The following is a 115,343-nucleotide window of genomic DNA, read 5'->3' on the forward strand; positions in this document are numbered from 1 at the left end:
AAGATCGAGTTCTAAGAAGGAGGCAATCGAATATGTACGAAACCAAACCTTATTTCTACGGCACTGGTCGTCGTAAGGATTCCGTTGCCCGCGTTCGCGTTTACACCGGCACCGGTAAGATCACCATCAACGATCGTGATATCGACAACTACTTCGGTCTGGAGACCCTGAAGCTGATCGTCCGTTCTCCGCTGGTCCTGCTGGGCCTGGAGGGCAAGTACGACGTCGTCGTCCGCGTTTCCGGCGGCGGTGTTTCCGGTCAGGCTGGCGCTATCCGTCATGGCCTGAGCCGCGCCCTGCTGCAGCAGAGCGACGAGAACCGTTCTGTGCTGAAGAAGGCTGGCTTCCTGACCCGCGATCCTCGTATGAAGGAACGTAAGAAGTACGGTCTCAAAGCAGCTCGTCGCGCACCTCAGTTCAGCAAGCGATAATCTACAGCTTAAAAATGCTAAAAAAGCCCGGAAATACGCTATTTTCCGGGCTTTTTCTATGCCCAAAATTCTGTCTGGACTGTTCGGTTTTGATGGGATTTGAACGGAAATTTATGGGTTTATAGTGGTCAAATTACTGGTGGACAAGCCCATTTTGACCTCTTATGGGTTAAATTACTGGTGGACAATAGGAGCAAATGAAGTCCAATTTTGCCATCGACAGACGAACACATACTTGACCGATTTACATAGAGCCTTGGCTCATTCTTTGAAAACGAGAATGGGTCGAGGCTCTATTTTTTTCGCCTGAAATCCGGCGAGACAAATTTGAGTAGGAGGTAACAGGTATGACGGATTTCAATCAGAAGACCCATGATACCGATGTGGGCAGTCATGGCGGACAGTCGAGGCAGATGATGGAGGTGTTCGAGAACCAGGAGTTTGGTTCGATCCGGTTGTTACAAGAGGCAGGCAAGACCTTCTTCTGTGCAAGCGATGTGGCGAAAGCGTTGGGGTATGTGAATCCCTACGCCGCAGTGAAACGCCATTGCAGAGACCCCCTAACGAAACGCGAGGGGGTCGTTCAGAAGGTGAATCAGTATGGGGATGCTGGAGAGCAGGTCGTTGAAATCTCCTTTATCACGGAAGGCGATGTTTACCGGCTGATCGTTCACAGCAAACTGCCATCGGCAGAACGATTTGAACATTGGGTGTTTGATGAAGTTCTCCCGTCCATCCGAAAGCATGGTGTGTATATGAGCGATTCCATTTTGGATCAGGTGATTCAGCACCCGGAGGTCATCTACACCCTGGCGCAGGAGCTTGTAGCCGAGAGGGAGCAGCTTGAAGGTATCCGCAAACAGCTGGATGCGGCACAGCCCAAGGCAGACTACTTTGATACCTTTGTGAATTCGGAGGACTGCACCTGCATCCGGAATTTCTGTAAGGAAATCGGAATCCCAGAGAAGACGGCAGTAGCTCTCTTACTGGATCACCGCTATCTGTACCGCAGTCCAAGCGGCTGGCTGATGCCTTTTGCAGACAAATCTGCAAGGGGCTATTTTATTGTCCGGGATTGCTACGGCAGAAGTGGAAAACTGGTGCAGCAGACGAGAGTGACCTGCAAGGGAAAGAATCATCTCTTCAAGTTGTTTAAGAAATGGGGTGTGATCGAATGACGCTTTTTACAGAGGGACGCCTTCAGGCGTTTGAACGCATGATGCAGGATACCGGCAAATACCATCGACGGGAGGACAGCGAAGATCGTCCGCGCAAATGTCCGAAGAAAAAAACGGAGCCTGCGAAAAAGGATGGTGAGCACCATGCCGGTATTCAGGGTTGAGAAAAACAGCAATTACACAACGATGTGCAATTACCACCTGCGGGATCAGGGTCTCAGCCTGAAAGGAAAAGGACTTCTCTCTATGCTGCTTAGTTTACCGGACACATGGAACTATTCGGTACGGGGATTATCTTCGATTACACCGGATGGCGTAGATGGGGTGCTTACAGCTCTGAAAGAACTGGAACGTCTTGGATATCTGGAAAGGAACCAGCAGCGTGAGAGTAACGGTCGGATGGGCAGAGCGGAGTATGTGATCTATGAGATGCCAAGGAAAAAGCCGTGTTCGGAATCACCGTGTACGGAAAATCCGTATACGGTAAATCCGGATACGGACACACCGGTTACGGAAAAGCCCGCGCAATTAAGTACTAATAGAACAAGTACTGAAACAATCAATAAAAGAGAGAAGAAGGAAATCCAGCACCGGTATGGCTCATACGAAAATGTCCTTCTCTCTGACACGGAATACGGCAAGCTCCGGCAGGAGTTCCCAGGAGATTATCAGATGCGGGTGGAACGGCTCTCTGAGTATATGGCTTCCACCGGCAGGAGCTACAAAAATCACCTTGCCACAATCCGGAGCTGGGCAAAGAGAGAAAAGCCGAAGTATAACCCGGCAGACTACACATTTGAGGAAGGAGACAGCCTATGAGCGACATGGTGCCTGAAGTATTGAATGCGGCGTTGGATTCGCTCTTTACGCCGAAAGAACCCGGAGAGCAGGAATACCAGGGCGTGGACGGACTGCTGTATTGCCGGAACTGTCATACTCCGGTGCAGTGCAGGGTAAAGCTCTGGGGCAGAGACAAGATTGTTCCCTGCCTTTGCAGATGCCAGCAGGAAGCGATGGCGGAAAAGAAACGCCAGGATGAACTGGTGGAGCGGCAGCGTAAAATCAGGCAGCTGAAAGCAACTGGGATTCAGGAAAAGCATCTTCTGGAATGGAATTTTGGCGTTGCAGAAGACAACAAGGACATCCAGATGGCAAAACGTTATGTGGAGCAGTGGAAAAAGGTCAAGGCTGAAAACCTTGGCCTTTTGTTATGGGGAGATGTCGGAACCGGAAAGTCCTTTGTGGCGGCATGTATAGCAAATGCGCTGCTGGATCAGGGCATTCCGGTTTTGATGACGAACTTCTCCAAAATCCTGAACCAGATGGGTGCCATGTATTCGGAAGAACGATACCGGTATATCGCTTCGTTTTCCAACTATTCTTTGCTGATTCTGGATGATCTGGGAATTGAGCGCAGCACCGAATATGCGCTGGAGCAGGTCTACGCTGTCATTGACGAGCGGTATAAGTCCGGGCTTCCGGTCATTATCACAACCAATCTGAAAATTGCAGAAATCCGCAATCCGCAGGATGTGGCATACGCCCGGATTTACAGCAGGATTCTGGAAATGTGTACGCCGGTGCGAATCAGCGGAGAGGACCGCAGAAAGAGCATTGGAAAAGAAAAACAGCAGGTCGTTAAGGAGGTACTTGATCTATGAAGTGCAAGGCAAAAAAGGCGTTTTTCGCAGGTAAGAATGACATCTATCACCGCTGGAAGGAGGTTAAGAATCTGAATGGCAAAAGCAAAAACCAGTATTACAACAGAAAACCGCAGTGGCTCAGCTGCCGACGCAGCGGCTAAGGAGCAGCGGACGGAGATGCCGCTTTCTGACCTGCATCCCTTTGAAGGACATCCCTTTAAGGTGCTGGACGATGAGCTGATGGAACAGACTGTGGAGAGCATCAAGCAGATCGGTGTGGTATCACCACTGATTGTCCGACCTGACCCGGAAGGCGGATTTGAAATTCTTTCAGGACACCGCAGACTTCATGCGGCTCAGCTGGCAGGTTTGGAGACTGTGCCGGTCATCGTCAAGGAAATGGACGATGATGCAGCAATCATCTTTATGGTGGACAGCAACTTGCAGCGGGAGAATATTCTTCCCAGCGAGAGAGCGTTTTCCTACAAGATGAAGTTGGAGGCGATGAAACATCAGGGAACAAGAAACGACCTTGAAACAACTTCCCGACAAGTTGTCGGGAAGTTAGAAGCTGCGGATACCATCGGAGAGCAAACAGGTGAAAGCGGACGACAGGTTCAGCGGTTTATCCGCCTTACCAATCTGATTCCTGAAATTCTGGACATGGTGGATGAGAAGAAAATCGCCTTCAATCCGGCGGTAGAGCTGTCTTATCTGAAACCATCTGAACAGAAGGAATTTCTGGAGGCAATGGACTATGCACAGGCATCTCCATCCCTGTCGCAGGCACAGCGGCTGAAAAAGCTCTCGCAGGAGGGCGGCTGTACCTTGGATGCCATGTGTGAAGTGATGAATGAAATCAAAAAGGATGAGCTTGACCATGTGACGATTAAAAACGAGGTTCTTCGGAAGTATTTCCCGAAATCCTATACGCCGAAGCAGATGCAGGACACGATTATCCGGCTGCTGGAAAAGTGGCAGCGAAGTAAACAACGAGATATGGAACGATGAGAAGGAGATTTTTATGATGATGAACTTTAAGAAGAATCAGAACAACGCAGTGTGCAGCATGGATTGCAAGAACTGCCCGAATGGTGCATCGCAGCCGAATCCGATGGATGATTCCATGTTTGAGAAGTCCATTGCGATGCTTCATAACTGGGTGATGCTGGAGGCAATCCGTGAAGATCACCCGAAGGAACGCATTGTGATGGTGATCCTGCCGGGGGCTGGCGGCGAACTTCTGACCGAGGCTGGCAGTCGAGACATCTTTGAGGATGTTTACGATGAGATGGAGGCTGATCTGGTGGCAGATGGGGAACTGCTTCTCCATTATGATAAGAGCGATGTGATCGAGACTGACAGAACCCGCTATCTGTTGGGAGCTGCGGAGGTTTCGGAAATCGACCAGAACGGCAACGAATGCAGCATCAATCTGTTTACGCTGGAACGCACCATCGACTATGTGAACGAGAACCTGACGGTGGTTTCCATTGGCGGCGAGTTGGTTCCAGCACTGCGCCTGATCTAAGGAGGTGCCTATGAAGAAATTTGATGTGGAGATTACAGAGACTCTCCAGAGAAAGGTTTCCGTGGAAGCTGCCTCACAGGAAGATGCGGAACGCATGGTGACGCAGGCGTGGAACAATCAGGACTATGTTCTGGATTCCGGCGATTTCACTGGTGTGGATTTCAAGACCGTTGGAGAACATGAATTGGCAGAGACCAGGACAATGGATGTGCTGCTGGTACAGCCCAATGCCTATCCGAAGAAAATCAGTGTTGGCACGGAGCTGGAAGATTTGCAGGCCATGGTCGGCGGCGATATTGAAGTAACCTATCCATTTGAGGATGAAGTGGCCATTATTCTGAATGAATCCGGCAAAATCAATGGTCTGCCGCTGAACCGTGCGATTTACACCGAAGACGGGGATATGCAGGACATTTATGCCGGTGATTTTCTGGTGGTAGGGCTGACAGAGGATGACTTTGGTTCTCTGACTTCGGAGCAGATGCAGAAATTTGAGGAACAGTTCCATCAGCCCCAGATGTTCGTTCGTATGGGTCGCAGCATCATGGCGATTCCGGTTCCGGATGACATGGTGAAGAAGATGGAGGAAAAGGCTGCAAAGCCCCAAGAAAAGAGCAAACCTGCACCGGACCGGGATAGTTTGTAAGGAAGGAGGCGGAGATTCATGCAGGAAGAAGTTGAAAATCGTACCGTCAATCTGGCAATCAGCACCACGAAATTGACCTTTCGCACCATCGTGAATGGCTATAATGCGTGGAAACGGCACCATCAGGCAAAGGTGGCTCAGAAAACAGCGCAGCTGCCGGTTGGAAAGCAGAGCATCAAAGAACTGATCGGTCAGAATCAGGGAGTCAGCAGTATCCCCATTGAGAAAACGGATTTGAAAGGCTTTGAACAGGTGGCACGGAAATATGGTGTGGATTATGCCATTACGAAAGACCAAAATGTAATGCCACCCAAGTACACGGTGTTCTTTAAGGCGAAGGATGCGGATGCACTGACTTCCGCTTTTGAGGAATTCACCAACCGAAAGCTGAAAACAAAGGAAAAACCGAGTGTTCTGGAGCAGCTTAACAAGCTCAAAGAGCTGGTTGCTGCAATTCTTCCGGATAAGGTTCGCCACAAAAGTCAGGAGCGTGATCTATGAGTAATAAGACAAAGAAGCAGCTGCTCCTGAACCTGCCGTACTTCATTGCCGGTCTTGTATGTACCAATCTGGGAGAAGCGTGGAGAATTGCCGAGGGCGCAGACATGTCTGAAAAGCTCCTCGGCTTTCTTTCTGCCCTGGGTGCAGCCTTTTCCAATCCGATGCCAAGTCTGCATCCGATGGATTTGCTGATTGGTGTGTGCTGCGGAGCGGGTTTGCGGCTTGCTGTGTACCTGAAAGGCAAAAATGCCAAGAAATATCGCCATGGCATGGAGTATGGCTCTGCTCGTTGGGGTACGCAGAAAGACATCGAACCGTTTGAAGATCCGGTGTTTGCAAACAATGTGATTCTGACCCGGACGGAGCGGCTGATGATGGGCAATCGCCCGAAGAATCCGGCAAATGCCAGAAACAAAAATGTGCTTGTGGTGGGCGGTTCCGGCAGCGGTAAGACCCGATTTTGGCTCAAACCCAACCTTTTACAATGTCACAGTTCCTATGTGGTCACTGACCCGAAAGGCGATATCGTAATCGACTGCGGCCAAGCCCTTTTGAAGAATGGATACAGCATCCGGATCTTTAACACCATCAATTTCAGAAAGTCGATGCATTATAATCCCTTCGCGTATATTCACAGCGAAAAGGATATTTTGAAGCTGACCACAACCCTCATTGCCAACACCAAAGGGGACGGCAAGGCCGGTGACGAATTCTGGACGAAGGCAGAGACCTTGCTGTATTGTGCTTTGATTGGTTATATCCACTATGAGGCACCGCTGGAAGAGCAGAACTTTGCAACACTGATTGAATTCCTGAATGCGATGGAAGTACGCGAGGATGATGAAACCTTTCAGAATCCAGTGGATCAGATGTTTGAAGCTCTGAAAAAGAAAAAACCGAACCACTTTGCTGTCCGCCAATATGCCAAATTCAAGCTGGCGGCGGGCAAGACCTTAAAGTCGATTCTTGTGAGCTGCGGTGCACGTCTGGCTCCCTTCGATATTGAGGAAGTCCGCGATATCACCATGTACGATGAGCTGTCGCTGGATACGGTGGGAGATAAGAAAACGGCTCTGTTCCTCATTATGAGCGATACAGACCCGACTTTTAATTTCCTGATTTCGATGATCTATACACAGCTGTTTAACCTGCTGTGCGAGAAAGCGGATGATGTCTACGGCGGCAGATTGCCGGTGCATGTGCGCTGCCTGATTGATGAGTGTGCGAACATTGGTCAGATTCCGAATCTGGAAAAGCTGGTAGCCACCATCCGATCAAGAGAAATCTCGGCATGTCTGGTACTTCAGGCACAGAGCCAGTTGAAGGCAATCTACAAGGACAATGCCGATACCATCATCGGCAATATGGATTCTCGTATTTTCCTTGGCGGTTCGGAGCCGACTACGCTAAAAGAGCTGAATCAGGCACTGGGAAAAGAAACGATTGATCTGTACAACACTTCCGATACCAGAGGCAATAGCCCATCTTACGGCACCAATTACCAAAAGGTTGGGCATGACCTGGCTTCGGTGGATGAACTGGCTGTGCTGGATGGCGGAAAGTGCATTTTGCAGCTGCGCGGTGTCAGACCGTTCAAGTCAGATAAATACGATCTGACCCAGCATCCGAACTACAAGCTCACTGCCGGTGCTGATAAGAAAAACACGTTCAGCATCGAGGCGTTTCTCGATCATCGGCTGAAGCTCAAGCCCGGTGATAAGTACGAAGTGGTTGACGCAGATCATGCCAAGTAAGGTTGCTCTGACGGCGAAGATGTCATGGGTGCGCTGCTGGCAACAGAATAAGAAGAGGCGGCGAGCTGCCGCCTCTTTACATAGCCAGGTTTCTGATTGGGATTGGAGACTTGGCTATATGTTTGCCCATTTGCAGGTGCACATGCAGATGGAAAATCACTATTCATCAGCCCATAAGGGCGCAACGTACAAGGAGGTACACATTTATGGCATTTTTCAACAGCGCAGTAACCGTTCTTCAGACCCTCGTTATCGCACTGGGTGCCGGCCTCGGCATCTGGGGAGCGATCAACCTGCTGGAGGGTTACGGCAACGACAACCCTGGTGCCAAGTCTCAGGGCATGAAGCAGCTGATGGCTGGCGGCGGCGTGGCACTGATCGGCACGACTCTGGTGCCGCTGCTTTCTGGACTTTTTGGTTAAACAGAAAGTATACGATGTTGGAATTCTGATGAGGGCGGCGGTGAGCCGCCCTTTTTACATAGCCAGGTTTCTGATGGAAATTGGAGACCTGGCTATATGTTTGCCCATTTGCAGGTGCACATGCAAGGGGGCATTCACTATTTATCAGCCCATAAGGGCGCATCGTACAAGGAGGTACACATTTATGGCATTTTTCAACAGCGCAGTAACCGTTCTTCAGACCCTCGTCATCGCACTGGGTGCCGGTCTCGGCATCTGGGGAGCCATCAACCTGCTGGAAGGCTACGGCAACGACAACCCTGGTGCCAAGTCTCAGGGCATGAAGCAGCTGATGGCTGGCGGCGGCGTGGCACTGATCGGTACGACTCTGGTGCCGCTGCTTTCCGGTCTGTTCGGTTAAGCAAAAGCTGTCGGAGCGAAGATTCCGGCCGGGCGGCGAAAGCTGCCTGTTACATAGTCAGGTGCAGGCAATATCCGCAGCTGGCTATTTTCTGCGCTCTCTGGCAGGTGCACATGTTGGAAGTATGGCGCAGAACCGCAGTTTAGAATCGCACCGGCGGATAGGCCGGACAAGTTACAGGAGGACAAATCTATGGCGTTTCTTACTACAACTGCATCGGCACTGTCTCTTTTCTCTCAGCTGTTCATGCTTCTGTCCCGGATGGCGAAGCTGTTCGGCGTGTTTGCGTAAGGAAGGAGGCGGCTCATGCAGAGTATCCTTGAACAGATCACAGATTGGCTCAAGAGCATGATCATCAGCGGTATCATGGGAAATCTTTCAGGGATGTTCGATTCGGTCAACCAGCAGGTTGGACAGATCGCAGGCGATGTGGGAACCACACCGGCGAACTTTTCACCTGCTGTTTTTTCTATGATCCGCAACATCTCGGAATCCGTGATCCTGCCCATTGCCGGAATGGTGCTGACTTTCATCGCCTGTTATGAGCTGATCCAGATGCTCATTGAGCATAACAATCTGGCAAATTTCGAGACATGGACATTTTTCAAATGGGTCTTTAAGACCTTTCTGGCAGTGACCCTGATCTCGAACACATTCAATATCACGATGGCTGTCTTTGATGTGGCGCAGCAAGTGATCTCCCGAAGCGGCGGGCTGATTTCCGGCAGTACGTCCGTCAGCGATGCGACCCTGACAGCAATGCAGGCCACGCTGGAAGGAATGGACTTAGGACCGCTGCTGGGACTGTATTTGCAGACCTTTGTGGTTCAGGTCACGATGCTGGCGTTGTCGGCTATCATCTTTGTCATCGTGTATGGCCGAATGGTGGAAATATATCTCATGGTGAGCCTTGCGCCGATTCCGTTCGCAACCTTTGGAAACCATGAGCAGAGCCATACCGGTCAAAACTATCTGCGCTCCCTGTTTGCACTGGGATTCCAGGGCTTTCTTATCATGATCTGTGTAGGCATCTATGCAGTTCTGATTCAGAACCTGTCCTTTTCGGATAACATCATCAGCAGCATTTGGGGCGTTTTGGGCTATACGGTTTTGCTGGCATTTACGCTGTTTAAGACGGGAAGCCTCGCGAAATCCGTGTTTGCAGCGCACTAAGAGAGGAGGAATGATTCATGGCATCTTATATTTCTGTGCCGCGAGACCTTTCAAAGGTCAAGACCAAGGTCTTTATGAACCTGACCAAACGGCAGATTCTCTGCTTCGGAGCCGGTGCGCTGATTGGCGTTCCGGTTTTCTTTTTGCTCAAATCCAGCGGAAATCTGAGCCTTGCTGCACTTGGCATGATGGCAGTGATGCTGCCGCTCTTCTTTCTTGCCATGTACGAGAAAGACGGTCAGCCGCTGGAAGTGGTGGCAAAGCATTTCTATGAGGCGAAGTTCAAGAGGCCGAAAACGCGGCCTTACAAAACGAAAAATTACTATGCACTGCTGGTTCAGCAGGCAGACGTGGAAATGGAGGTAAATCGCATTGTTCAAAATTCTCGAAAAGCTGACAGCGAAGAATAAAAAGCAGGATGACATCCGAATGCCGTCTCATCTGTCAGCCGCAGAGCAAAAACAGGTGCAGACGGTGATTGATCGTGCAAGGGGTGACCGCACGGTTCCGCATTCGGCACAGGAGAGCATTCCTTTTCAGCGGATGTTCCCGGACGGTATTTGCCGTGTGACGGACAATTACTACACCAAAACCATTCAGTTTCAGGACATCAATTACCAGCTGGCGCAGCAGGAAGATCAGACGGCTATCTTTGAGGAATGGTGCAGCTTCCTGAACTTCTTTGATTCCAGCATCCGCTTTGAGCTTTCTTTTATGAATATGGCTACGGATGCCTCGAATTTTGAGAAGATGGTGCGCATCCCGTACCAGAAGGATCATTTCAATCCGGTGCGCACGGAGTACAGCACCATGCTCCGCCGTCAGCTTGCCCAGGGCAACAACGGCCTGACCAAGACGAAGTACCTGACGTTTGGCATTGAGGCGGAATCCATGAAGCAGGCAAAGCCGAGGCTCATTCACATCGAGATCGACCTGATGAACAACTTCAAACGCTTGGGTGTCCGGGCAAAATTGCTGAACGGCAAGGAACGGCTTCATTTGATGCACGATATGTTCCACATGGGTGACCATGACCGATTCAATTTCGATTGGAAGTGGCTGCCGGAGAGCGGACTGTCGGTAAAGGACTTTATTGCACCGACCGGTTTTGCCTTTCCGAAGAACCGTGTTTTTCAGATGGGTGGGATGTATGGTTCCATGTCTTATCTCCAGATTACGGCTTCCGACCTGTCGGATCAGCTGCTGAAGGACTTTCTGGATATGGAATCCAGCCAGATTGTAACCATGCACATTCAGTCGGTAGACCAGAACAAAGCAATAAAGTCCATTAAGCACACCATCACGGAGCTGGATCGTTCCAAGATTGAGGAACAGAAGAAAGCTGTCCGTTCCGGATACGATATGGACATCATTCCGTCAGATTTGGCAACTTACGGCAAGGACGCAAAGGCACTGCTGAAGGAATTGCAGAGTCAGAATGAGCGTATGTTCCTGCTGACCTTTCTGGTGATGAACACCGGCGAGACGGAGCAGGAGCTGGAGACCAACGTGTTTCAGGCTTCCAGCATTGCACAGAAGTACAACTGCAACCTGCGCCGTTTGGACTTCCAGCAGGAGCAGGGGCTGATGAGCTGCCTGCCGTTGGCACAGAACCTGATTGAGATTCAGCGCAGCATGACGACCAGCAGCACGGCAATTTTCGTGCCGTTTACCACCCAGGAACTGTTTCAGACCGGGAAAGAAGCTCTGTACTATGGGCTGAATGCTCTGTCCAACAACCTGATTATGGTTGACCGGAAAAAGCTCAAGAATCCCAACGGGCTGATTCTGGGTACCCCCGGTTCCGGTAAATCCTTCTCTGCCAAGAGAGAAATCGCCAATGCGTTCCTGGTGACGGATGACGATGTAATCGTGTGCGATCCCGAAGCTGAGTACACAGCACTGGTGCAGAAATTTGAGGGGCAGGTCATTAAGATCAGCCCTTCCAGCACACAGTATATCAACCCGATGGACATCAATGCGAATTATTCGGAAGAGGATAATCCGATTGCCCTGAAAGCAGATTTCATCCTGTCCCTGTGTGAGCTGATCGTGGGCGGCAAAGAAGGCTTGCAACCGGTAGAAAAGACGGTCATCGACCGCTGTGTTCATCAGATTTACCAGACCTATTTTGAACATCCGGTGCCGGAGAATATGCCGGTGTTGCAGGATTTGTACGAAGCTCTGCTTCGGCAGGATGAAAAGGAAGCACACCATGTGGCAACAGCACTGGAAATCTATGTGACCGGTTCGCTGAACCTGTTTAACCACCGCACCAATGTAGATATCAATAACCGGCTGGTCTGCTATGACATCAAGGAGCTGGGCAAGCAGCTGAAAAAGATCGGTATGCTGGTGGTGCAGGATCAGGTCTGGGGGCGTGTGACTGCCAACCGTAATGCCGGTAAAGCCACCCGCTACTATATGGACGAGTTCCATCTGCTTTTGAAAGAAGAGCAGACAGCGGCCTACAGCGTGGAAATCTGGAAGCGATTCCGTAAATGGGGCGGTATTCCCACCGGCATCACCCAGAACGTAAAAGATCTGCTTTCTTCCCGCGAAGTGACGAACATTTTTGAGAACAGCGACTTCATTTATATGCTGAATCAGGCAGCCGGTGACCGTCAGATTCTGGCGGATCAGCTGAATATCAGCCCACACCAGCTGTCCTATGTGACCCACTCTGGTGAAGGCGAAGGGTTGCTGTTCTACGGAAATGTGATTTTGCCGTTCGTTGATCGTTTCCCGACCGATCTGGAACTGTACCGGATTATGACGACCAAATTAACCGAAGTTAAGGAAGCAAAGGAGGCGTAAGCAATGTCTGGCAAGAAAAATCCGAATCTCGGAGACAAGCTGCGGCAGGAGCGCCAAGGTGCGGAGAACACCCTTCGCGATTCCAGAAACAAAGCCGCCGATAGCAGTACGGGAGACAGCAGCAAGAAAAAAGCGGAACACCGCAGGCAGATTCGTCACGAGGCCGATCTTGCTAAGCTGCGCAGCAAGAAGCTGAAATCGGAGCAGGAGATAAAGGCGAAGAAGAATGCGGCCGCTTCCGGGAAAAAGGGCGCAAAGCCAAAGAAACCGGTGAATCTTGCGGCAGATGCACTTTCAGCCAAAGCGCATCAGAGTGTGCGCAATGCCGACCAGGATAATAATTCCGGCGTGGAGGCAGCGCATTTTACCGAAGGTTCAGCGGAAGGAGCAGCCCGCGCTGGTTCCCGGTTCCAGTATGGTCGAAAGCTGCGGCAGTACAAAAAGCTGGAGCGGTTGGAGAAAAAGGCAGATAAAGATGCCGTAGATTCCATCTTTACGGAACGCATGAAGTCTGATCCGCAGGCTGCCTCCAATTTCTTTTCCCGATGGCGGCAGAAGCAGGCCATTAAAAAAGAGTATGCCGCTGCGAAGGCAGGTGCGGCCGCTACGGAGAACACAGCAGCTGGCACAGCCAAAGCTGCGCAGGGTACTGCCAGTATAACGGAAAAGGCATTTCAGTTTGTGCAGAGCCACTCGCATATCATCATCGGTATCGCAGCCGTGGGACTGCTTGTTTTGGTGATTGCCGGGTCGGTTTCGTCATGCTCCGTCTTGATCAATGGCGGCGGCAATGTGGTGCTGGGGACTTCCTACACGGCAGAAGATGAAGATTTGAAAGGCGTGGAGACGGATTATACCAAGTTGGAAGATAAACTTCGCAAACAAATCGACCGCATTGAAACCGACCATCCGGGCTATGACGAGTATCGCTACAATCTGGCAGAGATCGGACACAATCCCTATGAGCTTGCATCTCTGCTGACCGTAGAATTTGAAAACTACACGAGAAGCCAGGTGCAGGCGCGGCTCCAGAGTATTTTTGATGCACAGTATGAGCTGAAGTTGGAGGAAAAGGTGGAAATCCGGACGAGGAAAGAAACCCGTGTGGGTTATAGTTACAATCCGATCACCGGAACCGGACACACCTACACCTATCAGGTGACGGTACAGTATGAGTATAAAATCCTCAATGTAACGCTGCTCAATCGGGGTGTGGACTATGTTGCCAGAAATTCCGGTCTTACAGATGACCAGCTGCAACGCTACGAAGTCACATTGGAGTGCCGGGGCAATCGGGATGATCTGTTTGCAGGCATCGCCTTTGCAACGCCGGACGGCGCGGGTTCCAGCGGAGAATATCAGGATTACGACATTCCGGGCGAAGCTCTGACGGATGAAAAATTCCGGAAGATGATTACCGAAGCAGAGAAATATCTCGGTTATCCCTATGTCTGGGGCGGCAGCTCGCCGAGTACCAGCTTTGACTGCTCCGGCTTTGTAAGCTGGGTCATCAACCACTGCGGAAATGGCTGGAATGTAGGCAGGCAGACGGCCAACGGTCTGATGGGAAAATGCGACATTATCCCGAAAAGTGAGGCAAAGCCCGGAGACCTGATTTTCTTCCAGAAAACCTATAACACCAGCGGAGCATCCCATGTGGGCATTTATGTCGGCAACGGGATGATGATCCACTGCGGCAACCCAATTTCCTATGCTTCCATTGAGACGAACTACTGGCGGCAGCACTACTACTGCATGGGAAGAATTCGATAAAAATAGGGCGTTTATTCGCCCGGAAAGGAAACGATATGAGCTTGAAACTGGAAAAGATTGCTGCGGAGCGTGAGAAAGCCCGCAGAAAACGCGATGAGTGGGAGGAGCGCAGAAAGGAATGGGACAGAAAGTACCACGAGCAGGAAAACAGCGAAATCTGTGAAATGGTACATGCCCAGAGCCTGACCCCGGAACAGCTGGCAGTCATCATTCAGATGGCGCAGGCTGCGGTTCCCAACCCGGAAAACATGAAACTGGACGAGAAAGAAACGGAGGATATGGAATGAAAAAGATGATGGCAATGCTGCTTGCCAGCGTGATGGTGGCAGGAACCTTTGCGACTACTGCGTTTGCCTATACGGGCGATGATGTGCAGAAGAACACATCTGTCAATACCGCTGCGCAGGAAGCGGATGCAGCAGAAAGCGCAAATGCAGGGAAAACGGACAATACCGACAGCATCGAAATCGACCCGGACATGCAGGTGCTGCCGGATGGCTATGAGGTCTCTACGGATGCGGATGGGAACCTGATCGTTACGGTGGGCGGTAAGGAATACAACATCGGCAGCGAAAAGTCCCAAAAGCAGATGGGTACGGTGGTGCCGGGTATCACCAGCCTGCATTTCCGTTCCGGTCCCGGCATGGATCAGGAGATTATCGGATATCTGCATTCCGGTGATACGGTGGAGATTGTCGAAAAATGCGGTGACTGGTATAAGGTGAACTTCAACGGCAAAACCGGGTATGCACATGGAAAGTACCTGAATGTCACGGATTCCGCAAAAGACAGCAGCATGTTCAGTGAAGATGCTCTGAAGCTGTTTCTGGATCTGATGCAGGGCGGAATGTCATCCGAGGATGAGAAGGAATCCAGTGCAGCTTTGACTCCGGAAGGTAATATGACGCTGGTGGACGATATCGGTGAGGAAGAAGATAAATCCAGCCAGCAGTTCATCACGCTGGTGACAAAGGCGGGCAACACCTTCTATCTGATTATCGACCGCGATAAAGACGGCAACCAGAATGTGCATTTCCTGAATATGGTGGATGAGGCCGATTTGCTTGCGCTGATGGATGAAGAGGAAGCCGCCAAGTATCAGGAGAAGAAACCGGAAGTCACGGAACCTGCGGAAACCGAAAAGCCGCAGGAGACGGAGCCTGCACCGGAAGAGCAGAAAACAGAGAGCGAGCAGAAGAAAGCGTCTCCGCTTCCGATGATTATGCTGCTTCTGTTTGTGATTGGTGCAGCCGGTGTCGGCGGTTATCTCTATATCAAGATGAAGGGCGTAAAGCCTGCATCCAAGAAAAATCAACCTGACCCGGATGCGGATTATCACGATGAGGATGAAGATGCGCTCCAGCTGCCGGAGGATGATGGTGACGAGGATGAAGAAGTGGATGTCAACGAGGATTATGAAGCGGAATCGGATGATGAACCTGTCTAATTAACACTGTGTTGACCTGAGGGGCGGCTGAGAAGCCGTCCCTTTTACATAGCAGTCATGTACTTCGGTGCCTGGCTGCTAATTTTTATGCGAAAGGAGCAGTATCGAATGAAGCTTGTATTAGCGGAAAAGCCCTCGGTTGCCATGAGTCTCTCGAAGGTGATCGGGGCAAATCAGCGCGGGGATGGTTATATGGAGGGCAATGGCTACCTTGTCAGCTGGTGTGTGGGGCATCTGGTGGAACTTTCTCAGCCGGAAGCCTATGATGAAAAATATGCTAAGTGGAGATATGATGATCTTCCGATATTGCCGGAACATTGGCAGTATCAGGTATCTGCCAGCACGAAAAAGCAGTTTGGAATCCTGAAAAAGCTCATGCAGCGGAAAGATGTGGAGAGCTTGGTCTGTGCAACCGATGCAGGACAGTGCGGTTGGGTGACTTAAGAGAAAGGAAAAAGAGACCTCATCTCGTTGAAAATCAAATCCAAAAATCATTTAAGGAGCAATTCAAATGAAACGAAATCAGTATTTCGACCATAATCACTCTCAAAAAGCGCTTTCCTGCCGCTACAACATGGACACCAACCGGGTGGAAGCCCAATTTAATGATGGCACTATCGTCAATTTCGCATTATTGTAATAACAGATTGCTTCTTCCATGAATGGTAATATTATCATCAAACTTTTGGAAGAACTATAAATGTCCGAGGTGCCTTTGATTTCGACAGAAAAACAGGCTGAATTGTTACAAAGCTCGGACATTTCAAAAGAATTTTTTGAAAAATACTAAAGAAGCGGAGCAGCTAAAATCTGCTCCGCTTCGATATGATTGATCTAAGGATGTTTTGCTATTTGATTAAACTCACTCTGTCAACCGCAATCGCTCCACAACTGGAAGGTTAACGTCAGTTTTGTAGACCCATATAGGCACAATAAGGCAGATTAGCAACACCAGTCCAGACACCAGCACCAGTGGGATAAATGGATAGGAGAAAACAGCATAATAGGCCACTTTACTAAAAATCATATATAGCAAGATGAAGATTGCTGTTCCAATGGTGACAGCAAGGGAAAGGGAAACGCCCCAATAATAGAAACCTTCCATAAATAGCATTCGTTTGATTTGTCGCTTTGTCATTCCAATGCTTTCAAGAACAGCTAATTCATAGCGCCGAGTATTTACATTGACAACCATTGTATTGACAAAGTTCATGACACCAACAAGCAGCAGGATCACGGACAACCCTGTTCCTAAAACCTTTGCTGTAATGAGATATTCCTGCATTTCTTCTCGCCGTTCATATCGGGATATAATATCAATGTTAGCTTGTGATGCGGTGATTTGCTTTAATTCTTGCAGTATACTTTCGTCATGTTGACCATCCGTATCAAAGGCCACGCGGAACACTCTATATTGCGGAAAGAGTTCTTTCAAAGCTGTTTGACTAATATACAAATCAGGAGCCGTCCCTCTCTCATTGCCTCCTCCTGCTCGAAACCCTTCATTCAAATAACCGTTCGCTACAATAAAGGAATGCTGTCCGTTCTGCGTCTGGATTGTTATTTCCTGCCCTGGCTGAATAAGGCCTTCTACTGTTTTGGACAGCAGCACAACCTTTCCTTGTTCAAAGGCAGACGTGTCAATAGGCAAGTTTAAGGTTTTATTGATTTCTTCCAAATATGCACTGTCAATTCCAAAAACCCCGCTAAAAAAGTTTTGCTGATAATTTTCTAATTTTGCCGGATCAGAAAAATCAATGCCGTTTACTCCGTCTAATGACGCAAGAAACTCGTGAAATACAGCATCGTCATATACAACATCTGCTGCTACTTGAGGATAAGGTGCATAGGTCAACCTCAAATTCTCAATGCCGTCAAGCTGACCAATCTCTGAAACCATTTCGCTGGAAATTAAATCTTCTCTTTCGTGGATACTATATGTGAGTGCAAAATCGCTTACTCCCCATTGGCTCACATAATTCTCCGGGCTTAAACCATGTAATAGCCCTGTGACGACAAGGAACAAGGAAAGGCCGAAAAAAAGCGATGCAAAAACAAGGGTTGTACTCTTAGCATTACGAAAGACATTGTTCCATGCCATTCTGGACAACTTCATTTTGCTACAATTTCTGGCGCTGCTCTTTGTGCTGGCTGCTGTATATTGGAGTGCTGCTATTGGTGAAACACTTCCGGCAATTTTGGCGGGCTTCATGCTTGCAATCATAACGGTAATGAACGTAAATATGGCCGCTCCTATGAAAATAAACGGCGAAAAAGATACTTTTGTTCCCACATCAGAATTTGTTGAATACATCATATTCAGAAAGTAAGGAACAATGCCAAAGGAAACAGCCGCACCAAGTAACAGACCAATCGGAATACCAATACAAGAGATTCTGATTGCCTGCTTATAGATAATTCTCTTTATCTGCCTTTGGGTCGTTCCAATCGTTTTAAGACGGCCATAGAATTGCACATCTTTTACGACAGAGACATAAAGAATATTATAAATCAGCAGATAGCCGCTAAAGGATATAAAAACTGCTAAAATTATTACAGCTAAAATAATAGTTCCACCATTTGCCTGTTCTAATGGTGCAATTTCAAATGTTTGCCCTTCTGTAAAGTCAATCTCACGCCGCAATCTTTCACAGTTTTTGTCAGCATTATCATTGCCTTGAAAACGGATCATTGCCGTAACACTATTATCCAGTGATACATTTAAGCTATCCTTAAAAGCGGATGAAACATAAACATAACCACGATTATTTGTGCGCATTGGAATGTAGTCCGTATAGTAGCCCGACAGCAAAAAGGTGTCTGAGACATAATTATAGCTATCGCCAATTTGGTACGACAACACAATCTCCATCCCTATTTGCGGATCAGAAATGCCCATCTGTTCAAGCACCCATGTAGGTAGCATAATTTCGTTTTTACTTGATGGGTAATTTCCTACAACACCTGATATAGTAGGAAGACGGTGGTGTTCCCACTCGGTATCATCTATCCAAACTATACCTAATCTCGCATTTTGCAGTTGCTCTGTATCAACACTGCCTAAACGCTGCTGTATACCTACGTCAAGGACAAGGTTTGATTTTGAAATGTCAACCAACTGATTTTCTGTTACATTTGTGATTCCGACATCAGCGGTAGTTCCCATTAACCGAATTTGTTGCATTTGGTAGGTTTCAAAGTAACTAAAACCAATACTGAATGTCGCAGTTATCATAAATGCAGTTAGCACAAGAGCAATGATTGCAAATAAATTACGCTGCCGTTCATGGTGCAAACTGCGCTTTGCCAGTTTCTTTTCAATGTTACTGGTATCATTTTCAAAAGGCCATGTCATAGTCTGCCACCCCCTACTTATTCCACAATTTTGCCGTCCTCAATGCGGACAATCCGATCTGCAAGACGGGCAATATCGTTGTTGTGGGTAATCATCACAACGGTTTGCCGGAACTCCGCACTGGTGCGCTTGATAAGCCCCAGCACCTCAGTGCTGGTCTTGCTGTCAAGATTGCCGGTCGGTTCGTCCGCCAGCACGATAGCCGGTTTGGTAATCAAGGCGCGGGCGATAGCCACACGCTGCTGCTGTCCGCCGGATAGATTGTTCGGCATATTTTTCAGTTTATCTTCCAGCCCCAGTAGGTGAACAATTTCGTCCAAAAACTTCTGATCCACCGTGTCCCCGTCCAACTCCACCGGCAGGACAATGTTCTCATACACATTCAGGATGGGAACAAGGTTATAGTTCTGGAAGATAAAGCCGATGTTGCGGCGGCGAAAGATGGTAAGCTGCTCGTCGTTCTTCTTTGCCAGTTCTTCGCCTCGGACAATCACGGTTCCGCTGGTGGGAGTGTCCAACCCGCCCATCATGTGAAGCAGGGTGGACTTGCCGCTACCAGAGGTTCCCACAACAGCCACAAACTCGCCGTCCTCCACGGAGAAATTTACGCCGTCAAGGGCGCGGGTAATGTTCGGTTCTGTACCGTAATACTTTTTCAGGTCAATCGTCTGTAAAACGCTCATATTCAAAACTCCTTTCAAGGCTTCCTACCTGTTGATAAGTGTATTGTAAAACCCAAATGTCCGCGAAATGTTACAGCGGCTAAAAAAATTCATTGAAAATTGAGGTGAAATGTTACAACGCTCGGACATTTCATTTTATCTCTGCACTTCGGGCCAACTTGACCCGAAGCAGAAAGTTTCTCTCAACGCAAGGGAAGCATAATGGAAAATTCCGAACCCTTGCCCGGCTCCGAAACCACTTTGATATAGCCACCCTGCCGCGTTACGATCTCGCGGGCCAGATACAGGCCAATGCCCACACCCTGCTGTTCGTGTACTTCTTCCTCACGATAAAAGCGCTGGAAGATAGCGGCCTGATTGCTTTCGGAAATGCCCTTGCCAGTGTCGGTCACTTTGATTTCCACATACATTTCCCACAGCACCACAGACACAGCGATTTTCCCGCCTGCCGGGGTGTACTTCACCGCATTGTCCAGCAGGTTAAAGAGGGCTTCCGATGTCCACTTGCTGTCATGGGAAACGGTCAAATCCTCCGGGCAGTCCACGGACACGGCGATTTCCTTTTTCTCCGCTGCATACACGATCCCACTCATGGCCTGTGCCACGGTATCAAAGAGGCGGCCCGGTTTCTTGTCCAACTGGATCACGCCTGTTTCCAGACGGGAGGTTTTCACAAGGGCCTGAAAGAGAAAGTCCAGCTTATCCGTCTGGCTGCGGATTCCCCGGATAAAGTCGGTGCGCTCTGCCTCGGCCATAGGCTTTTCCAGCAGGGTGTCCGTCGCCATTTTCAGATTGCTTACCGGCGTTTTCACCTGATGGGAAATATCCGATACAAGGGTCTGTAACTCCTGCCGTTCCTCGTCCACCCGGCGGCGGTTCTCCTGCATGATCTGGTAAAGCCTTGCCAGCCGGTGTCCGATTCTGGCAAGCTGGGTTTCGCTGTCCTCTGGCCGCTGGGGCGCTTCATTTCCGGCAATCATGTGGTCTAAGGTCTGGCACAGGTCAGCGGTAAACTGTGATAACCGTTTTCCAAACGCCTGCGTCAGTACAAAAATCCCTACAAGGGCGCACAACAGCAGCGCCCCGCCCGTCAGCAGCACCGCCGTCTGTTTTGTCACAAGAAAAAGGGCTATGGTGATCCCGGACATGGAGAGGGCAAACCCTATTGCCACCCGGCCAAACAGCCGCTTTACCGAGAGGTTTTGAAATTTCATTTTGCCTCGCCTCCCGTCCATTGATAGCCCATGCCGTAAACGGTCTTGATGTAGGGCGCGCCGCCGTCGGATTCAATCTTGCTGCGAATCCGGCTGATAGAAGTTGTCAGGGTGTGTTCGTCTACAAACCTTTCGTCTATATCCCACAGCTTTTCCAAAAGCTGCCCACGGGTCAGCACTTGCCGGGGATTTTTGCGGAACAGGTTCAGCATTTTGTACTCCATCGGGGATAGGGTCAGGGGCTTGCCATTTAAGGAAGCCGTCTGTTCCGAGAAGTCCAGAAACAGCCGCCCGTCGTCGTAAATGTCCTTGGCCGGTTTGTGGTGTTCCAGCATGGCGAACATGGCTTTGATTTTCCGCTGCAAGGCCCCGATCACAAAGGGCTTTGTGATGTAATCCACCGCGCCCACCTCATAGCCCCGTATCTGGTCGCTCTCCTGATCGTTGGCGGTCAGGAAAATCACGATGGTATCCGGGTGCTGGGGCTTTATCAGCTTGCACAGTTCAAAACCGTTCCCGTCCGGCAGGTTGATGTCCAGCAGCACTAAATTAAATTCCCGCTGGCGGATGGCTTCGGCTGCGGTTCTGGCATTTAGGGCAGAAGTCACGCCGTAGCCGTCTGCGGTCAGGTTATAGGCCAACATCTTATTCAAAAAACTGTCGTCCTCGACAATTAAAATCTGCTTCATATCCTCACTTCCTTTGCTTTTTGCAGATAGTATAACAGGCAAATGTCCGTGAAATGTTACAAGGACAAATATATTTATCATTTTACAGCTTTTTTATGTGTACTGCAATTTTATAAAAGAAAGGACAGCAGTATCATCAAATTGCTGTCCTTGCGGTTTATTATAGCTGGTAGTGTATAAGCGTGGGTTCATCATATTTGGTGTGGTATCTTTAACTATGGGAAACTCCCCGCTCCCATTTTGAAACTGCTTTATCCGTAACATTTAGCTTTTGTGCAAGTTCCAGTTGTGTCCACCCCCTTTCCTTTCTTAATTCCGAGATGAGCGTACCAAATTTTTGACTATCCATGTCGATTGTCCTTTCTCTTGAACTGTCTCAATCCATATCACGTTTTCCGATTTATTTCCACCTACGATTTGTAGAGTCCTTCATTTACTTCTCTACTTTCTGTTTACTTTAAGAAAATGATCGTAACAGCGTCCATGTTTTCGCTCGCCACTTTTCCAATGGATTATGACAGTTTTAGCGAGAGATTATCCATATTGATTATGTGTAGTGTACCACGAACCAACAAAAATATCGAATGTCACTAATGCTGTAAAGGAGCGTGATGCCATGACCCAACCCAAAACCGACCTTGCCTACCTCCGCAGCGAAAAAGCCAAAGCAGAGCAGAAGCTACGCTCTTGCCAGCACCGGGAGAAAATCCTTGAGCGCAGGATGTCGGAGCTGAACCGGAGAGAGCGTGTGCATCGTCTTTGCACTCGTGCCGGAATGCTGGAAAGTTTTCTGGTCTGTCCGGGAGAACTGACAGACGATCAGGTGATGGAACTGCTGAAAATCTCGTTCCGCCAGCCTGAAGTCGTGCTGGCACTTGCAAAGATGGTGCATGATGTTCACGAACGCAGCAACGTCCAAAACCCTTTAGAATAAAGGGCGCAATTATACACCGTTCCGGTGAAATTGCGGTCTTGCAGACGGCTCGATGAAATCGAAGCTGGCGTTTGTGCGCCAGCCCGATTCCATCCCAAGGAAAACTGCATTTTCCTTGCGCTGCTTTGCAGCTATCCTTTTGCGGCTCCCGCCTAAGACCGAAGCGCATAGCACTCCGTTCTAAGACGGTGAGCACAACCGAATACAATTCCAGACCGTTCATCAAGAGCAATCTTGCTGGGCGGTCTTTTTGTTTGGAGGTGATGCCTATTCCGTGTCCGCATTTCAAAATTACCATTGTTAAGCGCAGCCAAGGGCAGTCCGCTGTTGCCGGGGCCGCTTACCAGAGCGGAGAACGGCTGTTCAGCGAGTACGACCAGAAAACAAAATTCTACAACAAGAAGAAAGAACTTGTCCACGCTGAGATCATGCTACCGTCCCATGCGCCGCCCGGATATGCAGACCGGGCAACGCTTTGGAACGCTGTGGAAGCCGTAGAGAACCAATGGAACTCCCAGCTTGCCCGGCGCATCGTGCTGGCGTTTCCGGTGGAAGTTCCGAAAGAGCAGTATCTGTCCATGCTCAAAGAATTTTGCAACGAGCAGTTTGTTTCCAAGGGCATGATTGCCGACTTTGCCATCCACGACAAGGGAGATGGAAACCCACACGCCCACATTCTGCTGACCATCCGGGCAATGGACGAACACGGCAAGTGGCTTCCAAAAGCCCGAAAGGTGTACGACCTCGACGAAAACGGTGAGCGCATCCGGCTCCCTTCTGGCAACTGGAAATGTCACAAGGAAAACACGGTGGACTGGAACGACCAGAAGTACGCCGAGGTCTGGCGGCATGGCTGGGAGACCATCACCAACCGCTATCTGGAAGCAGCTGGCAGACCGGAACGTGTTGATCTGCGCTCCTTTGAGCGGCAGGGCATCCAGCAGATACCGACCGTGCATCTCGGCCCCGCTGCACACCAGATGGAAAAGCGTGGAGTGGAAACCTTTCTCGGAAATCTTAACCGTGATATTCGTGCAGCCAACAGCCTGATGCAGTCCATCCGCAGCGCCATCCGTGGGCTGCAACGCTGGATCGCAGACCTGAACGAAAAGAAGCAGCTTCTTCTGGACGCTCTGGAAAAGGCGAAAGAACCCACGCTGTCCGACTTGCTGGTGGATTACTTCAACCTTCGCAATAATCAGCGGAGCGATTGGTCGAGCAGGGCGCAGATAAAATGTACTGCCCGTGACCTCAACGAAGTTATGCAGGCTGTTGATTATCTGAAAGCCCATTCTCTGAACATCATCGAGGATTTGGATACCGCAATTTCCAACCTGAACCAGACCATCGCCCCTCTCCGCAAGCAGTTGAAGCAGAACGAGAACCGTATGCGTTCGATTGCTCAAATCAAGGACGCTGCGGCCGTCCATGCCAAGCTGAAACCCGTCCACGACACTTTTATTAAGAAAAACTTTAAGCTGACCAAGGACGCTTACGCCGCCCAGCACAAGGACGAGCTGGACGCATTCAACAAAGCCGTTCGCACCCTGATGAAGCTGAACGGCAGCACAGCGGTGGATTTTTCGGCATTGGATGCCGAATTTTCTGCGCTGCAATCCAGCAGCGCAGAACTGCGTACCCAACTGGAAACCTTGCAGCCGGACATCTCCGCCCTGAAAAATATCCGCAAGTATATCGACATGGTGCTGAATAAGCAGCAGCTTTCCGCACCGGGCGGCAAGACCCCGGAGAAGGAATCGGTGCTGAAACAGCTGGAGCAGCTTCAGCAGAAAAAGTCCCACCACAAAACGACTTCCACTCCCCCAAACCGCGAAGAATCGCTCTAAACGATATTTCTGTCACCGATATGCTGTTGCAATCAGTGGCAGAAATACATAATTCGTTTTTGTTGGCTTTTGGCTATTCTCGTTGGCTAGTGAGTAAAGGCGCATTTTTAAGGTGGAAATTTTCTCCAACACCCCCCATTTTAGGCCACTTTTTCTGTTAATAGTAGAAACGCTTCTTTGAAGGCTAGTCATTTGTGACCTTTTTGTTAATTCTCAAAAAGATGGTTGTCTTTTGGTCTTTTTCGTCGGCTACCTATTGAGAGGATTTTTTCAAAGCCGGAGATTCGGCCTCAAGAATTACAATTCAATTACAAGTTTCTCACCAATGCTACGAAACAGGCGTTCTCGATGCCTACCAAGTGTAGGGCATCTTTTTCAAGACCACTTTCAACTTTAAGCACTGCCATTGTTGCAAAGTTCCGTCCTCCATCGGTCGCCCCATGGGTCAATGTTATTTTAATCAAACAGCCACCTCAACTATATTTTCCAAAAACTTTTCAACAAATTTCTTTTTCAGGCTATTTTTTGGCCGTTTTCGATGGCTCGTAAGTAGAGGGACAATTTTTCGGAAGCCTTAAATTCCGAAGATTTTCTATAAAACTCCGTTCTTTGAAAACAGAATAGTTCAATCGTCCGGTACTTCACAAAAGGTACTTCTGTAACTCGCAGCCCGGTCATAACGAAGACGGGGTGGCTGAAATGCCAATGGTGCGGTGCAAGCCCGCCGCCGGACGATTCCCCACTCCTAGGGAAGTCGAGGACCAATATGGGAGACCTTAACTTATTAACGCAGTTGAGCACTTGTTTCGTGCTTTTCTGCGACTGGAGAATTGGAACCCACCAATTCTCGTTACATACTCTTTGTTTCTGATTTCTGCTTCAGCTGGAGGTGATCAACATTTCAGAATATCTTACCACGCAAACTCCGCTGCCGCCGTTTCTCCCATACCCACGCTTCCTTTTGGAACTTGACCTGAGCCAGACTGCAAAAATGACTTATGCGCTGCTGCTCGACCGTGCCACGCTCTCGCAGAAAAATCTCTGGATAGATGAACGTAGTTTCGTGTTTGTCATTTTTACGATTTGCTCTTTGGCTGAGCAGCTAGGGCGCAGCACGGTCAGTGTTTCCAGTGCGCTTAAGGAATTGGACGCTGCGGGATTGATTGAGCGCAGACGAACGCGGTTTTCTTCGCCCAATCACATCTTTGTAAAAATTCCAAATGTTGAATAGTTCTGCGTTTTTCACGATTCAAGAACCGCCAAAATCACGATTCTGCGATGCAGATTCTTAATGGCATCCGCAAAAGATATTTTTCCTATGCAGTATAGCAGCCTTTAAGACTGTATCAAAGAAAACTTTCACCTAACCAACGTTATAAAACAAAAAGAGAAAAACGAATAGAATCCATCCATTCCTTTCCGTATTTGCACCACATGAATGAGGAGGTCTGCCCTTGAACAAAGAAAAATCTGAGAAGAAGCCCACTACACGCAAACGTGCGCCGAGAAGTCCGAAGTCCGTGCGCCTGATTGTGGAACGCCATTATATCGGCAACGTGCCGATGAATACGCTTTTTCAGCGGCTTGCGGAAGAAGAAATTCGTAAAACTGCCGAATCGTATCTCGCCGCTGGCTAATTGGACGTTTTACTGCGGAAAAGGGCTTGCATCATCACGCAGCATCCGCTACAATGTGATTGATGAGGTCTCTTTTCCATTATGGAGGTACACATGGAAAAGGACAAAAAAGTAACTGCTTTATACTGCCGGCTGTCAAAAGATGACGGTTCAAACAGCGAAAGCCTGAGCATCCGCACTCAAAAGGCGATGCTTATGGAGTATGCCACACGCAACGGTTTCGGGAATTGCCAGTACTATGTTGATGATGGTTACAGCGGTACGAACTCTGACCGCCCTGCCTTTCAGGAACTTCTGGATGATATCCGGGAAGGAAAGGTGGCAACAGTCATTACCAAAGACCAGTCCCGACTTGGACGCAACCACATCGAAACCGGAACGTATATGGAAATCTTCTTTCCTGAACACGGTGTCCGCTATATTGCAATCAACGATGGTTATGATTCCAACGAGCAATCTCAGATGGATATTGCCCCGTTCCGAAACATCATCAATGAAATGTACGCCAAAGACACTTCCCGAAAAATCAAGAGTGCCCTTCGGACACGCAAGAAAAGCGGAAAGTATATCTCCAGCGGCGCACCGTTTGGCTACCAGAAAGACCCTGCCGACCACAATCACCTTGTGATCGACCCGAACACCGCCCCCGTTGTTGAGTATATCTATTCAATGGCAGAGGAAGGGCTGGGGCTTCACCGCATCGCCAAGCGGCTCCACGATGAAAAAGTCTTGAAGCCGTGTTACTACAAGAAAGAGATGTTTGGCCGCTTTATTGATGATGAAAAGATGTATGATTGGGACAGTGCCTATATCAGTCAGGTTCTGCACAGCCCGGTCTACGCCGGACACATCATCTATGAAGCCAAGCCCACCGTGTCCATGAAATCCAAAAAGCGGCGTTATATTCCTTTTGAAGAACGCGCTATCGTTCCGAATACACATGAAGCAATCATCCCACAAGACCGTTGGGAGAACGTGCAGCGAATCCTTTACAGCCGTTCCAGTAGTTTTATGTGCGATAAGACCGACTACGACAATATCTTCAAAGGCATCGTCCGCTGTGCAGACTGCGGCAGAACGATGTTAGTCAAGGTTGAGCACAGGCGCAAACGTAACAGTGTTCTGGATCAGACCTTTTATTGTTGCAGCACTTATCGGAAATATGGTGCGAAAGCCTGTGACTCTCACAACTTGGAAGCCCGTGTTCTGCATGAAGCTGTCCTTGCGGACATTCAGGCACACGCAAAGGCCGCTGTGAGCAATCGGGAAGCCCTTGTGAAGAAGATTGCAAATCAGATGCACCTCCGGATGTCCTCTGACCGGGCGCAGCACAAACGGGATTTGAAGCAGTGTAAAGCACGAATCGCAGAAATCGAAGACCTGTATGCAAAACTTTATGAGGACGTATCAAAGGGACTTCTCCCGGAGAAACGTTTTCAAATGCTTGCAGATCGCTACGACAAAGAACAGGCTGAACTGACCGAAAAGATTGAGCAGTACGAGCGGGAAGGCCGTGCTGAACACGATCAGCTGGACAAGATTCAGGATTTTATTGATGAAGTCAGCAAGTACGCTGGCATCACCGAACTGAACTATAAGATTCTGCATCAGCTGATTGACAAGATTCTGGTATCCAAAGCGGAAAAGGTCGATGGCGAATACGTCCAGAAAATCCAGATTTTCTACCGCTTTATCGGCCCATTGGATGCCATCGAGTAACAAAGTCAGAAAAGTCACCTCCGAGAACTATCCTACAGATGCAGGGCGCGAGGGAGAACTGATTTTCCGACTGGTTTACCATCAGTGCAGCTGCAAAAAGCCGGTGGAACGACTTTGGATTTCCTCGATGGAGGACAGTGCGATCCGGGAAGGCTTTCAGAAGCTCAGACCGGGAACTGAATATGATGCCTTGTATGAGGCGGCTTTATGCCGGGAGCGAGCAGACTGGATTGTCGGAATCAACGCCACCCGGCTTTTTTCATGTCTGTATGGTCAAACCCTGAATGTGGGGCGCGTGATGACACCAACGCTTGCGATGGTTGTTATGCGGGATGCAGCAATCCGGGCGTTCAAGCCGGAGCCGTTCTACTCGGCAGAATTGAAATTCCGGGATTTTCAAGCAGGCGGTGAGCGGATGAAAGAAAAAGCAGAAGCAGAAAAACTGGTGGCAGAGTGCTGTCAGGCAGGTAGTGCCATCATTACCAAGGTGGAGCAGAAAGAAAAATCAGAGAAGCCCCCAGCTCTCTTTGATCTGACATCGCTTCAGCGAGAAGCAAACCGGCAGCTGGGATTCACTGCCCAGCAGACCCTGGATTATACGCAGGCTCTGTACGAGAAGAAACTCGTGACCTATCCCCGTACCGACAGCCGGTATCTGACAGATGATATGGCACCGCTGGTGCCGGAACTTGTTTCCGTGATTCAGCAGAGCTTTCAGATTCAGCCGGATGCACCGGCACCGGTGAATGCAGCACAGGTCGTCAATTCCAAGAAAGTCACCGATCACCATGCCATAATCCCTACAAAAACAGCGGCGGGTTATGACATTTCCTCTCTTCCCAGTGGAGAACAGGCGATTCTTACCATGCTGGCGGTGCGGCTGATTTGTGCGGTAGGAACCCCCTGCCGCTATGCAGAAACCATAGTAGAAGCCGAGTGTGCCAGTCAGAAGTTCTGCACGAAAGGCAAAACAGTTACGGATATGGGCTGGAGGCGATATGCAGGAAAGGCAGCTGAAGATGCTGAGAAGAATGCGGAGGCGGGTGATCTTCCGGAGCTTTCGGAAGGCATGACACTGGAACTTGCCGGTGTCGATCTGAAAGAGGGCAAGACCAGCCCACCCAAGAGGTTTACCGAAGATCTTCTGCTTTCAGCGATGGAGAGTGCCAGTTCGGATGAATTCCCGGCTGGCGTAGAGCGAAAAGGCATCGGCACACCGGCCACACGCGCTGCCATCATCGAAAAACTGGTGCAGAAAGGCTTTATCGAGCGCAGAGGCGATAAGAAAACGAAATACCTTTGCTCTACGGATAAGGGAAATGCGCTGGTGACGGTGGTGCCGGAACAGATTCAGTCACCTTCCATGACGGCAGACTGGGAAGAAAAGCTGCTGAAAATAGAACACGGCGAGTATGACAGTGATGCCTTTATGGGTGAAATCAGCAACATGGTCAGCGGACTTGTCAAAACCTACGAGGCTGTGAAAGGTGCCGATGTGCTGATGCAGCCGGAGCGCAAGACCATTGGCTCCTGTCCCGCCTGCGGCAGCGATGTCTGCGAAACTACAAAAGGATGGTTTTGCAGGGATAAGAGCTGTAAATTTGCGCTCTGGAAAGAAAACAGGTTCTTTCAGACACTGGGAAAGCAGATGACGGAGGAACTGGCAAGGCAACTGTTAAATCAGGGGAAAGCACGACTTACCCATTGCTATTCCAAGAAGTCTGGACGTTACTATGACACAACCGTTCATGTAGAGACCGGCGAGGACGGTGCAGCAGCATTTAAGCTGGAGTTTGGAGGTAAAAAATGAGCATGAAAATGATGAATGCAGCTTATCTGGTGGATAATGTCGCTCTGCTTTCCTTGCAGGAAAAGCAGGACGGCGTGGAATTCCATTGCTTTGATATGGACAGCAAGGTGCAGATTGCAGAGGGACACATTGGCTGGGATGTGTTGGATAAACAGCCGTTTTCTACGCTGGAAGAAAGCGCGAGGATGGCGGCACTCCAGAAGATTCCCCAGCTTGCTGGTCTTGCTATTGCACCGGTAGCCCCGGAGATGCTGGAGCAGGTACGCGGCGGCAGAAAGATTCTTTGGCAGATGAAAAAGGCTGATCCTGAGCTGGAGAATGCTAAAAATATCCGGTTTATCACCAGCAGCTACGAGGATCGGTTCAAAATCCCGGATGGCAGCGCGGTGGAGATCGAGTATCCGAGTCGGAAGTTTTCGGCCCGCTGCGAATATATGGACGAATATCATCTGCGCCTTGGGTATGATGTTCTGCACATCTGTCAGCTGGCAGAAATGCTGGAACGCGGCGGCGGTACATGCCGCCCGGAGCCGCTGATTATGGAAGAGCGCAGTGCATGGGATTTGGGAAGCAAGGGCTTTCTTGCCATTCAGACCTGTGAGGACGGTTACGACTATACCTTATATCATAAGGACTTCATGGAAATTGACGGCGGCCAGATCGACAACCCAGAAATCAGCATGAATGCAGCCAGAGACCAGATTCTCTCGGATTATGGGTTCGGTGGCCGTACCATGACGCGGATTGACTATGATGAACTTTGTGATCGTGCAGAGAATGCAGAAAACAGCAGACGGGAATCTGTGCTGGGTAAACTCTCGGATTTATCGTCCAAAACGGATACGCCGGTGAAAGCTGCCAAGGCGAAGGAGGCGGAGCGATGAAGTACAAGCTTACGAAGGCGGAGCAGGAAACCGTCATCAATTTTGACAATGAACTGGATACCGCCAGTATTTACACCCATGACAGCCGCCTGATTAAGAAGCTTCGGGAACTGCGAAAACAGTATCCGGAGCAGTTTATTTTGGAGCACCGGGAGCATGGGTCGGTCACTTATACGATTCCGAAACGCTGCGTCGGTATCCGACCGCCTTATAGTGAAAAGCGGCGGGAACAGCAGCGACAGGAAGCAAAGGAAAACGGCCTGCCGTTTATGGAGAAGGGAGAAATGAACGATGGCAAGAATTGAAAAATGGGATGAAGTGCATGGAACGCAGGCACCGGACGAAAGAATGATGGCATTTCTCGACAGTGCTACCGACCAGTATGCGATTTTGCAGCTTCGCCGCAGCGAGGATACGGTATATGAACGCTTTTCGTCTATGCGCGAACTGGAACGGATGGGGCTGGAACCGGATATTGACCATTATGAGGTGGTGTATACGGCTCCGCTTCTTCCCTACAAGGATCAGAATACGATGTTGGAGGAACTGTATGCGAAATTCAATGTTTCCCGCCCTGATGATTTTACTGGGCATAGTCTTTCTGTGTCTGACATCGTGGCTTTACGGCAGAATGGTGTTGTAAGCTGTCACTATGTGGATTCCATCGGCTTCCAGGAACTGCCCGGATTTTTGAAACCGGAGAATTACCTGAAAGCCACAGAAATGGCAATGGAAGACGATTACGGCATGATTGACGGCGTGATCAATAACGGAAAGAAGGAAGAACCGGTGGAAAAAGCATCAGTTCTGGATCAGCTGAAGGAAAAGCAGGAGGCTGTGCCGCCTGCGCCGCCTCGCAGGTGCTGCGAAGAAAAGGAGTTATAAATGCGTTTTACGGATGACGAATGGATGCTCATGATGCTTTACAGCCCTGGCACACGGACAGGGCTGATCGAAGAGCTTCAAAAGATGCAAAAAAGTCTGACCGGCAAAGATAGAAATCTGCGCAGGTGGACGGCCTCGCTGCTTGCGAAACTGGCAGAGATGACGGATGCAGAATATGAGGCACTGGATTTATATCCGGACGAATAAAGGAGAGGAGGAAAAAGACAGATGATGACGAAAACGGCATATTATATGCAGATGGCACAGGAAGCTGCGGCGCAGATCACTGGCAGTAAAGAGCAGTGGACAGCATTTCTGACCACATCCGCACGGCTTTATAAGTATCCCTTTGCGGAGCAGCTGATGATCTATAAGCAGAGACCAGAAGCAACGGCCTGTGCAGAGTACGATCTCTGGAATGACCGGATGAATCGCTATGTGAAGCGCGGCTCCAAGGGCATTGCTCTTTTGGACATGCGCGGTGAGCAGCCGAGACTTCGGTATGTATTTGATGTGGCAGATACCGGAGAACGGAAGAATTCCCGTCCGGTACAGCTCTGGAAAATGAATGCAGAGCATGAGCAGCCGATTATTCAGGCACTGGATGCAGCATTTGATGTTCCTGCCGGTGCTGGGGCTCTGGAAAATCACATTATGAAAGCAGCGGAACGTCTTGCAAGGGATTACTGGGAGGAAAACCGCAGACAGATCAGCGACATCGTTGCGGATTCCTATCTGGAAGGGTATGATGAACTCAACATCGGAGCTTCCTTTAAGAGAGCTGCCGCTGTCAGCATCGCATATTCCGTCTTTACCCGGACGGTGGGCAATGCAGATGACTATTTTGAACACGAGGATTTTCTGGATATCTTTGATTTTAATACGCAGGCTGCCGCCAATGTGCTGGGAACTGCGGTCAGTGAAATGTCCAGTCAGATCTTCCGGGAAATTGAACGCACGATCCGAACCTATGAAAGAGATAAGCAGGCAGAAAGGAGCCAAAACTATGATGGAGCTGAATTACACGAAGAACGGCGATTACCTGATTCCGGACATCCAGTTGTCGGTGCAGGAACAGAAGCCGCTGGGCAAGTACGGGAGAATGCGCAGAGCGTTCCTGCAGGAGAACAACACGCTGCTGTACAATCACCTGATTCTGACCGAGAAACTGTATCCGCACCTGTGGGAGATTCAGGAGACCGCGACCGCACGGATGGAGCAGATGATGACGGAGCTTCTGAAAGCGAATCCGGCACCGGACAAGAAATCGAACCAGATGGCTTGGGTGCAGCACATGAACATGCTGAAAGCGCAGGCAGAGGAAGTCATTCTGACGGAACTTATCAACAGTTAAACTTTATGAGCCTGTTTCAGTCCGAAGCAGAGCAGATTCAGAAAATTGATGCGGCGGCAGAAAATGCAGCCATAGAAGCGGAGAGCGAAAAGCCCTCCGCTTTTGTCATTTCTGAGGATGAAATCGACCGGATGCTGCGGACAGGCTCTAACTTTGAAGGCGGAAAAATCCGTATTTATGCACTGTATCAGCAGCAAGGGGATGCGAAAGAACGAGCGGCATTTTTGAAAGCGGAATATGGTCTCGGTGGTCACAGCTATACCTTTATGGATGGCAGTCGTGGTTTTGCCGATTATAACGGGAAAGGCATTCTGCTTCGCAATTATGGCCATGACCGGGAAGTGCGCCTCACGTGGGCAGCGGTGGATAAGCGGTTAGACCGGCTTGTGGAAAATGATCAGTACCTGAGTGCTCTGGAAATGGAAGAGTATCGGAAGCTGGAGCGGGAATACGGCGCGCCGCTTCCTATGCCGACTGCCGCGCATGTATTTCCGCCAACGCCACCGGAACGCTATGATACCGGAAATGAGCATGTGGACAATATGCTGAATACGGCTGCGGATGTCTATGCCAGGAGTGAACTGGCAGCACCCCAGCGGTTTACCGTGATGGAGACAGACGATGGCTATGCGGTTTGGGATGATATTCAGGACGGCATTCATGTGGAGCCAGATGGTGTCAGTGAGGAATTTACCAGCGAATGGGAGGCAGAGACTTACCGTCAGCAGCTGATTGAAAAAGTCCAGGAACGGGAAGCCAAAGACTGGCTCTATGTTGAGCAGAGCAAACAGGATTTGCAGCAGGACATTCCATTCCCGGATGTGGAATCCGAAGAAGCACCGGAATCGGCTCACGCAGAGACAGATCCTCTGGTGCTGGAAATGGAGGAACACGCCAGAGAACTTGCCAGAGAGTCAAGCTATGCACCGGATGAACGATTTGTTGTCACGATGACCGGCGAGAACTTCCCGGATTCTAAGGATGCGTTTGCCATCTGGGATTATGTCAAAGAAGAGTATTACGGATATTCGGACGGAAAAGTGCAGACATTTGCCGATTATGTGAGTGCGTCAGAGGCGTTGCAGGAGATTCGCGGCAGGAATATGGAGGCTGAAAAAGAGCCTGCAACTGTGCAGCCAGAACCGGCAGCTCGGGTGCAGCCGGATTATCGTGTCGGCGATACGCTGTATCTGGACGGAAAGGCATTTACGATTGAAAAAGTCGGGCTTTTTGATGTGGAGCTTCGGGACCCGGATTCCGTGTATCCGATCTTCCGCTCGGAAAGCAAGGAGAATCTGGCAAGACTTTTGGAGCATGAGGAAAATGTTCACCTGCATAATCTGGTGGTTGATCTGAATCCCGGCAGAGAAAAGCAAAGTGAGGAACAAAAATCGGTAATTCCAGAGACAGCGCCGGAGAACACTCATGCAGAAAACTATCGTATCAACAGCTTTCATCTTGGCGAAGGCAGTCCCAAACAGAAATTCCGTGCCAACATGGATGCTATCTACACGCTGAAAACCTTAGAAAACCAGCACAGGGATGCGACACCGGAAGAACAGGAAACACTGGCCAATTATGTCGGCTGGGGCGGGCTGGCAGATGCCTTTGACGCAGAGAAAGCTGCCTGGACAGGCGAATATAAGGAACTGAAAGCAGCTCTTACGGAAGAAGAATATGCCGCAGCCAGGGCTTCGACTCTGAATGCGCACTACACCAGTCCTACCGTGATCCGTGCAATCTATGAAGCGTTGGACGGTATGGGATTTGAGAAAGGCAATATTATGGAACCGTCGATGGGTGTCGGCAACTTCTTCGGTATGCTGCCGGATTCCATGCTGGGAAGCAGACTGTATGGTGTGGAACTGGATTCCATCACAGGGCGTATTGCGCAGAAGCTGTATCCGCAGGCAGAAATCAAGGTGGCAGGTTTTGAAACCACCGACCGCCGCGATTTCTATGATCTGGCCGTGGGCAATGTGCCATTTGGCAACTACCGTGTCAGCGATAAACCCTATGATAAGCTCGGTTTTTCTATCCACAACTATTTCTTTGCCAAGGCATTGGATCAGGTTCGTCCCGGTGGCATCGTGGCCTTTGTTACCAGCCGCTATACGATGGATTCCAAGAATCCGGACGCACGAAAGTATCTGGCGCAGCGGGCAGAACTGCTGGGAGCCATCCGACTTCCCAATAACGCATTCCGTGCCAATGCCGGTACAGATGTAGTGTCGGATATCATTTTCCTGCAAAAGAGAGACCATCCCATTGATATCGAACCGGATTGGGTGCATCTGGGGCTGACATCGGAGGGCATAACCCTCAACAACTACTTCGTGGATCATCCGGAAATGGTGCTGGGCGAGATTACAACGGAAAGTACCCAGTACGGCAAGGAAGAATGTACGGTCATTCCGATTCCGGATGCGGATCTGGGAGACCAGCTGCATGAGGCTGTGCAGCACATCGGCGGTCATTATGAAGCACAGGAGCTGGCACCGGAGGAAGAACTGTCCTTGCAGGGCGAAACCATTCCAGCAGACCCCAATGTAAAGAACTTCTCCTATGCAGTGGTGGATGGGGATGTCTACTTCCGTGAGAACAGCATCATGCGAAAGGCTGACCTTTCTGCGACAGCCACCGGCAGAATTAAGGGCATGGTGGAGCTTCGCACCATTGTGCAGGAACTGATCGACTATCAGCTGAACGATTATCCGGAGGACGCGATTGCCCAGAAACAGCGGGAACTGAATGTAGCCTATGACCGATTCGCCGATCAGTATGGGCTTATCAACTCCCGTGCAAATGCGCAGGCTTTTTCAGAAGATTCGTCTTATTATCTGCTCTGCTCTCTGGAAAATGTAGATGAAAACGGCAGGCTGGAATCCAAGGCGGATATGTTCACCAAACGGACGATTCGACCGGAACGGGCTGTTACCAGCGTAGATACTCCGGCAGAGGCTCTGGCAATCTCCATCGGAGAGCGCGGCAAAGTGGATTTGCCCTATATGTCGGAGCTTTTAGGTACACCGGGAGAATTTGAAAAAATCCAGCAGGAACTGCATGGTGTCATTTTCAAAGACCCGATGACGCAGGGCGGCGAGGAAACCGGCTGGGTGACGGCTGATGAATATCTGTCCGGCAATGTCCGGGAAAAACTCCGCGTAGCAGAACTGGCTGCGGCTTCTGACCCTGCCTTTGCGGTAAACACGGAATATTTGAAGAAAGCACAGCCGAAAGACCTGGATGCGTCGGAGATTGATGTGCGCCTTGGTGCCACATGGGTCAATCGGGATTATATCCAGCAGTTTATGGAAGAAACCTTTGAACCGCCGTTCTATCTGCGCAGAAATATTGAAGTGAAATTCTCTCCCATGACGGCAGAATGGCAAATTACCGGCAAGAGTACACCGAGCCGGAATGATGTTCATGCCTATATGACCTACGGCACCAGCCGTGCCAATGCCTACCGAATTCTGGAGGATACGCTGAATCTGCGGGATATTCGTATTTACGATACCGTGGAGGATGCAGACGGCAAGCAGAAGCGGGTTCTGAATAAAAAGGAGACCACCCTCGCCCAGCAGAAACAGCAGGCCATTAAGGATGCGTTCCAGAACTGGGTGTGGAAAGACCCTTATCGCCGCGCGGAACTTGTGGAAAAGTATAACGAGCTGTTCAACAGCACTCGTCCCCGTGAGTATGATGGTTCTCATATCCGCTTTGGCGGCATGAATCCGGAAATCCGGCTGCGGGAACACCAGCAGAATGCCATTGCTCATGTGCTGTACGGCGGCAATACGCTGCTGGCCCACGAAGTGGGTGCCGGTAAGACTTTCGAGATGGCCGCTTCTGCTATGGAGGCAAAACGGCTGGGACTGTGCCAGAAATCCATGTTTGTCGTTCCGAATCATTTGACCCTTCAGTGGGCAAACGAGTTTCTGCGTCTGTATCCGAGTGCAAAATTGCTGGTGGCAAGCAAAAAGGACTTTGAAACTGCCCGCAGAAAGAAGTTCTGCGCACGAATTGCTACTGGTGATTACGATGCAGTCATCATCGGGCATTCCCAGTTTGAGAAAATTCCGGTGTCCGCAGAACGGCAGGAGCGGATTTTGACTGCCCAGATTGATGAAATCGAAAACGCCATTGCTGAGATGAAATCCCAGAATGGCGAACGTTTTTCCATTAAACAGATGGAAAAGACCCGGAAAGGATTGGAGGCGAGATTGGAGAAACTCCGGGCAACCGACCGAAAGGACGATGTGATTACCTTTGAGCAGCTGGGCGTAGACCGGCTGTTCGTAGACGAGGCGCACGCGTTCAAGAACCTGTTCCTCTACACAAAAATGCGCAATGTCGCAGGTTTGTCCACTTCGGAAGCGCAGAAATCTTCGGATATGTTTATGAAGTGCCAGTATATGGACGAGTTGACAGGCGGGCGCGGCATCATCTTTGCGACCGGCACCCCGGTCAGCAACAGCATGACGGAGCTTTACACCATGATGCGGTATCTCCAATACGGCACATTACAGCAGAAAGGACTGACCCATTTCGACAGTTGGGCTTCTACCTTTGGTGAGACCACCACGGCTATCGAGCTGGCACCGGAAGGAACCGGATATCGGGCAAGAACAAGATTTGCAAAGTTCTTCAACCTGCCGGAGCTGATGAACATGTTCAAGGAAGTGGCGGATATCAAGACTTCCGATCAGCTGCATCTGCCGGTGCCGGAGGCAAGGTTTGAAACTGTGGTAGTGCAACCTTCGGAGCATCAGCAGGCGATGGTAGCAGAGCTTTCGGAACGGGCGGCGGCTGTGCATTCCGGTGTGGTAGACCCATCTGTCGATAACATGCTGAAAATCACATCGGACGGCAGAAAGCTGGGACTGGATCAGCGGCTGATGAATCCGCTTCTGCCGGATGACCCCAACAGCAAGCTCAACGCCTGTGTGCGGAATGTGCTTCGGATTTATGAAGAAGGACAGTCGGATAAGCTGACCCAGCTGCTGTTCTGCGACCTCAGCACACCGAAGAACGATGGAACCTTCAATGTCTATGAGGATATCCGCGCTAAACTCATCCAGTCCGGTGTACCGGAGGAAGAAATCGCATTTATCCATGATGCTGATACCGAGGCGAAAAAGAAGGATTTGTTTGCCAAAGTCCGTACCGGGCAGGTTCGAGTGTTGTTAGGTTCGACACAGAAGATGGGCGCAGGCACAAACGTGCAGGATAGGCTGGTGGCCGTGCATCATCTGGATGTGGGCTGGCGGCCTGCGGACATGACCCAGCGAAATGGACGTATCATCCGTCAGGGAAACAGAAACAAAGAAGTGCAGGTTTATCAGTATGTGACGGAAGGAACCTTTGATGCCTACCTCTATGTGCGACACGAAGTCGCTTAATTCAACTGTCTGGCAACGACCGGACCTGTTATTCCATTAGCAGTAGTCTACTGTCAACAAAGCGGCTGGTAACGGCTGTGAGGAAGCGTGACAGGACAAGGGTAGCCCCACCCGAAAGGGTTCAAGCTGAAACTGCGAGGTGAAAGCGATAAGCTGCAAGCAACAATGCGGTTGGGGAGCCTGACTTGTATGGTATGGTTAATGTAACGTGAATCACTGATAAACGTCGTTAAGGCCGAACAGGCTAAAGTTGCTGACAAGCCTGAACCAAAATGGTAATGCAGCTGGTTATTCCCCTGTATAGTGGGAATACATGGACACAAAGCTGCCGGCGGAGAAGTGAGACCTAACCCATACTGTTGAATAAGCGGAACGTGGTAAGCCCGTATTTCTCCGAGCAATCGGACGGAAACCGTAAGGAGACTTTATGAAATGCGGGTAGAAGAAAGATGGAAAAAGCGAATGCCGACCCTGTAATGGGGACGGATAGAGGTTGCAACATTACCTCATGCGAAAGCAGGCAGACTTCCATCCATGGTCTTTCTTTACGAGAGAATTTACAGAACTTTTCAAAATGGAGGAATTGCAAATGAACGAGAAATCGTGTGCACCGACTTGCAAAGTGGAAGATTGGGCCAGCATCGACTGGAACAAGGCTCGCGCTTATGTTAAAAAGCTGCAAATGCGTATCGTAAAGGCTCAACAAGAAGGTCATTACAGCAAAGTGAAAACGCTGCAATGGCTGTTAACTCACTCGTTTTACGCCAAAGCCTTGGCAGTGAAGCGAGTAACAAGCAATCGTGGTAAAAATACGGCTGGGGTTGACCATGAACTGTGGCTGACCCCAGAGGCAAAATTCAAGGCAATCAATAAACTGAAACGGCGAGGATACCGTCCTCAGCCTCTGAAACGTGTTTATATTCCGAAGAAAAACGGCAAACTGCGGCCATTGAGTATTCCGACAATGACAGACCGAGCCATGCAGACTTTGTACATGTTTGCACTGGAACCGCTTGCTGAAACCTACGGTGACCCGAACTCCTATGGATTCCGAATCGGCAGAAGTACGCACGATGCAATCGAGCAGTGCTTTACCGACCTGAACAAAGGAAAATCACCCGAATGGATTCTCGAAGGTGACATCAAGGGATGCTTCGACCATATCAGCCACGAATGGCTCATGGAAAACATTCCGATGGACACACAGGTTTTACAGAAATGGCTAAAGTGTGGATTTGTCGATACGAAACAGCTGTTCCCCACCGAAGAGGGTACGCCGCAGGGCGGGACTATCTCGCCCACTCTGATGAATATGACACTGGATGGGCTGGAACGGCTCTTAAAGGAACGACTGCCGACCAAACAGTACTTCAATGGGAAAACTCACTTTAATAAGATGAACTTTGTGCGCTATGCTGACGACTTTATCGTAACCGGAGAAAGCCCGGAATTTCTGCGCGAAGAAGTCCTTCCTATTATTAGAGAGTTTATGGCTGAACGTGGATTGCAGTTGTCCGAAGAAAAGACGGTTATCACCCACATCGAAGATGGATTTGACTTCTTGGGCAAGAATATTCGAAAATACAACGGAAAACTCCTTATCAAACCCTCGAAGCAATCGGTCAGTTCTCTGCTGAAAAAGGTGCGCGAAATCGTCAAGAGCAACAAATCGGCAAAGCAGGATTCCCTGATTCGCCAGCTCAACCCGGTTATCCGTGGCTGGGTCAATAACCAGCGATTTGTTGTGTCCGCTGAAGCATTCAGCAAAATCGACTATCAGATTTATAATTGTCTCTGGCAATGGGCAAAGCGCAGGCACAAGAAAAAGAGCAGACGGTGGATTGCCAAGAAATATTGGCACTGCATCGGCTCTCGGAACTGGACTTTTGCCGCAGAAGAACGCTCCAAGAAGAGAAACAAAGAGCTTTCCTATTTTGCCCTCGAATATGCAACGGACACCAAAATCATCCGCTTTAAGAAAATCGTTGCCGAAGCAAATCCGTTCGATGCGCGGTGGAATGGTTATTATGAAGAGCGTGATGGTGAGAAAATGCTGAACAGCACCAACGGACGCGAAAAGCTCTTGAAAGTATGGAGAAATCAGCACCGCTGCTGCCCTGTGTGTGGAGAACCGATAACTTCTGACACAGGTTTCAAGGTTCACAAGGTGTTCCGACATGGAAAGTCACCATGGCTGGAAATGGTGCATCCCGAATGCCATACCGTATTGCACAAAAACGATGCTTGTTTTGTTGCGCCGGGTTCCCTAACGGGAACTTTCTGAAAGGCTTGAGCCGTATGAGGGGAAACTCTCACGTACGGTTCTTAGGGGAGGGGCTGGCAGTAATGCCATCCTCTTACCCGATCAGACACTGGAGAATAAGCAGAAGTTTATCAGTCAGATCATGACCAGCAAAGCTCCGGTTCGTTCCTGTGATGATGTGGATGAGCAGGCACTTTCCTATGCGGAGATTAAGGCACTTTGCGCAGGAGACCCGCAGATCAAGGAAAAAATGGACTTGGATGTAGATGTTGCAAGGCTGAAAGTATTGAAGGCAGACCATCAGAGCCAGCAGTACCGATTGGAAGATAAGCTGATGAAATATTTCCCTGCGGAGATTGAGAAAACGCAAGGGTTCATCAAGGGCTTTCAGTCGGATATCCGGATGGTGGCGGCACATCCGCTGCCGGAAGAAGGGTTCTGCGGTATGGAGGTGAATGGCACACGATTTACTGAAAAGGCAGAGGCCGGTGAAGCAATCCTTGCGGTCTGTAAAGCCAATCGGAGTTTGGAGCCGGTGCCGCTTGGCAGCTATCGAGGCTTCAAGATGGAGCTGGCATTTGACAGCTTCCAGAAAGAGTATCAGGTGCTGCTGAAAAGCGAGATGACTCACCGGGTACCCATCGGCACCAGTGCTGCGGGCAATATCCAGCGTCTGGACAATGCTCTTGCCGGGATTCCAGCAAGGATGGAAAAGGCGGAACAGCAGCTGGACAATCTTAGGAGCCAGCAGGAAGCAGCGCAGGCCGAGCTTGGAAAGCCGTTTCCCCAGGAGGCAGAACTGGCTGAAAAGTGTGCAAGACTGGCAGAACTGGATGCACTGCTGAATATGGATGACCGTGGAAATGATGATCCTAATCGTGAGGAAACAACGGAAAAACCGTCTGTTCTGGCCGAGCTGCGTGACCGTGCTGGGCGCATTCCGCCGATGACACATCGGGATGAGGAGGTGGCACTATGAGTGTTCGGGAACACTGGATCAATGTCCGGGTAAACCCGGAAGAGCTGGCGAGGATTCGGGAAAAGCAAAAGGAATTGGGGATTCGAAATACCGGTGCCTATATGAGAAAAATGGCGATGGACGGGTACTGCGTGAATCTTGATTTGTCGGATGTGGCGCAGGTATCCACTCTTCTTCGCCGATGCAGCAACAACCTGAACCAGTACGCAAAACGCGCCAATGAATCCGGAAGCATCTATGCGGAGGATATCCGGGATTTGCAGAAGCGAATGGATGAACTCTGGGAGATGCAGAAGCTGATCCTGAAGAGGCTTTCGGCTATTCGCTGACGGCGCAAACGTGCGGGATTTCTACAGCACATGGCACAGATGAAACTGTCTGTGCCGTTACATATTTTTTGGCCTACCTGTTGACATCGTGGTGTTTGGCAAGCAGGTACGATAAAATGAAGATGAAAAGAAAAACGAAGGGGTGAAATCCATGAAGATCGTATGTTTTTTGTTGAAGCTGGTGCTGAAAATCCTGTTACTGCCGGTTGCGTTTCTGCTGCGATTTCTATGCTTTATCTGGAATCTGCTGATGCAGCTATCCCTGTGGGTGCTTTCGCCGGTTATGCTGTTCGTTCTTGGCTGCGGCATCTATTCGGTGGTTCGGGCGAGCTGGACGGATGTGTTCCTGCTGACCCTGATTGAGATGGGGCTGTTCGCAGCTGCGGTTGGTGCGAGCGGCATCATGGAACTGATGGAACGGCTGTGCGAGTGTGTAGAGGATGTTTTGACAATTTAAGTTCAGGAGGGATTAGATGGATATTCAGTTTATGAAAGATTATTATGATTTGCGGTACGAGGAAACAGATGGAGAGAATCATTTTGTGGATGAGGCAGCTTATCAGGAAAAACAGTCTGAGCATTCAAAGATGGAAGACCAACTGATGGAAATGGTGGGTGGCACCGAACCTAATGTGTGGAAGCTGTACGAAAGCATCATGTGTGTCTATTTCGATATGGAAGAGATCATCAAGCAGGCCGTTTATTTGCAGGGGGCTTATGACCGGGAACGGATGCTAAAATGAGAATAGTGAATTGGTAAGAGCTGCCTTCGGGTAGCTCTTTTCAGATGGGGGAATAAGGAATGGCGGCTACAAGACTAATTGCGCTGCATATCAATAAAGGAAAGACGGTAGCACAGTGTCTGGCTGACCGTACTGATTATTCTGAGAATGCAGCAAAGACGGAAGATGGAAAATACATCAGCGCGTATGCCTGTGACGCAAAGACCTGTGATGAAGAATTTTTGCTTTCCAAACGGCAGTATGAGCATATCACGGGAAGAACCCAGGCACATGATGTGATTGCATATCAGATTCGGCAGTCCTTTAAGCCCGGAGAAATCACGCCGGAGGAGGCGAACAAGGTTGGGTATGAGACGGCCATGCGATTCACCAAGGGAAAACACGCCTTTATCGTGGCTACCCATGTTGATCGCGCGCACATCCATAACCATATTATTTTTAATTCGACTACATTAGACTGCACCAGAAAATTCCGAGATTTTCGTCTGTCCGGTCTTGCGCTGGCAAGGCTCAGCGATATCGTCTGCCTGGAACACCGGTTGTCGGTCATTATCCGGAAGCCCTATGGAGAGCGGCAGAAGAGAACGGAATATCCGGAGAAAAAATCGCAGCGGGATGAAATCTGTGAGGCCATTGATGCGGCATTGGAAAGAAAACCGAAAGACTTCCGGGAACTGATTGGTTTTTTGCAGGAAGCAGGGTACGAGTATAAAGATGGAAAACAGCCTGCCCTGCGGGGGAAAGGCCATGCCAGATTTGCTCGTTTTCGCTCTCTTGGCAAAGGATATTCGCTTGAAGAACTCTGCGAAGTGATTGCCGGAAATGCGGTTCACAAAAGTAAATTTGCAGAGAAAACCCGCACAAGCGCACGGTCGGCGCAGGTGCATCAGAGGACGGAGCTGTCGTTCCTTATTGATGTCCGTGCCAAAATGCAGGCGGGCAAAGGCGGGGGATATGCGCGTTGGGCGAAAGTCTTTAATCTGAAGCAAATGGCAAAAGCTATGATGTTCATGGAAGAGCATGGAATCAAGAGCTATGCAGAGCTGAAGGAAAAGTCAGATGGAGTTTCTGAGAAATGCGATGCGCTGCTGGAATCTGTAAAGGCAGATGAGGCGCGGATGTCGGAAGTGTCGGTGCTGCGGAAGCATCTAATCAATTATGCTAAGACAAAAGATGTTTTTGCTGCGTATAAGGCATCCGGCTACAATCGAGAGTTCTATGAAGCCCACCGGGATGCGCTGGCCCTACGCAGTGCAGCAAAAAAGGCATTTGATGCCTATAAGAAAGAGAACGGATTTGATAAAAAACTCCCGCGTATTAGCGAGCTGAACACAGAATATGCAATGCTTCTGGAACGAAAGAAAAGCTCTTATGCAGAGTACCGTAAGACCAAATCGGAAATGCAGGATTGGCTTGTGGCACAGAAGATTGTGCAGGAAATCCTGAAAGAGGATGACCAGAAAAAAGAACAGCTGCATGAGCAGGAAGTGCGGCAGGAAGAAGAAAATAGACAAAGCAGTCGATGATGGAATGTCCGGTGCAGTGTGGGTGTAATGCTCATGCTGCACCGGGCTTTTTTCTTTGGCAGGAACTGCCGTTAAAGCATCCGAAACGGATGCGCAGCCCGATGCCGCAGGCAGCGTTTTATGGGGATTGGGGAATTTCCCCAACAAGCAGAAAATCGCTTTCGTGTCACGAAAGCCCTGCTTGCAGAAGAGTGGTATTTGTGAGAAGTCACCATCAACTCTAATACCGTGAACACAGATATGTATAAAACGATAAGACGGAAATCGATGATTTTCCTAATTGCAAGAAAAAAGCAAGAATATAGGCATGGTACTTTTGCAGAACAATGTTAAAATAGTATTATCTGTATTGCATTGCTAAAGGAGGGGGACTGTCCCGTGTCAAAAACAACACTGATTGACAGTCGTATCAGAAAATACGCTTACCGTGAGATATCACAAATATACCAAGATATTGGAGCATCACCGGATGGCCTGTCTCATGAACAGGTCGAGGCGATGAGGGAAAAATACGGTGCGAACAGCTTTACGGAGCGAAAGAATGATACGATGATACGCCGGTTGCGGCGGGCTTTTATCAATCCGTTCAATATAATTCTCTTTATCCTGGGTATTATTTCGTTGGTGACAGACGTTTTTCTCGTCTCAAACTTCGCCAGAAATGCCACTACTGCCATCATTATCTTTTCCATGATCCTAATTAGTGGTGCAATCCGTCTGATTCAGGAACTCCGAGCAAAGAATGCGGCGCAGCAGCTTAATCGGCTGATTCATGAAAGTATCACTGTAAGACGAGAAGGAGAACTCATCGAGATCTCTGCGGAAAAGCTGGTGGTGGGCGATATTGTCCTGCTCTCTGCGGGGGATCGTGTTCCGGCGGATATCCGGCTGACAGAGGTCACCGACCTGTTCATCTCACAGGCAGCCATAACGGGCGAAAGCGCCATTTTGGAAAAGAGCTGCCGCGCCCTCAGTTACAGCAGCTTGGAAACGCTGACCCAGCTTGAAAATCTTGCTTTCATGGCAACAACAGTCATCAGCGGTAAAGGCGAGGGTATTGTGCTGGCGGTCGGAAAGGACACACTCTACGGCAGCTTTGCAAAACCTGATTCTGATGATAAAAAATCCTTTCAAAAGGGTGCCAATTCCATCGCCTGGGTCATGCTCCGCTTTATTGCGGTGCTGATTCCCATTGTATTCGCGCTTCTCGGTGTCACAGGTGGGAAATGGCTGGAATCCTTTGCTTTTGCGCTGTCGGTGGCTGTAGGACTGATGCCGGAGATGCTGCCTATGGTTATTACCGCTTGCCTTGCAAGGGGCAGTCTTACCATGAGCCGCAAGCAGACCATCATCAAAGACATCAATGCCATGCAGGGATTTGGCAGCATGGATGTGCTTTGCATGGACAAGACTGGAACGTTGACCAATGAAAGTATCCTGCTGGAATATTATATGGACGTGCTCGGCAATGAAAGCAGCGAGGTAAGGAACAAGGGCATTTTCCGGGTAGCCGGGTTCGTTACCATTCGTCCCATTCATCAGCATTTTCCTCCAGATATTTTCTTAATTTCTCAAAAGAGCTTGTCCGCCTGTACTGTATCGTGCTTCTCGACGTGTTGAACAGCTCCGCAATCTCGGTATCGTTCATTCCCTCGAAGTAATACAGCAATATGGCTTTGCGCTTTTCTTCCGGCAAAGTACGGATTGCTTCAAGAAGCAGCTTTGGCGTGATTTTCTTCCCGGCTTTCTCAAAGACGGTTTCGGCGGCTTCACGTTTGAAATATTCATCAAACGTATGAAGCTGCCGCGCTTCGTCTAAGGTCATGTCGGAAAAGGTCACTTCCTTTGCCTTGTGTCTGCGAAGTTCTCTATGGGTGTCGCAAGCTTCATTGTGCAATACCGTATTACAAAACTTCTGAAAAGCACACTGTTTGTAAAACTCCCTGCTATTAGGTTCCACATTCTCACCTCCTTTCTCGTTGGAAAGTTGGTGGTGCTTCCCCCCTTTTCGCGGGGCAATACGGCGTTTTTCAAAAACGCCGAAGATTTTTTGAAATTTCTTCAAAAATTTTTTGAACGTACAAAATGCGCCCGTCCGAAAAGCCCGGACGGGCGCATAGGCATTGTAAGCAGTATCCAGATGATTAGACAGTTCATATATATAAGCGTAGTTTCCCCCGGTGGTGGGCGGGCTTTTTTTGATAAGTCAATAACTGTCGGATTTTGTCGATATGCTTTTTGCTTCATGGCGGCTACCTCCTTTAGCCGCCGATTTCAACAGTGATACCGCGTCATTTCATTAGAAGATAAAAAGAAACGGCGGCTTTGATTTTTCAAAGCTGCTGCGGAAATCAAAGAACGACAAGCAACAGTTCTGATTTTGCTCCAATATGGTTATTAGGGGCACAAATTAAAATCAAAAAAGAGCCGATAACAGCAGTATTTCAAACTGCATATTATCGGCTCTGCGTCTGTGCGTCTGGCTCTTTTAATTAAATTATTTCTGTTGTTTTTTGGCTTTATTATATGTATTAGCTAACTGTCCACAAGCTGCTTTAATCTCTCTACCATGAGAAACTCTCATGGTAACTTCAAGTCCTGTTTGCTCTAATTGATGTTTGAACGCAACCATTTCTTGTTTTTGTGGTGCTCTAATTTTTGAATTACTCGTCGGGTTGTATTGCAGCACGTTAATCATAACATTTTTGCCCTTAAACCATTTTGCAAGTTGCCTTATATCTGAGGAACGGTCATTTATACCTGGTAAAAGCAAATACGCAAATACCACTTTTCGATTATGCCTTTGAGAATAGGACAATGCTTGCTTAACAACATCTTCAATAGCGTACATGTGCATATGAGGAATGATACAGTTTCTCGCAGCCTGTGTTGCTGCATGTAAAGATATTGTCAACTGAATTTTTAGATGTTCTTCGCGCAATTTTTTTAATTGATTAACTGGACCAACTGTTGATACGGTAATGCCGTCGGTTGGAAAGTTAAGTCCATTTCTATCTCGAAGAATATGGATTGCTGCAATCAAGTTGTCGTAATTGAATAAAGGTTCTCCCATTCCCATAAAAACGATACGATTTACTTTTTGACGTATCAATACAACCTGCTGCACAATTTCAGACGGTGTTAGATTACGAACAAAACCATTGCGTCCGGACTCACAAAAAATACAGCCAACAGAACAACCAACTTGCGTACTTACGCAAACAGTCCCACCATCTCGCCGTTTAATAAAAACCGTTTCAATATACCTGTTATCTTTCAATTCATAAACATACTTTTCAGTATCGCTACTTTTATAGACTTTTTTTGTTGATATTGATAGATTTTCTTTGTGAAATGGCTGTTTATACAATTCCGTATATAAGGCTCTTGCTTTATCCTCTCCAATTACTTCCGACATTTCTTTGTAAGTAAATCCGTATGGGTCATTCAATATTTCCGTAGGTGTACTTTTAGGTAAGTGTTTCATTTAAATATCCTTCCTTTTCAAAATTAAAAAGTTTGTTTTTCAGAGTTTTTGATTATGATTTCTAGTTTTTCAACATCAACGATATGCGTTAATTTACATTTAGGGCAGAAAAGAGGAAAATTTCTTAATACCGTATTATAAAATACTTGAACCCTCGTCTTTCCGTTACAAATTGGACATTTTATCCAATATTTTTCAAGCATAATATTTCTCCTTTTGCGCAAAAAAATGCAGGTCAATTCTCAACATGAGCATTGACCTGCATTTATACATATAATACTACAACAAAATTAAGGCATAGTTTTTATACTATGTCTATACGTCGTTAGTTTTGTTGTATAGCATACGCAAAATAAGCATGACAAAAAAGCCCATATTGAAAATGGGAAAAATCTTTTTTGATTTCAATGCTTATCGAATACGCATGCTATGTAACATAAACATTCCCCCCCTTTTATATAATATTATATACAAAAGCAGCTTGTTGTCAACATATATATATATGAATTATTTTGGCTAACTGATAGAACTACGTAGACATATCCAAGAAGAAAGGGGAACAGTAAAATGTAATAGGGTGAATAACTATGGCAAAAAGACCAGTACCACGATACGACTTTAAGGCTTTTGGGGCAGCGATAAAGGCAGCGCGTGAGGGATGCAAGGAGAGCCGCAAGAAAGTAGGCGACGAAATGTTTATCTCGCCGCGCTACCTTGCGAACATTGAGAACAAGGGGCAGCACCCAAGTTTACAGATATTCTTTGAGCTGATACAGCGTTACCATATATCCGTAGACCAATTCCTTTTAGAAACGCCGCCGGAGAAGAACACGCAGCGGCGGCAGCTTGACGCGCTTCTTGACGGTATGAGCGATACAGGCATACGGATTGTAACCGCAAGCAAGAAACGCCCCTCTAAGCTGCCCGAAGAATGGGAAGTGATACCAGACACCCATGAGGGGATAGTCACGCAGGAGGAATTTGACACCGTACAGCAGCTTATGACGAGCCGCAGGCGGGAGCAGAACGCAGGGGGATTTGAGAATATCTTTTCGGGCGTTATCAAGTGTGCGGACTGCGGCTATGCGATGCGGGCGGCGAGTGCCAACAGGAGGAAACGCCCCGACATCATCGACTGCGTACAATACACCTGCAATAATTATGGCAGATATGGCAATGTTATGTGTACCGCACACAGCATTGAAGCGAGGGACTTATTCAATGCCGTCCTTGCCGACATCAACCGCTTTGCGGATATGGCGGTCAATGATGAAAAGGCGGTCAGAGCCATAGAAAGGCGGCTCACGGAAACAGACCAGAGCAGGGCGAAATCATTAGAGAAAGAAAAGAAGAAGCTGAACAAACGCCTTGCGGAGCTTGACAGGCTGTTTTCCTCTCTCTATGAGGACAAGGTAATGGAGCGTATCACGGAGCGGAATTTTGAGATGATGTCGGGGAAATACCAGAAAGAGCAGCTTGAAATTGAAGCACGGCTGAAAGAGGTAACGGAAACGCTCAATGACAGCTATGAGAAATCGCAGGGCGTGAGGGACTTTCTATCCCTAATCCGCAACTATCAGGGGCTGAAAGAGTTGGACGCAACCATCATAAACGCACTCATAGACAAGATACTTGTTTCGGAACGTGAGAAACTTGCGGACGGGACAGTAAGGCAGGAAATCAAGATTTACTATAAATTCATCGGCTTTGTCGGTGAATTACATATCACACCCACAAAGCGGTGGACGGCGTTAAAGCCTAAAAATTGTACGGTGTGCGGTGTTGAATACGTCCCCAGCTCTGGAATATCAAAGTATTGTCCCGCTTGTGCTAAGAGGATACAGAGGGAGAAATCAAACGAGAGCAAACGCAGGAGTAGGGAGAGGAACCGAAGGGCATGTATTGAACTGTCCGCAAAAAATGACCGACTGACCTTGCTCACCATGACTGGAATCACGGTTCTAACCATTATTCCCTTTACAGCCTTTGGAACGATGTTGGGATTTGTCGCTCTGCCTGTAACATACTTTGCTTATCTGATTCCCTGCATCCTGCTGTATATGGTGCTGGCAACCAGCTTGAAAAAAGCCTATGTCCGTCACTATGGCGAACTGCTCTAAGGAGGTGTAATGATGAATTGGAAGGAAATTTGGATGACTCTTTTCGGAACCACCGAATGGCTGGGTCTTAATATCGGCTTTTGGGTATCCATGGCCGCAGTTGCACTGATTGTGATTGTGATGAATGTTATATTCTGGTCTATAGGATCTAGAACAGATACAAAAGAAACGGTGACAAATAGGAGCTAGAACGAACATCCCATAAGAAGTCCTTTGCTGTCGTGGGTAATTATACAATAATGTTTTCCGTAATATTTTCTGCGAAGGCAGGGTATACAAAATCGAAAATTCTTGTCTTGATCAAGTACAATAATTAAGCAATTCCACAATAATGTTACTCTGCTGATACAGCCAGTCCGTAAACTCTTTCGGGCTGGCTGTTTTTTCTTTTACCGCCCTTTTCCTTTGCAGCGCTTCTTTTTTGAACGCTTCAAAGGCCGTCCGCATTTCTTCCAGCCGGGCGGCGGGAAATCTCGCTGTCTTTTTCGCCCGGTTGATTTTGTTGCGCCAGTTCTGGCACTCGTTTTTGTAGAGCAGGTCGTAGCTGTTTTCCCTTGCCCTCTCGTCAAACTCCCGCTTGTTTTGCAGCGCCTGCTTCTTCCGGCACTGATCGCTGCACAGCTCATACCGCTGGCTCTTAGCAAGGAAGATGCGCCCGCAGACCTTGCACTTTTGGAAGCACAGCCCCCAGTCGTTGAGCCGGTTCAGGTAATAGGTAATCAGCGGATAAAAGGCAGCATAGCCCTATAATCACAGCAGCCACCGATTAACTATCGGTGGCTGCTTGCATCTGTTCAAGAAACATGGAGTGTGATATTATTATATTGGGTCAAAGCAGGAGGTAATCTGGACTGAACTCCAGAGAGGAAGTCGCAAAGATGGATGTAGATATAAACGCGATTGTAGAGAGAATTCAAGATGCAAGTGAACTGTCTTATAATTACTATAAGCCGCTTGTAGATAGAATTATTGCAGAAAACGCATCCGAAGGGGAAGTGGAACATCTGTTGGATTACATGCTTGATGTATGCTGTGATGATAGAATGCTGAATCTGTTCAAGAAGGTTTGCAGACGATATTATAGTCTTTATCCGGAAATGATTGCATCTGAGATACTGGCATATAAGGAATGGTATGAGGATTGAATGATTTTTGTCTTAAATCAAAGGATGGGGTGGTTGCTGAGTGTATAGAAAATGGACAAAGAATGATATAGAAGCATCCAAAGCACGTTTCCGTAGGCTTTATGCAAAATCGCCGATTGAGTACCGGTTTCTCTGTGGTCACGATATTCAGAGCGAAGATGACGAGGATGCATTGGATTACTACATGATTGGGGTATGGCTGGTTCAGCATAGGAAATATTCTGACTGGTCGAAAGAGAAATCGTTTGATTTGGCAGACATTCTTGAATTTATGCGAGTGTACAGGATAAGTATCCCGCGATATATCAAGCGTACAAGATTTTATCGTAAAAAATTAACTTAAGAGATGACACGACAAGAATTATTTACATGGATACGCCTGCGGTACGGCACAGAGCCGGAATACCCCTGGCATGACTGGAATGCTGTGCTGCGGCACAACGACAATAATAAATGGTATGGTGTAGTCCTGGAAGTATCGGCTGATAAGTTGGGACTGCCGGAGGCAGGCATCATTGATGTCCTTAATGTGAAAAGCGATCCGCTGCTGATTGGCTCTCTTCGCGGGCAGGACGGCTATTTTCCGGCCTATCACATGAACAAGGAAAAATGGTTCAGTATTCAGCTCGGCAAACCGGAGCTGGATGATGCTATCAAAGATCTGCTTTCTTTGAGCTATGAGCTGACAGCACCGAAAAAGCGCAACTTAAAGTCATCAGGAAAAAATCAGGGAGATTCCTCAAATGGCAAAGAAAAAGAAATTGACGAAGGCTGAGCGAAAGGAAGCACGCCTCCGAAAAGGCAAGCAGTGGCTGCTCACCTATACCGGCTCACCGAAAAAGATGAACAAGCATTACCGCGAACGCTTTCATGTGGATGCTGTGACTGCCGCTAAAGATTTGCAGGAGCTTGGAGTCAATTATACACAGGAGCAGCTTGACCAGATTAAACAGGCTGAAGAACAGCGACTTCGGCAGCGGAGAATGGAGCGGGAAGCTAAAGAACGGGAACGGCTGGGAGAACTGTATGAGGACTGCGATGGTCGTTTTGCTTTTATCGCTGGATATACAGATGGCGGCGCACCGTATGGTGTGATGTGGGAAGAAGTCGGCATTGATCCGGGACTGCCGTTTGAGGAAAAAGTGAAGCTCTATCACATGCAGATGTTAGGCTTATAATTGTGCAAGCACCGCCTGCACAATTTGCAACAAAAAAGAGGAGCCGGTCCAGGCTCCTCAAAGATACGTTATTTCAAAAAGTTGCTTTTATGTTCCAGCGCGTGCAGATTATATCCAAGTGTGGCCAGGTGCGCCACCTTCAGCGCAACCAGATTGATGTCGGTGGACATCGCACTGGCGATCTGCTCGGCTGTGTATCCATATTCATAGATGTAGCGAAGGACTTCATCGCTGTCCATCAGGATTTCTGCTGCTACGATGTTGGCTTCATATTCCGGTTTGGATTTCATGTCATAGAGCATGAACTCATGAATCGGGGTAGTTTTCGCCATATTCCGGTGAAGCTGGTCATGCCCTAATTCATGTGCGCACACGATGCGCAGCATATTTTCATCCAGACTGTTATTCAGGAAAATAAAGCGATTTCGTTTAATCACCCGGTACATTCCCTTCAGGGAGCCGAAATTTTCGCAACGCATGACATTGATACCAAGCTGCCTTGCAATTTCAAAAGGGTCTCTGGAACCGCAGCGTTTTACCAGTTTCTCACCGACCCGTGAAAGCTGTTCCGCATTCATCATACCACCTCCAGTTTACAGTATAGCGAAAAGTGTGTACGATAAATATCACTGATCGGATTTTTTACGCCTCGTTTTCGGGGCGTATTTTTTATTGTTCTCTTTGGCAATCCAATAGGCATCGGTCAGAGCTTTATAGGCTCCTTCGATGGCATCTTCGCTTAATTCGCCGCCAGCGAACATACCGGTCACTTCGCTGACCAGTTCTTCAATATCTTTCGCTGCTTTTGCGCCGCCTTTTTCGTGAGCTTCTACGACATAGGTGCCGCTGCTTCCCAGCAGGTACTCAGTAGTAGTATTCAGCGCATCCGCAATCTTCTGGATCGTAACCATATTGGATGGTTTGCGGCTGCCAAGCTCATAATTCTGAATTGTGCGGGCGGTTACACCGGCCTTCTCTGCAAGTTCTACCTGAGTTAAATTGGCTTCTGTTCTTTTTTCTTTCAACCTTTCTTTGAAGACCATAGAAATACCTCTTTCTTTTTTGATAACGAACACGAACACTTTTTCATAAAAATCTATTGACACGAAAAACTGTGCTTGCTATAATGACGATGAAAACACGAAATACAATTCGTGTAATTATAGTATCACAAGAAATGCTGTGTGTCAATGTGTTCGTGAAAAGTTGTTCGTGCTTTCACGAACGGAGAGGAGGAATACGGGATGCAAAGGGTGATTCTTCATTGTGATATGAATAATTTCTATGCCTCTGTCGAGTGTATGCTGAACCCGGAACTGAAGAACAAGCCGGTGGCAGTGTGCGGTTCTGTGGAGGAACGGCATGGCATCGTACTTGCGAAGAACTATGCAGCAAAGGCGTTTGGCGTTTCCACGGGAGAGGCAATCTGGCAAGCAAAGCAGAAGTGCCAGGATCTTGTGATCGTGGAGCCGCACTATGAGCAATATATGAAGTTTTCAAAGCTGGCTCGTGAAATATACGGTCGCTATACCGATCAGATCGAGCCGTATGGGATGGACGAATGCTGGCTGGATGTGACCGGAAGCGGCTGTATGGGAACCGGATTTGAAATCGCAGATGAGATTCGTAGAACGGTTAAGTTTGAACTGGGACTTACGATTTCCGCAGGAGTGAGCTTCAATAAGATTTTTGCCAAGCTTGGGTCGGATATGAAAAAGCCGGATGCGATTACCTGCATCGAAGCAGATTCATTCCGGGAGAAGATTTGGTGTCATCCTGCCTCTGACTTGCTTGGAGTCGGCAGAGCGACCGAGAAGGTTCTATCCAGTTATGGGATTCATACCATTGGAGAACTCGCTGCAACATCGGATGATTTCCTGAAATGCCGCCTTGGGAAGAATGGACTGGTGATTAAGAAATATGCCAATGGACTGGATGATTCACCGGTTATGCGTTCCGATTATGTCTCCCCGGTAAAAAGCATTGGGCACGGGATAACAACCATGCAGGATTTGGATAATAACGCCGAAGTCTGGTGTGTCATGCTGGAGCTGGTGCAGGAGATTGGAACCAAGCTGCGAACACATAAGAAGAAAGCGGGCGGAATGGCGATTTCCATCCGCAACAACGAGCTTTACACGAAAGAGTGGCAGTGCCGGATTAGCATTCCGACACAAAGCCTCACCTATCTGGCGAAAACCGCATTTGCTTTGTTTGCTAAGAATTATCAATGGGAGCATCCGATTCGTTCAGTGACGGTTCGGGCAATCAACCTGTTTGAAGAGGATTGTCCGATACAATACGACCTATTCACTGATATGAAATCATTGGATCGCCAGGAACGGCTGGACGCAGCGATTGAGCAGATTCGATTACGATTCGGGAAAGATGCGATTAAAAATGGGGTACTTTTTCAGCGAAGCAAGATGCCGACAGAGCGAAAAGTGGATTTGGTTATGCCGACAGGAATGATTGGTTAATACAGCACCGGCAGAATCTGGTGAGTTCTTTGCTAAAAGAAGTCAACACATTCGCCGGTTTACAGAGGAGGAGCGTAGAATATGTCGGAACAGAAATGTAGAAAAGTATATGTACCTGTGAATTTGGATGTGGATGCAGAGGGGAATATCCGCCCGCGCCTGATTCGCTGGATTGACGGACGGGTGTATGAGATCGACCGATTGAAACATAAGTGTCGGGCTGCTTCCACGAAGGTAGGAGGCTGCGGAATCCGCTATACGGTCATGATCGGTGGGCATGAGAGTTTCCTGTACAACGAAGATGAAAAGTGGTTCGTTGAAGCAAAGGAGCCGTGCCTATGATCCTTTCACAGAAAAACATAGAAGAAATCGCTGTTGCAGTGATAAGAGATTTTCAAAAGTCCTTTTTCGGCAGCGAAGCAGATGATCCGGCGAGATTCGCGCTTCCGACACCCATTGACCAGTTTGCATCCGATTATCTGAACCTGAAGGTGTCATTTCAAAAGTTGTCCGCGGACGGAAGCATCTATGGTCTGACCGCGTATGTGGATACAGAATATCAGATAGAGGTTGATGGAAGTCAGAGGAGCATCTTCCTGAAAACCAATGATGTGGTTCTGGATAAGAGCTTCATTGAACCGGAGAATATTCGGAAACTCTGCGGAAAACGCAGGTTTACGCTGGCACATGAGTGCGCCCACCAGATACTGTTTCAGCTGGATGCCGATGACCGAAAGATAGCCTGCCATAAGAGACCGGAAGTGCGAGGAAATGGCTCCCGCGTTCTGAGAACGCAGGAGGATTGGAACGAATGGCAGGCCAATGCGCTGGGAGCTGCTATTCTGATGCCTCAGTCAGAGGTGGATCGGGCGATGTGGTTCATTAACAGCAGAAAGCCTCTGACTTGTTATGGATGGCATTTTTATGACAAAGACCAGGTGAAGATAGATACTTTCTGTAGTGTCTTTGGCGTTTCGAGATCGGCAGCTGCTATCCGCTTGGAACAACTGGGCTATTTGAACCGGAAAAAGGATTATGAATATCGTGATCCATTGGAGGTGTGGCCATGAGCAGGAATATCAGAGTATCGGAACCATCTGCGGAAATGCAGATTAAAATCATCCGGGCAAAGGATGCGATTGCTTCGCAAAGGCCCAGGATTGTCAGGTGCCCTTATTGCCGACACAATTCAATCATCGTCTTTGAGGATACCAGAGGACATGTGCAGACCAAATGCAAGGCCTGCGGACGCGAGACCGTCTTCAATGTTTTGGAGATGAGAAGATTACGGAGATTGCAGCTCTACTATTCGTCTTTGAATGGTTGAGATGACAATAAATAACCCTATTAACACAATTTTATAAGTCATAGCTGTGCTGTGGAGCCGCTGACAGGCGAAGTCTTCCGAATGCCGCATGAGACAGAATTATGGGATACCCATGTTCTGTTTTATCGGCACAGGATTTTTTCTTCACCGTCATGCGGCTCTTTTTTTGACCTTCCATCGATCCGGTTCTGTACCGGCTGTGCGGAAGGAGAAAAGTATGTATTACGATCAGCATGTGTGTGGAGCAAGAATTCAGGAATTGCGCAAATCAAAAGGGTATACGCAGGAGGCCCTGGCTGAGGCGATTGATATTGATGCAAAACGCATTTCCAAAATTGAGCGCGGAGTAATATCGGCATCTTATAATGACATGATTCTGTTTTCGGAATTCTTTGGAGTAACGCTGGATTATCTGATCATTGGCAAGAGACAGGATGTGGATGCGTTGAAAAAGAGAGTGCAGGATGCCATTACGCAGCTTCAGGAAGCACTGATATGAACTCGCAAAATTAGGTGGGCAAAGTCGCAGTTTCCGGCGTGTTATGTAAAACCGCATTCTTTTATACTTACTTTACAGCTAAGGCAACAAGGCTGATGAACTATGAAAATTGAATACTCATTCTCCAAGTACATTACTGACAGAACGAGCCTTCGACTGCACGCCATGATGCCCAACAGGGGCGAAGCGGAATCGCAGCAGCAAATGTCGGATTGCAACCGACGGTGGTGTAAAAGCCTGTCAGGGACAATGATACTTCCGTAATTCGCGGTCCGGCCATAAAGAAGGCGGGATGGTTAAATTCCAATGGAGCAGTGAAGCACACTGCCGCTTGTGAGAAATCCCCGATCTCTGGGGTACCAAGAAAAAGTACAGAGAAACCATATTTTAAGAAAAGCTGTCAGAATAAAGCAGTTGTATTATTTTCTGTCAGCTTTTATCCATAGATGATTATGGGATTGGAGGCAACCAGATGAAAGAAAACTGGGTTTACCGGCGAGGAGATATTTACCTTGCCAATCTTGGTGTTCCGATAGGATCAAAGCAGGGCGGTGTTCGTCCGGTAGTGGTTCTTCAGAACGATGTCGGCAACTTTTATTCGCCGACGATTACGGTTGCTCCTCTGACAACGAAGATTCAAAAGAAAAGAAGCCAGCCAACACATTATTTCCTTCGGAAGGCAAAAGGGCTGGCAAGATCTTCGATGGTATTGGCGGAGCAGCTTGATACATGTGATAAGACCTGTGTGATTCGGTATCTCGGCAAGGTAAGTAAGGGACAGATGCGCGGAATTGATGAAGCTGTGAAAGTGCAGCTTGGATATTATATTCCGGAACAGGCGGAGAAAAAAAGACAAGGCAAATGCCGAAAGGAAGTGAATTTTGATGGTGGATAAATTGATTAAGCGTAAAGACGCCGCTGAGATGTTGGGGATTAGCCTGGATACCTTGGATCATGCAAGAATGGAAGGGCTGATCACTTATGTTCAGTATGTTGAGAATGGCTGTGTTTATTTTACTGAAGTTGGACTTCAGGAGTATATTGCAAGGTCTACACATCGTGCAAGGCCGAAGGATAACAATCCGACTTTCCGAAAGAAGAGAACAGCCAGGAGCGAAATTCGACATCGTTGAGTATTGGCAGGTTATTCGCAATAATGAATATATCAGCTAAAAGTTTGGAGGTGTCGAAGATGGCAAGAAAAAGATATGCGATTCCTCAGTACGGAACCGTCATCATGGCGGGTAAGGAATATTACCGGACTCGAATTGAGGATGCTGATGGAAAGCGGGTGGCGTTGTATGGCAGAACCCGTGAAGAATTATATGATAAGGTGCTCGAAGCGAGAGAGCAGATTGAGGATAATACATTTCGCAGATCATCCCCCACAGTAAAGGAGTATTGCGAAAAGTGGCTGTTGTTACAATCCGCACAGGTAAGAGCCACTACATTGACGGATTACACATCGAAAGTAAACCGGCATATTATAAAGCCTCTGGGTCATATGAATATAGCAGATGTTACAGCGGATGATATTCGTCTGGCAATGGTTCCGGTATCAAAAAAATCAGCGTCTGTGTACAAATCGGTTAATATACTTTATAAGAGCATTTTTGCGGCGGCAAAGGAAAGCAAAGTGATTCAGGACAATCCTACAATTTATTTGTCTGGAAAGAACGGGGGAGTTCCTCAAAAAGAGAAAAACCCTTTGACTGATGATCAGGTGGAGAGATTGCTGGATGCGATAAGAGGATTACCACCGTATGTATTTGTGATGCTTGGTTTGTATGCGGGGCTTCGGCGAGAAGAAATTCTTGCATTGCAGTGGGATTCAGTTTTTCTGGATGAAGCAGCACCGTATTTGACAGTGTGCAGAGCTTGGCATACAGAGCACAATCGACCGGTAATAATGTCTGAACTGAAAACAAAGGCTGCTCATCGAGATGTACCGCTTCCTGATTGCCTGGCGAAATGCCTGAGAGAAGCAAAGGAGAATTCCACATCAGACTATGTTGTTGCGAACAGCGAGGGCGAACCGCTTTCATATACGCAGTTTAAGAGGCTCTGGCAGTATATTGTGACCAGAACTGTAAAGGAACGGAGCTACTACCGTTATGAGAATGGAAAACGAGTGAAGCATACGGTGAAACCGGTGCTGGGCGAAAGAGCTGCGCATAATGGAAAGGTGGTTTATAGCTTAGACTTTGAAGTGACACCACATTTGCTGCGGCATACTTATATTACAAATCTTATTCACGCATCGGTTGATCCTAAAACAGTTCAATATCTTGCCGGTCATGAGAACAGCAAGATAACGATGGACATTTATGCAAAGGCAAAGTATAACCGACCGGATGAACTGGCGGGCATATTAGAGGATACCTTTACACTGTGGGATGCAGAATAGGCCAGACAGTTTCATGAATGAGATCAAAAAGAGTAGGGATAATCCCTGCTCTTTTTACATATAGCGACATCCTTGAGAAACGGAGCAGCATTCTGGATAATTAAAGAGCAAAGATCAATTTGGATATCAAGAATATGGAGGAAGCAATAATGGCAAGAAAAAAAGTAGTGCCGGAATATGGCACAATTATGAAGAGGGGCGTTCAATATTACAGAACACGAATGCAGGATGCGGATGGGAAATGGATTTCGCTATATGCACAGACTCCTGAAGAGCTGTACGATAAATCCATTGAGATGAAACGCAGTATTGAGGATGAAATATTCCGGAAGAATAATCCGACAGTAGCTGAGTATTGCGAAAAATGGTTGACGATGCGCTCGGCGAGTGTGCGGGAAAACACATTGAGCGGATATGAGCGCACGATAAGAAAATACATTATTGGAGCTATTGGAGATATGTATATGGACGAAGTGACGACCGATGACCTTCGCTTGCTGCTGGTTCCAATCTCCAAGCAATCAGCTTCCCTGTACAGCAAAATGAATATGCTGATCAAATGTGTTTTCTATTCAGCAGAAGAAAGTAAAATCATCAGTTATAATCCGGCTGCGTCGCTTTCCGCAAAAGGCGGAACCCCAAAGCAGGAAAAGAAGGCATTGACGGATGAGCAGGTGAAAATTCTTCTGGATACAATCAGGGGATTACCACCGTATGTTTTCGTAATGATTGGGTTGTACGCAGGGTTGAGGCGGGAAGAAATTCTTGCACTGCGATGGGATTGTGTTTTCCTGGATGGTGCCACCCCATATATATCGGTAAGGCGAGCATGGCGTTCTGTAAATAATCGTCCGGTAATTTCAACAGAATTAAAAACGCCAGCAGCCAAAAGGGACATTCCCATTCCGGGCAAGTTGGTGGAATGCTTGAAAGAGGCAAAAGAAAAGTCAAAATCGGAATATGTGATCTCGGATAGGAATGGTAACGCTCTGGCTGAATCTCAGTTCGTGAGGGTGTGGAAGTACATAGCAGTTCGTTCTACGGAAGAACGCTGCTATTACACCTATGTGAATGGGCAGAAGATTAAGCATGTGGTAAAGCCGAAGCTTGGTGAGCATCAGCCGAACAATCCGAAGTTGGTATATACGATGGATTTTCAAGTGACACCGCATCAATTGCGTCACACTTATATCACGAACCTGATTTATGCTTCGGTTGATCCTAAAACCGTACAGTATCTTGCCGGACACGAAAACAGCAAGGTGACTATGGACATTTACGCTAAAGTCAAGTATAATAAACCTGCCCAATTACATGGGGTGATTAACAGAGCAATCGACACATCAAAAAAAGATTAGGGTTAAAATCTGACAAAAACCTACAAAATCGTGGGTTTAAGAACTGGTGGACGAAGAGCAAAAAGCCTGAAAAACCGCGTAAAATCAAGCAAAATCGAGCTTCGGTTTCGTGAAGTACGGTCTGAAGGCTGCACGACTGCGCATCTCCGGCGGTTGCCCCGTGAGGGGCGAGCCGGAGGCGCTCAAAATCCTTGCTCAAGCATCGCGTGCAGGGCGCAGCCCTGCCAGCGATGCACCTCAGTTCAGCAAGCGCTGATTATATTTCAGATGCAACTTTACGGCTCTGCTTCGGCGGAGCCGTTTTTGTTTTAAGGGGGAATCCGCCGCAAAAAGGTGCGTTCCCCCTTTTTTTGCGCGGCAGACTGTGCTATACTATAATTGCATTGGTGCGTGCCGCAAGGGCAGCAAACCGGTGCGTTTTACCCAAGGTAGCGTATCCCGGGCAAGGTGCACGGAAAAGGCTGTCTTTTGAAAAAAAGGATAAAGAGGTCATTTATTATGCTTACTGCAATTACGGGTATCAACTGGGGCGATGAGGGCAAGGGCCGCATGGTCGACCTGATCAGCCAGGAGTACGACATCGTTGCACGGTATCAGGGCGGCAACAACGCAGGCCATACCGTTAAAAACGAGCGTGGCAAGTTCGTGCTGAACCTGCTGCCTTCCGGCATCCTGCGCCCCAACGTCGTCTGCGTTATGGGCAACGGCATGGTCATCGACCCGCATCATCTGGACGGCGAGATCAATAAGCTGCGCGAGCAGGGCATTAAGATCACCCCGGAAAACTTGAAGATCTCCGACCGCGCAACCATCACCATGCCCTACCATGTGGAGCAGGATGGTCTGGAGGAGGCACGCCTGTCCAAGACCGGCGCACAGTTTGGCTCCACCAAGCGCGGCATCGCTTACGCTTACGGCGACAAGTACATGAAAAAGACCCTGCGCATGGGCGACCTGCTGCATCTGGACGACGCTGTGAAGAAGCGTCTGGTCACCATGGTGGATTCCAAGAATCTGGTCATGGAGGGCAGCTACAACGCTTCCCCCATCAGCGTGGACGAGATGTGGAACTGGCTGGAAAAGTATGCCGCCATCTTCAAGGACTACATCTGCGATGTGGGTCAGTATCTGGCCGATGCCGATGCCGCTGGCAAGAAGGTGCTGTTTGAGGCACAGCTGGGTGCCCTGCGTGATATCGACTTTGGCATCTACCCCTACACCACCTCCTCCAACGTCATCGGTGCTTATGCACCCATCGGCGCCGGCATCCCCGGCCACAAGCTGCACAACTCCATCGGCGTCATGAAGGCATACTCCTCCTGCGTGGGCGACGGCCCCTTCGCCGCCGAGCTGGCCATGACCGAGGAAGAGAAGCACGCCCTGCGTGAGGCCGGCCACGAGTACGGCGCAGCTACCGGACGTCCCCGCCGCGTGGGCCCCATCGACCTGGTGGCAAGCCGCTACGGCGTGTTCTGCCAGGGCTGCGACGAGGTCGCCCTGACCCTGCTGGACGTGCTGGACTACATGGAAAAGATCCCCATGGTCACCGCCTACAAGCTGACCGACGGCACCACTACCACCCGCTTCCCCATGGGTGAGGCACTGGATACCGCACAGCCTGTGGTGGAGTACCTGCCCGGCTGGCACTGCGATATCACCGCAGCCCGCAAGTGGGAGGACCTGCCCCAGCAGGCCCGCGATTATGTGGAGTATCTGGAAAAGGCTGTGGGCTGCAAGATCACCTATATCTCGGTGGGCGCAGAGCGCGAGGCTTACATCCACCGCGGCTGAGCTGCCGCCAAAAGCAGCCCCTGAGTTTCAGAAAAGGAAGCGTCACAGATGTTTGATATCATTACCGACAGCGCCTGCGACCTGACGCTGGACACCGCCAAGCAGCTTGGCATTGAGGTCGTGCCCTTTTATGTATCGCTGGACGGCGAGCATTACCGCAAGGAAGGGCTGGAGATCCCTGTGCGGGACTTCTATCAGTTCATGGTAGATAATCCGGCGGCCTACCCCAAGACCAGTCTGGCCTCCATCGAGGACTTTGAAAAGGTCTTCCGCGCACACGCCGAGGCGGGTCGGGCGGTATTGTGTCTGGTGTTCACCGGTAAGATGAGCGGCTGTGTGGGCAGCGCCCGCAACGCCCGGGATCTGGTGCTGGAGGACTACCCCGATGCCCGCATCGAGGTCATCGACTCTGCCGCCGCCACCGTGACCGAATCCACCATGGTGGAAAATGCCGTAGCCATGCGGGACGCAGGCTGCACCTTGGACGAGACTGTGACTTGGCTGGAAGCCGAAAAATCCACCAACCAGATCTTCTTCACCGTGGGTGATCTGGATTACCTCATCAAGGGCGGGCGCATCGGCAAGGTGACCGGTCGCGCCGCCAATATGCTGGGACTGAAGCCCATGATCCTGTTCAAGGACGGCGAGATCTTCTCCGGCGGCGTAGCCCGCGGCCGACAGAAGAGCTTTGAAAAGGCGCTGGAACAGCTGATGAACTATCTGGATGCCCACGGCGGCACCCCGGACGACTACCGCATTACGGTGGGCTACGGCTACGATGCCGATGAAGGCAAGCGTCTGTGGATGCAGACCCGTGCCGCCCTGCGCGCCAAGTACCCCGGCGCACAGTGCGAGGTAGGGCTTTTGCAGATCGGCTGTACCATCGCGGTGCACACCGGCCCCTATGCCTTGGGCATGGGCGTCATGCGCCGCTGGAAAAAGCAGGGCTGATAGAAAACAGAAGAAAACGGATAAAAATGAGATAGACTTTCTCGGAAGGGAAGGTCTATCTCTTTTTTTGTTGCAGGCTGAAACTGTAACGAATCGGATACAGTAAGAACTGCTTTTTCAGGCAGGGGGGAGCCCGCTGCCCTTATAACTTTTTCTAATGTGCCTTACTTGCCGTTCTGTTGGCAAAATTGGCAAAAAATGCTTGCATCTAGGCAGTTTTGATGATAAAATCATACTGTTATAGTATGCCCAAAAGCGGGGCGCACAGGAAGGTAAAGTTTGACATTGCGGCAATAGGGTGTACCATGTGCTTCCGGGGTGCGGTGCGCGGAGAAAGGGGCAGGGAAGGTAAAATGGAAACAGACGAGACAACAAAAGAAGAGCTTCTGCGGCTGGAACGCTATGCACAGAATATACCGGGCGGCTTTCACTGCTGCGCAGAGGATCCTGAAAACGGCTATCCTTTTGTTTATATCAGCGACCGTTTTCTGGAGATACTGGGCTGGGAGCGGGAAGAATTTGCGGCAAAGTTCAATAACCGCTATACAGCGCTACTGCACCCGGATGATCTGGCGGCCGGGCTGCGCTACCGGAACGCGGAAAACAGTGGGGCCTACGCACAGGAGGGCGACAGCATCTTCCGGCTGTTGGGCAAAAACGGCTACCGCTGGGTCTCCAGCGCCGCCAATAGAATCGTATGGCACGGTGATGGCTACATCGTGGCCACCGTCACGGATATTACCCCCTATATGGAACTGCGGGAAAAGCTGGAACAGCAGAACCGTACCCAGCGGGAAGCGCTGGAAAGCGCCAACCATAACCTGCTGCGGATGATGCAGCAGATGGAGAAGCAAAAAGCGCAGTTTGCCCAGACCGCCGCCCGGAATATAGAAAAAGAAAAGCACTACCGGCAGCGACTGAACCGTGACGCCCTGACCGGCACCTACAACCGCCGCTATTACGAGGAAGTGGTGCGCAATAACATCGGCCCGTCGTGCATTGCTCTGATGGATATCGACGATTTCAAGATCTGCAACGATACCTACGGCCACCACGCCGGAGATCTGGCGCTGGAAACCGTTGCAAAGGCTGTCCGCACCTGCATCCGGGAAACAGATCTGCTGATCCGCTACGGCGGCGATGAGTTTTTGCTGGTGCTGCCCGGCATCCCGGCGGATTACCTCAGGACAAAGCTGGAGCAGATCCGCGACGCAGTGCAAAAGGCGGTGGTGCCGGGCTACCCTCACTTCCGGCTTTCGCTGAGCATCGGCGGCGCGATGCAGACCCTTGCCGACCCCATGGAGAACGTGGTGCGCCGGGCAGACCTTTTGATGTATCAGGCCAAGAACCACAAGGACGCGGTAGCGGTGGACACACAGGACAGCCGGTTGGCGGCTCAGGAGCAAGTCTTGGAGGAAAAGCCCGTCATCCTGCTGGTGGACGACTCCATGATGAACCGCATGATGCTTGCCAGCATTCTGGGCGGGGACTACCGCATTCTGGAAGCCGAGAACGGCAAACGGTGTCTGGAGCTGCTGCAGACAGAAGCAGGGCAGATCTCGCTGGTGCTGCTGGATATCAACATGCCGGTCATGGATGGCTTTGAGGTGCTGCGCACCATGAACACCAACCATACCATCGAGGACGTGCCGGTAATCATGATCTCCAGCGACGACTCGGAAGAAGCCATCCGCGAAGCGTATGAACTGGGCGCCAGTGACTATGTGAACCGCCCCTTTGATGCCAAGATCGTCTATCGCCGGGTGTCCAACACCATTAAGCTGTACGCCAAGCAGCGGCGGCTGGTGCAGATGGTGTCCGACCAGATCCGCGCACGGGAAAAGAACACCGATGTGCTGGTGGGCGTGCTGAGCCAGATCGTGGAGTTCCGCAACGGCGAGTCCGGTTCTCATGTACGGCACATCCGCATCATCACCGAGACGCTGCTGCACCGGCTGATGGAGCTGACCAGCCGCTATGACCTGACCCCCGAATAGCAGGATAACATCCCGCTGGCGTCGGCGCTGCACGATATCGGCAAGATCGGCATTGACGAAGCCATCCTGAACAAGCCCGGCAGGCTGACCGCAGAAGAATTTGCGGTGATCAAGACCCACAGTATGCTGGGCGCAGAGATGCTGCACAAGACCGAAAACTTTGCCGAGCAGCCGCTGCTGCAGACCGCCTACGAGATCGCCCGCTGGCACCACGAGCGCTGGGACGGCAGGGGATACCCGGACGGGCTGAAGGGGGACGATATCCCCATCAGCGCGCAGCTGGTCTCCATGGCAGATGTGTATGACGCGCTGACCAGTGAGCGGTGCTACAAAAAGGCCTTCCCGCACGAAACGGCTGTCCAGATGATCACGAACGGCGAGTGCGGAGCCTTCAACCCGCTGCTGCTGCAGTGTCTGCTGGACGTGCAGGGGGAACTGAAACAGGAAATTTTACAATGGTAATGTGAGGACATCTACGAGTGACAAAACAGCGATCCAACCATAAAATATCCCGCCGTACCTTTTTAAAGGTATGTGCGGCTGCTGCGGTCGGGCTGACCGCCTGCGGCAAAATGCAGACGGCGGCAGCGCTGCCCGAGCTTACGGTGGGCAGCGATAACTACCCGCCGTTTATCTACATGAACAATGACAGCACCCCCACCGGCATTGATGTGGACATTGCCACCGAGGCCTTTGCCCGCATGGGGTATGCGGTGCGGCTGGAGATCATTGACTGGGAGCAGAAAACAAAGCTGGTGGAAAGCGGTGCCATCGACTGCATCTGGGGCTGCTTTTCCATGGACGGGCGGGAGCAGCTGTACCGCTGGGTAGGCCCTTATATGGTCAGCCGTCAGGTGGTGGCGGTCAATGCCGACAGCAGCATTGAAACGCTGGCCGACCTTGCAGGCAAGACCATGATGGTGCAAAGCACCACCAAGCCGGAGGAAATTTTCCTCGCCGGCACCGACCCCCGCATCCCGCAGTTTGGTGAACTGCTGAGCACCGAGGATCGCAGCATACAGTACGCCATGCTGAACTGCGGCTATGTGGATGCCATTGCCGCCCACGAGACCGCCATTTTGCAGTATATGCAGGACTGCAATGCCAACTTCCGCATTCTGGAAGAGCCGCTGCTGGTCACCGGCATCGGCGTGGCCTTTGCGCTGAACGACACCCGCGGGCTGGACGAAAAGCTGACCGAGACCCTTGCCGCCATGCGCGCCGACGGCACGCTGAAGCAGATCGTAGGCAAGTATCTGCCAGACCCGGAAAAGTATCTGGAGGTGGACGCCCTTGAACCGTAACAAGAAAACGTTCACGCCCAATATGCGGGTGGCGGCGCTCTATCTGCTGATGGGCGTGCTGCTTTTGCTGGCAGTCACCCTCTTCTCCGGGCGGGAGTCCATCCGCGCTACCGAGGAATACTTTGACCGCACCATCAACTTTGTAAAGGTGCAGTCCACCAGCTACGAAAAATACAATGACACCATCACCGCAAAGTCGCTGCGCCGGATGGCAGTGTCGGTGCGGCAGCTGGCTGAAAATGACGCTTTGGATCTTTACGACCCCGAAAGTCTCCGGGCAGAAACGGAGTCCCTCTGGCTTACCGGCATTGCCGTGCTGGACGAAAATGGAGAATTACTGTGTGAATATACAGATAATAATATCGGCTATGCGCAGTTTGCGGAATCTCTGCGGGAGCAAGCCGCGCTGAACGTGCTGCAAAACCCGCAAAAGACCTACCTCAAGCGCATTCTGTTACAGGATGGCACGGCGGTGGATGTTGCCACCCGCCGCGCCGCAGCAGGGGATGCCGTGCTGCTGGCTTACCGGGTGACCCCGCCGGAGTTTGTGGAGGGCGCAGCCCTGTCCATCCAAAGCGTGCTGGACGGCTACCCGAAGAACATCAGCGGCACCATCTTTATCGTGCAGGACAACAAGGTGATCGCCGCAAACGACCCGAGCCTCATCGGACTGTACACCACGAACAGCCCGCTGGTGCAGGGCATCCGCAAGGCCGGTGTGCCCGACGTTCTGACCCACACCCGCGACTGGGCAAATTCCGGCTGCTATTTCGGGATGTATAGCAACGGACAGAATTTTGATCTGTATCTCTATATCGACGAAAAATCGGTGTTCCGCAATTCCAGCAGCGCACTGCTGACGGCACTGATCTTCTATCTGATCTGCGTGGCAGTGCTGCAAACGCTGCGCCGCCGCTCCATGAAGCTTGCGGAGCAGCAAAAAAAGGAGCAGGAGCAGAAATATCACGCCCAGCTGGAGGAACAGAACCGCAAGCTGGAACTTGCCGTCCGGCACGAGGCAGCGGCAAACCGCGCCAAGCGGGAGTTTTTGTTCAATATGAGCCACGACATCCGCACCCCGATGAACGCCATTATCGGTTTCACCTCGCTGGCGGCGACCCATATTGAGAATAAGGAGCAGGTGCTGGATTATCTGAAAAAGATCTCCACTTCCAGCCAGCACCTGCTCTCCCTCATCAACGATGTGCTGGATATGAGCCGCATTGAGAGCGGCAAAGTAAAGATCGAGGAAAAGGCGGTGCATCTGCCGGATCTCGTGCACGATGTGCGCTCCATCATCCAGCCCAATATCAGCTCCAAGCGCTTAGCACTGTTCATCGACACCATGGACGTGGTGGACGAGGACATCATCACCGACCCGCTGCGGCTGAATCAGGTGCTGCTGAACATCCTTTCCAATGCCATCAAGTTCACCCCCACCGGCGGCATGGTGAGCATCCGCATTGCCCAGAAGCCCGGTGCGCCCAAGGGCTGCGGCAACTACGAGTTCCGCATCAAGGATAACGGCATCGGCATCAACAAGGAGTTCCAGAAGCACATCTTTGAGGAGTTCACCCGGGAGGAAAGCTCCACCGTCAGCGGCATTCAGGGTACGGGTCTCGGCCTTTCCATCACCAAGAGCATCGTAGACCTGATGGGCGGCACCATCACCCTTGAAAGCGAGCCGGGCAAGGGCAGCGAGTTTATCGTGAACCTTTGCTTCCCCCTCAGCGGGCAGAAGGCGGAGATCAAACAGCTGCCCCAGCTGGAAGGGCTGCGGGCACTGGTGGCGGATGACGACACCAACACCTGCCTGAGCGTCAGCACCATGCTTTCCAAGATCGGGATGCGCCCGGAGTGGACCATCTCCGGCAAGGAGGCGGTCATCCGCACCAAGTACGCCGTGGAGCAGGGCGATGCCTTCAGTGTGTATATCATCGACTGGCTCATCCCGGATATGAACGGCATCGAGATCGTGCGGCAGATCCGCAAGGTCATCGGGGACAGCTGCCCCATCATCATCCTGACCGCCTACGACTGGGCAGATATCGAGGAGGAGGCGCGCGCCGCTGGTGTGACCGCCTTCTGCGAAAAGCCGCTGTTCCTCTCGGAGCTGCGCAAGGTGCTGGCAGAGCCCTTCCGGGTGCAGTCGGCGCAAAAGCCCGCGCTGCCGCCCAAGGCAAGCTTTGACGGTAAGCGCCTGCTGCTGGTGGAGGACAACGCCCTGAACCGGGAAATCGCCATGGAGATCTTAAAGGAAGCAGGCTTCCTTGTGGACACCGCCGAGGACGGCGTTGAAGCGGTGGAAAAGATGGAGCAGTCCGCGCCCGGGCAGTACGACCTGATCTTGATGGACATCCAGATGCCTCGGATGGACGGCTACGAAGCTACCCGGCGCATCCGCGCCCTGCCCGACCCCCGCAAGGCAGGCATCCCCATTTTTGCCATGACCGCCAACGCCTTTGAGGAGGACCGGCAGAACGCCCTGAATGCGGGCATGAACGGCCACATCGCAAAGCCGCTGGATATCCCGCACCTGCTGAAGGTGCTGGAAGAAGCGCTGCAATAAGAACCCGCTCACGCATCGCTACGCGATGCCAGCTCCCCCTCGGGGGAGCTTTTTTGTTTCTGCCGGTCAGCGATTGAGAGCGTTCAGCCCGGCGGGGCATTCCAGACCGTCCCGCACAGCAAAAAAGCCGCCGCACAAAAAGTGCAGCGGCTTTGCGGGGTGTCACCTCACAGCCAGCGCTCAGAGATGATCCACCACATACCGGGCAGGTTGATCCGACCCAGCAGATGCTCCAATACGATCAGCATGGTATTCTCCTTTCAGACCGTCCGTTTCAGCCGAACAGCCCCTTCAGTAAAAACAGAAGCAGTTTCGTCAAGCTGCCGCCGCCCAAAAGGTTGAGCAGCGGCCCAAGGCCTTGAAACATGGAAGGTTTGCTCCTTTCGTTTCATTCCGTCCCGGCTGCTGCCGGGTGCCGGTCTGCCTTATATACGAACCAGCCCGCCGCAGGATTGCAAATACCATGGTGGTAAATATTGGGAGTATCGCAGCTGCCGTATGACTTTACGACCCCTTCCCGTGAAAAAAGTTGCTCAGAAACGCCCGCAGGCGTTTCTGAGCAACAAATCCAAAATACTATTTCCGCTGAAAATACCCAAAGCAGCGCGGAGGGCATTTCCAATCGTCTTACTTAAAACGCTTCCATGCCCGGGTAGACGGCGCTTTCGCCCAGCTGCTCCTCGATGCGCAGCAGCTGATTGTACTTTGCCACACGTTCGGTGCGGCTGGGTGCACCGGTCTTGATCTGGCAGGTGTTCAGCGCCACAGCCAAGTCCGCAATGGTGGTGTCCTCGGTCTCGCCGGAGCGGTGGGAGCTGATGGCATTGTAACCGGCCTTGTGTGCCATCTTGATGGCTTCCAAGGTCTCGGAGACAGAGCCGATCTGGTTCAGTTTGATCAGGATAGCGTTGCCCGCACCCAGCTGGATGCCCTTTGCCAGACGCTCGGTGTTGGTCACAAACAGGTCGTCGCCCACCAGCTGCACCTTGCCGCCCAGCTCGCGGGTCATCTGCTGCCAGCCCGCCCAGTCCTCTTCGTCCAGACCGTCCTCGATGGAGATGATGGGGTACTTTTCCACAAGGCTCTTCCAGTGTGCGATCAGCTCGGCGGAGGTGAACTCGGTGCCCGCCTTGGGCAGCTTGTAGAAGCCCTTGCCCTTGGGACTCTTCCACTCGGAAGCGGCGGCATCCATTGCCAGCATAAAGTCCTTGCCAGGCAGATAGCCCGCCTTTTCAATGGCAGCCAGAATGGTCTCGATGGTCTCCTCATCGCTGGAAAGGTTGGGTGCAAAGCCGCCCTCATCGCCCACGGAGGTAGCCAGACCCTTGGACTTCAGGATGGCAGCCAGCGCATGGAACACCTCGGCGCACCAGCGCAGCGCTTCTTTAAAGGAGGGGGCACCCACCGGCATGATCATGAATTCCTGTGTGTCCACGGTGTTGGCGGCGTGTGCGCCGCCGTTCAGGATGTTCATCATGGGCACGGGCAGGCGGTTGCCGTTTACGCCGCCCAGAAAACGGTACAGCGGCATTTCCAGCGAAGCGGCTGCTGCGCGGCAGGCTGCAATAGACACCGCCAGAATGGCGTTTGCGCCCAGATTGGACTTGTCCTTGGTGCCGTCCGCTTTGATCATGGCGGCGTCCACGGCGTAAATGTCGGAAGCATCCATGCCCACAACGGCGTCCGCAATGACCGTGTTGATGTTTTCCACCGCCTTGGTCACGCCCTTGCCCAGATAGCGGCTCTTGTCGCCGTCCCGCAGTTCCAGCGCCTCAAACTCGCCGGTGGATGCACCGGAAGGGGCACAGCCGCGCGCCACAGTGCCGTCCGCCAGCGTGATCTCGGCTTCCACGGTGGGGTTGCCGCGGGAGTCTAAGATCTCGCGGCCTACAACAGATTCAATTTCCAGATAATTCATCTTGAAACCCTCCTGAATATCATTTTCTCTCCCATACTGCCCGGGCGGGCAGATGGGGAACTGCTCTATTTAGTTAGTTATATATAACTAACTGCCAATATCCTACCACGCTTTGCGCCCCGGTGCAAGAGCCGGGGCGGATGTTTGCAGACCTAAATTTTTAACAGGGGGCGCAAACCGCCGTGGAAAACCCGTTTACAGTCTGCCCCCTTGCGGCAGCGGGGATACGTTATGCTTACCATGTGTTTTTTATATGGCAGATACACCAAAAATTTTCTTTACTTTTTGGCAGTTCGGCTCTATACTGGTTGCGGCGTTTACGCTGTTTTACCATTTATAGTCGTTATAGAGGAGGATTTTTGCAATGAATAAGGATCTGACGGTGGGCAAGCCGTCACAGGTATTGTGGCAATTCTGTCTGCCCATGTTCGGCAGCATCATTTTCCAGCAGCTGTACAACATCGCCGACAGTCTGGTGGCGGGCAAGTTCATCGGTGAAAATGCGCTGGCTGCGGTGGGCAACAGCTACGAGATCACCCTGATCTTCATCGCCTTTGCCTTTGGCTGCAACATTGGCTGCTCGGTCATCGTGTCCCGCTACTTTGGCGCAAAGGAATACCGCGAGATGAAGACCTCGGTCTACACCTCCCTCATCGGCTCTGCCGTGCTGTGCGCCGTGCTGATGGGCATTGGTCTGCTGGGCTGCGACGCCCTGCTGAAGCTCATCAACACCCCGGAGGAGATCCTTGCAGATTCTGCGCTGTATCTGGATATCTACGTTCTGGGTCTGCCCTTCATGTTCTTCTACAACATTGCCACCGGCATCTTCTCTGCCCTTGGCGACAGCAAGACCCCCTTCTACTTCCTTGCAGTCTCTTCTTTGTCCAACATCGGCGTGGACATCCTGTTCGTCGCCGGTTTCAAGATGGGCATTGCCGGTGTGGCATGGGCTACCTTCCTGTGTCAGGGTGTCAGCTGCGTGCTGGCCATGGTGGTGGTGTTCCGCCGCATCCGCGCCTTCCGCACCGAGGGTCATGTGCAGCTGTTCTCGTGGAATATGCTGGGCAAGGTGGCCGTGGTGGCTGTGCCCAGCATCCTGCAGCAAAGCTTTGTCTCGGTGGGCAACATCATCCTGCAGAGCATCATCAACACCTTTGGTGCCAGCGTCATTGCAGGCTACTCTGCCGCCGTCAAGCTGAACAACATGGTCATCACCTCCTTTACCACCTTGGGCAACGGCATCTCCAACTACACCGCCCAGAACATGGGCGCAGGCAAGATGGACCGCGTCAAGGAAGGCTTTGGCGCGGGCCGCAATCTGGTGTGGCTGCTGTGCGTGCCGCTGGTGGTGCTGTACTTCTTCTTTGGCCGCTTTTTGCTGCTGCTGTTCATGAACGACCCGCAGGGCCCTGCCATTGACACCGGTATGCTGTTTTTGCGCATCCTCTCTCCCTTCTACTTTGTGGTGTCGGTCAAGCTGGTGGCAGACGGCATCCTGCGCGGCTGCGGCCTGATGGTGCGGTTCATGATCGCCACCTTCACCGACCTGATTTTGCGTGTGGGCATTGCCGCCGTGCTCAGCGCCACCGCGCTGGGCTCTACCGGAATCTGGATGGCATGGCCTGTGGGCTGGTGCATCGGTACGGCGCTTTCCATGGTGTTCTACGTCACCGCCATCCGCAAGGCACTGGCAGAGCCGCTGGCTGTTGCCGAGGCTGAGGGACAGGCCGCAGAGACCCGCGCCGAGGCCGAATTTGCCGCCGACGCCGAGATGGAAACCCTGTAACCATTTTGAAACCCGTGAATCCATTTCATCTCACAGATAAACAAAATGAACAATTTGAAATAGTGCACAAAATCGCGTTCTAATTTTTGTATAAAGTATCAACAAAGCCGAGAAAATGCGCCCAAAAGTATGGACGGTTTGTGAATTGCGGATTTGAACCCAGATAGCTATAATAACAGATAAGAACAGGAGCAAGGCCACTTTAGAGGGGAAGGGCCTTGCTTCCGTTTTTATCAATTTACTTTATAGAACACTCCGAAGGAGGAGATTTTTATGAAAAAGATGATCACTCGTCGTCAGTTCATGGCTGCTGCCGGTGTTGTTGCCGCAGCAAGCGCTCTGACTGCCTGCGGCGGTTCTTCCGCAAGCACGGCCGCTTCTTCTGCTGCCGGTTCTACCGCCGGTTCCGCTGCTGCCTCCGGCAGCACCATCAAGGTGGGTGTTCTGGGCCCCATGACCGGCGATGTTTCCGTTTACGGTCTGGCTGTTATCAACGGCGCAAGCCTGTACATGAAGCAGGTCAATGCCGATGGCGGTGTCAACGGCAAGCAGCTGGAGATCATCACCATGGACGAGCAGGGCGATGCTACGCAGGCCGTGACCTGCTTTACCAAGATGTGCGATCAGGGCATCACTGCTCTGGTGGGCGATGTTACCACCACCCCGACGCTGGCTGTCGCCGCTGAGAGCGCCGATTACAATATGCCCATGGTCACCGCTTCCGCTACTGCCGAGGCTGTCACCTACGATGCCGAGACCGACACCGTGAACGCCAACGTGTTCCGTGCAACCTTCACCGACCCGTTCCAGGGCATCAAGATGGCTGACTACGCTTACAAGAAGCTGGGCTACACCAAGGCAGCCGTTATCTTCCTGAAGGGCGCTGACTACAACGAGGGTCTGGCCGAGAATTTCGTGACCGAGTTCGAGAGTCTGGGCGGCACCGTCGTCGATCAGGAGAGCTACTCCGAGGGCGATGTGGACTTCAAGACCCAGCTGACCACCATTCTGGGCAAGGGTCCCGAGGTGGTGTTCTGCCCCAACTACTATCAGGACGTGGGTCAGATCCTTGCGCAGGCCGAGAGCGTTGGCCTGAACGTTCCCTTCCTGGGCGGCGACGGCTGGGATGGTCTGGAGGGCTACGCTACCGCCGACCAGCTGAAGGATGCTTACTTCTGCGCAAACTACGCAAAGGGCTCCAACCCCGACTTCGAGAACGCCTACAAGGCTGAGTACGGCGAGGAGTACCCCAACGGCTTTGCACCTCTGGGCTACGATGCAGCCATGACCGTTGTGTACGGCATCAAGGCAGCTGAGGAGCAGGGTCTCGAGGCTGGCTCTGACGAGTACAAGCAGGCCGTCATCGACGCCATTGCCGGCGGCACCATCGAGGGCATCACCGGCACCTTTACCTTCGACGAGCACCACAACCCCGTCAAGCAGACCGCTATCCTGTGCTTCGACGGCGCAACCCCCGTGCTGAAGGAAATGTTCTGATCTGCGCCGTTCCATCCACCGGTGATGGAGCCGCCCGCACAGAGCAAACCCCATGATTTTCTGGAGAACGCCGGAACAGCTTTTTTCTGGTCAGGCGTTCTCCGTTTTTTATATCAAAAAGTGTAAACGCCGCAAAGAAAGGAAGTATCCAACCATGACAGTGTTCTTTAGCCAGCTGATCAACGGCTTGTCCCTTGGCAGCATCTATGCACTGATCGCACTGGGCTACAGCATGGTATACGGCATTATCCTGCTGCTGAACTTTGCCCACGGCGATGTCATCATGGTGGGCGCATACATGTCGTGGTTCGTCATGAACCAGCTGGGTCTTGGCCCGGTCACCGCTGTGTGCGCCACCATCATCACCTGTACGCTGCTGGGCGTGGTGATCGAAAAGATCGCCTACACCCCCCTGCGCAGCGCACCCCGTATCTCGCTGCTGATCACCGCCATTGGTGTCTCCTTCTTTCTGGAGTACACGGCAGAGCTGATCCTCGGCTCGGGTGCAAAGGTGATCCCCGCCTACTACACCAACCAGACCTTCCATCTGGGCAAGGTGCCGCTGGGTCTTACTTCGATCATCACGCTGGTGGTCACCGTGCTGTCCATGCTGGTGCTCACCTTTCTGGTGCAAAAGACGAAGCTTGGCAAGGCCATGCGCGCTGTTTCGGAGGATATGGATGCTGCCCGCCTGATGGGCATCAACGTCAACAGCACCATCTCCTTTACCTTTGCCGTGGGCTCGGCGCTGGCGGGCATCGGCAGCGTGCTGTACTGCTGCTCCTACCCGCAGGCTACCCCCACCATGGGCTCCATGCTGGGTCTGAAAGCCTTCGTTGCCGCCGTGCTGGGCGGCATCGGTTCCATTCCGGGTGCCATGATCGGCGGCATTGCCATCGGTCTGTGCGAGTGCTTTGTTTCCGCCATCGGCCTTTCCGCTTGGAAGGACGCTGTTACGTTTGCAATTCTGATCATCGTGCTGCTGGTCAAGCCCACGGGCTTCCTTGGCCGCAAGGTGCAGGAAAAGGTGTAAGGGGGCATAACGATGAAAACCAACCGTAAAACCATCAAAATGCCCGTGCGCTACCTGATGAACGCCGTGCTGGTGGCGCTGCTGTTCGTGGGGCTTTCCTTCCTCACCCAGAATGTGCTGTCCACCTACCAGAACAAGGTGCTGCTGACCGTGGGCATCAATATCATTCTGGCTGTCTCGCTGAACGTTGCCACCGGTTATCTGGGGCAGCTGCCGCTGGGTCACGCCGGTTTTATGGCCGTAGGTGCCTACACCTGCGCGCTGTTTACGAAGTATTCCAACCTGCCCAAGGGCGTTGCCTTTGTTATCGGTCTGGTGCTGGCATGGATCATGGCCGGGCTGTTCGGTGTGCTCATCGGCATCCCCGCCCTGCGCCTGACCGGTGACTATCTGGCCATCCTGACGCTGGGCTTTGGCGAGATCATCCGCATCACCTTGAACAACATTGATGATGTGCTGGGCTTCAAGCTGTTCTACGGCGCAAAGGGCCTGAAAAATATCCCCAAGTACTCCAACTACTGGAATGTGTTCCTGTGCGTGGTCATCACCTGCTTCCTCATCCACGCCATGATGAAGAGCCGCCACGGCCGTGCCGTGCTGGCCATCCGCGACAACGAGATCGCCGCCGAAAGCTGCGGCATCCAGACTACCTATTATAAGGTGATGGCCTTTGCCTTCTCCGCCGCCTTTGCAGGCTTGGCGGGCGGCCTGTACGCCTGCTATCTGGGCGTGCTGGACCCCTCTACCTTCGGCTTTATGAAGTCCATCGAAATTCTGGTCATGGTGGTGCTGGGCGGCATGGGCTCCATGCTGGGCTCCATCCTGTCCGCTACCGTGCTGACCATCCTGCCCGAGGCCACCCGCAGCTTTGACAGCTACCGCATGGTGGTCTACTCGCTGGTGCTGGTGCTGATGATGATCTTCCGCCCGGGCGGACTGCTGGGCAGCTACGATTTCTCCCTGAGCCGCATCGTGGAAAAGGCCATGAATGGCGAACTGTTCCGCAAACATACCGAAAAGGAGGCCGCTGACCATGAGTGAGTTCAAGACCAGACTGCACAGTGTGCCCTCCGGCGGTTTTCTGACCGACCGCGACAAGGACAAAAAGCCCATTCTGGACGTGCGTGAGCTGGGTATCGACTTCGGCGGTCTGACCGCAGTGGATGGCTTCAACCTGATGATCGGCCGCAACGAGATCACCGGTCTGATCGGCCCCAACGGCGCCGGTAAGACTACGGTGTTCAACCTGCTCACCAACGTCTACCAGCCCACCCGCGGCTCCATCCTGATCGATGGGATGCCCACCGCCGGGAAAAAGACCTATCAGGTCAACCGCATGGGCGTGGCGCGCACCTTCCAGAACATCCGCTTGTTCAAGGAGCTGAGCGTCATCGACAACATCAAGGTGGGTCTGCACGAGTCCATGAAGTATAATCTGGCTTCCTCCCTGCTGCGGATGCCGAACTACTGGAAAGAGGAAAAAAAGTGCACCGAGCGTGCGCTGGAGCTGCTGGACATCTTCCACATGGCAGACCTTGCCAACGCGCAGGCCGGCAGCCTGCCCTACGGCGCACAGCGCCGTTTGGAGATCATGCGCGCACTGGCTACCGGCCCGAAGCTTCTGCTGCTGGACGAGCCTGCCGCCGGTATGAACCCCTCCGAGACAGCGGAGCTGACCGAGACCATCCGCCGCATCCGCGACAAGTTCAACATTGCCGTGCTGCTCATCGAGCACGACATGAGCCTTGTCATGGGCATCTGCGAGGGCATTGCGGTGCTGAACTTTGGCCGCATCATCGCCAAGGGCACCCCGGACGAGATCCGCGATAACCCGCAGGTCATCGAGGCCTATCTGGGCAAAAAGGAGGGCTGAGCCATGGCTGATACATTACTGAAGGTGGACGGCATCAACGTCTACTACGGCAACATCCACGCCGTAAAGGATATCTCTTTCACCGTCAACGCGGGCGAGATCGTCACCCTGATCGGTGCCAACGGCGCGGGCAAATCCACCACCCTGAAAACCATTTCCGGCCTTTTGAAGCCCCGCACCGGCGATGTGCTGTACAAGGGCAAGAGCATCAAGGGCGTGCGCGCCCACAAGATCGTGGAAAGCGGCCTTGCACAGGTGCCGGAGGGACGCCATGTGTTTTTGCACATGACGGTGGACGAGAACCTTGATATGGGCGCCTACACCCAGCCCGCTTCCACCATCGCCGCCAACAAGGAAAAGGTGTTCACCCTGTTCCCCCGCCTGAAGGAGCGCCGCAAGCAGCTGGCGGGCACCATGTCCGGCGGTGAGCAGCAGATGCTGGCCATGGGGCGTGCGCTCATGAGCAACGCCTCCATGCTGATGCTGGACGAGCCTTCTATGGGTCTTTCGCCGTTGCTGGTGCAGGAGATCTTTGACATCATCCGCGACATCCACAAGGAGGGCATGACCATCCTGCTGGTGGAGCAGAACGCGCAGATGGCGCTTTCGGTGGCCGACCGCGCCTATGTGCTGGAGACCGGCCGCATAGTCATGGACGGCACCGGTGCCGAGCTGCTGACCAACGAGCGCGTCCGCAGCGCCTATCTGGGCGGGTAAACGGAAAATAGTTTGATTTGCAGTTCCGAAACGCCCATGGGTGTTTCGGAACTGCTTTTTCCTGCTATCACTTTACTTTCGTAAAAAATTGTGCCATAATGGGTGCAGTATTCCGGCTTTGCAAAAGCCACGCCCCGGCTCGGGAAAGCGGGGCGCAAACCACACAGAATGAGGGGTAAACGTTATGAGCAAGATCATCATCCCGGCAAACTACAAACCCGCGCTGAACCTGTACGATACCCAGCGCGCCATCGGCACGGTGAAGCGGCTGTTTGCCGATACCCTGTGCGCTACGCTGAACCTGTACCGCGTGTCCGCACCGCTGTTTCTGGAGGCTTCCACCGGCCTGAACGACGACCTGAACGGCGTGGAGCGCAAGGTGACCTTTGACATCAAGGACAGCGGCACCGAGGCACAGGTGGTGCAGTCGCTGGCAAAGTGGAAGCGGCAGGCGCTGAAGGACTACGATTTCCGCGTGGGCAAGGGTCTGTACTGCGACATGAACGCTATCCGCCGGGACGAGGAGCTGGATAACCTCCACTCGGTCTATGTGGACCAGTGGGACTGGGAAAAGATCATCACGGTGGAGGACCGCAACGAGACCTACCTGAAAAACGTGGTGCGCTGCATCGTGTCTGCGGTGTGCGCCACCGAGATGAACTTGCACGCCATGTTCCCCCAGCTGCAGGATCTGCCCCTGCACACCCCCAACGTGACCTTTGTCACCTCACAGGAGCTGGAGGATAAGTACCCCGATCTGACCCCGAAGGAGCGGGAGAATGCCTTTGTCAAGGAGAACGGCACCACCTTCCTGATGAAGATCGGTGCACCCCTGCGCAGCGGCAAGCCCCATGACGGCCGCGCCCCGGACTATGACGACTGGGATCTGAACGGCGACCTGCTGTTCTGGAATGACCCGCTGCAGTGCAGCTACGAGCTGAGCAGCATGGGCATCCGCGTCAGCCCGGAAAGCATGGACAGGCAGCTGACCATGGCGGGCTGCGACGACCGCCGCACCCTGCCTTTCCACAAGGCAGTGCTGGCTGGTGAGCTGCCCTATACCATCGGCGGCGGCATCGGCCAGAGCCGTCTGTGCATGCTGCTGCTGGGCAGCGTCCACATTGGCGAGGTACAGGCCAGCGTGTGGGACAAGGCCACCCGCGAAGCCTGCGCTAAGGCCGGCATCCCGCTGCTGTAAGCGGAACGTTTTTTCAGCGGAAAATACTTTTGATTTGAAATTCAGCCAAGCCTGCGGGCTTGGCTGAATTTTGTTTTCATGGGAGGTTCAGATACACCCTAAAATAAAAAGCATGGTTTTGCGTCTATTCTGCAAACTTTTTGTGAACCCTATTGACAAAGTGGGTGGACAGGAGTATATTTTTAGCAGTCGAGCAGATAGAGTGCTAAAAACAAAATGAACTGCCCCGCAGGAGGTGTGCAAAACCATGAAAAAGAACATTGATATAATCAACTCACGGCTCTGCCACCGCCGGGCGCGGAGCTGTTAGCAAAGAACTTATCCGTCCGCTAAAATAAACCTTCCGGTATGAATGGAGGCTTGACTTTATGAATACCAATCAATATACCCAAAAGACCCTTGAGGCTTTGCAGGCAGCCCAGCAGCTGGCTGTGGAGTACCAGCACAACGCGCTGGAACCTGCCCACCTGCTGCACGCACTGGCTGCGCAGGAGAACGGCCTGATCCCTCAGCTGCTGCAAAAGCTGAACGTTGACCCCGGCAGCTTTGCCGCCGCCGTGGCGGAAAAGCTGTCCGCGCTGCCCCGGGTGTCCGGTTCCGGCCGTGACCCTGATAAGGTCTATATCTCGCAGGCAACTGATAAGGTGCTCAGCGCCGCCGCCCGCGAAGCCAAGGCCATGAAGGACGACTTCATCAGCGTGGAGCACCTGTTCCTTGGCCTGCTGGACGAGCAGGACCAGACCACCAGCGAGTTGTTCCGCGCCTTCAACCTGAAAAAGGACGCCTTTTTGCAGCAGCTTACCGCCGTGCGCGGCAACCAGCGGGTGACCACCGATAACCCGGAGGACACCTACAACGCACTGCAGAAGTACGGTCAGGATCTGGTAGAGCTTGCCCGCAAGCAGAAGCTGGATCCCGTCATTGGCCGCGATCAGGAGATCCGCAATGTGATCCGTATCCTGTCCCGTAAGACCAAAAACAACCCCTGCCTGATCGGCGAGCCCGGCGTTGGTAAAACTGCCATTGCCGAGGGTCTGGCGCAGCGCATCGTGCGCGGCGATGTGCCCGAAAACCTGAAGAACCGCACCGTGTTCAGCCTGGACATGGGCGCTCTGGTGGCCGGTGCAAAGTACCGCGGCGAGTTCGAGGAACGTCTGAAGAGCGTGCTGAACGAGGTGAAGAAGAGCGAGGGCAAGATCATCCTCTTCATCGATGAGCTGCACACCATCGTGGGTGCCGGCAAGACCGACGGCGCCATGGACGCAGGCAACCTGCTCAAGCCCATGCTGGCCCGGGGCGAACTGCACTGCATCGGCGCGACCACGCTGGACGAGTACCGCCAGTATATCGAAAAAGACCCCGCGCTGGAGCGCCGGTTCCAGCCGGTGCAGGTGGATGAGCCTACCGTGGAGGATACCATCTCCATTCTGCGCGGCTTGAAGGAACGGTATGAGGTGTTCCACGGCGTAAAGATCAACGATAACGCCCTGATCGCCGCTGCTACTCTTTCCGACCGCTATATCACCGACCGCTTCCTGCCGGATAAGGCCATCGACCTTGTGGATGAAGCCTGCGCCATGATCAAGACCGAGATGGACAGTATGCCCAGCGAGATGGACGATCTGGCACACCGCATCACCCAGCTGCAGATCGAGCAGGTGAGCCTGAAAAAGGAGACTGACGCCCTGAGCCAGAGCCGCTTGAAGGATCTGGAAAAGGAGCTTGCCGAGTTGCAGGATAAGTTCCGCAGCATGAAGGCAAAGTGGGAGAATGAGAAGAACGCCATTGGCAAGGTGCAGACCCTGCGCGAGCAGATCGAGCAGACCAATGCCGCCATCGAGAAAGCCCAGCGCGAGTACGACCTGAACAAGGCCGCCGAGCTGAAGTACGGCAAACTGCCCCAGCTGCAAAAGCAGCTGGCCGAAGAGGAAAAGGTTGCTGCCGCCAAGAAGGAGGACAGCCTGCTGCGTGACCGCGTGACCGACGAGGAGATCGCCCGCATCGTGGCACGCTGGACCGGCATCCCGGTGGAGAAGCTGGTGGAGGGTGAGCGCGAGAAGCTGCTGCATCTGGACGATGTGCTGCACCAGCGGGTCATCGGTCAGGACGAGGCTGTGACCAAGGTAAGCGAAGCCATTCTGCGCAGCCGCGCCGGTATTGCCAACCCCAACCGCCCCATCGGCAGCTTCCTGTTCCTTGGCCCTACCGGCGTGGGCAAGACCGAGCTGGCTAAGGCATTGGCACAGGCACTGTTTGACGACGAGCGCAACATGGTGCGTATCGATATGACCGAATATATGGAGAAGTTCAGCGTCAGCCGTCTGATCGGCGCGCCTCCGGGATATGTCGGTTATGAAGAGGGTGGCCAGCTGACCGAGGCTGTGCGCCGCAAACCTTACAGCGTGGTGCTGTTTGATGAGGTGGAAAAAGCCCACCCCGATGTGTTCAACATCCTGCTGCAGGTGCTGGACGATGGCCGCATCACGGATAGTCAGGGCCGTACCGTGGACTTCAAGAACACGGTCATCATTCTGACCTCCAATCTGGGCAGTGACATCATCCTGAACGATCTGGAGCAGCGCCGTGCGCAGGGCTCCAACGAGCTGAGCGAGGATGCAAAGCACCAGATCGACCTGCTGCTCAAGAGCAAGTTCCGTCCTGAATTCCTGAACCGTCTGGATGAGATCGTCTACTATAAGAGCCTGACCAAGGACGAGATGCGCAAGATCGTGGATCTGCAATTGCAGGATCTGCGCAACCGTATGGAGGAGGGCAAGCACCTCAAGCTGGAGGTCACCACCGCCGCCAAGGACTTCATCATTGATTCTGCCTACGACAGCGTTTATGGTGCACGTCCCATCAAGCGCTTCATCCAGAGCCGCGTAGAGACCCTGATCGCCAAGGCCATCATCAAGGGCAGTTATGCCGAGGGCGACACCCTGACGGTGGATTATGACGGCAGTGCACTGGTTTTACGCTAAATTTTACAGCTTTTGTACGCGGATAACAGGCCAAAAGCTTGCACCCGTGTGCAGAATATGCTATTATAAAAAGTAACATTGATGTGCTTTTCATCGCGGAAACGGCAACGATGGAAAGCACATTTTTGTATACGGAAAAGCCCGCGTGGCACTGTTGAAGCACAACGGGAACACAGTGGGTAAATAAAACTAAATTTAAAACAGAAAGTTGAGTGTGATTTCCCTTTTTATGGACGATGGCAGTATGACGCTCTGGGTAGCGCTGGTAGTATTGGTGGCACTCTCTGCCTTTTTCTCCGCCTCCGAGACCGCATTTTCTTCCCTGAATCAGATCCGCCTGAAAAGTCGCGCCGAGGACGGCGATACCTCTGCCGCCCGGGTGCTGGCAATGGCTGAAAAATACGATAAGCTGCTTTCCACCATCCTCATCGGCAACAATATCGTAAACATTGCCGCAGCTTCCATCGGCACCATCATTTTCACCAAGATGCTGGGTGCAGAGCGGGGCGCTACGGTGTCCACCATGGTGCTGACCGTGGTGGTGCTGATTTTTGGCGAGGTGACCCCCAAGAGCCTTGCCAAGGAGATGCCGGAAACGGTAGCCACCGCAGTTGCGCCGGCGCTCAGCCTGCTGATGCTGGTGTTTACCCCGCTGACATGGCTGTTCAGTCAGTGGAAGCGCTTTTTGGGGCACTTTGTCCACAGCACTGAGGAGGACACCATCACCGAGGGCGAGCTGATGACCATGGTCAGCGAAGCCGAGAATGACGGCGAGCTGACCGACCGGGAAAGCGAGCTGATCCGCAGCGCCATCGAGTTTGATGACGTGGAGGTGGAAGAGATCCTGACCCCCCGCGTGGATGTGATTGCAGTGGAGGACGATCTGCCGCTGGAAGAGGTGGCACAGACCTTTGCGGAGTCCGGCTACTCCCGTCTGCCGGTGTACCACGACACCATTGATAACATCATTGGCGTGGTACATGAAAAGGACTTCTACATGGCACGCCTGAAAAAGGAGACCAAGCTGGAGGATCTGGTCAAGCCCACCCTCTACACCACCGGCTCCACCCAGATCTCCCAGCTGCTGCGCACCCTGCGCGAGCAGCACCATCACATGGCTGTGGTGGTGGACGAGTACGGCGGCACCGAGGGCATCATCACGCTGGAGGACATTCTGGAGGAGCTGGTAGGTGAGATCTGGGATGAACACGACGAGGTGACCGAGGACTTCCGCAAGCAGTCGGACGGCAGCTGGATCGTATTGGGCAGCGCCGGCGTGGACGACCTGTACGAGCGGCTGGGTCTGCCGGAGGACGAGGACATCGACTCCAACACGGTGAACGGTCTGGTGCAGGAAAAGACCTGCCGTCTGCCTAAGGTGGGCGACCGCTTTACGCTGGGCAGCTACGACGGCGTAGTCACCCGCACCGCCAAGCGCCGCGTGACCGAGGTGCGTTTGACCCCCGCAGAAAAGCCTGACACCAAAAAGGACGAAGAGGAAAAAGGCCACTTTGGCAGAATGACCTCTAAATAAAACACGGACCGGCTGCTGCACACAAAACGTGCGGCAGCCGGTTTTTCGACCCCTCCTGTGAAAATGCGTTTGTCGCGCTCCGCAGGGGAATTTTCTGATTGTATTCAGCGCGCAAAGACGCTCCGCTGGGCCAGAGGCAGGGAGGGGTGTTCCGACTCCCCCCTCCCTACCTCTGGACTCCACCCACCCCGCAACAGGTCAAGGGCTACACGCCCTTAACAATCCTAAAGAAGAAGTCGAAGCACAAAAAAGCTAGCGCTGCGCCAGTCGGCGCTAGCGCTTTAACGCTTTTTTCGCTTCTCCATTCATAGCCCCTCAGTCGCTGCGCGACAGCTCCCCCGAGGGGGAGCAAGCACGTCCACAAACTTTGCGGTTGAGCCGGAAACTTTCCCGTCATGCCAAAGGCTCCCTCCCCGAGGGAGCTGTCAAAACCGGTAGGTTTTGACTGAGGGAGTTCGTTCCACCCCTCCCGTGAAAATGCGTTTGGAGCGCTCCAAACGCGAAATATAAATCGTAATTCATCTATTTATGCGCAGAGCGAAGCGGAGCGCATTTTAAATCGTCTAATTTGCCCATAAAAAATCCCCCCGGCGAGCAGCGTCGGGGGGATTTTTTTTTCAGGATTTACTTAGGCTGGCGGCCAATATAAGCCAGAATGCCGCCGTCGGCGTAGAGGATCTGGCCGTTCACAAAGTCGGATGCGTGGCTGGCAAGGAACACGCAGGGGCCAACCATGTCCTCCGGGTCACCCCAGCGGCCTGCGGGGGTCTTGGCAACGATGAAGCTGTCAAAGGGATGACGGCTGCCATCGGGCTGGATCTCGCGCAGGGGCGCGGTCTGGGCGGTGGCAATGTAGCCGGGGCCCATGCCGTTGCACTGGATGTTGTACTCGCCGTACTCAGAGGCGATGTTCTTGGTCAGCATCTTCAGGGCGCCCTTGGCGGCGGCGTAGGCAGAGACGGTCTCGCGGCCCAGCTCGCTCATCATGGAGCAGATGTTGATGATCTTGCCCTCGCGCTTTTCCATCATGTCGGGCAGCACGGCCTTGGAGCAGTTGAAAGCACCGCCCACATGGACGTCGATCACCCGCATAAAGTCGGCGTGGCTCATCTCGATCATGGGCATGCGCTTCATCAGACCGGCGTTGTTTACCAGAATGTCCACAGAGCCGACCTCGGCCTTGATCTTTGCCACCATGGCGTTTACGGCGTCCTCGTCGGAAACGTCTGCCACATAGCCGTGGGCGTCGATGCCGGCAGCCTTGTAGGCAGCCATGCCCTTTTCTAAGCTGGCCTCAGAGGAGCAGTTGAAGCAGATGACGGCGCCGCACTTGGCCATGCCCTCTGCAATGGAAAAACCGATGCCGTGGGCACCGCCGGTGATCAGGGCTACCTTGCCCTGCAGGTTGAATGCAGACAGATCCATGATGTTCTCCTTTTTTACAGTATCCAAGTTAATTTTTTAGCAAAACGCCCCGTACCGGCAACCCGGTACGGGGCGTTTGATTGGTGCTTTTTAGCGCAGGTCAGTGGTAGCGATGTTGTCCATGTCGTCAAACTCCATGTTCTCGCCGCCCATTGCCCAGATAAACGTATAGTTCGAGGTGCCTACGCCGCTGTGAATGCTCCAGGAGGGACTGATGACAGCATCCTCGTTGTGCATCACGATGTGGCGGGTCTGGGTAGGCTCGCCGCACATATGGAACACCACCTGCCCCTCGGGCAGTTCAAAGTAGGTATAGATCTCCATGCGCCGCTCGTGGGTGTGGCTGGGCATCGTGTTCCAGTTGGAACCCGGTGCCAGCTCGGTCATACCCATGCTCAGCTGGCAGGTCTTGAGCACATCCGGGTGGATGAACTGGTTGATGGTGCGCTTGTTGCAGGTATCCACGCTGCCCAGCGGGCGGTGGTTTGCGTCAGCCATCTTGATCAGACGGGTCTGGTAAGCGCAGTGTGCCGGAGCAGAGACCATGTAGAACTTGGCGGGATGCTCCGGGTCGGCAGAAGCAAAGGTGACTTCCTTGGTGCCCTGCGTAATGTACAGGCAGTCCTTATAGCCCAGCTCGTACTTTACGCCGTCGGCCACCACGATACCGGTGGAATCCTTACCGATGTTGAACATGCCGATCTCGCGGCGCTCCAGAAAATAGTGGGTGCCAAAGTTGGCCCAGATGTCGATGCCCTTGTCGATAGACACGGTCTCGTGTACCGGCATACAGCCCAGCGTGACCATACGGTCCACATGGCTGTAAACGGCCACCACTTCATCTGCCTTGTACAGGCCGGTGATCAGCATCTCGTCCCGCATTTCCTCGGTGGTATAACGCTTGAAATCCTTCTGGTTACAGGAATAACGGATATCCATAGCGGACTCCCTCCTGCAATTAGCGCTGGATACGGCCGGAACCATCGCCGCCGGCCAGCTTCTCGACCTCGGACACGGTCATCATGTTGTAGTCGCCCTCGATGGAGTGCTTCAGAGCGGAAGCTGCAACTGCGAACTCGACAGCCTCCTGAGTGCTCTTGCCGGTCAGCAGGCTGTAGATCAGGCCGCCGCCGAAGGAGTCGCCGCCGCCAACGCGGTCGATGATGTGCAGGTCGTACTTCTTGGAGAAGCAGTACTCGTTGGAAGCAACATCGTACAGCATAGCGCTCCAGCCGTTGTCGAATGCGCTGTGGCTCTCACGCAGGGTGATAGCGACCTTCTCGAAGTGGAACTTGTCAGCCAGCTGCTTGGCAACGCTCTTGTAGCCCTCGGCGTTCAGCTTGCCGCCGTAGATATCGGTAGCCTCGGCCTCGATGCCGAACACGTCCTTTGCATCCTCCTCGTTGGAGATGCAGACGTCAACGTACTGGCACAGATCAGTCATGGCAGCGCGGGCCTGCTCACGGGTCCACAGCTTGCCGCGGTAGTTCAGGTCGCAGCTGATCTTCACGCCGTGAGCCTTAGCAGCCTTGCAGGCCTCGCGGCAGATCTCGACAACGTTCTCGCCCAGAGCCGGGGTGATGCCGGTGAAGTGGAACCAATCCACGCCCTCGAAGATCTTATCCCAATCAAAGTCGGAGGGCTGAGCCAGCTGGATAGCGCTGTTGGCACGGTCGTAGATGCAGACGGAACCACGCTGAGAAGCGCCCTTCTCGTTGTAGTAGATGCCCACACGGTCACCACCGCGGGTGATCATGCTGGTATCAACGCCGTAGCGGCGCAGGCTGTTGACAGCGGCCTGACCGATGGCGTGTGCGGGGAGCTTGGTGACGAAGGCTGCGTCCAGACCGTAGTTGGCCAGAGAAACAGCAACGTTAGCCTCGCCGCCGCCGAAGCTGAACTCCAGGCTGTTAGCCTGAACAAAACGCTCGTAGTTGAAGGGCTGCAGACGGACCATCAGTTCGCCAAAAGTAACGACTTTCATTGGTTATTCTCCTTTATATCAGGTGTTTCATTCATCCCGCCGCAGGGCATACCCGCTGCGGCGGGGCTTTTACGGGTAAAAGGGGACAGGCGCTTATGCCTGCACCAGATGGAAGGCAAAGCCGGCGATCTCGTCTGCCATGTAGCAGGCAACGGTCTTGCCGTTCTTCACGTTCTTGCTGTCCAGATCGAACTTCACGCCACGCTGAGACAGGTGGTAGATGGCGCGGTCCACGTTGTTGCAGCCGATGGCGATGTGGCCATTGGTGCCGCGGCCGGGCTTCTTCATGATCTCGAACTCCTTGTTGCCGACAAAGATGCTGGAGTTGCCGGGAGCGACCTTCATGTTCAGCATAGCGCCGATCAGGTTAGCCACCTTCATGGCCTCCTCCTCGTTGTCGGTGTTGATGCCGACATGCAGCAGCTTCAGGCCCAGCATGGTGTCAACAGCTTCCTTGCTCTGTGCGGTGATCTTTGCCCAGTCACCGGCCTTGATCACATCGCTCTTGCACATCCAGGTGCCGCCCACGGCAAAGATCTGGTCGTAGCCCAGATAATCGTTGACGTTCTTGGCGTTGACGCCGCCGGTGCACATCCAGCGAGCACCCTTCAGGGCAGCGCCGATGTTCTTCAGCATGCCCACGCCGCCGTTTGCCTCAGCGGGGAAGAACTTCAGGGCCTCGCAGCCCATGTTCATGGCCTGCTGCATCTCGCCTGCGGAGCAGGTGCCGGGCATCATGATGCCGCCCTTGGCGATGACGTGCTTGCAGACCTCGGGGTCGAAGCCGGGAGCAACGATAAAGGAAGCACCGGCAGCCATAGCACGGTCGGCCTGCTCGCAGGTCAGAACGGTGCCGGCGCCCAGCAGCATCTCGGGCATCTCCTCGTGGATCTTGCGGATGCACTCTTCAGCACAGGCAGTGCGGAAGGTGACCTCAGCTGCGGGCAGACCGCCCTCAGACAGAGCCTTGCACAGGGGCAGGGCCTCATCAACGCTGTTGAAAGCGATAACAGGGATAATGCCGATCTGATAGACCTTTTCTACGATGGGATTCATAACGCATTTCTCCTTTTATATTTGAACTCTCTCGGTGCGTCGGGTTTGCTCCTGTGGGCGCAATACCCCCATACGCGCTTATGATACTAGTATAAACGAACAGCCTGTCTTTGGTAATGCTCAACAAGCACAATGTTTGGCATAATAGCTTGTATACATTGCACAAAAATGACGAATGACCCGAAAAATTGGGGCAGAAGCCGGTAAAAATGCTGGAAAATTGCTGCAAAAACTGGCTCAGATGCCAAGGGTTTCCAGTATCTCGGCCACGCCGTCGTGGTCGCAGTCGGCCTTGCTGACAAGGTGCGCCAGCGCCCGGATCTCCGGCATACCGTTGGCCATCACAGCGGCCACCCCGGCCTTTTGCAGCATGGCGCGGTCGTTCTCGCTGTCGCCCACCGCAAGAGTGCACGCGTGCGGGACGCCCAGCCGGTCGGCCAGTGCGCGCAGCGCCTCGCCCTTGTCCACACCGGCGGCGGTCACCTCCACGTTTTTCGGCGACCCCTGTACGATCTCCACGCCCGGGACGGCATGAAAGCGGGGCAAGGCAGCCGCAGCCTGCTGCGGGTTTTCAAAAAACACGCAGAGCTTTTCAATGGCAAAGGCGTTGCGGCTCATCCACTCGGCTGCGTCCCGCAGAATGGTAAAGCGGCCATCGTTGGGCTGGCACGCTTCGGTGCCGTCCTTCTTTGCTGCCCGGGCGGCGGCCAGCGCAATGCTGCGGGCATCGGTGCAGGCGTATCCGTCCGAGAAAATGCGCAGGTCGGCGTGGCAGCTCTCACAGACCGCAAAGGCTTCGCGGGCAGTCTCCACCGGCATCAGGCTGTGCAGCAGGCAGACCGGGGTGCTGGTGCTGTGCTCTTTTGCGTTGGAATAGCGGCTGTACACTGCGCCCACGGGGTCGGTGCCCAAGTCCCACACGGCGGCACCGTTGCAGGTGATAACGTAGCGGATGCCGGGCAGCTGCGCCACCTCCGGCGGCAGACTGGCCAGCGGACGGCCAGTGGCGGGCACGATGTACACGCCTTTGTCCACGGCAGCTTGCAGGGCGGCGCGGGTGCGGGGGGTGACGTGCCCCTCGCGGTTCAGCAGGGTGCCGTCCAGATCCAGTGCGACCAGACGGATGGCGGGAAATTCTTGTGGCATGACGTACTCCTTTTATAAATAAGATACAGCTTATTTTTATTGTAGCGCAGGGGCGGCATTTGCGCAAGTGGATGGAATGTGCTATAATAACACGTCAATTCACATAAAAAATAGGAGAAACGACATGAAGCTTGACCAACTGCGCAGCCGGTGCCGCCCGCACCTGTGGTACCAGCTGTACTGGGTGGTGTACCTGATCTGGTTCTTTTGGCTGGATCTCACCGTCACTGCCCCCAAATATATCCTGCACAGCCCGCTGGACGATCTGATCCCCTTCAACGAGTGGTTCGTGATCCCCTATTGCAGCTGGTTTTTGCTGCTGGCGGGGGTGACGGCGGCACTGTGGTGGTGCGATACCGCCAGCTACGATAAGCTTTGCCTGACCATGTTTTCCGGCATGACCTTCTGCCTGATCGTGTACATGATCCTGCCCAACGGGCTGGAACTGCGTCCTGCCGTGGAGACTCTTGGCCGGGATAACCCGGCGCTGCGGATCATGCAGCTGCTGTGGAAGGCGGACGCCGCCGTGAACGTCTGCCCCTCCATCCACTGCCAGAGCTCCGCCTGCATGGCAATGGCTTTCAGCCACAGCAAGCTGGCAGAGGGCAAGCCTCTGCGCAAGGTGCTGGCATGGGCGTGGGCGGCGCTGATCTGCCTTTCCACCGTGTTCACCAAGCAGCACTCGGTCATTGACGTGGCCTGCGGCTTGGCGGTAGCTTTTGTGTGGCTGCCGGTGGTGTACCGCCCGGCGCGGGCACTTCATTGAACAAAATAGCAAAAAAATGTCCGCAATTTTCAGTTGCTCCTGCTATTGACAGTTACCCGGCAGTTGGGTAATATGGTCGTATACTAGTATATCACCAACTGACCCCGAAGGGAGAACACTGCAATGGCATCTTTGAGTGCGAGGGAACAGGCGTATCAGACCATCCGCAGCCGGATCATCACCATGGAGCTGAAGCCCGGCGACCCCCTGAACGACAGGGAACTTGCGGAGCAGATGGGCATCAGCCGCACCCCCATGCGGGAGGCACTGATCATGCTCAACATTGCCCACATGGTGGACATCAAGCCGCAAAGCGGTACCCATGTGGCGCCCATCGACCTGAAGCGGATGGAGCTGGAGCAGTTTGCCCGCTTTACGCTGGAAAAAGAGATCTTGAACCGCGTGCGCGGCCGCTTGACAGAGCAGCAGGAGCAGGAGTACCGGCAGGTCATTGAGAACTACCGCCTGCTGGAAGCCGACCTGACCCAGCCGAACCGGGAGACCCGCCTGCTGGAACTGGACAACCAGTTCCACCGCAAGGCCTTTGAGATCACCGGCATGGAGGCGCATTTTGACCACATGCTGGGTGAGCTGCAGCACGTGGAACGTATCCGCAAGTTCAGCTTGCAGACCAACGAGAACAAATCCGTCTGTGCTGCCCACACCCGCATTCTGGAAATGGTGCTGCACGGCACCGCCGATGAACTGGGCGAGGCGCTGGAAAGCCACCTGAACCGCTATAAGCTCTCGGTGGAGCAGGCTCGCAGCGTCCACCCGGAGTATTTCACCGAGGAGTGAAAAGAAATTGTTTAAATGTGGAGCCACATTTATTTATACAATATAAAAAGCCCGCCGACAGAGCAGTGCATCGCTGTCTGTCGGCGGGCTTTCTGTTAAGCAGCAGGGAAAAAGGTTAGTTCTGCTTGCCGGCCTCAGCCTTCATGGCGTTGTAGCCGATGAGCACGGTCCAGACGTAGGCGCAGGTCTTGGGGATCATCAGCATACCGATCATGGGGTTCACGTCTGCCCACAGGACAACGGGAATATAGAAGCCGAAGCTCAGCACGATGGTCAGCCACATCCAGCGGAAAGCCTTATCGTTGTTCTGCTTGGCGCTGCGGTAGAACAGCACGATGATCAGCAGACCCAGCAGGGCAAAGGGCACATTGCGCAGGATGCCCCATGCCAGCGGGGTGTGGTTGGTGAGCCACTGGTTCTGCGGCATCATGCACAGCACGATGCGCACAGCGGACAGGGTGTACACCGCGACAGTCATGTTCTTCTGACCCTCGATCTGGTAGCGCTTGCGCCAGACGTAGTACAGCAGCACATAGAACACGGTCATAGTCACAGAGGTGATCCACTTGCCTAGACCCAGCGGCACAGCGTAGTTTTCCAGACCGGTGGTGCACAGCGCCAGTGCGCGGGGCACCAGATGGAAGGAGTCGCCAGCGCCCAGCACAACGGCCATCAGGCCGAACAGGCGGAACTGGGTGCCAGCCTTGCTGCCGCGGATCATGCGGATGCCAACCGTGAGCACGGTGACCAGATAGAAGATGTCGAAAACAGTTTCAATAACAGCTCTCATACGTTTGTCTCCTTTATTTGTTTTGATTGCAGTTTTTTGATTTTACAGTGAACCGGCGCGGCAGAGCCGTACCGGAGGCATCGTAGGGAAAAGGGCTTGCAGTAGTATGGTCTGCGGGGCGCAAAAACCAAATTGAACTATGTTCATATTCGGGCTTAAAAAAACTCCCACAAGGCTTGTGGGACGTTTTTTGCTTAATAAATGGTTCTGCGCACGATCTCCAGCACCGCAGAGGGGTCGAAGCTCTGCTGCACCACCGCAGACAGCATCAGGGAGAACAGGATGCCCGCAAACTGTTCCGGGGTAAACTGCTCGGTAAAAGCACCCGGACGGACTTTGGCATCGTGGCGCAGCACGTTGCACAAAGCATCCAGAATGTGCTGCCATGTCTGCCGCATCTGCTGCTTGCCGTCGTCCGTATCCTGCTGCACAAAACCCAGCGCGTGGTGTGTGAAGAAGCCGGGATACTGCTGGCAGCCGTATTCCATCTGCCGGTACATCCACCGGATGCAGGACAGGGTGTCCTGAAACACGGCTTTGTCCTCCGGGTGGTGGAAGATGTCGTTCCAGATGCTTTCCACGGCCGCGCTTACCAGCTCAGTCTTGGAGCCGAAGTAGTTATAGATGCAGCCTACGGAGACCCCGCAGGCGGCCGCGACCGCACGGATGTTGACCGCTGCCCAGCCGTTTTGCTGGATCAGCTCCCGGCTGGTTTTCAAGATGTCCGCTTTGGATGTTGCCATTGGATTCATACACTCACCCTCCAACATGAACAACGTTCACGATGCACAGTATACAGCGACAGTTGGCTGCTGTCAAGGGGAAAATAAAATTTTTGGTAGCTCTATTTCGCCGTCTGCACAGCGGCAGGAAACGAAAGCTGCATATATGCAACCTGTTTCATGTTTCTGCCACCTAAAATGTGCCAAATTCATGTCAAAATGGTAACAGTTCTTGTTTTATCGTTGATTTTTGACGAAAAAAGCTTGCTTTTTTTGTCAATGTGCGTATAATAAGAGAACATCAGCCCAACCAAGGCAGTTGGTATGCTGCCGGGGGGTCTGAAACCAGAAAAAAGAAGAAAAAGGAGAAAATCCCTATGAAGCTCAAGACTGTTGCAATTGCCGCTGCCGCTCTGGCACTGGCTGTTGGCATGACCGCCTGCGGCGGCTCTGCCTCTACCGCTGCATCCTCCACCGCATCCTCTGCTGCTGCTTCTTCCGAAGCTGCTTCTTCCGAGGCTGCTTCCTCTGAGGCCGAGGCTACTTCTGCCGAGTACACCGTGTACAACACCACCGGCAGCAAGGTGACTGAGCTGTACCTGTACGATGCAGGCTCTGAGGACAAGGGCGAGAACCTGGCAGGCGAGGGTCTGGCTGACGGCGAGAGCGTCGTCATCACCCGCGATGTCGAGGCTGACAAGCAGGCTGACGTTGTCTACGTTCTGGAGTTCACTACCGAGGACGGCAACACCCAGAGCTTTGACACCCTGCACTACGAGGTGGCTCCCATCTCTCTGAAGAGCGTGGACGCCGCTGCCGGTGCTACCGCTATTGCTTTCGAGGCTCCCCAGAAGTAAGAGCAAACCCTTACATTCGCAAACAGAAAAAGGCTGCTGCACCGTGCGTGCAGCAGCCTTTTTTTGGCAGAGTGGACGATTTGAAATGGCTTCCGCTGCGCTTTAGCCATTTTCAGCGGAAAAATTATTTTAAATTTCGGGATATCGGAACGCCTGCGGGCGTTCCGATATCCCATTTTCACAGAAGGGGTCGTGAAGGAAAACTGCCTGTCAACCGTTGCGCTCTTCCCCATGAAAAAGAGCGAGAACGCTATCCGCAGCGCCGCGCTTTCGCAGAAAGCGGCGCTGCAAATGCCGTTTACCGCTACGACCCCTTCCTCGTGAAAAAGTAAATCGGGAAAATCCGCAGATTTTCCCGATTTACAAATAAAAATATTCTTTCCGCTAATTATGCGCAAAGCGAACGCGGAGCGCATTCAAATCGTTCTATCACATACGGAACCCACGGAAGCCCCAGCCGCCGCAGCAGCAGTTGCACAGCAGGTTCAGCAGGATCATGCTCCAGCACCAGCGCAAAAGCCCGCCGGGCTGGGCGTAGGTGGTCTGGGTGCGGTAGGTCTGGCCGGGGTTCTGCATCCGGCGCAGATGCATCTGGTACTCGGTGTTGTTCGGGTCCAGCTGCACGGCGCGGCGGGCGTCCTGCAAAGCGTCCACACTTTTGCCAAGCCCCTGATTGGCCAGCGAGGAGAGGTAGTACCACCGCGCATTGCGGCCGGTCATGCCGTCCAGCACCCGGCGCGCTTCGGCGTAGCGGCCATTGGCCACAAAGTTGCGGGCGGCCTGCATCTCCGGGGTGTCGGTGCCGGAGGCGCTGGGCCCGGCCTGCTGATAGCCGCCAAAGCCAAAACCGAAGCCAAAGGGGTCGAAGCCTTCAAACCCGTCAAAGCCATCAAAGCCGGTGTAGCCGTAGTTCTGCTGCCCATAGCCTTGCTGACCATAGCTCTGCCGGTTGTAGCCCTGCTGCTGGTAGCCGCCGTAGGGGTTGCCGCCCATCTGGGGGCCGGTATCGCCCTTGGTAATGGCATCGTAGGCAGCCTGCACCTCCTTGAAGTGCTCCTCGGCCGTGGGGTCGTTGGGGTTCAAATCCGGGTGCCAGCGCTTGCACTTGGCGCGGTATGCTTTTTTGATCTCGTCGTCGCTTGCGCCGCGCTGAACGCCCAGCACCTCATAGGGATCTCTCATGCTCGGTATACTTCCTCACTCATTATACTGACGGTACAGCACCGCTGCACCGCATCCGTTTTATTTTACCGGAACATCGGCACAAAATCAAGACGCATCGGGCTTTCCGGTGCGTTTTGCGTTTTTGCAGTTGTATTTCAGCCACACGCCGGAATACAGGATGTTGCGCAGCAGGTCCGCGTCCTCCACGCAGGGCAGACGCTCAAAGTTCTGCGCGCAGCGTGCCAGCAGCAGCTCGAAGATGTCCAGCATCTCTTCCTCGTAGTCCGGGTGGGTGCTCAACTCCCGCAGGGGATTGTATGCGCCCCGGCGCTTGTCGCGGGGCAGGTCGTCGTAGGCGTCCAGCAGGTAGATGAACTTGCCCAGATGGAAGCCGATGCTGCGCAGCTCCGGTGCCCAGCGGTCCTGCCGGTAGTCGAACAATTCCGCCATCAGGGTGCCGAAGCAGCCGGACACCGCGTCAAGGTCGGTGCTGCCGGCGGCCTCGTACTCGGCAAGCTTGGCAAGACACGCACGGATGGCATTGCACTGACGCGGCCAGCGCAGAGCGGCCTCGGCGGTGCTGTTGTCCAGCAGGGTGCTGTAGCCCAGCGCCAGCAGATTATGGTCATCCTGCCATTTGTCCTGTGCATTATAGTAGTGCAGCGCCACGCTCAGGTCGGCGCAGTAGTCGGTGGGGTCGGCACTGCGCCAAAGTACACCGTGTACCGGGTGGATGGGGCAGCGGCTGATGCCGCTGTCTGCGGGGGTCTCGCCCTCGTACAGGCTGCACAGCAGAATGTTTAAAAAGGTCAGGTCATAACTCAGACTGAACCGTCCCCGCAGCCCATGCAGAGCATCAATGCGGCGGCACAGCCCGCAGTAGGCTGAGCGGTAGCGGCTCTGCGCCTCGGGGCTGAGGCTGGCCCGATCCGGGATCACATATCCGAACATGGCGGCTCAGCTCTTTTTGATGAACTGGGTGCCGCAGCGGGGGCAGGAGATCTGGATGCGCCCGCGTCCCCGGGGCACCCGCAGCTTCTGGCGGCACTGGGGGCAGCGGTAGTAGTGGTACAGCTTGCGGTTGGCCCACTGCTCCTTCAGGCCGCGGAACTTGTTGCTGAACCGGTCCTTCAGGCTGTAAAAGCGGTAGTTCTCCTCGGTGCGCTTGGAGATATTGCGGCTCAGGCTGCGGTAGTAGCACAAAATCAGCAGTGCCGCGCCCAGCCATGTGAACAGGGAAACGCGGGTGAGCAGCGATACCAGCAGCATCACGATGGAGCTCATGCTCAAAAACTGGTTCAGGCCATCGGTGCCGTAGCGCCCGATCATGAATTGACGGAATTTTTCTCTCATGGGTTTTCGCATCCTTTTCTCTGGGGCTTTACATACGGAAACGCAGGGCAGCAGCGCCGCCCTGCGGAATACTTTGTACCTCTAGAATATCAGCCAACCATGATAAAATTTTGAACAGACTGCAAATCTATCATGAAAGGACGGACTTTAAGTGAGTCTACCCTTCCCGGCTGCGCACGGTGAGCACTGCTTCGGTGTCCAGCGCGCCTTCCATGCGGCAGTGCAGCACGGCGCGTCCGGCCTCGCCAGTGGTGGCAAGGTAGGTGCCCGCCATGCCGCCCCGCAGGGGCACCACGCTGGGACCCAGAATTTTCAGCGGCCCTTCCACGGACAGGCAGACGGCCTCGCCGCAGTAGGGCAACAGGTTGCCGTTCTGGTCGATGGCGCGCAGGCTGACGGCGGCGCAGTCCCATGTGGGGCCATCGGTCAGCAGGGGGTTGTGCACAGTGCACTCCAGCCGGACGCTCTGCACTGGCTCTCGCACCACGGTGCGGACGGCGCGGCCATGCCACACCGCCTCGAACCGGTACACCGGCGCGGAGCTGCCCAGCACACCGATGTATTTATAATACATTCGCATCAGCTCGTTCCAGCTCAGCCGCAGCGAGAGCATCCGCGCCTTGGAAAGGGGCGAAAGCGCCATGGCGTCCCGCCGCAGCTCATTGAGGATGGCGGCGACCTGTGCGCCGGTGGCGTGATCCATGCCCTCATACTTTTCCAGCAGCGAGCCGACAAAATCATTGATCTCGATGGGCGGGTGGGGCAGGGCGGCAAAGCGTCCCGGCGGTCGGGGCCAAACTCGGCCACAAAGTCGTTGCCACGGTACAGCCGCACGCTCTCGGCGTTGGTGAACACCCAGCAGGCGGCGGCTGCGCCGCCGGGCAGGTCGCCCAGCGTCATGGCAGAGGAGACCTCCAGCACGATGTCGGAGGGTGCACGGGGCGTTTTCTGGCTGGCGTAGACGGCGGCAGAGAGTTTCGGGTTGCGGAACAGATCCATAACACCATGGTAGCAGATGCGGTCGCCGCTGCCGAATTCCCGGTGGGTGTTGTAGTCGGTCATGCACCAGCCAAAGCTGCCCGCCACGCCCGGCTGGGCAATGCTGTCGTTCAGCACGGCGGCGTGGTGCAGCGCCTGCACCAGACGGTGAGGTTCATCGTCAAAGGGCTTGGCGGGGAAGTTCTGTCCGCCGAACTCGCTGATGAGGTAGCCCTTGCGGGTGTCGGGAGTCACGGCGGCGCGATTTTCGCAGCCTGTACCGCGTCCGGCGTAGGAATAATCGTTGTAGGCGTACACGTCCTCCAGCAGCTGGCTCTTGCGGGTGCTGCGGGTGCCCGCCGTGGGGCGGGTGGGGTCCAGCCGGTGGATGGCCTCGTTGGTGCGCTTATAAAAGGCTTCGTTGTCGGGGCTGCCGCTGATGCGTGCACCCCACAAAAAGATGCTGGGATGATTGCGGTACTGGCACACCATCTCCCGGCAGTTCTGCAGCGCCTGCGCCTGCCAGACCTCATCGCCGATGTGCTGCCAGCCGGGCATTTCGGGGAACACCAGCAGACCCAGCTCATCGCAGGCGTCCAGAAACGCCGGGCTGGGGGGCGCATAGCAGGTGCGCACGGCGTTGCAGCCCAGCTCCTTTTTCAGCAGCTGGGCGTCCAGCCGCTGGATGCTGTCCGGCATGGCGTAGCCCTGATAGGGGTAGCTCTGGTGCCGGTCAAGGCCACGCAGCTCCACCCGCTGGCCGTTCAGGTACAGCCCGCCTGCCACGAACTGCACGGTGCGGAAGCCGAACCGCACGGTCTTTTCGTCCAGCACCCGGTCAGGCAGACCGCCGGTGCCGGGGCGGATGAGCCGCACGGTCAGGGTGTACAGGGTGGGGTGCTCTAAGCTCCACGGGTGCACGTTGTTCAGTGTGCCGGTGATGGGCAGGGAAAGCTCGCCGCTGTACACCGCCCGGCTCCCGGCGGGGCTGCGGATCTCGGCCTGCAGGGTGCAGCCGACCGTCTCGCCTACGGTGGCGGTGTAGATGCGGAAATCGCCCTCCGCCTTTGCTTCAATGAACACGTCCCGCAGGTAGGCGGGCTCCTTGATATCCAGACTGACGGCGCGGTAGATGCCGCCGTAGGTCAGCGCATCCAGCTGCCCACCGAAGGGCGGGATGTTCAGATCCTCCCGGCTGTCGCAGCGCACAGCCACCACGTTTTTTTGTCCCAGACGCAGCGCGTCGGTCAGGTCCACCGTAAAGGCGGTATAGCCGCAGCCATGGTGGAACACCCGCCGCCCGTTGCAGAACACAGTGGCGTCGTGCGCCACCGCCCCGAAGGTAAGCAGCACGGTGCGGCCCAGCCACTCCTTGGGCGCAAAAAACTCCCGCCGGTAGCCGCACAGGCGCTGGTAGTCGTTCTCATTGCAGTAGTTATAAGGCAGGGGCTTGACCGCGTGGGGCAGCCGCACCGGGGTAAGGGAAAGCTCCGGGCACGCCGGGCGCACCAGCGCCGGGTCAAAGGTGGGGGTGAACAGCCAGCCCTCGTTCCAATCGTAGTGTTCCATAGCAGGATCTCCGTCTGAGTGATATGCTTATAGAGGTATGGTATCACAAAGTTATGAACGAAAAAAGCATTCGCACCCCTTTTGTGCCGGAACAGCAGAAATTTTGCTGCGCTGCGAAAGCCGCCGATGGCAGGTTGCCCAAGAAATGCTTGGAAAAATTGTATAAAATCGCCCATAGAAATGGAGCCCCGGAACGCCAGCGGCGTTCCGGGGCTCCAAAATTTATTTTTCCCTCAGCGGATAAAGTTGGTCATGGGGCGGGGCGGGTTCTGCGGGTGGTCGATGCCGGCGGCCTTACCGGCCTCGATGCAGCGCAGCAGCCATGCCATGTTGCGGCCAAGCTCCTGCATCACGGCGCAGCCCTCGGCGTCCTGCAGCACCTGCTCGGGGTTGGAGCCGTGCACCATGGCCCAGTAAGAGCCATTGACCAGCGGCATGTGGAAGAACTGGGGGTACTTGACCAGCTGGTCAAGAGTAGAGGTGGTACCGGCGCGGCGGGCAGAGCAGCAGACGGCGGCGGGCTTATAGGCCAGATACTTGCCGCCCGCGTAGGCCAGACGGTCCATAAAGCTGGCCATGTTGCCCGCAGCGGAGGCGTAGTGCACCGGGCTGCCGAACACGAAGGCGTCGGCGGTCTTTGCCTTCTCAATGGCTTCGTTGACCACGCCGCCGAACACGCATCCGTTGCCGCTGCGGCAGCCGCCGCAGCCGATGCAGCCGCCCACGGGCTGACCGCCGACGTGCAGGATCTCGGTCTCGATGCCCTGTGCCTTCAGTTCCCCGGCGATAAGGGAAAGGGCGGTGTAGGTGCAGCCCTTCTCGTGGGGGCTGCCGTTGATGAGCAGAACTTTCATGCTGTATACTCTCCTTTGCTGAAATGCGCCGTAAAATGCGCAATATTGCTGCTATGATTGTAGCACAAAGCCGCCCGCAGCGCAATGCGGGCTCTTGACAATGCTATGCAGTTGGGAGATAATAAAGGATACGAAAGAGTTCAAACTGGCTGCCGCGGGGGCGGCAGCTACGGCAAGGAGGTAACATCATGCGCGTGATCGCAGGAGAAGCCCGGGGCCGCAGGCTGGAAGCACTGCCCGGCACCGATGTCACCCGCCCCACCCTCTCGCAGGTGAAGGAGGCGATGTTCAGCATCGTACAGTTCGACCTGCCCGGGGCACGGGTGCTGGATCTGTACGCCGGCAGCGGCCAGCTGGGCATCGAGGCGCTGAGCCGGGGTGCGGCCCGGTGCGTCTTTCTGGACGAGAACCGGGAGGCTGTAAGCATCGTGATGCGCAACTGCAAGGCCTGCGGCGTGTTCGACCGCAGCCGGGTGAATATCGGCGAGGCTGCGCGGTTCTTATCGGCCTGCCGGGAGCAGTTCGATCTGGTGCTGCTGGACCCGCCCTTCCGCGGCGGCACGCTGGAAAAGATCCTGCCGGCCGTGGAAAAGTGCGTTGCCCCCGGCGGCATCGTGCTATGCGAGAGCGAAACAGGCATCGTGCTGCCCGCGCAGGCGGGCAGTCTGACCCTGCAAAAACAGTATAAATACGGCAAGGTGCTGCTGTGGAAGTACACAAAGCCCATGCAGCCCGCCGCTGAGCAGGAGGGAGAAGCCTTATGAACGTGAACGAGCTTTTGGATACCATTGAGGATGCACTGGAGGAGAGCGCAAATGTGCCCCTTTCCGGCGGCAAGCGCATCGTGGATGTGGAGCAGATCCGGGATTATCTGGACGAGGTGCGGGCCGCGCTGCCCGGCGAGCTGCGGCAGGCGCAGCAGATCGTGAACGACCGGGCACAGATCGTGGACAGCGCTAACGCACAGGCACAGGCCATTGTGAAAAAGGCCGAGGAGCGCGCCCGCATTCTGGTCAGCGACGCCGAGATCGTCAAGGCCGCCCAGCAGCGTGCTTCTGAGATCACCTCCGCAGCCCAGACCGAGGCACGCACCCTGCGCCAGACCGTGACCGACTACTGCGAGAATATGCTGCGCACCACCGAGGATACCATGGTGGAAAACGCCGCACAGGTCAAAAACATCCGTAACAGCCTGCGCCAGAACGCCAAGAAAAACGGCTGATAACGGTCAACTTTCCACACAAATTCCACACATTGCGGAAAATGCAGTCCCTGTGAGCAAAAATGACGGCTCACAGGGACTTTTTTTGTGGATTTTTGCGGCCAAAAGCCGCCCGAAAACCCTTGCATTCACGGGTCTGATTTGCTACAATAAACATGTATCGGTGGGGCAAAGTGGGTAAAAGTAGGGCACACGCCCTGCAAACGCCCCTGAAAGGGGGAGCAGCGCGTGTTTTTTGGCCGTTATGATTACACCATCGACGCCAAGGGGCGGCTGAACTTCCCCGCAAAATTCCGCGATGCCATGGGCGAGAGCTTTGTGGTGCTGGAATGGGTGGACAACTGCCTGTTCGCACTGCCCATGGAAGAAGTGGAGCGGCTGGCGGACAAGCTGGAAAGCGATGAACTGATGGACAGCTGGGCCATCTCCGGCGATCTGTTCAGCACCGCCTGCGAGGTAGCGCCGGACAAGCAGGGACGCATCCTGCTGCCCGCCGAGCTGCGCGCCTACGCCGGGCTGGAAAAGGACGTGACCATCATCGGCAACCGCAACCACGCCGAGATCTGGGCCACCAAGGTCTGGAACGCCCGCCGCGCCGCCGTGACCAACGACCAGCGCGCCGAGCGGCTGCGCAAGCTGCACCTCTGATGCAAAAAACTAAAACCGAGAAAGGAGGCCGTGCCAATGGCCTTTGAAGAACAGCAGCCCTTTGACCCGGCCTCGTTTGAGCATATCCCCGTTTTGCTGAACGAGTGCCTGACAGGGCTTGCCATCGACCCGGCGGGCACCTATCTGGACGGCACCGCTGGCGGCGCGGGACATTCCCGCCAGATCGCCCTGCGGCTGGACGCCGCCAAGGGCGGCAGGCTCATCTCGCTGGATCAGGACCCGGATGCGGTGCAGACCGCGCGCTCCCGCCTTGCCGGGCTGCCTGCCACCGTGGTGCAGATCAATTTCCGCTATGCGGGGCAGGCGCTGGAGCAGCTGGGCATTGAGAAGATCAACGGCGCATTGCTGGATCTTGGCGTTTCCAGCCACCAGCTGGACGATGCCGCACGGGGCTTTTCCTACCGGGCAGATGCACCGCTGGATATGCGCATGAGCCAGCAGGGCGAGACCGCTGCAGACCTTGTGAATACCGAGAGCCGCGAAGAACTGGCCCGCATCCTGCGGGATTACGGCGAGGAGCCCTATGCGTGGCAGATCGCGGGAAAGATCGTGGAGGCGCGGGAAACTGCTCCCATCCTGACCACCCTGCAGCTGGCAGATATCGTAGCAAGCGCCATGCCTCCGGCAGAGCGCCGCAAAAACAAAAACCCCTCCCGCCGCACCTTTCAGGCACTGCGCATTGCAGTGAACCACGAACTGGACGCGCTGGAAGAGGGCTTGGATACCATTTTCGATCACCTTGCACCGGGCGGCCGGTTGTGCGTGATCACCTTCCACTCTCTGGAGGACCGGCTGGTCAAGAACAAGTTCCGCCGCTGGTCCACAGCCTGTACCTGCCCGCCGGAGTTTCCGGTGTGTGTATGCGGAGGCAAGGCAAAGGCAAAGCTTATCACCCGCAAACCCATTGAAGCTAATACGCAGGAGTTAGAGGAGAACCGGCGCAGCCGTTCTGCCCACCTGCGTGTACTGGAAAAATGCTGAGATGCCGGAAGCACCGGCATCGTGAGGAGGAGAGGAATCATGGGTCAGCCAGCATACGATCGTAACGCGGTGCGCCGCCGCAGGGCACCGCAGCCCCAGCGCAAAGCAAACCTGCGGGTAGCAAAGGGCGGCAAGCGGCGGTTGAACCCGCTGCAGGCCGCCGTACATAACGCCATGAATCTGGTGGCAGCAGCACTGCTGGTGGGCTTTGCCATCAGCCTGCTGTGGAGCGAGGCACAGCTGGTGGAGCTGAACGACCAGATCCAATCCACTAAGGCGCAGCTGGTCAGCGAGCAGAGCCAGTATACCTACTACAACAGCACTCTGAACAGCAAGACCAACATTGCCAGCGTGGAGGAGACCGCAGGGCGGCTGGGTCTGATGAAAGTAGACCCCAGCCAGATCACCTACATCCGCTTGGGGGAGAGCGGCGCACTGGTGCGCCGGGAATCCACCGTGCGGCAATGGACCGACTTTTTGTACACCGGTGCGGTGAACATTCTGGGCACCGTGAGATAACCGAAAAAAGCGTGCGGCAGCGCACGCTTTTTTCGGTTTATGGACACCGCAGTCTGAACAAATAACAGCGCAGGGCGTGCGGAATGCAGTGCACGCCCCGCAGGAGAGAACCAATGCAAGAACCTTTCCGTAACAAAAAAAGCAGGGGCTACCGCCTGCGTCCGGCCACCGGACGGGATCGGCTGGACAGCCGGGTGCGGCGGCTTTGCAGCCGTCTGGGCATCCTTGCGGTGGTGGTGGCAGCAGCCATCGTTATCCGCAGCCTGTATAATATCCAGATCATCCACGGAGCCGAGTACCGCCAGTACGCCGCCCAGCAGCAGCTGCTGGATACCACCATCAAGGCCACCCGCGGCGAGATCTATGATGCTTCCGGTATCACCCTTGCCTCTACCAGCGTGGTGTGGACCATCTGGGCAGACCCCAGTTACAGCAGCATCCTTTATACCAGCAAGACCAATGATGACGACACCGTGACAAAAACGCTGGACCCCGCCATGTGTGCCGAGGTGAGCCGGGAGCTGACGTTGCGTCTGCTCTCCGGGGACGGCGAGAGCATGGACAGCGTGGACACCTCCTCGGCAGAGTACCAGCAGCAGTACCAGACCGTTTACGATGCACTTTCCCGGCTGGATTCTTCCTACGTCACCCTTGCCACCAAGGTGAACAACGCGGTGAAGCTTTCCATTGAAAAGTACGTTGCCAGCTTCAACAAGGCGCACAAAAAGGCTACCGACACCTCCCGCAAGGGGCGCATCTCAGTGTCCTCGGAAAAGAGCTTCCAGCGCAACTACCCCTACGGCGCCTTTGCCGCAGCGGTGCTGGGCTTTACGGATGCGGATGGCGTTGGCACCTACGGACTGGAAAAATCCTACCAGTCCACCTTAGCCGGTGTGGATGGCCGCACCATCACCCAGCGCAACGCGGTGGGCAACGCCATTGCAGACGCCAACGCCACCACCTTTGCCGCCAAGGACGGCTCCAATCTGGTGCTGTCGCTGGACGTGAATGTGCAGGAGATCGCGGAGCGGTACCTGAACGAAGCCATTGCAGCCAATACGGTAGAAAACCGCGGCTGCGCCATTGTGATGAATGTCAAGACCGGTGCCATCCTTGCCATGGCCTCCAAACCCGACTTTGACCCCAACGACCCGCTGAACTACACCGCCAACGAGGCTTATCTCAACGAGCTGGTGCACGCAGAGCCGGAGCTTTACGGCGTCTATAAAAAGGACGCCGACGGCAACTACATCACCGATGAACAGGGCAACAAAATTCTGGACGAGGAAGCGGACTATTCCGGCTACTACCGGGATATCCTGTGGAAAAACAAGGCCATCACCGAACTGTACTACCCGGGCTCTGTGTTCAAGGTCATCACCTCTGCCATGGGCATCGACTCCGGCGTGGCGACCATGAACACCACCTTTACCTGCTCCGGCGCTTACGGCGTAGCCAAGGAGACCTACCACTGCGCCGGACGCAAGACGCACGGCCTGCTCAATATGGCCGAGGCGCTGCGCAAGAGCTGCAACATCTACTACATCCAGCTGGGGCAGCGCGTCGGCTCGCAGCAGTTCTATAACTACTTCGATGCTTTTGGCTTTACCGCCCGCACCGGCGTAGATCTGCCCAGCGAGACTAACTTTATGCAGTACTACCGCGCCGACCAGCTGGGCGAGGTGCAGCTGGCGTCCTCCTCCTTCGGTCAGGCCATGGCCATCACCCCGCTGCAGATGTGCACCGCCATTGCAGCCACCGTCAACGGCGGGTATCTGGTCACCCCCCATGTGGTGGATAAGATCACCGATGCCAACGGCAACGTCATTCAGGAGATCGGCGCAAACGTGCGCCGTCAGGTCATCAGTCAGAGCGCCAGCGAGGTCATCCGGGAGATGATGGAGTACGAGGTGGGCAACGGTACCGGCGGCGGCAAAAACGCCTATGTGTCCGGCTACCGCATCGGCGGCAAGTCCGGTACCTCCGAGCAGCTGAATATGCACCGCCGCGCCGACGGCGACTATAAAAAGGTGGCCTCCTTTGTGGCAGTGCTGCCCGCCAACGACCCGGAAATTCTGGTCTACGTCATGCTGGACGACCCCAACAACGCCCGGACGGACTATTCCTCCATCCTTGCAGCCCCTGTGGCGGGCAATATCATCAGTGAGGTGGCTCCCTATCTTGGCATCGCCACCGACGGCGAGGACCGCAGCGGCACCATCGTCACCGTGCCGAACCTTGTGGGCACCGAGTGGAGCAACGCGCAGGTGAGCCTGAATATTCAGGGCCTGAAGCATCAGCTGCAGGAGAGTCAGAGCAGCCAGTCTGCTGCCCCGGTCACCTACCAGTACCCCCACGCGGGCGCAAAGGTGCCCTACGGCACCACCATCTACCTGTATACCGATACCTACGAGGGCAGCCGCACCGAGGTGCCGGATGTGACAGGCAAGAGCCCGGACTTTGCCCGCCAGATGCTGAGCGCCGCCGGGCTGAACTGCGTGGTGGAGGGCAGCGGCACGGTGCAGGCGCAAAGCGCCGAGCCCGGCTCCAGCGTGCAGCGCGGCACCATCATCACCCTGACCTGTGGGTAAAACAGCTTTTTCGGCATCCTCGCCCAAGGCTTTCGGCATAAAGCACTGCCGCAAGGCAGTGACGGATGAGGGTGCAGCATTCAATAGAACGAGAGGGGATAGAACAATGGAAAAGATCCATGCAAGCAAGCTTCTGGCAGGGCTGGTGCCTGCCGGAAAACTGACCAGTGACCCGGAGGTGGCACTGGTCACCACCGACAGCCGCGAGGTAAAACCCGGCTGCATTTTTGTGGCCTTCCCCGGCGAGCGGTTCGACGGCCATGATTTCGCCGCCCGTGCGCTGGAGCAGGGCGCGGAGTATGTGGTGGTCAACCACCCCGTGCCCGGTGTGCCGGAGGAAAAGGCCATCCTTTGCCCGGACAGCTACCACGCCATGATGGTGATGGGCGCAAACTACCGCAGCCAGTACCACCCCAAAATGGTGGGTGTGACCGGCAGCGTAGGCAAGACCACCACCAAGCAGATGACCTACGCTGCCCTGAGCGGTTTTGGCGAGACCATCAAGACCGAGGGCAACCAAAACAATGAACTGGGAATGCCCCGCACCCTGATGCGGCTGGAAAGCAGCACCGAGTACGCGGTCATCGAGATGGGCATGAGCCATGCGGGCGAGATCGACCGTCTGGCGCGGGCGGCACGCCCGGATGTGGGCATCATTACCTGCATCGGCGTGTCCCATATCGGCAATCTGGGCAGTCAGGAGAATATCTGCAAGGCAAAGCTGGAGATCTGCAACGGCCTGCCGGAGGGCGCACCGCTGGTGCTGAACTACGATGACCCCTTCCTGCGCAAGGCAGTGCTGCCCGCCCATGTGCGCCCGGTGTGGTTCAGCCTGAGCGATGAAAACGCAGACGTCTGCGCCCTGTCCATCCGGCAGGAGACCGACGGCATGAGTTTTGTGCTGGAAGATCATGAGCACGGCACCTTTGTGGTGAACATCCCCGCCATGGGACGCCATAATGTGGCAAACGCTCTGGCTGCCTACTGCGCCGCCACCCGTCTGGGCTGCGACGCCAAGAAGGTCATCCGGGGCCTTTCCAACTTTGAGCAGACCGGCCGCCGCCAGAAGGTGGTGGACAGCGAGGGCGTGACCGTCATCGAGGACTGCTACAACGCAAACCCGGACAGCATGAAGGCTGCGCTGGCGATGTTTAAAGATTTCCCCTGCAAGCGCCGCTTTGCCCTGCTGGGCGATATGCTGGAGCTGGGCGAGCTGAGCCGCGAAGCACACGAGGAGCTGGGACGCCTTGCCGCCGAGAGCGGGCTGTACTGCCTGATCACCTACGGTGAGCAGGCCAAGCGCACCGCTGTGGTGGCTGCGGCCAAGGGGGTAGAGACCCTGCACGCGGACAGCTACCGCGAGGCTGCCGATGCCCTGCTGAGCCGGGTGCAGCCCGGCGATGCCATTCTGGTAAAGGCCAGCCACGGCATGGCACTGGAAAAAGTGTTGGATATCTTCTACGCAGAGCATAAAGAAGCGGAAGTATAACTATTTGGCGAAATGGAGTGTCTGATCTATGGAGCGTTTCGCCTTGGCAGCGGCGGTGGTGCTGGGCTTTGCCCTTACGGCAGCCCTGTGCAGCCTGTTTGTGCCGCTGCGGCGGGTGCTGGAACGCCGCGAACAACAACAGCAGCCGGTACAATCTGAGCAGCCCCGGCCTGCACCCCTGCGCGCCCCGCTGTGGGGTGGGCTGTGTGCTGCGGCGGGCACGGTGGCTGCGGTGGGCGTGGGCTGGCTTGCCGCCTGCGTGGGCCAGCCGGAGCTGCTGGGCAGCGAAGGCCGGTTGATGACGCGGCTGCTCACGGCACTGGCTGGGAGCCTTGCCTTTGGGGCAGTGGGTTTTGCAGAGGACCTTGCCCGGATGCGCAGCCCGGCGGCGCTGGGGCTGCGGCGGGACGTGCGGCTTTTGCTGGAAGCACTGGCTGCGGCCTTTGTCCTTTTGCTGCTGCGGGCAGCGGGCTGTCTGCCCCGGGGGCTGGGCGTGCCCGGGGCGGGGTATGTGCTGCTGGGCAGCGCCGTGCCCTTTTTATGGGCGGTGCTCATGGTGGCACTGGCCGAGTGCGCCCGCATCGCCGAGCGGGACGAGGGCGCAGTGTGCGGTGCAGCCTTTGTGGCCATGCTGGCGTTGATGATGGTAGAGGCCGGTCTGGGCGTTTCCGGGCTGGCGGTGCTGCCCGGAGCGCTGGCCGGGGCACTGGTGGCGCTGGGGCTGTGGGCGTTCCCTCCGGCAAGGCTGGGGGTGGGCTGCTGCGGCAGTCTGCTGGCAGCGGGTGCCATCGGCTGCATCCCGCTCAGTCTGGACATGACCAGCCTGACCGTGCCGCTGGCGCTGCCCTTCTGGGCGGCGGGCGGTCTTTTGGCAGCGCAGCTGCTGTGTGCAAAGCGCACCGGCAAGCCCTTGCGCTGCTGGGTAAAAAAGCATAAAATGAGCCCGGAGACGGTGTTCCTGTGCAGCTTTGCGCTGAGCGCTGTCGGCTATGTGCTGGCGCTGGCGCTGCTGCGCTGGTGCTGACCGGGCACGGAGAGGGAAGGGAGCGCAGATGGCGACTATCCGCAAAAAACACAGAGCGCCGGTGTCGGTGTTCCAGCGAGATCCGGGCCCGTGGTCCCGGCTGCTGATCGACTGGCTGGCTACGCTGGCTGTTATTATGATCTTTGGGCTGGTGATGCTGTTCAGTGCCAGCTACACCACCGGTTACCTGCGCATGGGCGACAGCTTCCACTATATCAAGCAGCAGGCGCTGTGCATGATGATCGGGCTGGCCTGTATGTTCCTGATGAGTTATATGGATCACCGCTTTTTGCGCAAGATGGTGGTGCCGGGCTACATCATTGTGCTGGCCATGCTGGCCGTCACCCTGACCATGGCACCCCTGAACGGCTGCCGCCGCTGGATCCGCTTCGGTGGGCTTACACTGCAATCCTCCGAGGTGGCAAAGTTTGAAATGATCCTGTTCAGCTCCCATCTTGCGGCAAAAGCGCCGCAGGTGGAGCGGCTGGACCCGGAGCGCCGCATCCTGCTTACACCCCGGGAGTGGCTGCGGGTGCGGGTGTGGAAGCAGCTGGTGGTGCCGGTGCTGCCCCTTATACCGGTGGTCATCCTGCTGGCGATGGAGCCGCACATGTCCGGCATCGTGCTGACGGTGGCGGTGGTGGGCACCATCCTGCTGCTGTCCGGCAGCGGCGGTGTGCTGACATGGGCGGGTGCCATCACGGCAGGCGCCCTGCTGGAAACCCTGCTCTCCCATGTGGACTCCATCCCTTACCTGCAAAAGCGTCTGGACGGATGGACACAGGATCTGAGCAAGATGACCGACCAGACCGTGCAGAGCCTTTACGCCATCGGCTCCGGCGGGCTGAAGGGGCTGGGGCTGGGCAACAGCGTGGAAAAGCAGCTCTGGCTACCGGAAAGCACCAACGACTTCATCTTCAGCGTGGTGTGCGAGGAGTTGGGCTTCATCGGCGCAGTGCTCATTATCGTGTTGTTCGTGCTGTTCATCGTGCAGGGGCTGCTCATCGCCTATAAGGCGGAGAACCTGTACTGCACCATGGTGGGCATCGGCATCATGGCACAGATCGCGTGGCAGGTGTTCTGCAATATCGCCGTGGTCACCAACACCCTGCCCAACACCGGCATCAGCCTGCCCTTCTTCTCCTCCGGCGGCACCAGCCTGATTTTGCTGCTGGCAGAAATGGGCGTGATGGTGAACATAGGCCGCAACGGCGAGCGGGTGGCGCAGCAGCGGGAGCAGATGCGTGCCCAGCGGGAAGCCGCCCGCGCTGAGCGCGAGGCAGAACTTGCCCGCAAGACTATTGACTTGGCTTCTGCCCGCGCAGCCCGCACAGAACAGTAAAACAAACCGCAAGCCCGCCCGGCCGCAGGCCGGGCGTTTATAAGGAGGAATCACCATGCGTGTTCTCATCGCAGCCGGCGGCACTGCCGGACATATCAACCCCGCACTGGCCATTGCCGGTGCTCTGAAAAAGGCTGACCCTACCGCCGAGATCCACTTTGCAGGCCGTAAGGAGGGCATGGAGTACCGTTTGGTCACACAGGCGGGCTACCCCTTCCACCACATCGAGATCACCGGTTTTCAGCGCAAGCTCAGCCTGCACAACATCAAGCGCAATATCATTACCCTGTGGAATCTGGCTCTCTCCAGCCCCAAGGCCAAGGCCATGATGAAAGAGGTAAAGCCGGATCTTGTCATCGGCTGCGGCGGCTATGTGTCCGGCCCGGTGGTGCGCTGCGCCGCCAAAATGGGCATCCACACCGCTTTGCACGAGCAGAACGCTTTTCCCGGTGTGACCAACAAGCTGCTGGCCCCGGATGTGGATATCGTGTTTGCCGCTGTGCCCGCCGCTGTGGAAAAGCTGGGCGCACCGGACAAGACCCTTGTGGTGGGCAATCCCGTGCGGCCGGAGGTGTTTGTACAGGCCGCGAATCGCGAGGCCATCCGTGCACAGCTGGGTGCGGGCGACCGCACCGTCATCCTGTCCTTCGGCGGCAGCTTGGGCGCACGCCGGGTCAACGAGGTGGTGGCAGACCTGTGCGCATGGGAGCAGCACGAGCACAAGCCGGTGCTGCATCTGCATGCCACCGGGCAGTACGGGGTGCAGCTGTTTGAGCAGCTGCAAAAGCAGAAGGGCTTTGCCCCCGGCGACAGCCTTGTGGTAAAGGAATACATCAACAATATGCCGGAGCTGCTGGCAGCGGCAGACCTCGTCATCAGCCGCGCCGGTGCGCTGACGCTGGCCGAACTGGAAGCCGTGGGACGCGCCGCTGTGCTGATTCCCAGCCCCAATGTGGCGGAGAACCACCAGTACTACAACGCCATGGAGCTGCAAAAGGCCGGGGCGGCTGTGGTCATTGAAGAAAAAGACCTGACCGGCGAAAAGCTGGTGCAGACTGTTTCTACTATGCTGGCACAGCCCGGCAAGCTGGCCGAAATGGGCAAAAATGCCCGCAGTCTGTCGGTGGACGACAGTCTGGACCGCATCACTGCGGCGCTGCTCAAGCTGGTCAAGACCCCGTGATGCAGACGTGGAATAAACAGGAAAGAAGGTGCGAATGATGCAGCAGAACCGTGACCGCAACGGCAGACCCCGGAACACGAGACCCTATGATCTGAACCGGGATGTAGCGCGCACCTCTGCGCCTTCGCAGGATCATACGCCCCGGAGCACCGGTAGCAGCCGCTACGGCTACAACGGCGAGCCGCTCAGCCGCCCGCCCTCCCGCAGCGCCAACGGCAGTGTGCGCTCCTCCCGGGCAGATAACAGCATCCAGTTCCCCACCCAGTCCCAGACCCGCCGCCCGGCGCAGGGGCAGGGGAGCAATACCACCCAGTACCCCTCTGGCAGCCGTCCGGCGGGCAGCAGACCCAAAAACGCGAAGTCCGGCGGCAAGCAGCGCCGCCCGGCAAACAATGCCCGCAGCGGGCAGAACAGCCGGAAAAACCAGAACGCGCAGAACCACCCGAACCGGCAGCACCCGGCGGGCAACGGTCAGCGCCTGCGCCCGGCGCAAAGCGCCCCGCAGCAAAACCCTGCCCGGCGGGAAATGCGCAAAAAGCGCAAGGTGACCCGCGCTACCCTGCGCCGCCGCCGGATACTGCGCCGCCTGACCGCCTTTGCCATGCTGCTGTGCGTCATTGGCGCAGGCATCTACCTGACCATGACCATGCTGTTCCGTATCAACTCCATTCAGGTGCAGACCCCGGACGGCAAGCAGGTGACTGAGATCGCGGGCTATTCCGCAGACAGCATTCTGCAGCGGATGGGCGTGCAGCTGGAGGAGAACATCTTCAGCTTTGAACCCGGCGAAAAGGCCGCTGTGCTGGAGCAGAATTTCCCACTGCTGGGCTCCATCAAGGTGATCCGGGACTACCCCAACACCGTGGTGGTGCAGGTGACCGAGGCCGTGCCCGCCTACGCGGTGCAAAACGGCAATAAATGGCTTGTGATCTCGGACAAATGGAAGATCCTGTCCGAGGAAAGCACCCAGCCCGAGGGGCTTTGCACCCTGTACGGCGGCAAGCTGCAGGACACCACTCCGGGACAGGGCTTCTGGTTCGTGGACGATGCGGACGCGGCAAGCGCCTCCGGGTCGGAAACCGCCGAGAGCGAAAGTGCAGTGAGCACCGAGACCGCCCGCATGGAAGCGCTGCGCACACTGCGCAGCAAGCTGGAGGAATACGGCCTGTCGCAGGACGTGACACGGCTGGAAGTGGCAGACACCGAGCAGCTCGCATTTTTGTATCAGGACCGCATCAGCGTGCTGTTGGGTACGCTGAACGATCTGGATTATAAGCTGGACCGCGCCCGCTATGTGCTGACCAACGCCGACGGCAAGGGCTGCGGCCCCACCGACACCGGGCGGCTGGATTTCAGCCATACCAGCGCCAGCAGCACCCGCAAGATCTATTTTGCACAGGGCGAGCCTGCTTTGCCTTCCGGCTATGTGGTGCCGCCCAAGGCAGAGGAACCCGCCCCGGCAGAGGATGCCGCCGACAGCACCGACAGCACGGAAAGCACGGAAAGCGCGGATGCTGCCGACACCACCGAACCGGCAGCTGACGCGGACACCGAGCAGCTGCCCCTGACCCACCCTGACCGCATGACGGCCAACGAAGAAGAAAACCCCATGTAAAGAAGCTTTTTGGAGGAGACTGTATGAAGCTGGAACAACTGATGGAAGGCGTGCCCTTTACCCTTGTGCAGGGCAGTCTGGATACTGAGATCGCGGATATCATCTACGACAGCCGCAAGGCTGCCCCGGGGCTTTTGTTCGTGTGCATCGTGGGCACCCAGCGGGACAGCCACACGTTTGCCGCTGACTGCGCCGCCAAGGGGGTCAGCGCGCTGGTCATCCAGCACGACATCGATCTTTCTGCCATGCCCGGAGTGACCGTGGTCAAGGTGGAGAGCAGCCGCTATGCCATGGCGCTGATGAGCGCCAACCTCTTTGGCAACCCTGCCCGCCAGATGACCATGATCGGCGTCACCGGTACCAAGGGCAAGACCACCACCACCCACATGATCAAAAGCGTGCTGGAGGCCGCAGGCCGCAAGGTGGGCATGATCGGCACCAATGGCATCTACTATATGGGACGCCACAAGGACACCGCCAACACCACCCCGGAAAGCTACGAGCTGCAAAAGACCTTCCGGGAGTTTCTGGATGCCGGCTGCGACACCGCGCTGATGGAAGTGTCCAGTCAGGGCCTGATGATGGATCGCGTGGCGGGCGTGCACTACGATGTGGGCGTGTTCACCAACCTTTCGCCGGATCACATCGGCCCCGGTGAGCACAAGACCTTTGAGGAGTACCGCAGCTGGAAGGGACAGCTGTTCAAGCGCTGCGACGTGGGCGTGGTGAATATCGACGACGAGAACACCGCCGCCCTGCTGGAGGGCCACACCTGCAAGCTGGTGACCTACGGCCGCGATGAAAAGGCCGACTACCGCGAGACCGGCTACAAACTGCTGCGCACCCACGATTTTCTGGGCGTTGCCTTCCACATTACCGGCAAGGACGAGATGGACGTCAAGGTGAATATGCCCGGCGAGTTCAGCGTGTACAACGCGCTGGCAGCGCTGGCCGTGGGCAAGGTGCTGGGTCTGCCGGATGCCGCCATCCACGACGGTCTGGGCAAGTGCGTGGTGAAGGGCCGTGTGGAGCTGGTGCCCATCAGCAAAAAGTTCACTATCCTGCTGGATTACGCCCACAACGAGGTATCCACCGAGAGCCTGCTTACCACCCTGCGCGCCTACAAGCCCCACCGTCTGGTGGTGGTGTTCGGCTGCGGCGGCAACCGCTCCAAGCTGCGCCGCTACGGCATGGGCGAGATCTGCGCCAAGATGGCCGATTTCTCCATCCTCACCGAGGACAACAACCGCTTTGAAAAGGTGGAGGATATCATCGCGGACATCCGCGAAGGCATGAACAAGGGCAACCCGGACGCAAAGTTCGTGGAGATCCCCGACCGTCTGGATGCGCTGCACTACGCGGTGGATCACGCACAGGAGGGCGATTTGATCGCCGTCATCGGCAAGGGGCACGAGACCTACCGCGACCGCGAGGGCGTCAAGACCCCCTTCCTTGAGCGGGAGCTGCTGGAGGAATACGCACAGCAGATCGGGCTGGAATAAGAAAATAATATTATTATTGAGGGAAAAGCCGCTGCACAAAGCACTGTGCAGCGGCTTTTTTGCACCCTGTGCAGGGGGCTATATAAAAAGGAAGCAAACTGTGACAAAAATGTAAAAGATAAAAATCTTTAACTAAAACCATTGACTTATCCGACGGTTTGGCTATAATGGTCGTGTTCGATACCTCATAAATTTTAGGTAAATAATTAAACACAAACAGTGAACATAAAGGAGAACACTACCATGACTTTCGAGGAAATGAAGAAGATCGTTGTCGATACCCTGAGCTGCGATGAGGACAAGGTGACCATGGAGGCCAGCCTGACCGAGGATCTGGAGGCCGACAGCCTGGACGCTGTGGAGCTGAACATGGCACTGGAAGAGGCCTGCGGCGTGTCCATCCCCGATGAGGAGCTGGCAAACCTCAAGACCGTGGGCGATATCTTCAACTACATCAATGCCCATGTCTGAGGCTGACCGAGGCGAAACGCGATGAACAGTATCAAAGACCTGCTGCCGGGCAGTATGCGGGAGCGCACCTTCCAGCTGAAAGCCCGGCGGGATGCGGGTGCCGTGTGGAACGACCCGCAGTTCGTGGAATGCAAAAAGTGCGGACGCCGCGCCACCCGCCAGATCTGGAACAAGGCGCAGTACGTCTGCCCCAACTGCGGAGTGCACCTGCCCATCGGCGGGTACTACCGCCTGAGCCTCGTCCTTGACAAGGGCAGCTTCCGGGAGCTGGACGCCGACCTTGCCCCGCAGGATGTGCTGCAGTTTCCCGGCTACCCGGAAAAGCTGGAAGCACAGACCGGTAAGACCGGTCTGAAGGAAGCTGTGGTCACCGCCACGGGGCGCATCGAGGGCACCCCGGTTGTGGCAGCAGTGCTGGACAGCCGGTTCTTTATGGGCAGCATGAGCACCACCGTAGGCGAAAAGATCACCCGCGCCGTGGAGCACGCCACCGCAAAGCATCTGCCGCTGATCATCTTCTCGGCCAGCGGCGGCGCCCGGATGCAGGAGGGCATTTTCAGCCTGATGCAGATGGCAAAGACCTCTGCCGCCATCGAGCGGTTCTCTGCCCGGGGCGGGCTGTACATCAGTGTGCTGACCCACCCCACCACCGGCGGCGTGACCGCAAGCTTTGCCAGCCTTGGCGACATCATGCTGGCCGAGCCCGGGGCGCTGATCGGCTTTGCGGGCCCCCGGGTCATTGAACAGACCATCGGCGAAAAGCTGCCCGCAGGCTTCCAGCGCAGCGAGTTCCAGTACGAGCACGGCTTTGTGGACAAGGTAGTGCCCCGTACCGAAATGCGCGAAACACTGGCGCAGCTGCTGCGGCTGCACGCCTGAGGGAGGGAGCGCCTTATGATCAAGGACATCTTACAACAGCTCGCACCGCTGGATGAAAAGATCGCCGCCCTGCGCGGCGACCCGGCGGACGAGAACATGACCGATATCACCAACCACGCTGCCGAGCTGGCAGAGCTTTCCGCACAGGAGGACGCTTTGCTGTCCGGCTGCGGGGCACTGACCGCAGAGGACAGGGTCTTTCTGGCCCGTCACCCGGAGCGCCCCCACATCGATGAGATCGTGGATGCACTGTTCACCGACTTTTTTGAGCAGTGCGGCGACCGTCAGTGCAAGGAGGATGCCGCCATTCTGGGCGGTGTGGCGCTGTTCCACGGCCAGCCGGTCACAGTCATCGGCCACCGCAAGGGCAGCACACTGGAAGAAAACCTGCGCTGCAACTTTGGTATGCCCGGGCCGGAGGGCTACCGCAAGGCTCTGCGCCTGATGAAGCAGGCCGAAAAATTTGACCGTCCCATCATTACCTTCATTGACACCCCGGGCGCATACCCCGGCAAGGACGCCGAGGAGCGCGGACAGGGCGAAGCCATTGCCCGCAACCTGATGGAGATGAGCGGCCTGACCGTGCCGGTGATCGCAGTGGTCACCGGTGAAGGCTCCTCCGGCGGCGCACTGGCGCTGGGTGTGGCAAACCGCATCCTCATGCTGGAAAATGCCGTCTACTCGGTGCTGAGCCCTGAGGGCTTTGCCAGCATCCTGTGGAAGGATTCCTCCCGCAGCGGCGAAGCCTGCGAGATCATGAAGCTGACCGCGCAGGATCTGTACAAGGACGGCATCGTGGAGGAGATCATCCCGGAGCCGGTGGGCGGCGCCCAGCGCGCCCACGGGGTACTGTTCGGTGATCTGGACGAGGCACTGCGGCGTCAGCTGCGCAGCCTTGCCCGCATGAACGGCCGTCAGCTGGCCGAGCAGCGCTACCAGAAATTCCGTCAGATCGGAGAAATGAGGAAAGCATGAAGGGTTTGCGTCTGATCGCCACCGGCGGGGCTTTGCCCGGCCGCACGGTCACCAACGAAGAGCTGAGCCGCACCGTGGATACCAGCGACGAGTGGATCACCACCCGCACCGGCATCCGCACCCGGCACTACTGCACCGAGGGCGAAAATGCCGCCACACTGGCCATTGCTGCCGCAAAGCAGGCGCTGCAGCGCAGCGGCCTTGCTCCGGCAGACATTGCCTGCTGCGTCTGCGCCACCCTTTCCGCGCCGGATGCCACCCCAAGCGTGGCCTGTCAGGTGCAGGCGGCGCTGGCGC

Annotated in this window: 112 protein-coding genes and 4 pseudogenes (2 of these 116 cut by a window edge); 90 read left to right on the plus strand and 26 right to left on the minus strand. The window is 53.8% G+C overall.

What is annotated here, in order from left to right:
* The 21 genes and pseudogenes from rplM to MTP36_RS02005 all read left to right on the plus strand — a co-directional run.
* On the plus strand, positions 1–15 hold the end of the coding sequence (gene rplM / locus MTP36_RS01905; protein WP_055185524.1) for a 50S ribosomal protein L13. The gene continues 414 nt to the left of window position 1, outside the view; the window shows 15 of its 429 coding nt (coding positions 415–429); its start codon lies beyond the left edge, outside the window; its stop codon occupies positions 13–15.
* A 17-nt stretch (positions 16–32) separates the two neighbouring features.
* Positions 33–431: a 30S ribosomal protein S9 gene (gene rpsI / locus MTP36_RS01910; RefSeq protein ID WP_005929995.1), complete on the plus strand. Its 399-nt coding sequence runs from the start codon at positions 33–35 to the stop codon at positions 429–431.
* Positions 432–778: 347 nt separating this feature from the next.
* On the plus strand, positions 779–1,609 hold the full coding sequence (locus MTP36_RS01915; protein WP_118727981.1) for a phage antirepressor KilAC domain-containing protein: 831 nt from the start codon (positions 779–781) through the stop codon (positions 1,607–1,609).
* Complete coding sequence (locus tag MTP36_RS01920; RefSeq protein WP_002576412.1) at positions 1,606–1,773, plus strand: hypothetical protein; 168 nt, start codon at positions 1,606–1,608, stop codon at positions 1,771–1,773. Before MTP36_RS01915 ends, MTP36_RS01920 begins: the two co-directional genes overlap by 4 nt.
* Positions 1,742–2,428, plus strand: coding sequence for a helix-turn-helix domain-containing protein (locus MTP36_RS01925; RefSeq protein ID WP_442900236.1), 687 nt, complete (start codon positions 1,742–1,744; stop codon positions 2,426–2,428). Before MTP36_RS01920 ends, MTP36_RS01925 begins: the two co-directional genes overlap by 32 nt.
* Positions 2,425–3,270: an ATP-binding protein gene (locus tag MTP36_RS01930; protein WP_005929990.1), complete on the plus strand. Its 846-nt coding sequence runs from the start codon at positions 2,425–2,427 to the stop codon at positions 3,268–3,270. The genes MTP36_RS01925 and MTP36_RS01930 overlap by 4 nt, the downstream gene beginning before the upstream one ends.
* Before the next feature lie 159 nt (positions 3,271–3,429).
* On the plus strand, positions 3,430–4,263 hold the full coding sequence (locus MTP36_RS01935; protein WP_442900281.1) for a ParB/RepB/Spo0J family partition protein: 834 nt from the start codon (positions 3,430–3,432) through the stop codon (positions 4,261–4,263).
* Positions 4,264–4,276: 13 nt separating this feature from the next.
* A complete protein-coding gene (locus MTP36_RS01940; protein WP_098923465.1) occupies positions 4,277–4,783 on the plus strand; it encodes a hypothetical protein in 507 nt (168 codons plus the stop codon).
* A 10-nt stretch (positions 4,784–4,793) separates the two neighbouring features.
* Entirely contained in the window at positions 4,794–5,429 is a 636-nt protein-coding gene (locus MTP36_RS01945; protein WP_002576407.1) for a DUF3846 domain-containing protein, read from the plus strand.
* An 18-nt stretch (positions 5,430–5,447) separates the two neighbouring features.
* Positions 5,448–5,930: a PcfB family protein gene (locus MTP36_RS01950; protein WP_097772871.1), complete on the plus strand. Its 483-nt coding sequence runs from the start codon at positions 5,448–5,450 to the stop codon at positions 5,928–5,930.
* A complete protein-coding gene (locus tag MTP36_RS01955; RefSeq protein WP_112120892.1) occupies positions 5,927–7,684 on the plus strand; it encodes a VirD4-like conjugal transfer protein, CD1115 family in 1,758 nt (585 codons plus the stop codon). Before MTP36_RS01950 ends, MTP36_RS01955 begins: the two co-directional genes overlap by 4 nt.
* 206 nt (positions 7,685–7,890) lie before the next feature.
* Entirely contained in the window at positions 7,891–8,106 is a 216-nt protein-coding gene (locus tag MTP36_RS01960) for a Maff2 family mobile element protein (RefSeq protein ID WP_002576404.1), read from the plus strand.
* 184 nt (positions 8,107–8,290) lie between these two features.
* On the plus strand, positions 8,291–8,506 hold the full coding sequence (locus MTP36_RS01965) for a Maff2 family mobile element protein (protein ID WP_002576404.1): 216 nt from the start codon (positions 8,291–8,293) through the stop codon (positions 8,504–8,506).
* Between the two features lie 306 nt (positions 8,507–8,812).
* Complete coding sequence (locus MTP36_RS01970; RefSeq protein WP_005929916.1) at positions 8,813–9,679, plus strand: VirB6/TrbL-like conjugal transfer protein, CD1112 family; 867 nt, start codon at positions 8,813–8,815, stop codon at positions 9,677–9,679.
* A gap of 17 nt (positions 9,680–9,696) precedes the next feature.
* Positions 9,697–10,089 carry a PrgI family protein gene (locus MTP36_RS01975; RefSeq protein WP_002576402.1) on the plus strand — a complete coding sequence of 131 codons (393 nt, stop codon included), beginning with the start codon at positions 9,697–9,699 and terminating at the stop codon, positions 10,087–10,089.
* 19 nt (positions 10,090–10,108) lie between these two features.
* The gene (locus MTP36_RS01980) at positions 10,109–12,496 is read left to right on the plus strand and encodes a VirB4-like conjugal transfer ATPase, CD1110 family (RefSeq protein WP_144166873.1); all 2,388 of its coding nucleotides are present in this window, start codon (positions 10,109–10,111) and stop codon (positions 12,494–12,496) included.
* Between the two features lie 3 nt (positions 12,497–12,499).
* Positions 12,500–14,269 carry a C40 family peptidase gene (locus MTP36_RS01985; protein WP_173892826.1) on the plus strand — a complete coding sequence of 590 codons (1,770 nt, stop codon included), beginning with the start codon at positions 12,500–12,502 and terminating at the stop codon, positions 14,267–14,269.
* 35 nt (positions 14,270–14,304) lie between these two features.
* Complete coding sequence (locus tag MTP36_RS01990; RefSeq protein WP_117963957.1) at positions 14,305–14,556, plus strand: DUF4315 family protein; 252 nt, start codon at positions 14,305–14,307, stop codon at positions 14,554–14,556.
* Positions 14,553–15,716 carry a CD1107 family mobile element protein gene (locus tag MTP36_RS01995; protein WP_173892824.1) on the plus strand — a complete coding sequence of 388 codons (1,164 nt, stop codon included), beginning with the start codon at positions 14,553–14,555 and terminating at the stop codon, positions 15,714–15,716. Before MTP36_RS01990 ends, MTP36_RS01995 begins: the two co-directional genes overlap by 4 nt.
* A gap of 108 nt (positions 15,717–15,824) precedes the next feature.
* A pseudogene (locus MTP36_RS02000) lies at positions 15,825–16,148 on the plus strand (toprim domain-containing protein); the annotation flags it as partial.
* A 79-nt stretch (positions 16,149–16,227) separates the two neighbouring features.
* Positions 16,228–16,356 (plus strand): DUF6061 family protein, encoded by a 129-nt coding sequence (locus tag MTP36_RS02005; protein ID WP_227612017.1) that lies wholly within the window; start codon positions 16,228–16,230, stop codon positions 16,354–16,356.
* 222 nt (positions 16,357–16,578) lie between these two features.
* Here the strand turns inward: MTP36_RS02005 and MTP36_RS02010 are convergent, their stop codons facing one another.
* The 5 genes from MTP36_RS02010 to MTP36_RS02030 form a co-directional block, all read right to left on the minus strand.
* On the minus strand, positions 16,579–19,071 hold the full coding sequence (locus MTP36_RS02010) for an ABC transporter permease (RefSeq protein WP_138276949.1): 2,493 nt from the start codon (positions 19,069–19,071) through the stop codon (positions 16,579–16,581).
* 17 nt (positions 19,072–19,088) lie between these two features.
* Positions 19,089–19,754 carry an ABC transporter ATP-binding protein gene (locus MTP36_RS02015; protein WP_015536575.1) on the minus strand — a complete coding sequence of 222 codons (666 nt, stop codon included), beginning with the start codon at positions 19,752–19,754 and terminating at the stop codon, positions 19,089–19,091.
* A 182-nt stretch (positions 19,755–19,936) separates the two neighbouring features.
* On the minus strand, positions 19,937–20,968 hold the full coding sequence (locus MTP36_RS02020; RefSeq protein WP_055192238.1) for a sensor histidine kinase: 1,032 nt from the start codon (positions 20,966–20,968) through the stop codon (positions 19,937–19,939).
* Positions 20,965–21,657, minus strand: a complete 693-nt coding sequence (locus MTP36_RS02025; protein ID WP_007890426.1) for a response regulator transcription factor — start codon at positions 21,655–21,657, stop codon at positions 20,965–20,967. The genes MTP36_RS02020 and MTP36_RS02025 overlap by 4 nt, the downstream gene beginning before the upstream one ends.
* A gap of 211 nt (positions 21,658–21,868) precedes the next feature.
* Positions 21,869–22,006 carry a helix-turn-helix transcriptional regulator gene (locus tag MTP36_RS02030; protein WP_154266053.1) on the minus strand — a complete coding sequence of 46 codons (138 nt, stop codon included), beginning with the start codon at positions 22,004–22,006 and terminating at the stop codon, positions 21,869–21,871.
* A 267-nt stretch (positions 22,007–22,273) separates the two neighbouring features.
* On the opposite strand from MTP36_RS02030, the gene MTP36_RS02035 reads away from it, so the two are divergent.
* The 10 genes from MTP36_RS02035 (at position 22,274) to MTP36_RS02080 (ending at position 31,580) form a co-directional block, all read left to right on the plus strand.
* A complete protein-coding gene (locus MTP36_RS02035; protein WP_154266054.1) occupies positions 22,274–22,591 on the plus strand; it encodes a DUF3847 domain-containing protein in 318 nt (105 codons plus the stop codon).
* A 269-nt stretch (positions 22,592–22,860) separates the two neighbouring features.
* Positions 22,861–24,438: a MobQ family relaxase gene (gene mobQ / locus MTP36_RS02040; protein ID WP_442900282.1), complete on the plus strand. Its 1,578-nt coding sequence runs from the start codon at positions 22,861–22,863 to the stop codon at positions 24,436–24,438.
* Positions 24,439–25,327: 889 nt separating this feature from the next.
* Positions 25,328–25,669 carry a replication initiator protein A gene (locus tag MTP36_RS02045; RefSeq protein ID WP_249253148.1) on the plus strand — a complete coding sequence of 114 codons (342 nt, stop codon included), beginning with the start codon at positions 25,328–25,330 and terminating at the stop codon, positions 25,667–25,669.
* 223 nt (positions 25,670–25,892) lie between these two features.
* Positions 25,893–26,075: a hypothetical protein gene (locus tag MTP36_RS02050; protein WP_005924684.1), complete on the plus strand. Its 183-nt coding sequence runs from the start codon at positions 25,893–25,895 to the stop codon at positions 26,073–26,075.
* A 93-nt stretch (positions 26,076–26,168) separates the two neighbouring features.
* On the plus strand, positions 26,169–27,794 hold the full coding sequence (locus MTP36_RS02055) for a recombinase family protein (RefSeq protein WP_249253150.1): 1,626 nt from the start codon (positions 26,169–26,171) through the stop codon (positions 27,792–27,794).
* A gap of 103 nt (positions 27,795–27,897) precedes the next feature.
* Positions 27,898–29,604, plus strand: a complete 1,707-nt coding sequence (locus tag MTP36_RS02060) for a DNA topoisomerase (RefSeq protein ID WP_442900237.1) — start codon at positions 27,898–27,900, stop codon at positions 29,602–29,604.
* Positions 29,601–30,488: an LPD16 domain-containing protein gene (locus tag MTP36_RS02065; protein WP_144166854.1), complete on the plus strand. Its 888-nt coding sequence runs from the start codon at positions 29,601–29,603 to the stop codon at positions 30,486–30,488. Before MTP36_RS02060 ends, MTP36_RS02065 begins: the two co-directional genes overlap by 4 nt.
* Entirely contained in the window at positions 30,485–30,793 is a 309-nt protein-coding gene (locus MTP36_RS02070) for a hypothetical protein (protein WP_008396497.1), read from the plus strand. The genes MTP36_RS02065 and MTP36_RS02070 overlap by 4 nt, the downstream gene beginning before the upstream one ends.
* A complete protein-coding gene (locus MTP36_RS02075; RefSeq protein ID WP_098923454.1) occupies positions 30,780–31,373 on the plus strand; it encodes a YodL domain-containing protein in 594 nt (197 codons plus the stop codon). Before MTP36_RS02070 ends, MTP36_RS02075 begins: the two co-directional genes overlap by 14 nt.
* Complete coding sequence (locus MTP36_RS02080; RefSeq protein WP_098923453.1) at positions 31,374–31,580, plus strand: transposon-transfer assisting family protein; 207 nt, start codon at positions 31,374–31,376, stop codon at positions 31,578–31,580. It begins immediately after the preceding gene.
* On the opposite strand, the gene MTP36_RS02085 is transcribed toward MTP36_RS02080, so the two are convergent.
* A complete protein-coding gene (locus tag MTP36_RS02085) occupies positions 31,563–32,375 on the minus strand; it encodes a hypothetical protein (RefSeq protein WP_242958019.1) in 813 nt (270 codons plus the stop codon). The genes MTP36_RS02080 and MTP36_RS02085 overlap by 18 nt on opposite strands.
* A gap of 7 nt (positions 32,376–32,382) precedes the next feature.
* Between MTP36_RS02085 and MTP36_RS02090 the strand changes: the two genes are divergently transcribed.
* From MTP36_RS02090 to MTP36_RS02130, 9 genes and pseudogenes are all read left to right on the plus strand, one after another.
* Positions 32,383–32,727, plus strand: coding sequence for a TnpV protein (locus MTP36_RS02090; RefSeq protein WP_242958037.1), 345 nt, complete (start codon positions 32,383–32,385; stop codon positions 32,725–32,727).
* A 1,457-nt stretch (positions 32,728–34,184) separates the two neighbouring features.
* Positions 34,185–38,111 (plus strand): annotated as a pseudogene (locus MTP36_RS02095) (SNF2-related protein); the annotation flags it as partial.
* A 610-nt stretch (positions 38,112–38,721) separates the two neighbouring features.
* The gene (gene ltrA, locus MTP36_RS02100; RefSeq protein ID WP_249253152.1) at positions 38,722–40,416 is read left to right on the plus strand and encodes a group II intron reverse transcriptase/maturase; all 1,695 of its coding nucleotides are present in this window, start codon (positions 38,722–38,724) and stop codon (positions 40,414–40,416) included.
* Between the two features lie 82 nt (positions 40,417–40,498).
* A pseudogene (locus MTP36_RS02105) lies at positions 40,499–41,374 on the plus strand (helicase); the annotation flags it as partial.
* On the plus strand, positions 41,371–41,703 hold the full coding sequence (locus tag MTP36_RS02110; RefSeq protein ID WP_098923451.1) for a plasmid mobilization protein: 333 nt from the start codon (positions 41,371–41,373) through the stop codon (positions 41,701–41,703). The pseudogene MTP36_RS02105 and the gene MTP36_RS02110, both read left to right, overlap by 4 nt.
* 151 nt (positions 41,704–41,854) lie before the next feature.
* Entirely contained in the window at positions 41,855–42,160 is a 306-nt protein-coding gene (locus MTP36_RS02115) for a hypothetical protein (RefSeq protein WP_098923450.1), read from the plus strand.
* A gap of 16 nt (positions 42,161–42,176) precedes the next feature.
* Entirely contained in the window at positions 42,177–42,446 is a 270-nt protein-coding gene (locus MTP36_RS02120) for a protein BART-1 (protein ID WP_098923449.1), read from the plus strand.
* A 59-nt stretch (positions 42,447–42,505) separates the two neighbouring features.
* Positions 42,506–43,972: a relaxase/mobilization nuclease domain-containing protein gene (locus MTP36_RS02125; RefSeq protein ID WP_098923448.1), complete on the plus strand. Its 1,467-nt coding sequence runs from the start codon at positions 42,506–42,508 to the stop codon at positions 43,970–43,972.
* 378 nt (positions 43,973–44,350) lie between these two features.
* Entirely contained in the window at positions 44,351–45,592 is a 1,242-nt protein-coding gene (locus MTP36_RS02130; protein WP_330595360.1) for an HAD-IC family P-type ATPase, read from the plus strand.
* Here the strand turns inward: MTP36_RS02130 and MTP36_RS02135 are convergent.
* From MTP36_RS02135 to MTP36_RS02150, 4 genes are all read right to left on the minus strand, one after another.
* Positions 45,492–45,932: an RNA polymerase sigma factor gene (locus MTP36_RS02135; protein WP_002569188.1), complete on the minus strand. Its 441-nt coding sequence runs from the start codon at positions 45,930–45,932 to the stop codon at positions 45,492–45,494. The two genes, MTP36_RS02130 and MTP36_RS02135, sit on opposite strands and share 101 nt — an antisense overlap.
* Before the next feature lie 101 nt (positions 45,933–46,033).
* Complete coding sequence (locus MTP36_RS02140; protein ID WP_009243795.1) at positions 46,034–46,219, minus strand: hypothetical protein; 186 nt, start codon at positions 46,217–46,219, stop codon at positions 46,034–46,036.
* A 250-nt stretch (positions 46,220–46,469) separates the two neighbouring features.
* Entirely contained in the window at positions 46,470–47,459 is a 990-nt protein-coding gene (rlmN, locus tag MTP36_RS02145; protein ID WP_002569187.1) for a 23S rRNA (adenine(2503)-C(2))-methyltransferase RlmN, read from the minus strand.
* Between the two features lie 23 nt (positions 47,460–47,482).
* Complete coding sequence (locus MTP36_RS02150; RefSeq protein WP_002588768.1) at positions 47,483–47,662, minus strand: cysteine-rich KTR domain-containing protein; 180 nt, start codon at positions 47,660–47,662, stop codon at positions 47,483–47,485.
* Positions 47,663–48,046: 384 nt separating this feature from the next.
* Between MTP36_RS02150 and MTP36_RS15995 the strand changes: the two are divergent.
* From MTP36_RS15995 to MTP36_RS02180, 7 genes and pseudogenes are all read left to right on the plus strand, one after another.
* Positions 48,047–48,397: pseudogene (locus MTP36_RS15995) on the plus strand (helix-turn-helix domain-containing protein); the annotation flags it as partial.
* Positions 48,398–49,579 carry a DUF4368 domain-containing protein gene (locus MTP36_RS02155; RefSeq protein WP_330595362.1) on the plus strand — a complete coding sequence of 394 codons (1,182 nt, stop codon included), beginning with the start codon at positions 48,398–48,400 and terminating at the stop codon, positions 49,577–49,579.
* A gap of 9 nt (positions 49,580–49,588) precedes the next feature.
* On the plus strand, positions 49,589–49,768 hold the full coding sequence (locus MTP36_RS02160) for a hypothetical protein (RefSeq protein ID WP_098923446.1): 180 nt from the start codon (positions 49,589–49,591) through the stop codon (positions 49,766–49,768).
* Positions 49,769–49,984: 216 nt separating this feature from the next.
* On the plus strand, positions 49,985–50,329 hold the full coding sequence (locus tag MTP36_RS16015) for a hypothetical protein (RefSeq protein ID WP_198403161.1): 345 nt from the start codon (positions 49,985–49,987) through the stop codon (positions 50,327–50,329).
* 128 nt (positions 50,330–50,457) lie between these two features.
* Positions 50,458–50,724, plus strand: coding sequence for a hypothetical protein (locus MTP36_RS02170; RefSeq protein ID WP_098923445.1), 267 nt, complete (start codon positions 50,458–50,460; stop codon positions 50,722–50,724).
* Positions 50,725–51,070: 346 nt separating this feature from the next.
* Positions 51,071–51,499, plus strand: a complete 429-nt coding sequence (locus MTP36_RS02175; RefSeq protein WP_098923443.1) for an MmcQ/YjbR family DNA-binding protein — start codon at positions 51,071–51,073, stop codon at positions 51,497–51,499.
* On the plus strand, positions 51,468–51,902 hold the full coding sequence (locus MTP36_RS02180; protein ID WP_098923442.1) for a hypothetical protein: 435 nt from the start codon (positions 51,468–51,470) through the stop codon (positions 51,900–51,902). The genes MTP36_RS02175 and MTP36_RS02180 overlap by 32 nt, the downstream gene beginning before the upstream one ends.
* 68 nt (positions 51,903–51,970) lie before the next feature.
* On the opposite strand, the gene MTP36_RS02185 is transcribed toward MTP36_RS02180, so the two are convergent.
* Together MTP36_RS02185 and MTP36_RS02190 are read right to left on the minus strand one after the other, a co-directional pair.
* Complete coding sequence (locus MTP36_RS02185) at positions 51,971–52,483, minus strand: ImmA/IrrE family metallo-endopeptidase (protein ID WP_330595359.1); 513 nt, start codon at positions 52,481–52,483, stop codon at positions 51,971–51,973.
* Positions 52,484–52,528: 45 nt separating this feature from the next.
* Positions 52,529–52,945, minus strand: a complete 417-nt coding sequence (locus tag MTP36_RS02190) for a helix-turn-helix domain-containing protein (RefSeq protein ID WP_002576372.1) — start codon at positions 52,943–52,945, stop codon at positions 52,529–52,531.
* 201 nt (positions 52,946–53,146) lie between these two features.
* On the opposite strand from MTP36_RS02190, the gene MTP36_RS02195 reads away from it, so the two are divergent.
* The 14 genes from MTP36_RS02195 (at position 53,147) to MTP36_RS02260 (ending at position 68,585) form a co-directional block, all read left to right on the plus strand.
* Complete coding sequence (locus MTP36_RS02195) at positions 53,147–54,382, plus strand: DNA polymerase Y family protein (protein WP_144166856.1); 1,236 nt, start codon at positions 53,147–53,149, stop codon at positions 54,380–54,382.
* 81 nt (positions 54,383–54,463) lie between these two features.
* A complete protein-coding gene (locus MTP36_RS02200) occupies positions 54,464–54,724 on the plus strand; it encodes a hypothetical protein (protein ID WP_013274265.1) in 261 nt (86 codons plus the stop codon).
* Positions 54,721–55,452, plus strand: a complete 732-nt coding sequence (locus tag MTP36_RS02205) for an ImmA/IrrE family metallo-endopeptidase (RefSeq protein ID WP_144166857.1) — start codon at positions 54,721–54,723, stop codon at positions 55,450–55,452. The genes MTP36_RS02200 and MTP36_RS02205 overlap by 4 nt, the downstream gene beginning before the upstream one ends.
* Before the next feature lie 474 nt (positions 55,453–55,926).
* A complete protein-coding gene (locus MTP36_RS02210) occupies positions 55,927–56,208 on the plus strand; it encodes a helix-turn-helix domain-containing protein (protein ID WP_173892819.1) in 282 nt (93 codons plus the stop codon).
* 472 nt (positions 56,209–56,680) lie between these two features.
* Complete coding sequence (locus MTP36_RS02215) at positions 56,681–57,103, plus strand: type II toxin-antitoxin system PemK/MazF family toxin (RefSeq protein ID WP_013274262.1); 423 nt, start codon at positions 56,681–56,683, stop codon at positions 57,101–57,103.
* Positions 57,093–57,341 (plus strand): DNA-binding protein, encoded by a 249-nt coding sequence (locus MTP36_RS02220; protein ID WP_202883026.1) that lies wholly within the window; start codon positions 57,093–57,095, stop codon positions 57,339–57,341. The genes MTP36_RS02215 and MTP36_RS02220 overlap by 11 nt, the downstream gene beginning before the upstream one ends.
* A 59-nt stretch (positions 57,342–57,400) precedes the next feature.
* The gene (locus MTP36_RS02225) at positions 57,401–58,615 is read left to right on the plus strand and encodes a tyrosine-type recombinase/integrase (protein WP_144166860.1); all 1,215 of its coding nucleotides are present in this window, start codon (positions 57,401–57,403) and stop codon (positions 58,613–58,615) included.
* Positions 58,616–58,764: 149 nt separating this feature from the next.
* Positions 58,765–59,973: a tyrosine-type recombinase/integrase gene (locus MTP36_RS02230; protein ID WP_144166861.1), complete on the plus strand. Its 1,209-nt coding sequence runs from the start codon at positions 58,765–58,767 to the stop codon at positions 59,971–59,973.
* 498 nt (positions 59,974–60,471) lie between these two features.
* On the plus strand, positions 60,472–61,764 hold the full coding sequence (locus MTP36_RS02235; RefSeq protein ID WP_055185523.1) for an adenylosuccinate synthase: 1,293 nt from the start codon (positions 60,472–60,474) through the stop codon (positions 61,762–61,764).
* 48 nt (positions 61,765–61,812) lie between these two features.
* Positions 61,813–62,715, plus strand: coding sequence for a DegV family protein (locus MTP36_RS02240; RefSeq protein WP_118657886.1), 903 nt, complete (start codon positions 61,813–61,815; stop codon positions 62,713–62,715).
* Between the two features lie 353 nt (positions 62,716–63,068).
* Positions 63,069–64,712, plus strand: a complete 1,644-nt coding sequence (locus MTP36_RS02245) for a diguanylate cyclase (protein WP_249253161.1) — start codon at positions 63,069–63,071, stop codon at positions 64,710–64,712.
* A 15-nt stretch (positions 64,713–64,727) separates the two neighbouring features.
* Positions 64,728–65,174 carry an HD-GYP domain-containing protein gene (locus MTP36_RS02250; RefSeq protein WP_330220878.1) on the plus strand — a complete coding sequence of 149 codons (447 nt, stop codon included), beginning with the start codon at positions 64,728–64,730 and terminating at the stop codon, positions 65,172–65,174.
* Positions 65,175–65,191: 17 nt separating this feature from the next.
* A complete protein-coding gene (locus tag MTP36_RS02255) occupies positions 65,192–66,016 on the plus strand; it encodes an amino acid ABC transporter substrate-binding protein (protein ID WP_249253163.1) in 825 nt (274 codons plus the stop codon).
* Complete coding sequence (locus MTP36_RS02260) at positions 66,006–68,585, plus strand: hybrid sensor histidine kinase/response regulator (protein ID WP_249253165.1); 2,580 nt, start codon at positions 66,006–66,008, stop codon at positions 68,583–68,585. The genes MTP36_RS02255 and MTP36_RS02260 overlap by 11 nt, the downstream gene beginning before the upstream one ends.
* A 631-nt stretch (positions 68,586–69,216) precedes the next feature.
* Here the strand turns inward: MTP36_RS02260 and eno are convergent.
* The gene (gene eno / locus MTP36_RS02265) at positions 69,217–70,503 is read right to left on the minus strand and encodes a phosphopyruvate hydratase (RefSeq protein ID WP_249253167.1); all 1,287 of its coding nucleotides are present in this window, start codon (positions 70,501–70,503) and stop codon (positions 69,217–69,219) included.
* 364 nt (positions 70,504–70,867) lie between these two features.
* Between eno and MTP36_RS02270 the strand changes: the two genes are divergently transcribed.
* From MTP36_RS02270 to MTP36_RS02310, 9 genes are all read left to right on the plus strand, one after another.
* Entirely contained in the window at positions 70,868–72,289 is a 1,422-nt protein-coding gene (locus MTP36_RS02270) for an MATE family efflux transporter (RefSeq protein WP_249253169.1), read from the plus strand.
* Positions 72,290–72,562: 273 nt separating this feature from the next.
* Positions 72,563–73,786: an ABC transporter substrate-binding protein gene (locus MTP36_RS02275; RefSeq protein ID WP_055185518.1), complete on the plus strand. Its 1,224-nt coding sequence runs from the start codon at positions 72,563–72,565 to the stop codon at positions 73,784–73,786.
* A 154-nt stretch (positions 73,787–73,940) separates the two neighbouring features.
* Complete coding sequence (locus tag MTP36_RS02280; protein ID WP_055185517.1) at positions 73,941–74,819, plus strand: branched-chain amino acid ABC transporter permease; 879 nt, start codon at positions 73,941–73,943, stop codon at positions 74,817–74,819.
* A gap of 12 nt (positions 74,820–74,831) precedes the next feature.
* Positions 74,832–75,860 (plus strand): branched-chain amino acid ABC transporter permease, encoded by a 1,029-nt coding sequence (locus tag MTP36_RS02285; RefSeq protein ID WP_097778470.1) that lies wholly within the window; start codon positions 74,832–74,834, stop codon positions 75,858–75,860.
* Complete coding sequence (locus MTP36_RS02290) at positions 75,853–76,692, plus strand: ABC transporter ATP-binding protein (RefSeq protein ID WP_249253171.1); 840 nt, start codon at positions 75,853–75,855, stop codon at positions 76,690–76,692. The genes MTP36_RS02285 and MTP36_RS02290 overlap by 8 nt, the downstream gene beginning before the upstream one ends.
* A gap of 3 nt (positions 76,693–76,695) precedes the next feature.
* Positions 76,696–77,409: an ABC transporter ATP-binding protein gene (locus MTP36_RS02295; protein WP_055185514.1), complete on the plus strand. Its 714-nt coding sequence runs from the start codon at positions 76,696–76,698 to the stop codon at positions 77,407–77,409.
* A gap of 184 nt (positions 77,410–77,593) precedes the next feature.
* Entirely contained in the window at positions 77,594–78,607 is a 1,014-nt protein-coding gene (gene asnA, locus MTP36_RS02300) for an aspartate--ammonia ligase (protein WP_118657881.1), read from the plus strand.
* 368 nt (positions 78,608–78,975) lie between these two features.
* Entirely contained in the window at positions 78,976–81,588 is a 2,613-nt protein-coding gene (gene clpB / locus MTP36_RS02305) for an ATP-dependent chaperone ClpB (RefSeq protein ID WP_249253172.1), read from the plus strand.
* 229 nt (positions 81,589–81,817) lie between these two features.
* Positions 81,818–83,122 carry an HlyC/CorC family transporter gene (locus MTP36_RS02310; RefSeq protein ID WP_249253174.1) on the plus strand — a complete coding sequence of 435 codons (1,305 nt, stop codon included), beginning with the start codon at positions 81,818–81,820 and terminating at the stop codon, positions 83,120–83,122.
* A gap of 624 nt (positions 83,123–83,746) precedes the next feature.
* On the opposite strand, the gene MTP36_RS02315 is transcribed toward MTP36_RS02310, so the two are convergent.
* The 5 genes from MTP36_RS02315 to MTP36_RS02335 all read right to left on the minus strand — a co-directional run bounded on the left by MTP36_RS02315 (position 83,747) and on the right by MTP36_RS02335 (position 88,733).
* Positions 83,747–84,547, minus strand: coding sequence for a gluconate 5-dehydrogenase (locus tag MTP36_RS02315; protein ID WP_249254387.1), 801 nt, complete (start codon positions 84,545–84,547; stop codon positions 83,747–83,749).
* Positions 84,548–84,637: 90 nt separating this feature from the next.
* Complete coding sequence (kduI, locus tag MTP36_RS02320) at positions 84,638–85,486, minus strand: 5-dehydro-4-deoxy-D-glucuronate isomerase (protein WP_005921078.1); 849 nt, start codon at positions 85,484–85,486, stop codon at positions 84,638–84,640.
* A gap of 19 nt (positions 85,487–85,505) precedes the next feature.
* Positions 85,506–86,531 (minus strand): sugar kinase, encoded by a 1,026-nt coding sequence (locus MTP36_RS02325; protein ID WP_055185510.1) that lies wholly within the window; start codon positions 86,529–86,531, stop codon positions 85,506–85,508.
* A 93-nt stretch (positions 86,532–86,624) separates the two neighbouring features.
* Positions 86,625–87,587 carry a bifunctional 4-hydroxy-2-oxoglutarate aldolase/2-dehydro-3-deoxy-phosphogluconate aldolase gene (eda, locus tag MTP36_RS02330; protein WP_055185509.1) on the minus strand — a complete coding sequence of 321 codons (963 nt, stop codon included), beginning with the start codon at positions 87,585–87,587 and terminating at the stop codon, positions 86,625–86,627.
* Positions 87,588–87,824: 237 nt separating this feature from the next.
* Positions 87,825–88,733, minus strand: coding sequence for a Cof-type HAD-IIB family hydrolase (locus tag MTP36_RS02335; protein ID WP_249253175.1), 909 nt, complete (start codon positions 88,731–88,733; stop codon positions 87,825–87,827).
* A gap of 124 nt (positions 88,734–88,857) precedes the next feature.
* Here MTP36_RS02335 and MTP36_RS02340 point away from each other — a divergent pair, with 124 nt between their 5' ends.
* Positions 88,858–89,499, plus strand: coding sequence for a phosphatase PAP2 family protein (locus MTP36_RS02340; RefSeq protein ID WP_249253177.1), 642 nt, complete (start codon positions 88,858–88,860; stop codon positions 89,497–89,499).
* A 123-nt stretch (positions 89,500–89,622) separates the two neighbouring features.
* Positions 89,623–90,297 carry a GntR family transcriptional regulator gene (locus tag MTP36_RS02345; protein ID WP_249253179.1) on the plus strand — a complete coding sequence of 225 codons (675 nt, stop codon included), beginning with the start codon at positions 89,623–89,625 and terminating at the stop codon, positions 90,295–90,297.
* A 115-nt stretch (positions 90,298–90,412) separates the two neighbouring features.
* Here MTP36_RS02345 and MTP36_RS02350 read toward each other — a convergent pair whose 3' ends face one another.
* Together MTP36_RS02350 and MTP36_RS02355 are read right to left on the minus strand one after the other, a co-directional pair.
* Entirely contained in the window at positions 90,413–91,087 is a 675-nt protein-coding gene (locus tag MTP36_RS02350) for a hypothetical protein (RefSeq protein ID WP_249253181.1), read from the minus strand.
* Positions 91,088–91,281: 194 nt separating this feature from the next.
* The gene (locus MTP36_RS02355) at positions 91,282–91,839 is read right to left on the minus strand and encodes a TetR/AcrR family transcriptional regulator (RefSeq protein WP_249253183.1); all 558 of its coding nucleotides are present in this window, start codon (positions 91,837–91,839) and stop codon (positions 91,282–91,284) included.
* 347 nt (positions 91,840–92,186) lie between these two features.
* Between MTP36_RS02355 and MTP36_RS02360 the strand changes: the two genes are divergently transcribed.
* Positions 92,187–92,666 (plus strand): cytochrome C, encoded by a 480-nt coding sequence (locus tag MTP36_RS02360; RefSeq protein ID WP_249253185.1) that lies wholly within the window; start codon positions 92,187–92,189, stop codon positions 92,664–92,666.
* Between the two features lie 71 nt (positions 92,667–92,737).
* Entirely contained in the window at positions 92,738–92,998 is a 261-nt protein-coding gene (locus MTP36_RS02365; RefSeq protein WP_249253187.1) for a hypothetical protein, read from the plus strand.
* 97 nt (positions 92,999–93,095) lie between these two features.
* Here MTP36_RS02365 and MTP36_RS02370 read toward each other — a convergent pair whose 3' ends face one another.
* The 6 genes from MTP36_RS02370 to MTP36_RS02395 all read right to left on the minus strand — a co-directional run bounded on the left by MTP36_RS02370 (position 93,096) and on the right by MTP36_RS02395 (position 98,584).
* Positions 93,096–93,848 carry a J domain-containing protein gene (locus tag MTP36_RS02370; protein WP_223474680.1) on the minus strand — a complete coding sequence of 251 codons (753 nt, stop codon included), beginning with the start codon at positions 93,846–93,848 and terminating at the stop codon, positions 93,096–93,098.
* 87 nt (positions 93,849–93,935) lie between these two features.
* Positions 93,936–94,781, minus strand: a complete 846-nt coding sequence (locus MTP36_RS02375) for a DUF5685 family protein (RefSeq protein ID WP_249253189.1) — start codon at positions 94,779–94,781, stop codon at positions 93,936–93,938.
* Between the two features lie 6 nt (positions 94,782–94,787).
* The gene (locus MTP36_RS02380) at positions 94,788–95,183 is read right to left on the minus strand and encodes a hypothetical protein (protein ID WP_097778482.1); all 396 of its coding nucleotides are present in this window, start codon (positions 95,181–95,183) and stop codon (positions 94,788–94,790) included.
* 157 nt (positions 95,184–95,340) lie between these two features.
* Complete coding sequence (locus tag MTP36_RS02385) at positions 95,341–95,886, minus strand: hypothetical protein (protein ID WP_249253198.1); 546 nt, start codon at positions 95,884–95,886, stop codon at positions 95,341–95,343.
* Positions 95,778–97,730 (minus strand): glycoside hydrolase family 2 protein, encoded by a 1,953-nt coding sequence (locus MTP36_RS02390; protein ID WP_249253200.1) that lies wholly within the window; start codon positions 97,728–97,730, stop codon positions 95,778–95,780. Before MTP36_RS02390 ends, MTP36_RS02385 begins: the two co-directional genes overlap by 109 nt.
* A 233-nt stretch (positions 97,731–97,963) precedes the next feature.
* Entirely contained in the window at positions 97,964–98,584 is a 621-nt protein-coding gene (locus tag MTP36_RS02395; RefSeq protein WP_112120923.1) for a flavodoxin family protein, read from the minus strand.
* A 188-nt stretch (positions 98,585–98,772) separates the two neighbouring features.
* Between MTP36_RS02395 and rsmD the strand changes: the two genes are divergently transcribed.
* From rsmD to MTP36_RS02475, 16 genes are all read left to right on the plus strand, one after another.
* Positions 98,773–99,348: a 16S rRNA (guanine(966)-N(2))-methyltransferase RsmD gene (gene rsmD, locus MTP36_RS02400; protein WP_097778484.1), complete on the plus strand. Its 576-nt coding sequence runs from the start codon at positions 98,773–98,775 to the stop codon at positions 99,346–99,348.
* Positions 99,345–99,806, plus strand: a complete 462-nt coding sequence (locus MTP36_RS02405; RefSeq protein WP_005921047.1) for a hypothetical protein — start codon at positions 99,345–99,347, stop codon at positions 99,804–99,806. Before rsmD ends, MTP36_RS02405 begins: the two co-directional genes overlap by 4 nt.
* Positions 99,807–100,034: 228 nt before the next feature.
* Complete coding sequence (mraZ, locus tag MTP36_RS02410) at positions 100,035–100,454, plus strand: division/cell wall cluster transcriptional repressor MraZ (RefSeq protein ID WP_249253209.1); 420 nt, start codon at positions 100,035–100,037, stop codon at positions 100,452–100,454.
* 36 nt (positions 100,455–100,490) lie between these two features.
* Positions 100,491–101,456, plus strand: coding sequence for a 16S rRNA (cytosine(1402)-N(4))-methyltransferase RsmH (gene rsmH / locus MTP36_RS02415; protein WP_249253219.1), 966 nt, complete (start codon positions 100,491–100,493; stop codon positions 101,454–101,456).
* A gap of 39 nt (positions 101,457–101,495) precedes the next feature.
* On the plus strand, positions 101,496–101,975 hold the full coding sequence (locus MTP36_RS02420) for a hypothetical protein (RefSeq protein WP_055185494.1): 480 nt from the start codon (positions 101,496–101,498) through the stop codon (positions 101,973–101,975).
* A 113-nt stretch (positions 101,976–102,088) separates the two neighbouring features.
* Positions 102,089–104,566, plus strand: coding sequence for a peptidoglycan D,D-transpeptidase FtsI family protein (locus tag MTP36_RS02425; RefSeq protein WP_249253229.1), 2,478 nt, complete (start codon positions 102,089–102,091; stop codon positions 104,564–104,566).
* Between the two features lie 106 nt (positions 104,567–104,672).
* Complete coding sequence (locus MTP36_RS02430) at positions 104,673–106,055, plus strand: UDP-N-acetylmuramoyl-tripeptide--D-alanyl-D-alanine ligase (RefSeq protein WP_249253231.1); 1,383 nt, start codon at positions 104,673–104,675, stop codon at positions 106,053–106,055.
* A gap of 28 nt (positions 106,056–106,083) precedes the next feature.
* Positions 106,084–107,079: a glycosyl transferase family 4 gene (locus MTP36_RS02435; RefSeq protein ID WP_249253233.1), complete on the plus strand. Its 996-nt coding sequence runs from the start codon at positions 106,084–106,086 to the stop codon at positions 107,077–107,079.
* A gap of 28 nt (positions 107,080–107,107) precedes the next feature.
* Positions 107,108–108,421, plus strand: coding sequence for an FtsW/RodA/SpoVE family cell cycle protein (locus tag MTP36_RS02440; RefSeq protein WP_097778490.1), 1,314 nt, complete (start codon positions 107,108–107,110; stop codon positions 108,419–108,421).
* Positions 108,422–108,476: 55 nt separating this feature from the next.
* Positions 108,477–109,604 (plus strand): undecaprenyldiphospho-muramoylpentapeptide beta-N-acetylglucosaminyltransferase, encoded by a 1,128-nt coding sequence (murG, locus tag MTP36_RS02445; RefSeq protein WP_249253235.1) that lies wholly within the window; start codon positions 108,477–108,479, stop codon positions 109,602–109,604.
* 34 nt (positions 109,605–109,638) lie between these two features.
* A complete protein-coding gene (locus MTP36_RS02450; RefSeq protein ID WP_249253236.1) occupies positions 109,639–111,219 on the plus strand; it encodes a cell division protein FtsQ/DivIB in 1,581 nt (526 codons plus the stop codon).
* A gap of 23 nt (positions 111,220–111,242) precedes the next feature.
* Entirely contained in the window at positions 111,243–112,721 is a 1,479-nt protein-coding gene (locus tag MTP36_RS02455; RefSeq protein WP_249253238.1) for a UDP-N-acetylmuramoyl-L-alanyl-D-glutamate--2,6-diaminopimelate ligase, read from the plus strand.
* A gap of 243 nt (positions 112,722–112,964) precedes the next feature.
* Positions 112,965–113,192 carry an acyl carrier protein gene (gene acpP / locus MTP36_RS02460; protein WP_015537410.1) on the plus strand — a complete coding sequence of 76 codons (228 nt, stop codon included), beginning with the start codon at positions 112,965–112,967 and terminating at the stop codon, positions 113,190–113,192.
* A gap of 21 nt (positions 113,193–113,213) precedes the next feature.
* Positions 113,214–114,071 (plus strand): acetyl-CoA carboxylase, carboxyltransferase subunit beta, encoded by an 858-nt coding sequence (gene accD / locus MTP36_RS02465; RefSeq protein ID WP_055185486.1) that lies wholly within the window; start codon positions 113,214–113,216, stop codon positions 114,069–114,071.
* A 15-nt stretch (positions 114,072–114,086) separates the two neighbouring features.
* Positions 114,087–115,046 carry an acetyl-CoA carboxylase carboxyltransferase subunit alpha gene (locus MTP36_RS02470; protein ID WP_118657862.1) on the plus strand — a complete coding sequence of 320 codons (960 nt, stop codon included), beginning with the start codon at positions 114,087–114,089 and terminating at the stop codon, positions 115,044–115,046.
* Positions 115,043–115,343: the 5' end (the start) of a beta-ketoacyl-ACP synthase 3 gene (locus tag MTP36_RS02475; protein ID WP_249253240.1), read on the plus strand. The gene runs 650 nt beyond the window's last position; the window shows 301 of its 951 coding nt (coding positions 1–301); it begins with the start codon at positions 115,043–115,045; its stop codon lies beyond the right edge, outside the window. The genes MTP36_RS02470 and MTP36_RS02475 overlap by 4 nt, the downstream gene beginning before the upstream one ends.

Source organism: Faecalibacterium sp. I4-1-79, assembly GCF_023347235.1.
GTDB lineage: Bacteria > Bacillota > Clostridia > Oscillospirales > Ruminococcaceae > Faecalibacterium > Faecalibacterium tardum.

Coding starts and splice junctions, on each gene's coding strand:
- rpsI (WP_005929995.1), top strand. CDS start 33: ATGTACGAAACCAAACCTTATTTCTACGGCACTGGTCGTCGTAAGGAT.
- MTP36_RS01915 (WP_118727981.1), top strand. CDS start 779: ATGACGGATTTCAATCAGAAGACCCATGATACCGATGTGGGCAGTCAT.
- MTP36_RS01920 (WP_002576412.1), top strand. CDS start 1,606: ATGACGCTTTTTACAGAGGGACGCCTTCAGGCGTTTGAACGCATGATG.
- MTP36_RS01925 (WP_442900236.1), top strand. CDS start 1,742: ATGGTGAGCACCATGCCGGTATTCAGGGTTGAGAAAAACAGCAATTAC.
- MTP36_RS01930 (WP_005929990.1), top strand. CDS start 2,425: ATGAGCGACATGGTGCCTGAAGTATTGAATGCGGCGTTGGATTCGCTC.
- MTP36_RS01935 (WP_442900281.1), top strand. CDS start 3,430: ATGCCGCTTTCTGACCTGCATCCCTTTGAAGGACATCCCTTTAAGGTG.
- MTP36_RS01940 (WP_098923465.1), top strand. CDS start 4,277: ATGATGATGAACTTTAAGAAGAATCAGAACAACGCAGTGTGCAGCATG.
- MTP36_RS01945 (WP_002576407.1), top strand. CDS start 4,794: ATGAAGAAATTTGATGTGGAGATTACAGAGACTCTCCAGAGAAAGGTT.
- MTP36_RS01950 (WP_097772871.1), top strand. CDS start 5,448: ATGCAGGAAGAAGTTGAAAATCGTACCGTCAATCTGGCAATCAGCACC.
- MTP36_RS01955 (WP_112120892.1), top strand. CDS start 5,927: ATGAGTAATAAGACAAAGAAGCAGCTGCTCCTGAACCTGCCGTACTTC.
- MTP36_RS01960 (WP_002576404.1), top strand. CDS start 7,891: ATGGCATTTTTCAACAGCGCAGTAACCGTTCTTCAGACCCTCGTTATC.
- MTP36_RS01965 (WP_002576404.1), top strand. CDS start 8,291: ATGGCATTTTTCAACAGCGCAGTAACCGTTCTTCAGACCCTCGTCATC.
- MTP36_RS01970 (WP_005929916.1), top strand. CDS start 8,813: ATGCAGAGTATCCTTGAACAGATCACAGATTGGCTCAAGAGCATGATC.
- MTP36_RS01975 (WP_002576402.1), top strand. CDS start 9,697: ATGGCATCTTATATTTCTGTGCCGCGAGACCTTTCAAAGGTCAAGACC.
- MTP36_RS01980 (WP_144166873.1), top strand. CDS start 10,109: ATGCCGTCTCATCTGTCAGCCGCAGAGCAAAAACAGGTGCAGACGGTG.
- MTP36_RS01985 (WP_173892826.1), top strand. CDS start 12,500: ATGTCTGGCAAGAAAAATCCGAATCTCGGAGACAAGCTGCGGCAGGAG.
- MTP36_RS01990 (WP_117963957.1), top strand. CDS start 14,305: ATGAGCTTGAAACTGGAAAAGATTGCTGCGGAGCGTGAGAAAGCCCGC.
- MTP36_RS01995 (WP_173892824.1), top strand. CDS start 14,553: ATGAAAAAGATGATGGCAATGCTGCTTGCCAGCGTGATGGTGGCAGGA.
- MTP36_RS02005 (WP_227612017.1), top strand. CDS start 16,228: ATGAAACGAAATCAGTATTTCGACCATAATCACTCTCAAAAAGCGCTT.
- MTP36_RS02010 (WP_138276949.1), bottom strand. CDS start 19,071: ATGACATGGCCTTTTGAAAATGATACCAGTAACATTGAAAAGAAACTG.
- MTP36_RS02015 (WP_015536575.1), bottom strand. CDS start 19,754: ATGAGCGTTTTACAGACGATTGACCTGAAAAAGTATTACGGTACAGAA.
- MTP36_RS02020 (WP_055192238.1), bottom strand. CDS start 20,968: ATGAAATTTCAAAACCTCTCGGTAAAGCGGCTGTTTGGCCGGGTGGCA.
- MTP36_RS02025 (WP_007890426.1), bottom strand. CDS start 21,657: ATGAAGCAGATTTTAATTGTCGAGGACGACAGTTTTTTGAATAAGATG.
- MTP36_RS02030 (WP_154266053.1), bottom strand. CDS start 22,006: ATGGATAGTCAAAAATTTGGTACGCTCATCTCGGAATTAAGAAAGGAA.
- MTP36_RS02035 (WP_154266054.1), top strand. CDS start 22,274: ATGACCCAACCCAAAACCGACCTTGCCTACCTCCGCAGCGAAAAAGCC.
- MTP36_RS02055 (WP_249253150.1), top strand. CDS start 26,169: ATGGAAAAGGACAAAAAAGTAACTGCTTTATACTGCCGGCTGTCAAAA.
- MTP36_RS02065 (WP_144166854.1), top strand. CDS start 29,601: ATGAGCATGAAAATGATGAATGCAGCTTATCTGGTGGATAATGTCGCT.
- MTP36_RS02070 (WP_008396497.1), top strand. CDS start 30,485: ATGAAGTACAAGCTTACGAAGGCGGAGCAGGAAACCGTCATCAATTTT.
- MTP36_RS02075 (WP_098923454.1), top strand. CDS start 30,780: ATGGCAAGAATTGAAAAATGGGATGAAGTGCATGGAACGCAGGCACCG.
- MTP36_RS02080 (WP_098923453.1), top strand. CDS start 31,374: ATGCGTTTTACGGATGACGAATGGATGCTCATGATGCTTTACAGCCCT.
- MTP36_RS02090 (WP_242958037.1), top strand. CDS start 32,383: ATGGAGCTGAATTACACGAAGAACGGCGATTACCTGATTCCGGACATC.
- ltrA (WP_249253152.1), top strand. CDS start 38,722: ATGAACGAGAAATCGTGTGCACCGACTTGCAAAGTGGAAGATTGGGCC.
- MTP36_RS02110 (WP_098923451.1), top strand. CDS start 41,371: ATGAGTGTTCGGGAACACTGGATCAATGTCCGGGTAAACCCGGAAGAG.
- MTP36_RS02115 (WP_098923450.1), top strand. CDS start 41,855: ATGAAGATCGTATGTTTTTTGTTGAAGCTGGTGCTGAAAATCCTGTTA.
- MTP36_RS02120 (WP_098923449.1), top strand. CDS start 42,177: ATGGATATTCAGTTTATGAAAGATTATTATGATTTGCGGTACGAGGAA.
- MTP36_RS02125 (WP_098923448.1), top strand. CDS start 42,506: ATGGCGGCTACAAGACTAATTGCGCTGCATATCAATAAAGGAAAGACG.
- MTP36_RS02140 (WP_009243795.1), bottom strand. CDS start 46,219: ATGAAGCAAAAAGCATATCGACAAAATCCGACAGTTATTGACTTATCA.
- rlmN (WP_002569187.1), bottom strand. CDS start 47,459: ATGAAACACTTACCTAAAAGTACACCTACGGAAATATTGAATGACCCA.
- MTP36_RS02150 (WP_002588768.1), bottom strand. CDS start 47,662: ATGCTTGAAAAATATTGGATAAAATGTCCAATTTGTAACGGAAAGACG.
- MTP36_RS02160 (WP_098923446.1), top strand. CDS start 49,589: ATGATGAATTGGAAGGAAATTTGGATGACTCTTTTCGGAACCACCGAA.
- MTP36_RS02170 (WP_098923445.1), top strand. CDS start 50,458: ATGGATGTAGATATAAACGCGATTGTAGAGAGAATTCAAGATGCAAGT.
- MTP36_RS02175 (WP_098923443.1), top strand. CDS start 51,071: ATGACACGACAAGAATTATTTACATGGATACGCCTGCGGTACGGCACA.
- MTP36_RS02180 (WP_098923442.1), top strand. CDS start 51,468: ATGGCAAAGAAAAAGAAATTGACGAAGGCTGAGCGAAAGGAAGCACGC.
- MTP36_RS02185 (WP_330595359.1), bottom strand. CDS start 52,483: ATGATGAATGCGGAACAGCTTTCACGGGTCGGTGAGAAACTGGTAAAA.
- MTP36_RS02190 (WP_002576372.1), bottom strand. CDS start 52,945: ATGGTCTTCAAAGAAAGGTTGAAAGAAAAAAGAACAGAAGCCAATTTA.
- MTP36_RS02195 (WP_144166856.1), top strand. CDS start 53,147: ATGCAAAGGGTGATTCTTCATTGTGATATGAATAATTTCTATGCCTCT.
- MTP36_RS02200 (WP_013274265.1), top strand. CDS start 54,464: ATGTCGGAACAGAAATGTAGAAAAGTATATGTACCTGTGAATTTGGAT.
- MTP36_RS02205 (WP_144166857.1), top strand. CDS start 54,721: ATGATCCTTTCACAGAAAAACATAGAAGAAATCGCTGTTGCAGTGATA.
- MTP36_RS02210 (WP_173892819.1), top strand. CDS start 55,927: ATGTATTACGATCAGCATGTGTGTGGAGCAAGAATTCAGGAATTGCGC.
- MTP36_RS02215 (WP_013274262.1), top strand. CDS start 56,681: ATGAAAGAAAACTGGGTTTACCGGCGAGGAGATATTTACCTTGCCAAT.
- MTP36_RS02220 (WP_202883026.1), top strand. CDS start 57,093: ATGGTGGATAAATTGATTAAGCGTAAAGACGCCGCTGAGATGTTGGGG.
- MTP36_RS02225 (WP_144166860.1), top strand. CDS start 57,401: ATGGCAAGAAAAAGATATGCGATTCCTCAGTACGGAACCGTCATCATG.
- MTP36_RS02230 (WP_144166861.1), top strand. CDS start 58,765: ATGGCAAGAAAAAAAGTAGTGCCGGAATATGGCACAATTATGAAGAGG.
- MTP36_RS02235 (WP_055185523.1), top strand. CDS start 60,472: ATGCTTACTGCAATTACGGGTATCAACTGGGGCGATGAGGGCAAGGGC.
- MTP36_RS02240 (WP_118657886.1), top strand. CDS start 61,813: ATGTTTGATATCATTACCGACAGCGCCTGCGACCTGACGCTGGACACC.
- MTP36_RS02245 (WP_249253161.1), top strand. CDS start 63,069: ATGGAAACAGACGAGACAACAAAAGAAGAGCTTCTGCGGCTGGAACGC.
- eno (WP_249253167.1), bottom strand. CDS start 70,503: ATGAATTATCTGGAAATTGAATCTGTTGTAGGCCGCGAGATCTTAGAC.
- MTP36_RS02270 (WP_249253169.1), top strand. CDS start 70,868: ATGAATAAGGATCTGACGGTGGGCAAGCCGTCACAGGTATTGTGGCAA.
- MTP36_RS02275 (WP_055185518.1), top strand. CDS start 72,563: ATGAAAAAGATGATCACTCGTCGTCAGTTCATGGCTGCTGCCGGTGTT.
- MTP36_RS02280 (WP_055185517.1), top strand. CDS start 73,941: ATGACAGTGTTCTTTAGCCAGCTGATCAACGGCTTGTCCCTTGGCAGC.
- MTP36_RS02285 (WP_097778470.1), top strand. CDS start 74,832: ATGAAAACCAACCGTAAAACCATCAAAATGCCCGTGCGCTACCTGATG.
- MTP36_RS02290 (WP_249253171.1), top strand. CDS start 75,853: ATGAGTGAGTTCAAGACCAGACTGCACAGTGTGCCCTCCGGCGGTTTT.
- MTP36_RS02295 (WP_055185514.1), top strand. CDS start 76,696: ATGGCTGATACATTACTGAAGGTGGACGGCATCAACGTCTACTACGGC.
- asnA (WP_118657881.1), top strand. CDS start 77,594: ATGAGCAAGATCATCATCCCGGCAAACTACAAACCCGCGCTGAACCTG.
- clpB (WP_249253172.1), top strand. CDS start 78,976: ATGAATACCAATCAATATACCCAAAAGACCCTTGAGGCTTTGCAGGCA.
- MTP36_RS02310 (WP_249253174.1), top strand. CDS start 81,818: ATGGACGATGGCAGTATGACGCTCTGGGTAGCGCTGGTAGTATTGGTG.
- MTP36_RS02315 (WP_249254387.1), bottom strand. CDS start 84,547: ATGGATCTGTCTGCATTCAACCTGCAGGGCAAGGTAGCCCTGATCACC.
- kduI (WP_005921078.1), bottom strand. CDS start 85,486: ATGGATATCCGTTATTCCTGTAACCAGAAGGATTTCAAGCGTTATACC.
- MTP36_RS02325 (WP_055185510.1), bottom strand. CDS start 86,531: ATGAAAGTCGTTACTTTTGGCGAACTGATGGTCCGTCTGCAGCCCTTC.
- eda (WP_055185509.1), bottom strand. CDS start 87,587: ATGAATCCCATCGTAGAAAAGGTCTATCAGATCGGCATTATCCCTGTT.
- MTP36_RS02335 (WP_249253175.1), bottom strand. CDS start 88,733: ATGCCACAAGAATTTCCCGCCATCCGTCTGGTCGCACTGGATCTGGAC.
- MTP36_RS02340 (WP_249253177.1), top strand. CDS start 88,858: ATGAAGCTTGACCAACTGCGCAGCCGGTGCCGCCCGCACCTGTGGTAC.
- MTP36_RS02345 (WP_249253179.1), top strand. CDS start 89,623: ATGGCATCTTTGAGTGCGAGGGAACAGGCGTATCAGACCATCCGCAGC.
- MTP36_RS02350 (WP_249253181.1), bottom strand. CDS start 91,087: ATGAGAGCTGTTATTGAAACTGTTTTCGACATCTTCTATCTGGTCACC.
- MTP36_RS02355 (WP_249253183.1), bottom strand. CDS start 91,839: ATGAATCCAATGGCAACATCCAAAGCGGACATCTTGAAAACCAGCCGG.
- MTP36_RS02360 (WP_249253185.1), top strand. CDS start 92,187: ATGAAGCTCAAGACTGTTGCAATTGCCGCTGCCGCTCTGGCACTGGCT.
- MTP36_RS02370 (WP_223474680.1), bottom strand. CDS start 93,848: ATGAGAGATCCCTATGAGGTGCTGGGCGTTCAGCGCGGCGCAAGCGAC.
- MTP36_RS02375 (WP_249253189.1), bottom strand. CDS start 94,781: ATGTTCGGATATGTGATCCCGGATCGGGCCAGCCTCAGCCCCGAGGCG.
- MTP36_RS02380 (WP_097778482.1), bottom strand. CDS start 95,183: ATGAGAGAAAAATTCCGTCAATTCATGATCGGGCGCTACGGCACCGAT.
- MTP36_RS02385 (WP_249253198.1), bottom strand. CDS start 95,886: ATGGATCACGCCACCGGCGCACAGGTCGCCGCCATCCTCAATGAGCTG.
- MTP36_RS02390 (WP_249253200.1), bottom strand. CDS start 97,730: ATGGAACACTACGATTGGAACGAGGGCTGGCTGTTCACCCCCACCTTT.
- MTP36_RS02395 (WP_112120923.1), bottom strand. CDS start 98,584: ATGAAAGTTCTGCTCATCAACGGCAGCCCCCACGAGAAGGGCTGCACC.
- rsmD (WP_097778484.1), top strand. CDS start 98,773: ATGCGCGTGATCGCAGGAGAAGCCCGGGGCCGCAGGCTGGAAGCACTG.
- MTP36_RS02405 (WP_005921047.1), top strand. CDS start 99,345: ATGAACGTGAACGAGCTTTTGGATACCATTGAGGATGCACTGGAGGAG.
- rsmH (WP_249253219.1), top strand. CDS start 100,491: ATGGCCTTTGAAGAACAGCAGCCCTTTGACCCGGCCTCGTTTGAGCAT.
- MTP36_RS02420 (WP_055185494.1), top strand. CDS start 101,496: ATGGGTCAGCCAGCATACGATCGTAACGCGGTGCGCCGCCGCAGGGCA.
- MTP36_RS02425 (WP_249253229.1), top strand. CDS start 102,089: ATGCAAGAACCTTTCCGTAACAAAAAAAGCAGGGGCTACCGCCTGCGT.
- MTP36_RS02430 (WP_249253231.1), top strand. CDS start 104,673: ATGGAAAAGATCCATGCAAGCAAGCTTCTGGCAGGGCTGGTGCCTGCC.
- MTP36_RS02435 (WP_249253233.1), top strand. CDS start 106,084: ATGGAGCGTTTCGCCTTGGCAGCGGCGGTGGTGCTGGGCTTTGCCCTT.
- MTP36_RS02440 (WP_097778490.1), top strand. CDS start 107,108: ATGGCGACTATCCGCAAAAAACACAGAGCGCCGGTGTCGGTGTTCCAG.
- murG (WP_249253235.1), top strand. CDS start 108,477: ATGCGTGTTCTCATCGCAGCCGGCGGCACTGCCGGACATATCAACCCC.
- MTP36_RS02450 (WP_249253236.1), top strand. CDS start 109,639: ATGATGCAGCAGAACCGTGACCGCAACGGCAGACCCCGGAACACGAGA.
- MTP36_RS02455 (WP_249253238.1), top strand. CDS start 111,243: ATGAAGCTGGAACAACTGATGGAAGGCGTGCCCTTTACCCTTGTGCAG.
- acpP (WP_015537410.1), top strand. CDS start 112,965: ATGACTTTCGAGGAAATGAAGAAGATCGTTGTCGATACCCTGAGCTGC.
- accD (WP_055185486.1), top strand. CDS start 113,214: ATGAACAGTATCAAAGACCTGCTGCCGGGCAGTATGCGGGAGCGCACC.
- MTP36_RS02470 (WP_118657862.1), top strand. CDS start 114,087: ATGATCAAGGACATCTTACAACAGCTCGCACCGCTGGATGAAAAGATC.